This is a genomic window from Cupriavidus sp. 01L43 (genome assembly GCF_056399925.1).
This window is the reverse complement of sequence record NZ_JBFTSH010000019.1, coordinates 112,252-224,890: the sequence shown is the minus strand read 5'-3', so window position 1 is coordinate 224,890 and position 112,639 is coordinate 112,252. Positions and strand designations below refer to the sequence as shown.

Genomic DNA, 112,639 nt, shown 5'->3' with positions numbered 1-112,639 from the left:
ACCGGCTTCTCAAAACGCGTGCAGTCTCCTGTAGCCCAGTGACGGGATGGGCGAGCTACCCCCGAATGATTGCCGTCTGCCGTGCGCGAGGCCATGCCCGCACCGCAGGCCTGCTGACCGATATCTCCTCTTTCCTGGTCGTGCGCCGACATAACGGGCGGCGCGGGCCAATCGAATATTCCAGGGCGCGGCATGCCCCGGACACCCGCCTGCAGGCTGGCTTTGCCGCCCGCGGGGGTCCGTTGCGCTGCCGCTTGAACGCCGCGTGTCGCGGCATCCCTGTCACCGAATTCATTAGCGTGCGACCGAAGCTGTGCCGTGCGCCGATGAATCGCTCGCTCGACTGGAGTCACGCGGTATCGCGCTTCGGGTCGGTCGGGTCGCCATCCTAGGTCATTCGATATTTCACGCTAGTGAAGGAGTTATCCATGGCAACTGCTGCAAAGAAAAAGCCGGCGGCTAAGAAAGCCGCCAAGCCGGCCGCCAAGAAGGCCGTCGTGAAGAAGGTCGCCGCCAAGAAGGCTGCTCCGGCCGCCAAGAAGGCTGCTGCCAAGAAGGTTGCAACGAAGAAGGTTGCTGCCAAGAAGGTAGCCGCCAAGAAGGCACCGGCAAAGAAGGCCGCTGTGAAGAAGGTAGCCGCCAAGAAGGTTGCAACGAAGAAGGTTGCAGCCAAGAAGGTAGTCGCCAAGAAGGCAGCCCCGGCCAAGAAGGCCGCGGTCAAGAAGGTAGCCGCCAAGAAGGCCCCGGCCAAGAAGGCCGTTGCCGCCAAGAAGCCGGCCGCCAAGAAGGCTGTAGCCAAGAAGGCCGCTCCGGCCAAGAAGGCTGCACCGGCCAAGAAGGCTGCACCGGCCAAGAAGGCTGCTGCTGCGAAGAAGCCGGCTGCTGCGAAGAAGCCTGCTGCTGCCAAGAAGCCGGCTGCCAAGAAGGCTGCTGCGAAGAAGCCGGCTGCCAAGAAGGCGCCTGCTGCCAAGCCTGCCGCGGCTCCTGCCGTTGCACCCGCTGCTGCTGCAAAGACCGCGCTGAACCCGGCTGCGGCCTGGCCGTTCCCGACGGGTACCCGTCCGTAATCGCTTCGCCTCGTGCGAACGATCACAACTGGGAAGCGCCAGGGCACGCATCGCGTGCCGCACTGACCGGATACCTCGTATCCGGTCCGCAAGACAGCTGTCTTGCCGACCCGCCGATGGCATTCGCCCGGCGGGTTTTTTATCGCCCAAAGAAAAACGCCGCGGCCCGGAGGCGCGCGGCGTTGGGGTCGGGCACGGTGTGCCCGGTCCGGGTGCGTGGTGCGATCAGTGGGTCACGCGCGTCACGCCGCCCGAGGACAGCAGGCGCACGCGCTCGCCGGGTCGGAACGCCTCGTCGGCTTCCTGGGTGATGGCGCGCATCTCGCCGTTGTCGAGCTTCACCGTGATCTCCAGGCCGCGACGCTGCTGGATCTTGTTCTCCGCCGCGCTGCCGGCCAGGCCGCCGATCACTGCGCCCAGCAGGCCCGCCGCAATCGCGCCGTTGCCGCCGCCGATGGTGCTGCCCGCCGCGATGCCGCCGATGGCGCCACCGGCCAGCGTGCCCGCGCCGGTCTGCCCGCCCTGGATCAGCACCTCGCGCACGCCCTCCACCACGCCGTAGCGCACGGTCTGCTCACGCTGGGCCTGGCCCGAGGTGTAGACGCTGTTGGAGTTCGACCAGCTGGCGCAGCCCGAGACCAGGCTTGCCGCCACCAGGACGGCCACGCCGCCGGTGCGGACGATGTACGGCACGATGTTTCTCATGATTGACTTCCTTCCCGTAAAGACCCGCGCTCCGCGATGTCGGCGGATGCCGGCCGGGCGCCGCCGCCTTGTGGGCACGGCGCCGGGCAGCGTCCGGGTTACGCGTAGCGGTAACCGAATGCGGACTGGAACCGGTTGCCAATGTCCTCGCGCGAGAGCCAGTGGTTCTGCGGCCCCTGGCGGGCGATCTTGAGCGCGCCCATGAGCGAGGCGAGGCGGCCGGTGGTTTCCCAGTCCAACCCGTTTTCGATGCCGTAGAGCAGGCCGCCGCGGAAGGCGTCGCCGCAACCGGTGGGGTCGACGACCTGTTCGGCGGGCACGGCCGGAATGGCGTACTGCTGGCCATCGGCAAAGATGCTGGCGCCGCGCTCGCCGTGCGTCACGATGAACGCGCGAACCTTGGCGGCAACCTCGGCGCTGGTCCAGGCCGTGCGGGACAGCAGGACCTGCGCTTCGTAGTCATTGACCGTCACGTAGCTGGCGAGTTCAATGAACTGGCGCAGGTCTTCGCCGTTGAACAGCGGCATGGCCTGACCCAGATCAAAGATGAACGGAATGCCGGCTTCGGCGAACTGCTGCGCGTGGTGCAGCATGCCCTCGCGGCTGTCCGGCGCCACGATGCCCAGGGCGGGCTGGCGGCCGGCCGTCAGCGCATCCTGCACGCTGTTCAGCTGCGACTGGCTCATCGCGCCCGGGTGGAAGGCGGTGATCTGGTTGTTGTCGAGATCGGTCGTGATCATCGCCTGCGCGGTGAAGGTGCCCGGCAGCGTGCGGATGTGATCCGTGACGATGTCGAGTTTGCGCAGGTAGTCCAGGTACGGGCCGGCGTCCTCGCCCACGGTGCCCATCACCACTGGCTCGCCGCCGAGCATCTTGAGCGTGTAGGCGATGTTGCCGGCGCAGCCGCCAAACTCTCGCCGCATGCCCGGCACCAGGAACGACACGTTCAGCATGTGGATCTGGTCGGGCAGGATGTGTTCGCGGAAGCGCCCGTCGAACGTCATGATGGTGTCGTAGGCAACGGAGCCACAGATCAAGCTGGCCATTCTTCCTCGCAATCGAATACGGATGATACGGTTGAAAAAGACGCCGCCCGTGCGGAGACGGGCGGCGTTCGTACTTGTCAGATACCGGTGATGCCGAAGGCCTCCGGCAGCTTACTTCAACGCGGCCAGGGCGGCGTCGTAGTTCGGTTCTTGCTTGATCTCGGGCACGAGTTCGCTGTACTTCACAGCGTTGTTTTCGTCGAGCACGACCACGGCGCGTGCGGCCACGCCGGCCAGCGGGCCGGTCTTGATGTCCACGCCATAGGCGTTCTTGAACTCGGCGCCACGCATGGTCGAGAGCGGCACCACGTTGGCCAGGCCTTCGGCCGTGCAGAAGCGGCCCATGGCGAACGGCAGGTCGGCCGAGATGGTCAGCACCACGGTGTTGTCCAGCGTGCTGGCGGCTTCATTGAACTTGCGCGCGGACGCCTGGCACACCGGCGTATCCAGGCTCGGCACGATGTTCAGCACCTTGCGCTTGCCGGCGAAGTCGGCCAGCTTCACATCCTTCAGGTCCTTGCCCACGAGGGAAAAGTCGGGGGCCTTGTCGCCTGCCTGGGGAAACTTGCCGCCAACTTCGATGGCGTTGCCGCCGAGGGTCACATTGCTCATGGTCACTCCTGTACTGGGATGGGATGTTCGTCCGCGCTGCCCGGTGCGAACCGGCGGCGCGGCGGGGCGCTGGATATCAGGGGTAGAAGATCAGCACGCGGTAGTTGGCCGCCGTCTGGTCTGTCCGGAATCGTACCCGAACCGGCAGCTCGCTGCCCGCGCGCAGGCCCAGCGTTGCGAAGGCACGCTGCGCGGGCTCGAGGTATTCGGTCGGTTGCAGCACGCGGCGCAGCAGCAACTGGTCTTGCAGGTCGGTCATCACCAGTTCGATCGCGGGCAGCGCGGTAGTGGCGCGGCCCTGGTTACGCATGGTGACGGCGAGCTGGTAAACATCGGTCGCCTCGTCCTGTTTCTGAAGCTGGGAGCTGTCGATGCGCAGCGCTTCGAGGTCGCGCCAGGGCGGCACCTCGCAGCCAAGTGGCTCACAGGCGGCCTCGAGCAGCGGACGCAGCACCGGCACGCGGCCGGCCAGCTGGCTGCGGCCGAGGTAGGCGCCCTGCAGCAGCGCGCCGATGGCCAGCAGCACCACGGCGATGCGCACCCAGACGCGCTTGCTGACCGGCACGACCACCTTGGCGCGTGCCGGGCGCGCGCGTTCGCGGTCACGCGCGTGGCGCAGGAAATCGGGGGCGAAGACCGGGCCCGGCGATACCTCGCGGCGGATCCAGTGGCGCGTGGTGGATTCGCGTGCGATGGCATCGGGCGTGCCCTCGCGCGACGTATCGAGCGCATTGGCGCTGGCCGACGCGACATCGTCCTCCCCTTCACGCGCGAATTCCTCGGCCGGCGCCACGGTGGGATCGGCGGCACGCAGGTATTCGCTCGCGCTGCGTACCGGCTCGGTATGCGGGAAGGGGTTGGTCGGCGGCAGCGGCTCGGCCGCCTCCGGCGTGGGGCTGGGGGATGGACTCGAGGACGGCACCGGCGGCCACGCGGCCCTGGCGCTGTACGCGCCGGACGGCGGCGGGCTGGCCGACGCCGGGGCGAATGCCGCAGCGGGGTCGAGTGACGAGTGCGCCGGCACGGCCGGGGCGGGTGCCGCCGGGGCCGGGAGAGGTTCGCCAAAGGCCGAATGATCGAGGGTCGGCCAGGGTGCCGATGGCGCGACAGGCGCGGGCGCTGCGGCTTCCTCTATGGGCTCGGGCTCGGGCTCGGGTTCGGGTTCGGGTTCGGGTTCCGGCTCGGGCGCAACTTCCGCCACGGGCTCCGGTTCCGGTTCTGGCACAACCACCGGTTCCGGCTCGACTTCGTCCTCATGTTCCGGCGCCAGACCCAGTTCCACCTCCGGCTGCGGCGCCGGTGGCGCCTCGGGTGCCGGCTCTTGCCGTACCGGCGGCTGCTCGGCCTCCGGCATCATCATGGTCGGCGAATCGAGCGCCGGCACGTCATAGCCGGGATCGAAGCCCGGATCGAACGGCGTTTCCTGCGCATGGGCACGCGCGTTGGCCTGGGCCTGCTCGGCATGGGCCAGCGCAGCGGCCACGCTCGGGCCGGCAGTCGTTGACACCGTCGTCGGCACCGGCGCAGGCGTTGGCGCGGCAGCCGAGGCGGCCGGTACCGGCACTTCAATCAGGTGTTCGCGCGCGTCGAAGACGGTATCGCACTGTCCGCAGCGGACCAGGCCCTGGCGCAGGCGCAACTGGTCCGCCACAAGCCGGAACGCGGTGCGGCAGGCCGGACAACGCGTGACAAGCTTGGCGGCAGCCATGGTGTCGAATCAGGAAGGGTTGGCGGAGGAGCTGGCGGCGTCGGCGCGGGTGCCGTGCAGGCAGACCCAGCCTTCCTCGCTGCGCCAGACCGACATGGCCAGCCAGGGCGCATAGGCGGCGGCCACTTCGTCCGCCTGCCGTTCCAGCACGCCCGAGAGGATCAGCCGGCCGCCCGGGCGCACGCGCGCACTGAGCATGGCCGCCATCAGCTTGAGCGGATTGGAGAGGATATTGGCCACCACGAGGTCGTAGGTGGCGTCTGATACGGAATCCGGCAGCGCGAAAGTGGCCGCCACCTGGTTGCGTTCCGCGTTGTAGCGCGACGCCTCCACGGCATTCGGATCGATGTCGATGCCGAGCGTATCGCCCGCACCGAGTTTCTTGGCGACGATGGCCAGGATGCCCGAGCCGCAGCCGTAATCGAGCACGGTCTCGCCGGCCCGCACGTTCTGCTCGAGCCACTGCATGCACAGCCGCGTGGTCGGATGGCTGCCCGTGCCGAAGGCCAGGCCGGGGTCCAGCTCCAGCACCACGGCGTCCGGCTCCGGGGCGTCGTGCCACGACGGCACCACCCAGAGCCGTTCGCCGATGCGGATCGGGGCGAACTGCGACTGGGTCAGGCGCACCCAGTCCTGGTCTTCCACCGCGCGCAACGCGTAGTCCGGCACCGGATCGACATTCAGCGCGTTGGCGGCCGCAGCCACCACGAGCGCCGGGTCGGTCTCGTCGTCGAATAGGGCCACCACGCGCGAGCGGTTCCAGGCCAGCCGCGTCGGCTCGAGCCCGGGCTCGCCGAACAGCGGCTGCTCATCGGGCGTGTCGGCATCGGCGTCTTCCACCGAGACCGACAGCGCGCCGAGGTCGAACAATGCGTCGGACCAGGCCTCGGCCTGCTCCTGCGCAATTTCGATCACACATTCCTGGAAAGCCACGTGATTCCTTGCTGCGACGATGCCGGCCGAGGCGGGGCCTCAGGCCTTCTCGCCCTTGGCCACGGCCTTCTGGGCCAGGCGGTGTTCAAGATAATGGATGCTGGTGCCGCCTTCGACGAAGTTGGCATCGAGCATCAGTTCGCGGTGCAGCGGCACATTGGTCAGGATGCCGTCCACCACCATCTCCGACAGCGCGATGCGCATGCGGGCGATGGCCTGGTCACGCGTGGCGCCGTACGTGATGATCTTGCCGATCATCGAATCGTAGTTAGGCGGCACGAAGTAGCCATCATACGCGTGCGAGTCCACCCGCACGCCGGGGCCGCCCGGCATGTGCCAGGCGGTGATGCGGCCCGGCGACGGCGTGAACTTGAACGGGTCCTCGGCGTTGATCCGGCACTCGAGGGCGTGGCCCTGGATCTGCACGTCCTTCTGGCGGAAGCGCAGCTTCTCGCCGTAGGCGATGCGGATCTGTTCCTGCACGATGTCGATGCCCGTGATCATCTCGGTGACCGGGTGCTCCACCTGCACGCGCGTGTTCATCTCGATGAAGTAGAACTCGTTGTTCTCGTACAGGAACTCGAACGTGCCGGCGCCCCGGTAGCCGATCTTCTTGCAGGCCTCGGCGCAGCGGTCGCCGATGCGCTCGATCAGGCGGCGCGGGATGTGCGGGGCCGGTGCTTCCTCGATCACCTTCTGGTGGCGGCGCTGCATCGAGCAGTCACGCTCGCCCAGCCAGATGGCTTGCCGGTGCTGGTCTGCCAGGATCTGGATTTCCACGTGGCGCGGATTCTCCAGGAACTTCTCCATGTAGACCTCGGGGTTGCCGAAGGCGCGGCCGGCTTCCTCGCGCGTCATGTTGACGGCGTTGATCAACGCGGCCTCGGTGTGCACCACGCGCATGCCACGGCCACCACCGCCGCCAGCGGCCTTGATGATGACCGGATAGCCCACGCGGCGCGCGGTGGCCAGGATTTCCTTGGGGTCGTCGGGCAGGGCGCCTTCGGAGCCCGGCACGCACGGCACGCCGGACTTGATCATGGACTGCTTGGCGGACACCTTGTCGCCCATCAGGCGAATGCTGTCCGAGGTCGGGCCGATGAAGACGAAGCCGGACTTCTCCACGCGCTCGGCGAAGTCGGCGTTCTCCGACAGGAAGCCGTAGCCCGGGTGGATGGCCTGGGCGTCGGTGACCTCGGCGGCCGAGATGATGGCCGGCATGTTCAGGTACGACAGCGGGGACGGCGCCGGGCCGATACAGACGGCCTCGTCGGCCAGCTTGACGTACTTGGCTTCCTTGTCGGCTTCCGAGTACACCACCACGGTCTTGATACCCAGCTCGCGGCAGGCGCGCTGGATGCGAAGGGCGATTTCGCCCCGGTTCGCGATCAGAATTTTTTCAAACATGGTCTCTCTCTGCGAGAACGGGTGCCGGCCCGGCAAGTCGGGCCCCGGCGCGGGGCCGGTGTTGCAAAGCAGGGCGCCACGCGGCGGCCTGAAGCGTGCCAAGCATGGGGGAGCAGGGGCGATGCAGGCCCGCCCCGATCCCCGTGCCGGGGCCGATGGGGCGCGGGCGACGGGGGCGCGGCGGGCAGGCTCGCATCAGCCGATCACGAACAGCGGTTGGCCGTATTCGACGGCCTGGCCGTTCTCGACCAGGATTTCCTTGATCACGCCGGCCTTGTCGCACTCGATTTCGTTGAGCAGCTTCATGGCCTCGATGATGCAGACGGTCTGGCCTTCCTTGACGGTGTCGCCCACGTTCACGAACGGGGCGGCGCCCGGCGACGGTGCGCGGTAGAACGTGCCGACCATCGGCGAGGTGACGACGTGGCCCGACGGAACCTGGGCGGCTTCCGGTGCGGCGGCCGGCGCCATCGGGGCGACGGGGGCAGCGCCCGGCAGGGCCTGCATCTGGGGCATGGCCATCGGGGCGGCGATCACCTGGGGCGGCGCCTTGACGATGCGTACCTTGCCGTCACCTTCGGTGACTTCCAGTTCCGAGATGCCGGATTCGGCCACCAGGTCGATCAGCGTCTTCAGCTTGCGCAGGTCCATCTTCTTATCCTCCAGAATCGGGTTGTCCGGTCTCCTCCCGAGGGAAGGAAACGGCGGCGGTGAGTCATTGATTGGTCTGCCGCGCTGGCCGCGAGGCAGGGTCCGGGCATTCCTGATGCTGTGCCGACGCGCGGGCAGCCTTCAATCGCCCGGGGCCGCGGCCGTCTGCCCCAGCACGTATTCCAGCGCCAGCAGGTAACCCTGCCAGCCCAGGCCGCAGATCACGCCCACGGCCTGATCCGAGAAATACGAGTGATGACGGAACGGTTCGCGGCGATGCACGTTCGACAGATGTATCTCCACGAACGGGATCGCCACGGCGGCCAGGGCATCGCGCAGCGCCACGCTGGTGTGCGTATAGGCTGCCGGGTTGATGAGGATGAAGTCCACCCCCTCGCCGCGTGCTGCCTGGATACGATCCACCAGCGCCCCTTCATGGTTGGACTGGAACGTATCAAGATCCAGGCCAGCCGTGGCGGCGCGTTTTGCCAGCGCATCGTTGATGTCGGCGAGCGTCGTGTGCCCGTACGTCTGCGGTTCGCGCGTGCCCAGCATATTGAGGTTCGGTCCATGCAGGACCAGCACCTTCCGGTAGCGCGCGGCGCCGTTTTCGGCGGGAGTTGAAGACACGGTAGCTCGACCAGATCAACGAAATTGCGCGGAGATTACCGTAGCTTAGAGGGATTTGTCTAGCACGCGATACAAGGCCACGTGGCGTGGCCGGCGCATTTCAGAGTCTTCTCACGGATTTTGGTGTCCGCGCGCTCAGACTGGGGTGGTAGTCACCCCATTGAGCGGAGATCCCGGGCAGTTGGGCCGTGTTTCGGCCCAGAAGCCCGATTTCACGCGCCGGGCAGCACCTTGCGCAGTTCCTCGGCGTGCACGCGGCCCATCTTGCGGTATTTCACCGAGCCGTCGGGGTTGATGACCACGGTATAGGGCAGGCCACCCTGCGCGTTGCCGAAACTGCGCGACAGCTCGGTGCCTGCGAACCCGGCCACGGCCAGTGGATAGGCCACCGGCACCTTCTTGAGGAACTGCTGGATATTGCTGGCCGAATCGATGCCGATGCCGACGAATTCGACGTTGCGCTGGGCATATTCGCCATGCAAGGCCGTCAACTCGGGCATTTCTTCCACGCACGGGCCGCACCAGGGCGCCCAGAAGTTCACCACCAGGGTCTTGCCGCGCAGCTTGGTCAGATCCAGTTCCACCCCGGCGGGGTCCGGCATCTTGGTCTGGAAGAAGGTCTCGACGGCCTGATCGGCCACCGGCTTGGGAGATAACACGAAATGACCGACGATGGCGCCGCCAGCGGCGGCCACGATGGCAACGACGAGCCACAGGCCCAGGCGGGAGCGGCGGATGGGGGTGGAGCCGGGTGCGGAGGCGGTCATCTGGGGGCGCAATCTATATAGAGAGGGTTCGGAGGATCAGGGCGCGGGCGGTTCGGCCGGCTCGGGGGTGCTCAGGGCGCGCACGGCGGCCAGGTCGGCACGCGCGACGCGCCCGCTGGCATCCGCCCGCACGGCGCCGCGTTCATCGATGGCATCGTACAGCGCAATATGAATGCCGACCGGCGCGCCAAGTTCCGCGCGGACCTCGCCGGCCAGCGAGCGGCATTCGCGCGCCGCCGGCCATTGGCCGCGCCACAGGAAGCTCAGCGTCTCCACGTCGCCCCGGCCGGCGAAGTGCCGGCTTTCGCTGGTGTCGAAGTCCACGCCGGCGTTGAGCAGGTGCAGCGCGACGTCCTTGGGACTGTCGCAGAAGCATTGCAGATAGACATCGGAATGCTCGGTGGCCGTGCCGTTGAGCACCGCGCCGACCAGATAAGGCCGGAAACTGACCAGGTCTTCCATCGCCAGCACGGCCAGCCGGCGCAGCAGCGCAAGGATGCGCGGCTGGCTCTCGGCATGGAATAGCGCCTGGTACGCGCGGACTTCTTCCTCGATCATGTCGTTATCAGGCAGCCATTCGCCGGCAACGCGCATGTCGCCGAGCAGCTGCTTGGCAGCCTTGCGCTTGGCGGTGGCGTAGTCGGCGCCGTCCTCGGCGATCATGCGGGCCGCGGCCTGGGCGATTTCCTCGCGTACGCGGGTCGGGTCGGGGATGTTGCGTCTGGACATGCCGCGATGATACGCCGCTTGTCTGGTCGTGGTGCCGGGCTTGGTGCCGCGGCCGGGTGTCGCAGTCCGGGCGGAGGGCTCGGGTACAATCGACCGCTATCCCGCCCGGCGCCCCGGGCGCACGCCATTTCCCCCGACGCATCCCATGCATATTCACATCCTCGGCATCTGCGGTACTTTCATGGGCGGCCTTGCGGTCCTCGCCCGGCAGGCGGGTCACCGCGTGACCGGCTGCGACGCCAACGTCTACCCGCCCATGAGCACCCAGCTGGAAGCCCAGGGCATCGACCTGATCGAAGGCTTCGACCCGTCCCAGCTCTCGCTGGAGCCGGACCTGTTCGTGATCGGCAACGTGGTGTCGCGTGGCAATCCGCTGATGGAAGCCATCCTCGATCGCAATCTGCCGTACGTCTCCGGCCCGCAATGGCTGGGCGAGCACGTGCTCAACGGCAAATGGGTGCTGGCGGTGGCCGGTACGCATGGCAAGACGACCACCACGTCGATGCTGTCCTGGATCCTTGAGGACGCCGGCTACAACCCGGGCTTCCTGGTCGGCGGCGTGCCACAAAACTTCGGTATCTCCGCGCGACTGACACCATCGGACTTCTTCGTCATCGAAGCCGACGAATACGACACAGCCTTCTTCGACAAGCGCAGCAAGTTCGTCCACTACCGCCCGCGCACGGCCATCCTGAACAACCTCGAGTTCGATCACGCCGACATCTTCCCGGATCTTGCCGCCATCGAGACGCAATTCCATCACTTGGTGCGCACCGTGCCGGGTCAGGGCCGCATCCTCGTGAACGGCGTGGAGCCGGCGCTGGCGCGCGTGCTGGAGCGCGGCTGCTGGAGCGAGGTCGAGCAGTTCGGCGTGGGCGACTGGAAAGAGAGCGATGCGCAGGCGCCGGCCCCGGCGGGCAAGGATGCCTTCGATGTCTGGTTCGGCGATGCGGTGCAGGGCACGGTCGTCTGGGACCTGCAAGGCACCCACAACCGCATGAACGCGATTGCTGCCATCGCCGCCGCCCGCCATGTGGGCGTGACGCCGGCGCAGGCCATCGAGTCGCTGGGTCGCTTCGCCAACGTCAAGCGCCGCATGGAAGTGCGCGGCGTGGCCAACGGCATCACGGTCTATGACGACTTCGCGCACCATCCCACGGCCATCCAGACCACGCTCGACGGCCTGCGCCGCCGGGTGGGCAACGCCCGCATCCTGGCTGTGCTGGAGCCGCGCTCCAATACGATGAAGCTCGGCGTCATGGCCGCGCAACTGCCGGCCAGCCTGGAAGGCGCCGATCGGGTGTTCGGCTACGGTGCGCCGGCGGGCAAGGACGCGCTGGGCTGGAACCTCGGTGAGGCGCTGGCACCACTTGGCGACAAGGCCGCCGCCTATCAGGACCTCGGCGAGCTGGTCGCGGCCGTCACGGCAGCCGCCCGCCCCGGCGACCATGTGCTCGTGATGAGCAATGGCGGCTTCGGCGGCGTGCATCAGAAGCTGCTCGACGCGCTCGCCGCCTGATCAAGAATCGACAAGGGTCCGACGATGCTGCTGTATCTGCACGGCTTCCGCTCCTCGCCGCAATCGTTCAAGGCGCGGCTTGTGCAAGAGCGGATGCGCGCCTGGGGCGTGGAGAAATATTTCGCCTGCCCCACGCTCAATGTCTCGCCGGCCCAGGCCATCGCCCAGGCCGAGGCCGCCATCCGGGGCGCCCGCGCCGGGGGCGAGACGGACATCGCCATCATCGGTTCGTCGCTGGGCGGCTTCTACGCGCGCTGGCTGGCCGAGCGCCATGGCTGCCGTGCGGTGCTGCTCAATCCGGCGATCCATCCGTGGACCGACCTGGAGAAGTATCTGGGCGAGCAGCCGCTGTATCACGGCGGCGGATCGGTCGTGGTGGAGCGTAGCCACCTTCAGGAATTGCTCGATCTGCGTGTCGAAAAGATCACAAAACCAGCGCGCTATTACGTGCTGGCGGCGACTGGCGACGAGGTGCTCGACTACCGCGAGATGGTCGAAGCCTGCCCGGGTGCCCACATCCGCATCATCGAAGGCAGCGACCACGGCATCAGCGAGTTCGAAGACTACGTGGACGACGTGCTCGCTTTCTGCGGCTACGGCCCCGGCGGCAAGCTGCCCGCCTCCCGCCCGGACCCGGCATGAGCGATCCGCTGTACCGGACGCCGCGCACCGGCGCGTGGCGGGCGCATTTGCCGTTCGATGCCGACATCCCCTTCAACCTGCGCCGCTGGGTGATCGGCGAGGGCTCGCTGACCGCCCGGCTGATGGCCGCCTCCGCGCAGTTCCGCGTCAAGCGGCTCGCCCAGTCGCTCCAACGGCCGTTTGCCGATGAATGGCGGACCATCGGCCTGATCCGGCCCGTGCCGGCCATCACGCGCGAAGTGCTGCTTATCTGCGACGATGTGCCGGCCATCTTCGCCCATACCATCGTCGATCCGCACCACGCGCCGCGCGACTGGCCGTTCCTGCGCGGCTTAGGTGAGCGCCCGCTCGGTGGGGCGCTGTTTATCGATCCGCGCGTGCGGCGCGAGCCGTTCCAGTTTGCGCGGCTGCGTCCGGAGCATCCGCTGCGGCAGGCCCTGGCCCGCGTGGTGCCGGCCATGCAGGATGTGCCGATGCTGCCCGCGCGGCGCTCGGTGTTCCGGCGCGGCGGCGGCACCATGCTGGTGACCGAGGTCTTCCTGCCAGACCTGCTGCGCCGGCCTGCGCCGGCGGCGGTGCGGTATCATCCGGAGTCCGACCGGCCACATCTGCCGGACCCATTGCCATATGGCGGCCCACGGCGCCCATCCATCACGGGCGGTCCGTCGACTCTGCCCGGGAACCCGCTCCCACGCTCACGCGGTGACGGCGCCCGGCATTTCTGAAAGTACCGATCCATGCAGTTGCTGTTTGAAGAAGGCGGCGAAATTCGCGCCGGCACCGTGCTCGCCCAGCAGGGCGAGGCCTACCAGGTAGAATTGCCAGCAGGCAAACGCACCAAGGTGAAGGCGCGCGACGTGCTGCTGCAGTTTGCCCAGCCGTCGGCAATCGAAATGGTGCGGCAGACAGGCGACCTGACCGCCGACATCGACCTCGACTTCCTCTGGGAATGCGCGCCGGCCGAGGAATTCGGCTTTGCCGAGCTGGCCGCCGAATACTACGGCGCCGATGCCGGCCCGGTGCAGCAGGCCGCGCTGGCCATGGCGCTGCATGGCAACCCGGTCTATTTCCGCCGCAAGGGCCGTGGCCGCTACCTGCGCGCCCCGGAAGACCAGCTGCAGGCCGCGCTGGCCGCAGTCGAACGCAAGAAGCAGCAGGCGCTGGTGCAGGCCGGCTATGAAGACCAGCTCAAGGCGCGGACGCTGCCGGACGCGTTCCGGGGCAAGGTGCTGCAACTGCTGTTCAAGCCGGACAAGAACAGCCTCGAATTCAAGGCGATGGACGCCGCCTGCACGGCGCTCGGCATGACGCCGATGCGGTTGATGGTGGCCGTGGGCGGCGTGTCCAGCCCGCGCGCGCTGCACGAGGCCAAGTTCCTCTCCGAATGCTTCCCGAAGGGCACCGGCTTCCCGGACGTGGACGTGCCGGAGCCGGGCGGCGACCTGCCGCTGGCCGACGTGCAGGCGTTCTCGATCGACGATGTGACGACGACCGAGATCGACGACGCGCTGTCCGTCACCGAACTCGACGGCGGCAAGCTGCGCGTGGGTATCCACATTGCTGCGCCGGCGCTGGGCATCAAGCGTGGCGATGCGCTCGACGCCATCGCGCGGCATCGTCTGTCCACGGTGTACTTCCCGGGCGACAAGATCACCATGCTGCCGGACCCCATCGTGGAGCGCTACACGCTCCAGGAAGGGCGCACCTGCCCGGCGCTGTCGCTCTATGTGACGGTGGACCCGAACACACCGGACGGCATCGCCATCACCGCCAGCGAAACCCGCGCCGAGCGGGTGCCGATTGCCGCCAACCTGCGCCACAACCTGCTCGAGGACGTGGTGACCGAGGCCGCGCTGGCCAACGGCACCGGCGACTACCCGTTCCGCTCCGCGCTGACGCACCTGTTCCACCTGGCCAACCACCTGCATGACGAGCGCCAGCGCGCGCGCCTCGCCAGCGGGCTGCGGCCGGAGTCGCACAACCGGGCTGACTACAACTTCTATATCGATCAACTCGAAGGCGGCGCCGAGCGCGTGCGCATCGAGCAGCGCCGCCGGGGCTCCCCGCTGGACAAGATCGTGGCCGAGCTGATGATCCTGGCCAACAGCACGTGGGGCAAGCTGCTGGCCGACCACGGCGTGCCGGGCATCTATCGCACCCAGAAGGCGTGGGGCATGCACCGTACGCGGATGCAGACCTACCCGGCGCCGCATGAGGGGTTGGGCGTGGCGCAGTACGCGTGGAGCACCTCGCCGCTGCGCCGTTACGTCGATCTGGTGAACCAGTGGCAGATCCTGGCGGTGGCGCAGCATGGCGTCACGGCCAAGCTGGTGGCGCCGTTCAAGCCCAAGGATGCCGACCTGCTGGCCGCTGTGGCGGACTTCGAAGGCACCTATGCGGCCTATGCCGAGCACCAGTCGACGATGGAACGCTACTGGTGCCTGCGCTGGCTGGCCCAGGAAGGCCGCGAGAAGCTGATGGCGACCGTGCTCAAGGAAGGCGCGGTGCGCTTTACCGAGATTCCGCTGGTCACGCGCGTGGCGGAACTGGCGCAGGCGGCCCGGGGCACCCAGGTGCTGCTCGAGATTGCCTCGACGGACGAGATTTCGCTGGAAGTGTCGTGCCGCGTGCTTGAGGTCTTCGCCGGGGAAGGCGAAGTCCCCGAGGAAGAGCTGGAGAGCGACGAGGAGGCGGCGGAGGTGTCGGCCGAGGCCGCTGCCGAGGCGGCGGCCGAAGATGCGGCGGAAGCGGCTGCCGAGGGTGGCTCGGAAGGGGCGCCGGAAGGCCAGGAAACCCCGGCCGGGGAGGGCGCCGAGCCCGCTTCGGACGACGAGGCGTCGGCGCCACGCGACACCGGGGCCGGCCCGACGGCCTGACCCCTTCGGAAAAGCAATCCGCTCCCTTACAATCGAAGTCTGATCCGGCCAACCCCGCCTGCGGTGGGGTGGCCGCCCTTCGTATTCACTGTCTGCATTTTCCGGACGCTCCCGCCCACCGCCATCGTGAACGCCGTTCTTGTTGCTCCCCGCCATCCCCTGCAGTGGTGGCATTCCAGCGGCACGCTGGCCAAGGCGCTGGCCGTGTCGGTGGCCATTCACGCGCTGATCCTGATGGTGCGGATTGCCGCGCCCGAAGTCTTCGAGATCAAGCGGTCCGATCCGCAGCTCGACGTGGTGCTGGTCAACTCCAAGTCCGCCGAACGCCCCCGCAACCCGACCGTGCTGGCCCAGGCCAACCTGGACGGCGGCGGCGACCACGACGCCCAGCGTGCCACCACGCCGCTGCCGGCGCAGACCGAGTCCAAGGATGGCGACCTGATGCGGCTGACGCAGCGCCGCATCGAGCAACTGGAAGAAGACCAGCGCCGGCTGATGACGCAATCGCGCGAAGCCGCGCCGAGCGTGCGCAGCCAGCCCGTGAAGCCGGGCGAACAGCAGCAGCCGGCCCCCACGCGTGGCCAGGACGACCGCACCGCCGTGACCGAGATGGCACGGCTGGAGGCCGAGATCGGCCGGAACCTGGAGCAGTACGCCAAGCGGCCCAAGCGCATGCAGCTGACCGCGACCAGCGCGCAGGGCGTGGACTACGCCCAGTATTACGACCGCCTGCGCCGCAAGATCGAGACGCGCGGCACGAGCGACTTCCCCCAGCGCAATGGCAAGCCGCTGTACGGCCAGCTGATCCTGGTGATCAACGTCAACCGGCTCGGCAAGCTCGGCTATAACCGCGACGGCTACAACGTCGAGTCCATCGACGTGGCCAAGAGTTCGGGCGACCCCGCGCTGGACCGCCAGGCCGTGGCCATCGTGCGCGCCGCCGCGCCGTTCGGCGCCTTTACCCCGGAAATGCAACAGCGCCAGGACATCCTGGAAGTCATTTCCACGTTCAAGTTCACGCGGAGCGGGCTCGACGTCCGCCTGCAACCCCGTTGATGACCACAGACCTGACTTCCCAGCCGAACCCGCCCGTGCAGCAAGACCGCTACGTGGTGGTGGGCAACCCCGTTTCGCACAGCCGCTCGCCGGCCATCCACGCCGCCTTCGCGCGCCAGACCGGCGAAGCCGTGCAGTACGACCGCCTCGAAGCACCGCTCGGCGCCTTTGCCGACACGGTGCGCCGCTTCCTGGCCGAAGGTGGCCACGGCTTCAACGTGACCACCCCGTTCAAGCTGGAAGCGTACGACCTGGCCGACCGCCTGACCCCGCGCGCCGAAGCCGCGGGCGCGGTCAATACGATGTGGATCGAGGACGGCTTGATCCATGGCGATAACACCGACGGCGTGGGCCTGGTCCGCGACATCCAGGACAACCTGGATGTGCTGCTGGAAGACAAGCGCATCCTGCTGCTCGGCGCCGGTGGCGCGGCCATGGGAGCGATGCTGCCGCTGATCGAGTGCCGTCCGGCGCGGATCGTGGTGGCCAATCGCACCGCTTCCAAGGCGAGCGATATGCTCGAGGAATTCGTCGAAGCGGCCGACCAGTACAACGTGGAACTGTGGGGCGGTGGGCTGGACGCGCTGTCCGCCCTGAGCGAGGAAGAGCGCTGCGACGTGGTGATCAACGCCTCGTCGAGCAGCCTCCAGGGCGAAGTGCCGCCCGTGCCTGACTACCTGCTGGGCGAGGGCGTGCTGGCCTACGACATGATGTACGGCGCCCGTCCGACCGTGTTCCTGGCCTACGCCGCCCAATGGGGCGCGCGCACCAGCGACGGCCTGGGCATGCTCGTGGAGCAGGCCGCCGAGGCGTTCTACAACTGGCGCGGCGTGCGGCCCAACACTGTCCCCGTTCTCGCGGAATTGCGAGCCGGGCTCCAGGCCGAAGCCGCCCGCTGAGGCCACCCGGCTTGGCGCGCCAGCGGACTTCCTCCCGATCGCCGGCGCGTGCCGGCAGCGCGGCCAATCCGCTGCGCTGGCTCGGCTATCTCGCCGGCTGCCTGGTGGCGGGCGTGCTGGCGATGCAGCTCTACTTCTTCCTCCAGATTGCCGCGTGGCAGGTCGTGAACCCATCGTCCACGACCTTCATGCGCGCCGAGCGCTGGCGGCTCTGCGGCGCCAATGTCTGGAGTTGCGGGGTCGAGCGCGAGTGGGTGCGCTACGACGACATCTCGCGGCACCTGAAGCGCGCGGTCATCGCCAGCGAGGACGCGGATTTCGTCAATCATCCCGGCTACGACCTCGACGCGATGCTGACCGCCTGGGAGCGCAACAAGCAGCGCGGGCGCATCGTGCGCGGCGGGTCGACCATCACGCAGCAGCTCGCCAAGAACCTGTTCCTGGCGCCCGAGCAGCACTACCTGCGCAAGGGCCAGGAGCTGGCCATCACGTGGATGCTCGAGTTCTGGCTCGACAAGCAGCGGATCTTTGAGATTTACCTGAATTCGGTGGAGTGGGGCGAGGGCGTCTTCGGTGCCGAGGCCGCCGCCCAGCACTACTTCCATACGTCGGCCGCCAAGCTAGGCGTGGGGCAGGCCGCGCGCCTCGCGGCGGCGCTGCCGGCGCCGAAATGCTTCGACAAGAAGACATATTGCGCCAACGTGCACGTCAACTTCCGCGTCAAGGCGTCGATCATCGCGCGCCGCATGGGCGCGGCCACGCTGCCGGACTAGCGCTTCCGGCAACGGGCGCTGGCGCTGGCACTGACTTCAGCTCAGCCAGCCCTTGCGGCGGAAGTAGATCAGCGGAATCGCCGCCGACACGGCCATCAGCGCGATGGCCCACGGGTAGCCCGCGGCCCAGTCCAGTTCCGGCATCAGCTTGAAGTTCATCCCGTAGATGCTCGCGATCAACGTCGGCGGCATCAGCGCTACCGACACCACCGAGAACAGCTTGATGATCTTGTTCTGGTTGATGTTGATGAAACCGACCGTCGCATCCATCAGGAAGTTGATCTTGTCGAACAGGAACGCGGTGTGGTTTTCGATGGAGTCGATGTCGCGCAGGATCTGGCGGGCCTCGTCCTGCTGCTCGGCGGACAGCAGCTGGCTGCGCATCAGGAACGACACCGCGCGGCGCGTATCCATGACGTTGCGGCGAATGCGGCCGTTCAAGTCTTCCTCGCGGGCGATGGTTTCCAGCACGTCGGCGGCGGCGGCATCGGTCACGTTCTCGGCCAGCACCCGGCGGCTGGCTTCCTCCAGCCGCTCGTAGATCTCCTCGATGGAGTCGGCGGAGTACTCGGCGTCGGTGGCGTACAGGTCCATCAGCACGTCCTTGGCATTGCGCACCGAACCCGGCCGCATGCGCGCGCGCAGGCGCACCAGCCGGAACACCGGCAGATCCTCGTCGTGGATGGAGAACAGCACGTCGCGCGTGAGCACGAAGGCCACGCGCACGTTGCGCGACGCCTCGTCCTCGGCCAGCAGGAAATCGGTGCGGATGTGGATGTTCTCGTCCTCGCCCTCGAAATACCGGGCGGACGCTTCCAGGTCACCGAGGTCCTCGAGTTCCGGCAGGACGACGTTATAGGCTTCCTTGATCCATGCCAGCTCCTCGTCGTCGGGGCTGACGACGTCGATCCAGATGGGCTTGTGCTGCAGCAGCTCATTGCGCTCGTCGACCTGCTCCTGGGCAAGCCGGCCTTTCTGCAGGACGAACAGGTTGATCATCCCTGGGTTCCTTGTTACTGATGGCGCGGTTGTCGATGCATCGAAGACAGGCGCAGGCAAGGCAAGCCAGCCGGGTGACCATGGCGCGGCCACGGGCAAGCGTGATCGCGCTGCGGACGGCCGCAACAAAGCGGCGCGCGGGCAAGGCGATGGCGTTTGCCTGGGTTTGGCTGGCTGGCCGGGAGAGGGAAGATCCGAAGCGCGACACGGCAGTCAGGGCGACGGCCGCAGGGGGAAACGGAAAGACACTCACCCGCAGGTGTCTGCGGGCAAGGACGGCGATAAGCAAGGGCAGGGCCCCGCGGATCGTCGTTACGCAGCCCGCAGTGACATGGCATCCGACGATGTCGCGGTACGACCGCGGCAACTCGAACACCCGATGCTACTGCCCACGTACTTTCTCCGGGATTCTGATGGCCGCGAGTGTAATCCAACGCAGGGGGGCTTGTTAAGCGAAATCTCATCCCGCGCGCCACCCGTTGCGCGCCGCGAACGCCGCCCTACGTTTGGCTTACAGGCGGCGGCGCAGCAGCGGGGCCAGCATCACCGAAGACAGCGCCGCGAACATCAGCACGATGGCCGCGTAGTCCTGCCAGTGCGGCGTCTCGCCGAGCAGCCACATGCCCGAGAAGACCCCCACCACGGGGATGAACATGATCGACAGGCTGGACACCACCGGCGGCAGGCTTCGCGCCAGCGCGAACCAGACCAGGTGGCAGTAGGCGAAGACCACCACGGCGTTGTAGGCGATGGCGCCCCATTCCACGGCCGTGGGCATGCGCCAGCCCGACTCCAGCAGCAGCGTGCCGAGGCCCAGGAAGGGCAGGGTGATGGCCAGCATCCAGAACGTGAGCGCGCCGATGGGAATATCCACCTGGGTCCGCTTCATCAACTGGGTGCCGAGGCCCCAGCCGGCCGCCGCCACCAGCATCAGCAAGGTGCCGGCCGGGCTGCCGGTGAGCGCGGCGATCTCGCCCGAGAGCAGCAGCACCGTGCCGGCCAGCGCGCAGGCGATGCCGATCCAGGCGGACAGGGCGATGCGGTCCCGGAACAGCACCAGCCCCCAGACCACGGCCCAGATCGGCATGGTGTAGCCGAGGATGGCCGCGCGGCCCGAGGACAGCATCTTGACCGCGCAGATCGCGAACAGGTGCCAGATCACCATGTTCGGGATGGCCAGCTTGATCACCATCGGCCAGCTGGCGCGCGGTACGTGGAGGGATTCCCCGCGCAGCTTCAGCGCCAGCCCCAGCGCCGCCAGCCCGCCGGCCATGCAGAGCAGCCGGAAGCCCATGGCCGGGAAATGGGCGACGCCCACCTTCATGATGGGCCAGTTGATGCCCCAGGCGAGCGTGAGGATGACGAGCAGGACGATGCCGCGGCGATCGAGGGTCATGGGAGGCGAGACGGGATTTGGCGACGTAGCGAGGTCGCTCTTATTAAGCGGGAGCGCAAAACCCGAAAACGATAGCACGCAACGGGTAAAATTGCGCCAACGCCATATATCGTGCGCCGGACCGCGCTGCCGGCGCCCCGCGACAACCGGCCGGCGCGCCGCCGCGTTATCCTTGGATAACGTCCGGCCCCCGGGCCTTACCCAACATCGAGCATCCCATGACTTTCACCGAGCAGCTGTCCGCCGCATGGCAGCGTAACGATTCCCTGCTGTGCGTCGGCCTCGATCCGGACCCGGCCAAGCTGCCGCTGTCCCTGACCAGCGCGGGCGGCGCGATTTTCTCGTTTTGCCGGGAGATCGTCGACGCCACGGCCGACCTGGTCTGCGCCTTCAAGCCGCAGATCGCCTATTTCCATTCGCAGCGCGCCGAGGACCAACTCGAGCAACTGATCGAGTACATCCACGATGCCCACCCGGGGATTCCGGTGATCCTGGATGCCAAGCGCGGTGACATCGGCTCCACGGCCGAGCACTACGCCGTGGAGGCGTTCGAGCGCTACCGCGCCGATGCGGTCACGGTCAGCCCGTACATGGGGTTCGATTCGATGTCGCCGTACCTGGCGCATCCGGGGCGGGGGGTGATCGTGCTGTGCCGGACCTCCAACCCGGGCGGCTCGGACGTGCAGTTCCTGCAGGTCGACGGCAAGCCGCTCTACCAGGTGGTGGCCGAGGCCGCGCGCGAGCGCTGGAATACTAACGGGCAGATGGGGCTGGTGGTCGGCGCCACGTTCCCGAATGAAATCGCCAAGGTGCGCCAGATCGTGGGTGACATGCCGCTGCTGATTCCGGGCATCGGCGCGCAGGGCGGGGACATCGAGGCCACGGTGAAGGCCGGCCGCACTGCCGACGGCACCGGCATGATGATCAATTCCTCGCGCGCCATCCTGTACGCGAGCCGTGACAAGGATTTCGCCAAGGCTGCCCGGAATGTGGCGTTGCAGACGCGCGAGACCATCAACCGCTATCGTCACGGTTAAACGACGATCAGCGGGATAGCCGCCGAAGCGGGCAGCTTACTGCTCGTTTCGGATCAGTTCGAGCAGGCCGCGCATGGCGTGCTCGGCGGCCTGGCGGCGGATCTGGGCGCGATCACCCTTGAACCGCTGCGTCTGCGTCAGCGTGGTGACGCGGTTGCTCCAGCCGAAACAGACCATGCCGACGGGCTTTTCCGGCGTGCCGCCGCCCGGGCCGGCCACGCCGGTAATCGCCAGCGACACCTGCGCGCGGCTGTTCAGCAGCGCGCCCTCGGCCATGGCATGGGCCACTTCCTCGCTGACCGCGCCATGATCGCGGATCAGCTTCGCCGGCACCCCCAGCATCGTGGACTTGGCTTCGTTCGAATACGTGACGAAGCCGCGCTCGAACCAGCCCGACGACCCGGCCACATCGGTGATCGCGGCGGCGACGAGGCCGCCGGTGCACGATTCCGCCGTGGCAAGCATCAGCGAATGTTCCGCAAGGACGGATCCGGCCTGGATGGCAAGCTGGTCAAGCAGGCGACTGACGGACATATCGACGAATCCTTATTTGACGATGCGATGCCCGCTCAGAACGAGCGCCAGAGCGCGAACACGAGCAGGGTGTAGAAGGCCGCGAAGATGTCGTCGAACATCACGCCAAACGCGCCGAGCAGGCCGGGGCCCTTGAGCGTGCGGTCGTAGTAGGCGATGGGTGCGGGCTTGGCGATGTCGAACAGGCGGAACCACAGGAACGCCGCGAACTGGCCCCAGAAGCCGGTGGGGGTGACGAACAGCAGCACCAGCCAGAACGCCACGATCTCGTCCCAGACCATGCTGCCATGGTCATACACGCCCATATCGCGCGCGGTACGCCGGCACGCCCAGATGCCGACGAGGAAACCGCCGGCGATGATCCAGAGCCACGTGGACGGCTCGATCCACATCGAGATCACAACGAACGACAGCCAGCCGTACAGCGTGCCGACCGTGCCCGGGCTGACCGGCGACAGCCCCGAGCCAAAGCCGAGTGCGATGGCGCGTGCGGGATGGCCGAGCATGAAGCGCGCGGTGGGGCGCGTGACGCGCGCGGTTTGTCCCGCTTCCAGCGTGACGGGGGGAACAGGGTCGCGCGGCGCGGCCCCGGGAGGATAGGCGGACATCAGGAGTTGGCTCGTCTGTCTTGCTTTTGTCATATGGCGCGCGGCGGTGGCTCCCGCCGAGCGCATGGCGGCATCATGACATGGCTCGTGCGCGAAGTGTCAGGAAGCGAAGTGGTCGAACGCGGTGCCGCTGAAGGCGTAGGGATTGCCGTCACCATCCACCAGGCGCAGGCCCGGCTCCGGTGTGATGCTGCCGGCACGCGTCAGCGGCAGGCCGAGTTGCCGGGAGATGCCGGCGATGGCTTCGCGCGCGCCGACGGGCGCCGTGAAGCACAGTTCGTAGTCATCGCCGCCGGCCAGTACGCATTCGCGCTGGCGCGCCAGCGGCTGGGCGCCGAGCACTTCGGAGCGAGGCAGCGCATCCACGTCGATGATCGCGCCCAGCGCCGACCGGGTGAGGATATGGCCGAGGTCGCCGATCAGCCCGTCCGAGATATCGAGCGCGGCATGGGCGATGCCACGCAGCGCCATGCCCAGCGCCACGCGCGGGGTGGGGGTGTCCATGCGCGGCCGGATGATCGTGAAATCCGGCTCGGGCAGCAGCCATTCGCCCCGGCAGTCGCCCAGCGCCAGGCGGGCGTCGCCGAGGGTGCCGGAGATCCAGATATCGTCGCCGGGCCGCGCGGCATCGCGGCGCAGCGCCTGACGGCCGGGCACATCGCCGAACACGGTGATGCACAGCGTGAGCGGTCCCTTGGTCGTATCGCCGCCGATCAGCTCGCAGCCGTGGGCATCGGCCAGCGCCAGCATGCCGGCGGCCAGTTCGGCCAGCCAGGCGGGGTCCGCCTCGGGCAAGGCCAGCGCGAGCGTGAAGGCGCGAGGTTCGGCGCCCATCGCGGCAAGATCGGAGAGGTTGACCGCCAATGCCTTGTGGCCGAGCGCACGCGGGGGCACATCGGGGAAGAAATGGCGGCCGCTGACCAGCATGTCGGTGCTAATGGCCAGTTGATGGCCCGGACGGCCCTTGATCAGCGCGCAATCGTCGCCCACGCCCAACGCGGCCTTGTGGACTGGCCGGGTGAAGAACTGGCGGATCAGGTCGAATTCGGAAAGCGGGGCGCTGGCGGGGTCCGGCATGGGGGATGGGCGTCTGGCGAAAAAAGCCGTGGGAGATTACCGGTGGTCAAGCCCTTCGGCATGCGGCATATTGTACCGAAACGCAAAGCTGCCCCGCGCAAAACGCTTATTGTGAAATAATATTTCACAATATAAAATGCGCAGTTCAAAAAGCAGAGACAGCGGGTACGTGGAGCCGGCCCGCTCGGTTTTCCGCGAATTTCAGTGCGGCTCCACCGATCGGAAGATGCGCAGATGACCAGTCCTCAGCAGTCCCCGTCCCAAGACGATCTGAAACAACAGCAGCGTGAGGCGCTGCGCAAGGCCGCGCTCGAATATCACGAGTTTCCGACCCCGGGCAAGATCTCCGTCACCCCGACCAAGCCGCTCTCGAACCAGCGCGACCTGGCCCTGGCTTATTCGCCAGGCGTTGCCGCCGCTTGCGAGGAGATCGTTGCCGATCCGGCCAATTCCTTCCGCTACACCGCGCGTGGCAACCTCGTTGCCGTGATCACCAACGGCACGGCCGTGCTGGGCCTGGGCGACATCGGCGCTGCAGCCTCGAAGCCGGTCATGGAAGGCAAGGCCGGCCTGTTCAAGAAATTCGCCGGTATCGATGTGTTTGACATCGAGATCGACGAAAAAGACCCGCAGAAGCTGGTCGATATCATTGCCTCGCTCGAGCCGACCTTCGGCGGCATCAACCTTGAGGACATCAAGGCGCCGGAATGCTTCTACGTGGAGCGCACGCTGCGTGAGCGGATGAAGATTCCCGTCTTCCACGACGACCAGCACGGCACCGCCATCGTGGTGGGCGCGGCGGTCATCAATGGCCTGAAGGTGGTGGGCAAGGACATCTCCGAGGTCAAGCTGGTCGCCTCGGGCGCCGGCGCGGCCGCGCTGGCCTGCCTGGACCTGCTGGTGGACCTGGGCCTGCCCATCGAAAACATCTGGGTGACCGATCTGGTCGGCGTGGTCTACGAAGGCCGTACCGAGCTGATGGACCCGGAAAAGGCGCGTTTCTCGCAGAAGACCGACAAGCGCAAGCTGGCCGAAGTCATCGATGGCGCCGACATCTTCCTGGGCCTGTCCGCAGCCGGCGTGCTGAAGCAGGACATGGTCCAGCGCATGGCCGACAAGCCGCTGGTGCTGGCACTCGCCAATCCGAATCCGGAAATCATGCCGGAACTGGTCAAGGAAGTGCGTCCGGACGCCGTGATCGCCACGGGCCGTACCGACTACCCGAACCAGGTCAACAACGTCCTCTGCTTCCCGTTCATCTTCCGCGGCGCGCTCGATTGCGGCGCCACGACGATCACGCGTGAAATGGAAGTGGCCGCCGCGCACGCCGTGGCCGAACTGGCGCGCCAGGAACAGAGCGACATCGTGGCGACGGCCTACGGCATCCAGGACCTGTCCTTCGGTCCGGAATACCTGATCCCGAAGCCGTTCGATCCGCGCCTGATCGTCAAGATCGCCCCGGCCGTGGCCGAGGCCGCCGCCAAGTCCGGCGTGGCCGCGCGTCCGATCGAGGACATGGACGCCTACCGCCTTCAGCTCCAGCAGTTCGTGTACCACTCGGGCACGCTGATGAAGCCGATCTACGCGGCAGCGCGCAAGGTCGAGATGGAGAAGAAGCGCATCGTCTTCGCCGAGGGCGAGGAAGAGCGCGTGCTGCGCGCAGTGCAGGTCATCGTCGACGAAAAGCTGGCCAACCCGATCCTGATCGGTCGTCCGGCCGTGCTGACGCACCGCATCGAGCGCTTCGGCCTGCGCCTGCGCATGGGCGTGGACTTCACCGTGGTCAACCCCGAGCACGACGAGCGTTTCCGGGATTATTCGGAAAGCTACTACAAGATGATGGCGCGCGAGGGCATCACCCAGCAGTACGCCAAGCTGGAGATGCGCCGCCGTACGACGCTGATCGGCGCCATGCTGGTCAAGAAGGGCGAGGCCGATGGCATGATCTGCGGCACGGTCAGCACCACGGCCGCGCACCTGCGCTACATCGACCAGGTGCTGGGCGGCACGAACAAGGTCTACGCGGCCATGAACGGGCTGGTCCTGCCGGGCCGCCAGATCTTCCTGGTGGACACCCACGTCAACATCGACCCGACCGCCGAGGAACTGGCCGAGATCACGATGATGGCGGCGGAAGAACTCAAGCGCTTCGGTATCGAGCCGAAGGTGGGCCTGCTGTCGCATTCGAACTTCGGTACATCCGAGGCGCCTTCGGCACGCAAGATGCGCGATACCCTCGCCATCCTGCGCGAACGCGCGCCGGAACTCGAGGTGGATGGCGAGATGCACGGCGACAGCGCGCTCGACCAGAAGCTGCGTGATTCGCTGGTGCCGGACGGCGCGCTGGTGGGCGAGGCCAACCTGCTGGTGTGCCCGAACATCGACGCAGCCAACATCTCGTACAACCTGCTCAAGGTGGCGGCGGGCAATAACGTGGCCATCGGCCCGATCCTGCTCGGCGTGAAGGAGCCGGTGCACATCCTGACGCCGTCGGCAACGGTGCGGCGTATCGTCAACATGACCTCGCTGGTCGTGGTGGATGCGGCGGCCAAGCGCTGAAGTCGGGTATTTGCCACGTGGTATCAGGAAAGCCGGGTTCGCCCGGCTTTTTTCATGCAGCCGTTCGGGGTATCGTATGCAAGGTTAGTATGCGCCCACATCCAAATAACATATTGAAACAATTGAAGATTTCCGGCGCGGCGGCGCGCAGGGATTGATTATTGGTGGACATGCGCGTAACCTTACGGCTTTGAATGCAGGCGCTCGTCCCGGGCGCGCCGGTGCCCGCGAGCAGGTTTCGCGCGCCGGAATGACCGTCCAACCAATATTTCGATAACGTGGGATCCAGGATTTCCCCGAACCAGACGCAGCGGCAGTCACTTTGGCAGTCCCTGAGCCTGGCACGACGCCTGGGCCATGTGTTGGCGGGCGCGGCGCTGTCGGTGGCCATCGCCACCGGTGCGCAGGTTGCGGTGGCACGGCAGGCGACGCAGGATCTGGGCGCCAGCATCGACGGCATGGCGGGAACCATCGCCACGCAGCAGTTGCCCAACGATGCGCGCCAGACACTGGAGCGCATCGAGTCCGGCGGGCCGTTTCCGTTCGACAAGGATGGTTCGCGGTTCGGTAATTACGAACGCATCCTGCCGCAGCAGCCGCGCGGGTATTACCGCGAATACACCGTCAAGAACAGCAACACCAAAAGCCGGAATCGGGGAGCCAGGCGGATCGTTTGTGGTGGGGATCAGCGCGCCGCCAACGACTGCTATTACACGGAAGACCACTACAACAGTTTCAAACGGATAACCAAATGATGACTGACATTTTCGGATTGGGCGACGCCCTTGCCGCCCGCGAGGAGCGCGGCGCCGGAGATGGCTGGCAACGGGCCCACCATCAGGCCCAGAACCTTTATGACAACGTGCTCATGATGCCCCGACAGGAGCTCACGCACAGACTTCCGCCCGCATGCGCGCCCGCCATGGTGACCTGGGCCGACGACGGCACCAGCGAGGGAGCCATGAACCTGTTCAAGACGGTGCGTCCGAACATCGTCCAGTCGATTCGCGCGTTCCGCGTGCCTGAGCTGGCCCACGCGGCCGCCGCGCTGAACCAGCATTTCCTGTACGCCAATTGCGCCCATTGCGCGAGCAAGGCGGAGATCCTTGAGACGATTGCCACGGAATTCACCTTCCCGAAGCATTTCGGCAAGAATTTCGATGCGCTGTCTGATTGCCTGACGGACATGATCCACAAGGCCGGCCCGCAGCCGGGCTTCGTGATCGTGCTGGAAGGACTGCCGATTGCGCAGAAATTCGACAAGGAAGGGCGTGAGGTGCTGCTCGACGTCTTCCGCGACGCGGCCGAGTTCTGGGCCGAGCGCAAGGTCCAGTTCCGGGTGTTCTACTCGTTCGCCTGAAGCCGCCTGCTGAATAAGAAATGCCCGCTGTTGCAGCGGGCATTTTCTTTTTGCAGGTTCGGACGGGGCAGGTCAGGCCGATGGCGGCAACTGGCCGTTCGGCGTGAGCCGGTCGATCAGCTCGGGCAGGCCCTCGCTGAGGCTGGCCGCCACGTCGTCCTGCGACATGCCCGTGGTTTCCGCCAGCGATTGCAGCGCGCCGCTGCCGCCGAGTGCGCCGCTCAGGTCCGCCGGGCTGACCGGCTCGTTGGCGCCGCCGCCAATCCACGAATCCACCTGCTGGCCGAGACCGGCCTGCGAGAGCATGTCACGCAACGCGCCGATGCCGCCCGTGGCCGCACCCATCGCCTGCGCGCTGCCGGTGGCCTCGCTCTGGCCGCCCAGCAGGCCGCCGAGCAGCGAGCCGAGGTCCATGCCGCCGGGCGCCGGCGCACTGCCGCCGCCCAGCATGCCGCCGAGCATCCCGCCCAATCCTCCAAGTCCACCCAGTCCGCCAAGCCCGCCCGCCGCGCCCGGATCGCTCGCGTCGGCCGGCGCCACGCTGCCATCGGCGCCCTGTGTCTTGTTGCGCATCGCCATCATGGCCAGCAGGCCGAGCGCGATCATCAGCTTCGGATTCATGCCGCCCCCGCCGGGCTGGCCATCTTCGCGTTGCCCGCCCAGTTGGCCGAGCACGCCGCCCAGCACGCTATCGAGTAGTCCCATCATCGACTCCTTTGGAGTTGGAAGGTCAGAATCCGCCAAGTACGGCGTTCAGGGCCGCCAGGCAGGTCAGCCCGGCGGTTTCGGTACGAAGGATGCGCGGCCCCAGCGACACGCCCGTGAATCCGGCGCGGATCGCCGCCGCCTCTTCCTCGGGAGATAGCCCGCCTTCGGGGCCGATCACCAGCGTTACGCCCTGTTCGCGCCAGGCATCGCGGTGCGCGGCGGCCAACTCGGGCAGCGACGCCGACGCGCGTGGCGAAAGCAGCAGCCGCGGCGCACCTCCAGCCGGTTGGGCCGATGCCGCCAGCCACGCTTCCAAGGTAGCCAGCGGCGCCACGTCCGGCAAGCGGTTCCGTCCGCATTGCTCGCACGCGGCCTGCACAAGGGCCTGCCAGTGCGCCTGGCGGCGCGCGGCGCGGTCGCCCGACAGCCGCACGACCGAGCGCGCAGCCTGCAGGGGCTGGATCTCGGTGACGCCGAGTTCGACGGCTTTCTCGATGAGCCAGTCCATCTTGTCGCCGCCGGCCAGCCCCTGCGCCAGCGTCACGCGGTAGGGCAGTTCGGCCTCGGCCGGGTCGTGGCCGGCCACCTGCGCGGTGGCGTGCCGCTTGCCGATGTCCGCCAGCGTGGCCGCGTGGCTGCCGCCGCGGCCGTCGAACAGCGTGATGGCGTCGCCCGGGGCGAGGCGCAGCACCTGGATGTGACGCACCACGGCGTCGGGCAAGTCGAGCACGGCATCGGCAGTCAGTGCCGAGTCAATGAAAAAGCGAGGAGGCATCAGTCAGTCAGGAGTTGGCGGGCGCCTTGGCTGGGTCGAGGCGGGTGGCGAAGCCCCAGCGGTAGCCATCCGGGTCTTCGACCATGCAGTAGCGGTCGCCCCAGAACTGGTCGGCGGGCGGCATCACGCTGATGGCGCCGGCGGCGAGGGCCTGGGCGTAGATGGCGTCCACGTCGCCACAGTAGACATAGAAGGTCTGCGKGGCTTCCACGCCGAGCGAGCGCGGCGTGCGGGCGGTGCTGCCCCAGGCGCCTTCAGGCGCGAACATGACCACGAGTTCGCCCTGGTAGTGCATCTCGGCGTGGGTCGGCACGCCGTTTTCGTCGAGCACATGGCCGGCGGTGAAGCCGAACGCGCGGCTGTAGAAGTCGAGCGCGGCGCGACCACTGGCCACCGTGAGGTACGGGGTCAGCCAGGGCGTGTTGGACGGTCTGGGCATGATGGTCTCCGGATGGGCAGGCGTTTCCGGTGCATGTTACTTGGAGCCGCCGGCGCTGTCGAAGATCGCCTGCAGATGGCGCGGGTGCGTGAACAGCGTCGGATGGAGATCGGCGTGGTAGCAGCGCAGCGCGGACGCAAGCTGCCACTGGCGCAGGCGCGCGGCGATCTGGCTCGCGGGGCAGGCGGCGATGTCGAGTGCGTCGCTGGTCAGCGCGATCCCCCACAGCGCGCCGTAGGCCGGGATGAACGTGGCGAGCGGCGCCACATGGGCGAATAGTTCGCGCAGGCGCGCCAGCAGCAGCCGGGCTGTGTCGGGCCGGTGCAGCGGCGGGCCGAGGTGGATCGACATCGCCCCGCCCGGCGCCAGGCAGCGGCGCGCGGCCTGCAGGCCGTGGAGGGAGAAGAGGGCGGTGGCCGGGCTGCCATCGTCGGCTTCGGTCAGATCGAAGACGATCAGGTCGAAGCGCCGGCCGGCACGGCCGAAGGCTTCCATCAGCCCGAGCGCGTCGCCGATGGCGATGTGCAGGCGCGGATCGTCGGGCTTGCCGGGCGCACTCAGGGCGCCCTGATGGATGCCCGGCAGCCATTCGCGCGCCAGGCGGACCACCTCGGCGTCCAGTTCGGCTACCACCACCTCGCGGATCGTGGGAATGCGCAGCAGTTCGAAGGCCGAGCCGCCGTCGCCGCCGCCCACCACCAGCGCACTGCGCGGGCTGCCGTGCGCCGCGGCCATGGGATGGACCATCAATTCATGCTGGATCCAGGCGTCCGCTTCGGTGCTCATCACGCGGCCATCGAGCCGGAAGATGCGGCCAAATTGGGCGCTGTCGCCAATTTCGATCTGTTGATGGGCGGAACGTGACGCCGCAACCACATGGATATCGCCCAATGTGGCGCCTACGCCGGGTGCCAGCCATTCGGTCCAGCTTTGACGACCCCTTCGAGCCGTGCCCGGGCGTCCGGAAATACCCTCTGCTTCTGCTAAAATTGCGGTTTTCCCGCGCTCAGGTTCTCGCCGCATGTCTGCCCTCGCCCATCCCGCCACCAGCCCTTTCGCCTCGCAGCCCGCCAAATTGATGGCGGACGCCATCCGCGTGCTTGCCATGGACGCCGTCCAGCAAGCCAATTCCGGTCACCCCGGTGCACCGATGGGCATGGCGGATATCGCCGTGGCGCTCTGGGGCCGGCACCTGAAGCATAACCCCACGAACCCGCACTGGCCCGACCGCGACCGCTTCGTGCTGTCCAACGGCCACGGCTCGATGCTGGTCTACGCGCTGCTGCACCTGACCGGCTACGACCTGCCGATCGAGGAACTGCGCAACTTCCGCCAACTGCACAGCAAGACCGCCGGCCACCCCGAGTACGGCATCACGCCGGGCGTGGAAACCACCACCGGCCCGCTGGGCCAGGGCATCACCAACGCGGTGGGCATGGCGCTGGCCGAGCGCCTGCTGGGCGAGGAATTCAACCGCCCCGGCTACGACATCGTCAACCATCACACCTATGTGTTCCTGGGCGATGGCTGCCTGATGGAAGGCATCAGCCACGAAGCCTGCTCGCTGGCCGGCACGCTCAAGCTGAACAAGCTGATTGCGATGTGGGATGACAACGGCATCTCGATCGACGGCGACGTGGTGCACTGGTTCGCCGACGACACCCCGAAGCGCTTCGAAGCCTACGGCTGGAACGTGATCCGCGGCGTGGACGGCCATGACGTGGTGGCCGTGGACAACGCCATCGCGCAGGCCAAGGCCAGCGACAAGCCGACCCTGATCTGCTGCCGTACGATCATCGGCAAGGGTGCCCCGAACAAGCAAGGCGGCCACGACGTGCACGGCGCCCCGCTGGGCGGCGCCGAAGTGCTGGCCACGCGCGAGGCGCTGGGCTGGACGCACGCCCCGTTCGAACTCCCGCAGGACGCCTACACCGCCTGGGACGCCAAGACCAACGGCAACGCGCTGGAGCGCGCCTGGAACGCGCTGTTCGAGTCGTACGCCGAAGTGCATCCGTATGAAGCCGGCGAATTCACGCGCCGCATGCGCGGCGAGCTGCCGGGCGCATTCGACGCCGCCGTGGACGCCTTCATCGCCAAGTGCGAGGAAAAGGCCGAAACGATCGCCACGCGCAAGGCCAGCCAGAACACCATCGAGGCCTTCGGCCCGGTGCTGCCCGAATTCCTGGGCGGCTCGGCCGACCTGACCGGCTCGAACCTGACCAACTGGTCGGGCAGCCAGGCCGTGCGCGTGGACGCCTGGGGCAACCACATCAACTACGGTGTGCGCGAGTTCGGCATGAGCGCCATCATGAACGGCATCACGCTGCATGGCGGCTACATCCCCTACGGCGCCACGTTCCTGACTTTCTCGGACTACAGCCGCAACGCGCTGCGCATGGCCGCGCTGATGCGGATCCGCTCGCTGTTCGTGTTCACGCACGATTCCATCGGCCTGGGCGAAGACGGCCCGACCCACCAGTCGATCGAGCACGTGGCCAGCCTGCGCCTGATTCCGAACATGGATGTCTGGCGTACCGCCGACACCACCGAGACCGCCGTGGCCTGGGCCGAGGCGATCCGCCGCGAGAACGGCCCGAGCTGCCTGATCTTCAGCCGCCAGAACCTGCCGTTCCAGCGCCGCGATGACGTCACGCGCGCCAATATCGCACGTGGCGGCTATGTGCTGCGCGATGGCACCAACCCGCGCACCAAGCGTCCGGACGCGGTGATCCTGGCCACGGGCTCCGAAGTGGGCCTGGCCGTGGGCGCCGCCGAGCAGCTGGCTGCCGATGGCGTGCACGTGCGCGTGGTATCGGTGCCGGCGACGACCGTGTTCGACAAGCAGGACGCCGCCTACAAGGTCAGCGTGCTGCCGGCTGGCGTGCCGCGCGTGGCAGTGGAGGCCGGCGTCAGCGACTTCTGGTGGAAGTACCAGGTCCAGGCGGTGGTCGGCATCGACACCTTCGGCGAATCCGCCCCGGCCGGTGTGCTGTTCAAGCACTTCGGCTTCACGGTGGAAAACGTCGCCGATACCGTGCGCGCCACGCTCGCCCAGTAATTCCCGCCCGCGCGGCAGCCGGTGCGACGCGCCGGTTGCGGCGCCGGCCCCGCTTTCATCGATCGCACTCTAGGAGATAGACATGACCATCAAGATCGGCATCAACGGCTTCGGCCGCATCGGGCGCATGGTGTTCCGTGCCGCCGTGGCCAACTTCAAGGACGTTGAAGTGGTCGCCATCAACGACCTGCTCGAGCCCGATTACCTGGCCTATATGCTCAAGTACGACTCGGTGCATGGCCGCTTTGACGGCGAAGTGGCCGTGGACGGCAACACGCTGGTCGTGAACGGCAAGAAGATCCGCCTGACCGCCGTGAAGGACCCGGCCGAGCTGAAGTGGGGCGAGGTGGGCGCGGACGTGGTCATCGAATCGACCGGCATCTTCCTGACCAAGGAAGGCGCACAGAAGCACATCGACGCGGGCGCGAAGAAGGTGATCATGTCGGCGCCGTCGAAGGACGACACCCCGATGTTCGTGTACGGCGTCAACCACGCCTCGTACAAGGGCGAGGCGATCATCTCGAACGCCAGCTGCACGACGAACTGCCTGGCCCCGGTGGCCAAGGTGCTGAACGACAAGTGGGGCATCAAGCGTGGCCTGATGACCACGGTGCACGCCGCCACGGCGACGCAAAAGACCGTCGACGGCCCGTCGAACAAGGACTGGCGCGGTGGCCGCGGCATCCTGGAAAACATCATCCCTTCGTCGACTGGCGCTGCCAAGGCCGTGGGCGTGGTGATTCCGCAGCTGAACAAGAAGCTGACCGGCATGTCGTTCCGCGTGCCGACCTCGGATGTGTCCGTGGTCGACCTGACCGTCGAACTCGAAAAGTCGGCAACTTACGATGAAATCTGCGCCGAAATGAAGGCACAGAGCCAGGGCGCGCTGAAGGGCGTGCTGGGCTACACCGAAGACAAGGTCGTGGCGACGGATTTCCGTGGCGACGCGCGCACCTCGATCTTCGACGCCGAAGCCGGCATCGCGCTGGATGGCACCTTCATCAAGGTCGTGAGCTGGTACGACAACGAGTGGGGCTATTCGAACAAGTGCCTGGAAATGGCACGCGTGGTGGCCAAGTAATCGTCGCAGGCTGGACGAAGTACGATAAAAAACGCGCCTTCGGGCGCGTTTTTTTATGGCTGCGAGGCGAGTGGCGGTAGCGGCTGGGCGTCGACGCCGTCGCCATCGACAATGAAATGGCCGCCGGCCACATGGTGGATAGTGCGCAGTGCATCGTGGCCGGCAAAGTGCCAGCGGCCCTCGCTGAACACGCGGCCGTCGGCATGCGCGGCCACCACTTCGCCGAGGAACAGGTCATAGCCGGCCTGGATGGCAGGTTCCGGCAGCAGCCGGCATTCGAGCCACGCGGCACAGCCCTCGAGCAACGGCGCACCGACGACATCGCCCTGGAAAGTCTGCAGTCCGTAGGCGGCGAACTTGTCGATCCCTTGCTGCTCGGAGATGGCCAGGCCAGAACTGGAGCCGAGGGCTTGCGTGACATCCACCTGGCTCACCGTCGGCACGTGCAGCGCGAATTCACCGCTGGCCTCGAGCAGTTGGCGCGTCCACGTGGCTTTGTCGAGCACCACGGCCACCTTCGGCGGTGCGAAGTCCAGCGGCATGGCCCAGGCCGCCGCCATGATGTTGCGCTGGCCGCCATGCGCGGCGCTGACCAGCACGGTCGGGCCATGGTTGAGCAGCCGGTAGGCTTTGGCGAGTTCGACGGGAAGGCGGTGGGACGTCATGGCGCGAAATCGGACGATTCTGAGTGAAAGATGCGGGCTTCCGCTCACTATACGCCGTCGGCGCAAAGGCTTCCGAGGCGTCTTTTGACATTATCTGTCGCTATCCAGTCAAATCCCGCCCAATCCGAGCCCTCGTAGTGCGAGAAATGATGAATTTGCTTTTCCCGGTAGTTTTTTTCTCTTACACTCGGAAGAATCTGTTGAACTCTGATGTGCAGCCAGTGAAAGTGGTGGGGCCATCTAAGCGTGGGCATAACAACCGGGCCTGATCATGGTGAATGTGGATACCAAGCTGCTGGTGATTTTCACCGAGCTGCTGAGCAAGCGAAACGCCACATATGTGGCGGAGAAAATGCATATGACCGCACCTGCGGTCTCGCATTCGCTGGGTCGTCTGCGCGAGATCTTCGACGATCCTCTTTTCATCCGCGTACCTCACGGCCTGACGCCGACGCCGCGCGCACTGGAACTGGGCCCCAAGATCCGCGACATGCTGGATCTCTGGTCGTCCATCAATGAGGGCGAAGTCGACGACTTCGACCCGGCCATCGCCACCGGCACATTGAATATTGGCTTTGCCGCCGAACTGGGCGACACGGTCTTCAACCGCTTCATTCTCCGTATCAAGCAAATGGCGCCGGAGTTGCATATCCGGCTGGTCGAATCCCATTCGTGGGAATCGGACGTCGCTTCGATGCGCGCCAACGAGCTGGACCTCGCATTTTCGCCATTCCCGACCCGGCATCCCGAAATCGTCGAAGAGATGGTGACGTCGCTGAACCTCTGGGTTTGCGCGCGCAAGGACCACCCGCTACTTAAGACCGATTTGACGCTTGAGCAATACCTCGATTGCAGCCATATCTTCATGGCGCACTCGGGCGGCGCCGGCCGTCCGGCTCCGTCGCTGATTCCGCTCGATTACGCCCTGCAGCAACGAGGCCTCAAGCGGAATGCGACGCTGACGGTACATTCGTGGCGTGCTCAGGCCGAACTGGCTGCCCAGACCGACATGATCTTCACGGTCAACGCGCTGACCAAGGACATGGCCTGCGAGACCTACGGCCTCAAGGCTTTCCCGCTACCAGCTGAACTCAACACGCTGCTGGGCCTGAACATGTTCTGGCACCGCAGCCGCAACACGCACCCCATGCTGGTATGGGCGCGTGGCCTGTTCCGGCAAGTGGTAGCCGAGTTCGTCGGCGTCCAGGCCGTCACCCCGCGCGGCCTGCGCGTGGTGGAAGAACAGGATCAGGATATTCCGCAGCCGTAATCGGACTCTGCAGCAAGCGGTTAAACGACTCGGGCGCCTTGTGCGCCCGAGTCGTTTTTATTTGTGCCATCGCAAAGTGCCAGCAGTTTCGGACATGTCTCATATCCGGCCAGGTGATGCCCTGCTAGCGTCGCCATTCGCAACCAACCCAGGGAGCAATGAATGGCGCAGGACATTTTCTTGAACCTCAGCGGCATCGCGGGCGAGTCCATCGACGCGACGCATACCGGTGATATCGAAGTGCTCGAGTGGGCGTGGTCCGTCAGGCAACCCGCAAACATGCACGCAGGCAGCGGGGGCGGCGCCGGCAAGTGCGCCGTCGAGGATCTGACGTTTGACCACTATACGGATCGGGCCTCGCCCAATCTTGTCCAGTACTGCCTCACCGGCAAGCATATTGCCCGCGCCATCCTCGTCATGAGGAAGGCGAGCGGATCACCACTCGAATATCTGAAGATGACGATGGAGGACGTGCTGGTCACGCAGGTGGCTCCCGTCTACTACAACACCATGCGCGTGCCGAGGGAGCGCGTGGCGCTGTCGTTTTCGCGATTCCGGCAGGAGTACGTCGTGCAGAACGCGAGCGGCGGCAGTGCGGGGACGGTAGGGGTGGGGTATGACGTCAAGACCAATGCGGTGATTTGATCAGGGGAGACATTATGTTGTTCATATCAAAAGAAGGACACGTCGACTCCGAGCGGATTGTCGTGCGGATTTTTCCGGGCATCGAGCGTGGACCGATGGGGAAGGTGAACGGGATTGTCGTGCATCAAACCGCTGCGCCGATGATAGCCAGCACCTTCAATTCATACCAGCGCAAGGACGCACATGGGGCCCATTTTCTAATTGATAAAGACGGAATGATCTATCAGACCGCGTCCGTGTACATGCGAACGAATCATGTCGGTAATATCAAGTCCCGCTGTCTCGAAACACGACGGTGCTCGCCAGCCGAATTCAAGGCCGCTCATCCATTGAAATGGCGGCCTACGCCGCTGTCGAGGCATGAACACAAGAAGCCGTTTCCTGAGCGCTATCCCGGCAATACTGATTCTATCGGCATAGAATTGGTTGGCGCATATATCACGAAAACGGAGGTGTACGAGACGGTGACCCCCGCGCAGAATGATGCGGTCAGATGGCTGGTCGCTGAACTGGCTGCGACGATGAACGTCTCCATGGGCGACGTGTACCGGCACCCGGAGCTTTCTAGAAAAACGGACTCGGAAGCGAGTACGGCAAAATGGTAAAGACTTGGCGCTCTGCGCTCGCGTCCTTGTTGCTGGTTCTGGGCTCGCCGACGGTAGATGCGCGTGAGGTAAAAGCCGTCGCGATAGAAGCCGTCGGTTTGAGTCGATTGGAAGAGATGGCCGAGCCGTGCCGGAAATTCCGGCCCTCGGCAGCGCAAATCAAACGCTTTTTCTCACGAGCCTATCCCGTCGACGCTATTTATTATTCCAAGAAATACTGGTCTCCCTGCTGGGCGGAGGGAACTGTTGAATTCTCGGATGGAAATCGTGGTAAATGGCGACTGAACTCCGGTGGGGTGGCATACCTTCAATGGAGTCATTCCGGTGAAGTAATCCTTTACCACAAGACGAACGGCTGGGCCGACCCATTCAGGGACGGGTACGATGATTCGATTTAACCAAAAGAACTGGCGCTGGCATGGGCGCAGCGAGGGCGACTAATATGCCATCGGAAGCGAGGTCGGCGAAATGGAAAGATTGACAGGCGCGGCAGTGGTCCTATGCATCTTGTGTGCGTTATCAGGGCACGCTCACGCCCGGGGTGTAAAGACCGTTGTCGTGGAAAGCGTGGGTCTGAGCGATATAGAAGGGACCGCAAAGGAGGCTTGCAAAGCGTTCAAGCCAACTACGTTGCAGATTAGAGAATACTTCACATACGCCTATCCTGTTGATGGCTTTTGGTCGACCAACAAGTTCTATTCTCCGTGTCATGCGAAAGGCGTAGTGGAGTTTTTCGACGGGAATGCGGGGCAATGGATTCTGACGTCCAGCGGTGTCGCAGAATTGACGTGGAACTTAAATGGGCAAGTCGTCCTTTACCGCGCCAAAAATGGATGGCGCGATCCATTTCGAGGCATGTACGAGGGATCTACCGGCATCCAGTAGTCGCGCGAAAAATGGAATCGGAAGCGGAGTCTGCAAAATGGTAATGCCTGCGGCGTACGTCCTCGTGTGTCTTGCAACGTGTCTTACGGCGCTGCCGGTGCACGCCAGATCGGTAAAAAAGATCGACATCGAAGCCACAGGTCTTAGAGAAATCAATAACATGAGCCATGTGTGCAAGGCCTTCAAGCCGACCACGGCGCAACTTCGAAGGTATTTTTCCCGGGCGTATCCTGTTGACCATTATTGGCGACCAAAGAAATTCTATTCGCCCTGTTATGCAACAGGCACTGTGGAGTTCTCTGATGGTAATAGCGCCGCTTGGTCTGTAAGCTCCAGCGGGCTGGCGGAGGTTGTGTGGAGTATAAAAGGACGCGCGATCGTCTTCTATCCGAACAACGGATGGCACGACCCATTTGCCGGTATGTACGATGATGAAGGCGTGTGAGCGATGAAAAAAACCGGCGCCGAGGCGCCGGTTTTTGTTGCCTGCTCGCTGGGCCGTGGCCCGCGGCGGCTTATCGTTTGGGTCTGTGGGGACAGTCGTTCTTGGTGCAGTTGCCGTACAGCGACAATGCGTGTTCCTGCAGTGCAAAGCCGCGCTCGCGCGCAATGCTTTGCTGGCGTTGCTCGATGTCGGAGTCGAAGAATTCCTCGACCCGGCCGCAATCGAGGCACACCAGGTGATCATGGTGCTTGCCTTCGTTGAGTTCGAAGATCGCCTTGCCTGATTCGAAGTTGTTGCGCGACAGCAAACCGGCCTGCTCGAATTGGGTCAGGACGCGATATACCGTGGCGAGACCGATATCCATGTGCTCGTTGAGCAGGATGCGGTACACGTCTTCGGCGCTCAGGTGGCGCTGTTCACTGGTCTGGAAGATCTCGAGGATCTTGAGGCGGGGGACGGTCGCCTTCAGGCCGATGTTTTTGAGGTCCGCCGGACTCGGCATAGGCGTGACTCCCTAGAGTACAATGTCTGGATAGTTGAATCATAAGGGTTTTGGCGACAAAAGTCGCCCCGGTGCCACGGCCTGTACCGGACCCGGCACTATCCTTTCCCGTCTGAAAGCGAGATCCATGCGTTCATTCCGTACGACCGCCATGCGCCTGCCGCTGGTGTCTTCCCTGCTGGCGGCCGCCGTGCTGGCCGGCGCCTGCTCGGCCTATGACAGCACGTCGCGCAAGGTGGCCGACGCCATCACGCCGTATCGTATCAATATCGTACAGGGCAATTTCGTCTCGCGTGAGGCAGCGTCGCAGTTGCGCGAAGGCATGACGCGCGATCAGGTCCGCTTCCTGCTGGGCACGCCGCTCTTGACCGACGTTTTCCACGGCAATCGCTGGGATTACGTGTTCTCGTTCCGCCGCGGCAGCACGCCAGTCGTGCAGCAGCGCCGCTACACGGTGTTCTTCGATGGCGACAAGCTGGTCAAGTTTGGCGGGGACGAACTGCCGTCCGAATATGAGCTGATCGCCGAAATCGACGGGATGAAGGCAGCCCTGCGCAACCAGACGCCGGGCAAGATCGTGACGAGTTCGAGCAGCGCACCGGCTGACGCCCCGGCCACGCCGGCACCGGCCGCACCGGCAGGCGCTGCCGATAGTGCCGCCCCCGTGCCGCCGACCGCCGCGCCGGCCCCCGAAGCCGCCCCGGCTCCGGCCACCCCGCCAGCCACGCCCACGCCCGACACGTCCGCCAAACCGGCAAGCTGACCGGCACGCGGCCCGTTGCGGGCCGCGCCCGGATGCCATGCCGCCTCGCCGCCCCGGCCGGGCGGCGCCCCTTCCCCGACATCGCACAATCACCATGAAACTCGCAATCGCAGGCGCTTCCGGCCGCATGGGCCGCATGCTCATCGAACATGTGCTGAATACCGACGGCGTGACGCTGACCGGCGCGCTCGACGTGCCCGGCGCCGCCGCGCTGGGCCAGGATGCCGGGCTATTCCTGGGCCGCGCCACGGGTGTGACGATTTCGTCCGATGTGGACGCCGTGCTCGGCGCCGCCGACTGCCTGATCGACTTTACGCGCCCCGAAGGCACGCTGGCCCACGTGGCGGCGGCGCGCCGGCTCGGCAAGAAGATGGTGATCGGCACCACGGGCTTCGACGCCGCCGGCAAGCAGGCGTTGGCGGACGCTGCCAAGTCGATCGCCATCGTCTTCGCCGCGAACATGAGCGTGGGGGTGAACGCCACCTTCAAGCTGCTGGAAGTGGCGGCAAAGCTACTTTCGACCGGCTATGACATCGAGATCATCGAAGCCCACCATCGCCACAAGGTGGACGCGCCATCGGGCACGGCGCTGGCCATGGGCGAGGTGGTTGCCGGCGCGCTGGGCCGCAGCCTGGACGATTGCGCCGTCTACGCCCGCGAAGGCCATACCGGCCCGCGCGACGCCAACAGCATCGGCTTTGCCACCGTGCGCGGCGGCGATATCGTCGGCGATCACACCGTGATGTTCGCCGGCATTGGCGAGCGCATCGAGATCAGCCACAAGTCGTCGAGCCGCCAGTCGTACGCCGATGGCGCCGTGCGCGCGGCGCGCTTCCTGGCCGACAAGCCGGCCGGCCTGTTCGACATGCAGGATGTGCTGGGCCTGAAGTAAGCCCGGCACACGCCAAAATTGCCGAAAATGGCCCGCCGCATGGCCATTTTCAGACTTTTCGCCGTCCGTGGCGGGTGTCCGCCACGGTTATAATCGGCTCTTTCGCAAATCGGTCCGCCCGGCACCCCAGGTGCGCGCGGAACGCCGTCCCCGATCCGACGTCCTGATCCGTCGTACCAAACATGCAAGACAAATATCTTCCTTCCGCCGTTGAACAAGCCGCCCAGCAGCACTGGCAGGCCACCGAAGCCTACAAGGTGGCCGAGCACGCTGTGGGTCCCGACGGGAAGGAGAAGTCGAAGTTCTACGCCTGCTCGATGCTGCCGTACCCGTCGGGCAAGCTGCACATGGGTCACGTGCGGAACTACACGATCAACGACGTAATGGCGCGCTACCTGCGCATGAACGGCCACAACGTGCTGATGCCGATGGGCTGGGACGCGTTCGGCATGCCGGCCGAGAACGCCGCGCTGAACAACCACGTGGCGCCAGCCGCCTGGACCTACGACAACATCGCTTACATGAAGAAGCAGATGCAGTCGATGGGCCTGGCGATCGACTGGTCGCGCGAGGTGGCAACCTGCAGCCCGGACTACTACCGCTGGAACCAGTGGCTGTTCCTGAAGATGCTGGAAAAGGGCATCGCCTACCGCAAGACCGGCACGGTCAACTGGGACCCCGTGGACCAGACCGTGCTGGCGAACGAGCAGGTCATCGACGGGCGCGGCTGGCGCTCGGGCGCGGTGGTGGAAAAGCGCGAAATTCCGATGTATTACCTGCGGATTACCGATTATGCGGACGAGTTGCTCGGTGATCTGGATGCGCTGGGCTGGCCCGAGCGCGTCAAGGTCATGCAGCAGAACTGGATCGGCAAGAGCACCGGCGTGCGCTTCGCGTTCCCGCACAAGATTTCGGGCGCGGACGGCAAGCTCGTCAATGACGGCAAGCTGTACGTGTTCACGACCCGTGCCGACACGATCATGGGCGTGACGTTCTGCGCCGTGGCCGCCGAGCACCCGCTGGCTACCCTGGCCGCGGCGAACAACCCGACGCTGGCCGCCTTCATCGACGAATGCAAGCACGGTTCGGTCATGGAAGCCGACATGGCGACCATGGAGAAGAAGGGCATGCCGACCGGGCTCCAGGTCGAGCACCCGCTGACCGGCGAGCCGGTGGACGTCTGGGTCGGCAACTATGTGCTGATGAGCTACGGCGACGGCGCCGTGATGGGCGTGCCGGCGCACGACGAGCGCGACTTCGCGTTCGCGAACAAGTACCAGCTGGCGATCCGGCAGGTGGTGGACGTCAAGGCCCAGCCGTTCTCCACCGAAGCGTGGCAGGAATGGTACGGCGACAAGGAAGCCGGCAAGCTGGTCCACAGCGGCAAGTACGATGGCCTGGGCTATCAGGCCGCCGTGGACGCCATCGCGGCCGACCTCGCCGCCAAGGGCCTGGGCGAGAAGAAGGTGACCTGGCGCCTGCGCGACTGGGGCATCTCGCGCCAGCGCTACTGGGGCACGCCGATCCCGTTGATCCATTGCGATGCCTGCGGCGTGGTGCCGGTGCCCGAGCAGGACCTGCCCGTGGTGCTGCCGGAAGACCTCGTGCCGGACGGCACCGGCAATCCGCTGAACAAGGACCCGCGCTTCCTGAACTGCACGTGCCCGTCCTGCGGCAAGCCCGCGCGCCGCGAGACGGACACGATGGATACGTTCATCGACTCGTGCTGGTACTACATGCGCTACACGTGCCCGGACGCCCCGACGATGGTCGACGCCCGCAACGACTACTGGATGCCGATGGACCAGTACATCGGCGGCATCGAGCACGCGATCCTGCATTTGCTGTACGCCCGCTTCTGGACCAAGGTCATGCGCGATATGGGCCTGGTCAAGTTCAGCGAGCCGTTCACGAACCTGCTGACGCAGGGGATGGTGCTCAACGAGACCTATTACCGCGAGGACGCCTCGGGCAAGAAGCACTGGTACAACCCGGCCGAGGTGGACGTGCGGACCGACGAGCGCGGCCGCCCGCTGGGTGCCACGCTGAAGGCGGACGGCCAGCCGGTGGTGATCGGCGGCGTGGAGAAGATGTCGAAGTCGAAGGGCAACGGCATCGACCCGCAGGCGCTGATCGACCAGTACGGCGCCGACACGGCGCGCCTGTTCGTCATGTTCGCCGCGCCGCCCGAGCAGCAGCTCGAGTGGAGCGGTTCGGGCGTGGAAGGCGCGTCGCGCTTCCTGCGCCGCGTGTGGAACTTCGCCCATGCCAACGCCCAGGCGATTCGCGATGGTGCCGGCACGGCGTTCACGGCCGATGACGCCGCGCTGCGCCGCGACCTCCACGGCGTGCTGAAGCAAGCGAATTACGATTACCAGCGCATCCAGTACAACACCGTGGTCTCGGCCACGATGAAGATGCTGAACGCGCTGGAAGACGCCAAGGGCGCCTCGCCGGCCGCGCGCCGCGAGGGCTTCGGCATCCTGCTGCGCGTGCTGTATCCGGTGGTGCCGCACGTTACGCACGCGCTGTGGCAGGAGCTGGGCTACGCCGAGCAGGGCGGCGACCTGCTGGACGCCGCCTGGCCGCAGGTGGACGAAGCCGCGCTGGTGCGTAGCGAGATCGAACTGGTGCTCCAGGTGAACGGCAAGGTCCGTGGCAGCCTGACGGTGCCGGCCGATGCCGATCGCGCCGCCATCGAGGCCACGGCCGCCGCGAGCGAGATCGTGGCGAAGTTCGCCGCCGGCGCCGCGCCCAAGAAGATCGTGGTTGTGCCGGGCCGACTCGTCAACGTGGTGCTCTGAGGCGCCCGGAAACAAGGGAATTGCGAAGCATGGACGGAATCAACACAGGACGTCGCAGGGTGCTGGCCGCAATGGCGGCAGCCGGCTTGCTGGCCGGCTGCGGCTTTCACATGCGCGGCAACGCCGACTTCGCGTTCAAGCGACTCTATATTGGGCTTCCGGCCAATTCGCTGATGGGATCGGACCTGCGCCGCAACATCCGCAATGGCTCGGACACGCAGATCGTCGATGATCTGAAGGAAGCCGACGCGATTCTCGATGTGCTGGGTGACACCCGCGCCAAGTCGATCCTGTCGATCACGACCGAGGGCGTGGTGCGCGAATACCGTCTGACGCAGCGGTTCAGCTTCCGCCTGCGCGACCAGGCCGGCAAGGAACTGATTCCGCCGTCGCAACTGGTCCTGACCCGCGACCTGACCTACAACGAAGCCAACACGCTGTCCAAGGACTACGAGGAGCAGCAGCTCTATCGCGACATGCAGCGCGATATCGTCCAGCAGCTGATGCGCCGCCTGGCCTCGGTCAAGGCCATCTGAGGGCGGCTCGACCCCGCCCCGCACCGTGATGCAACTGAAGCTCGACGGACTCGATGCGCACCTGAAGCAGGCCCAGGCCAAGGGCATGGCGCCGCTGTACGTCGTGCATGGCGACGAACACCTGCTGGTGCTCGAAGCGGTAGACCGGCTGCGCCGCACCGCGCGCGAGGCCGGCTTTTCCGAGCGGGACGTGCTCGTGGCCGAGCGCGGCTTCCACTGGAGCCAGCTGGTGGAGGCCCAGCAGTCGATGTCGCTGTTCGGCGACCGGAAAATCGTGGAATTGCGCATCCCGACCGGCAAGCCCGGCAAGGATGGCGGCGAGGCGCTGCGCGCCGTGGCGGCCCAGCCGTCGCCGGACGTGGTGATGCTCGTCACGCTGCCCCGGCTTGATTTCGCGACGTCCAAGTCGGCGTGGTTCCAGGCGCTGGAGTCCGCCGGGGTCTCGATCAAGGTCGATGCCGTGGACCGCACGCGGCTGCCGGCCTGGGTTGGCGAGCGGCTGGGATTGCAGCAGCAGCGCGTGGAACCGGGCGAGGCCGGGCGCCGGGCGCTCCAGTTCATCGCCGACAAGGTGGAAGGCAACCTGCTCGCCGCCCACCAGGAAATCCAGAAGCTCGGCCTGCTGTACCCGCCCGGCGTGCTTACCTTCGACCAGGTGCACGACGCGGTGCTCAATGTGGCCCGTTACGACGTCTTCAAGCTGTCCGAGGCGATGCTCGGCGGCGACGTGCCGCGCCTCACGCGCATGCTCGAAGGGCTGCGCGGCGAGGGCGAGGCCACGGTGCTGGTGCTCTGGGCGCTGACCGAGGAAATTCGCGTATTATCCAAAGTCCGGCAAGGGCTGGCGGCCGGCAAGCCGGCGGGTGTGCTGATGCGCGAGTTGCGCGTCTGGGGCCCGCGCGAGCGACTGGTGCCGCAGGCCGCGCAGCGGTTGGCGCTGCCGCAGCTGGAAGCCGCGCTGGCCATGGCCGCCCGGCTGGACCGGCAGGTCAAGGGCCTGTCCGACCTGCCAGGCGCAGGCGGCCCGGGCGGCAGCCTCCCGGCCGAGCCATGGGATGGCCTGCTGCAACTGGCGCTGATGATCGCGCGTCCGGCCTGAGTTTCCGATCGACCGGTCGCCTGACCTACCCGCACGACACCGGCCCCCGGGGGCCCCCGAGACACTACTACGCAGTCGAGCCAGGAACGCCTGGACACCATCATGACCGAGTTCGATCTCAACGCTTACATGGACCGCGTTGGCCAGCAGGCCCGCGTGGCGTCGCGCGCGATGGCGCGGGCCACCACGGCTGACAAGAACCGCGCGCTGCTGACCATCGCCGCCGCCATCCGCCGGGATGCCGACAAGCTCAAGGCCGTGAATGCGCGCGATGTGGAGCGTGCCCGGGCCAACGGCCAGGACGCCGCGTTCGTGGACCGCCTGACGCTGTCCGACAAGGCCATCGGCACGATGGCGGCCGGGCTGGAGCAGATCGCCGCGCTGGCGGACCCGATCGGCGAGATCACCAATATGAAGTTCCGCCCGACCGGCATCCAGGTCGGCCAGATGCGCGTACCGCTGGGCGTGATCGGCATCATCTATGAGTCGCGCCCGAACGTGACCATCGACGCCGCGGCGCTGTGCCTGAAGTCCGGCAACGCCACGATCCTGCGCGGCGGCTCCGAAGCCATCGAGTCGAACACGGCACTGGCCGCGCTGGTGGCGGAAGGGCTGTCGTCGGCCGGGCTGCCGGCCGAGGCCGTGCAGGTCATCGAGACCACCGACCGCGCCGCCGTGGGCCGGCTGATCACGATGACCGAATACGTCGATGTGATCGTGCCGCGCGGCGGCAAGAGCCTGATCGCGCGCCTGATGGAAGAGGCCCGCGTGCCGATGATCAAGCACCTGGACGGCATCTGCCACGTCTACATCGACACCGATGCGGACCTGGACAAGGCCATCCGCGTGGCCGACAACGCCAAGACGCAGCGCTACGCGCCGTGCAACACGATGGAAACGCTGCTGGTGTCGCGCGACATCGCCGCCGCCGTGCTGCCGCCGTTGGCCAGCATCTATCAGGAGAAAGGCGTGGAGCTGCGCGTCTGCGCCGCCACGCGCGCCACGCTGGAAGCGGCCGGCTTCGGCAAGCTGGTCGATGCCACCGAGGAGGACTGGCGCCTCGAATACCTGGCGCCGGTGCTGGCCATCCGCACCGTGGACGGGCTCGACGCGGCCATCGACCATATCAATACCTATGGCTCGGCCCACACCGATTCGATCATCACCGAGAACTACACCGCCGGCATGCGATTCCTGCGCGAGGTGGATTCGGCCAGCGTGATGATCAACGCCTCCACGCGCTTCGCCGATGGTTTCGAATACGGCCTGGGCGCGGAGATCGGCATTTCCAACGACAAGCTCCACGCACGCGGCCCCGTCGGGCTGGAGGGGCTGACTTCGTTGAAATACGTCGTATTCGGGCACGGGGAAATCCGGACCTGAGGATTGCCGGCCACGCTTCTTAAATACGCCAAAACAACGTCCACCACCAATGCTCTGGGTCAAGTCGTTCCATATCGTCTTTGTCGTGTCGTGGTTCGCGGGGCTGTTCTACCTGCCGCGCATCTTCGTCAACCTGGCGATGGAGACCGATCCGGCCGGCGTGCAGCGGCTGCTGCTGATGGCGCGCAAGCTGTTCCGGTTCATGACCATGCTGGCCGTGCCGGCCGTGGTGTTCGGGCTGTGGCTGTACCTCGGCTATGGCATCGGACGCGGCACGGGGCAGGGCTGGATGCACGCCAAGCTGGCGCTGGTGCTGGTGCTGATCGGCTACCACCACGGCTGCGGCGTGCTGTTGCGCAAGTTCGAGCGGGGCGCCAATGCACGCTCGCACACGTTCTATCGATGGTTCAACGAAGTGCCGGTGCTGGTGCTGCTGGCTATCGTGATCCTCGTGGTCGTGAAGCCGTTTTAAGCGATCTACGATTCAGCGTTCTCCCCCAAAGCCTTACATGAGGTCATGATGAGCAAGCAGGTCGAGTACTTCCTGGCGCCGCAGTCCCCGTTTACCTACCTCGGACATGCCCGCTTCGTCGACATCGCCAACCGCCATAACGCCCAGGTGCTGCTGAAGCCGGTGGATCTTGGCAAGGTGTTCGCGGTGTCCGGCGGCGTGCCGCTGGCGCAGCGTCCGCCGCAGCGCCAGGCATACCGGCTGGTGGAACTCGAGCGTTGGAGCCAGTTCCTGAACATGCCGATGCATCTGCATCCGACGTTCTTCCCGGTGTCCGGCGATGCCGCCGCCCGGCTGATCATCGCCGCGCAATTGGCGCACGGCACGGCGCGCGCGCTGGAGTTGACCGGCGCCATCTGCCGGGGCGTGTGGGCGGACCAGCGCAATATCGCCGATGCGGCCACGCTGGCGCTGATCGCGGACGAGGCCGGCCTGGACGGCGCCAATCTGCTCAAGGCCAGCGAGGGTCAGGCCGTGCAGGCCGCCTACGCGCAGAATACGCAGGACGCGCTCTCCGCCAACGTGTACGGCGCCCCGTGGTTCGTGCTGGATGGCCAGCCGTACTGGGGCCAGGACCGCCTCGATTTCCTGGACCGCGCCCTGGCCGCCGACTAGCGGTCCGCCGCGCGGTCCGCTACGCTAGTCTCACTCCCGTCCGCCACGGCGGACGTTTTTGTTTGCAGGATGTTCTTCCCATGACCCAAGCCTTCTTTGCTCMTTGCCCGCGTGGCCTGGAATCCGCCCTTGCCGAGGAACTGCGGGAAATCGCCCAGTATCCGGCCGTGGTGGCCGCCGCGCCGTTCCAGGTGCATCGCGAGGTGCCGGGCGGCGTGCCGTTCTCGGGCGAGATGGCGGCGGCCTATGCCGTCAACCTGCACTCGCGCATCGCCAGCCGCGTGCTGCTGCGCGTGGCGCAGCGCGGCTACCGGCATGAGGACGATGTCTACGCGCTGGCCCGCCAGCAACGCTGGGATCAGTGGTTTTCGCCGGATGAGTCGCTGCGGGTGGACATCACCGCGCACAAGTCACCGCTGCACAGCCTGAACTTCACCGCGCTGCGCGTGAAGGACGGTGTTTGCGATGCCATGCGCGAGGCGCTCGGCGACCGTCCCAGCGTCGATACGGTCAGCCCGGATGTGCGGATTTATGCGCATTTGACCGAGTTCGACTGCACGCTCTACCTCGACACCACCGGCGAGCCGCTGTTCAAGCGCGGCTGGCGCATGGAGAAGGGCGAGGCGCCGCTCAAGGAAAACCTCGCCGCCGGCATCCTGCGGCTGGCGGGATGGGTGCAGGGCCAGACCGACCGCCCGTTCTTTGATCCGATGTGCGGCAGCGGCACGTTCCTGGTGGAGGCGGCGCAGGTGGCGCTGGGCCTCCCGCCGGGCGGGGCGCGGACCTTCGCGTTCGAATGGCTCAAGGGCATGGACAACAAGGCCTGGCAGGCCCTGCGCGCCGATGCGCAGCGCGCCAAGGAGGCGGCGGCCAAGGGCGTGGCGGCGCTGGAGATCGCCGGATCGGACATTTCCACGGACATGCTGACCATGGCGGACGCCAACTGGCAGCGCGCCGGGCTGCCGGGCGAGGTGCCCCTGAAGCAGGTGGATGCGCGCTTTGTGCAGCCACCGTTCGCCACGCCGGGCGTGATGCTGATGAATCCGCCCTATGGCGAGCGGATCGCCGTGCGCGGCGAGCAGCGCCGGGGCGCACTGCCCGAGGCCCCGCGCGACGAGGCCGAGGAGGCCGCCGCGAACCAGTTCGCCAGCGCCTTCGCTACCACCTTGAAGCAACACTTCGCGGGCTGGCAGGCGTGGGTGTTCACGGGCGACCTGAGTATGCCGAAGCGCCTGCGGCTCAAGGAATCGCGCCGCACGCCGCTCTACAACGGCAATATCGAATGCCGGTTGTTCCGCTTCGACATGGTGCGCGGCGGCAACCGCAAGGAAGGCGGGGAAGCGCCGAAGGAATAAGGGGGATGCGGGACGGTCAGGCTTATGCCTGCCTGTTCCGGCCCGTCAGCGCCTCGGGGTTGCGGGCGAAATCGCTCAGGAACCCCTGCAGGCTCACCACCGGCTCCTGGAGCAGGTGGCGCGGCAGGTCGAACAGCGCGTAGAAATACTCCTCGCGCCCTTCGCACCGCTCGGCCGGCAGGCAGTATTGCTCCCAGTCGGCGCACGCCGGCGTGTACATGCCGTTGCCGGGCCAGAAGAACGGCACGATGCGGCCTTCTCGCAGCCCTTCGATCAGCGTGGCCGGCGCCTCGTAGGCTTCGGCCGACTCCACCTGGCTCATCAGCCCGGCGCGCGTCTCGATCACCATCAGCGTGGCATGTCCCTGCGCCGTCAGCAGCAGGATGCCCACCGGATTCGGATACAGGTAGTACTCGACGAAGCCATAGCGCGCGGCGGTCTGGCGCACGCGGTCCGCCATCACCGGATCGGACAGGAACGCGTACGAGTGCCGCGTGAGCAGGTCGCGCAGCGTGCGCGAGATCGCCGCGAAATACTGTTGCTGGAGTGCGTCGATTTCCTGGTCGAGCCGCGCCACCATGTTCGGATCGTGCTTCTTCACATAGCGGTCGATCAGCCCATGGTTGAAGCCTTGCACCGCAATGCTCTCGTCGGCGGTGCCGGTCAGCAGGATGGTCTTGCACGGCAGGTCCTGCAGCGCCTGGCAGAACTCGAGGCCATCCATCTGCGGCATCGAGTAGTCCACCACGATCACCCCGGGCTGCATGAAGCGATGGATGTCGTGGACCTGGCGATAGATGCGGTCCACGTCGAGTTGCACGGTGCGCCGCTCGCTCAGGAAGGTCAGGTCGTCGTGGGTCACGCGCACGGGCAGGAAGGCCGGATGCCGGGTGGCATAGGCTTCGCGGATCCATGTCAGTGCCTCGCGCGGGTCGGTGAAGCTCACCACGGCGCGCGACGCGTCCATCTGGAATGCCAGGCTGTCGATAAACGATTTGCTGTCGTCCACCAGCACCGTCAGGACGGGGTGATGGAAGACCGACAGGTTCCTGTCATGCGGGCTGAATGTCATGGTGCGATCTACGCTGCGGCCGGCAGCGAATGAAGAGCGAGGGTTTGGGGGCCGTGGCAAGCCAGTATAGCGCGCGGATGGGTCCACGCAATGTTGCCGCACCAAAGGAGGCCAAAAGCAAACGGCCGGCGTTGGTTGCCGGCCGCATGTCTTCGATTTCGTTGATTTCAGGTCTTCACGCCGCTTTAATCACCGAGGGTTTCCGGCCTGATTGTCAGTCGGATTCCGATTCCGATTCGGATTTGCGTTCCGCGGTGTCCGGCCTTATTCCACGGCCTTGAACATGTCCTCGACCACCTTCTTGGCATCGCCGAACACCATCATGGTCTTGTCCATATAGAACAGCTCGTTGTCCAGGCCCGCGTACCCGGCCGCCATCGAGCGCTTGTTCACGATGATGGTCTTGGCCTTGTACGCCTCCAGGATCGGCATGCCGGCGATGGGCGACTTCGGATCGGTCTTGGCGGCCGGGTTGACCACGTCGTTGGCGCCCAGCACCAGCACAACGTCGGCCTGCCCGAACTCGCTGTTGATGTCCTCCATCTCGAAGACCTGGTCGTACGGCACCTCGGCTTCCGCCAGCAGCACGTTCATATGGCCCGGCATGCGGCCCGCCACGGGGTGGATCGCGTACTTTACGATCACGCCCTTGTCGTGCAGCTTCTCGGTCAATTCTTTAAGTGCATGCTGAGCGCGGGCCACCGCCAGGCCGTAGCCGGGCACGATGATCACGGTTTCGGCATTGCCCATCAGGAACGCGGCGTCGTCGGCCGAGCCGGACTTCACGTTGCGCTGGGCCTGCGCGCCGGCCGGGCCGGCTGCCGCCGCGTCGCCGCCGAAGCCGCCCAGAATCACGTTGAAGAACGAGCGGTTCATCGCCTTGCACATGATGTACGAGAGGATGGCACCGGACGAGCCGACCAGCGAGCCGGCGATGATCAGCATCGGATTGTTCAGCGAGAAGCCGATGCCCGCCGCCGCCCAGCCCGAGTACGAGTTCAGCATCGAGACCACCACAGGCATGTCCGCGCCGCCGATCGGGATGATGATCAGCACGCCCAGCACGAAGGCCAGCGCCAGCATGATGAGGAACGGCAGCCACGCCTGCGACAGGAAGAAGATGATGCCGAAGCCGAACATCGCCACGGCCAGCAGCAGGTTCAGCCAGTGCTGGCCCGGGAACACCACCGGGGCGCCCTGGAACAGCCGGAACTTGTAGCGCCCCGCCAGCTTGCCGAAGGCGATCACCGAGCCCGAGAACGTGATGGCGCCGACGAAGCAGCCGATGAACAGTTCGATCCGGTTGCCGGTGGGAATCAGGTGCGAGCCAGCCGGCGCGATGCCGAACGCAGCCGGCTCCGCCACGGCGGCCACGGCGATGAACACCGCCGCGAGACCGATCAGCGAGTGCATCGCCGCCACCAGTTCCGGCATCTTGGTCATTTCGACCTTGCGCGCCACATAGGCGCCGATGCCGCCACCGACGACCAGCGCGCCGAAGATCAGCGCCAGGCCCGTGCCCACCGACGACTGGGCCGTGCCCGCCGCCAGGAACTCCTCCTTGAGCTTGACGATCAGCGCCAGCGTGGTCACCACGGCGATGGCCATGCCGATCATGCCGAAGGTGTTGCCCTTGCGGGCCGAAGCGGGGTGGGACAGGCCCTTGAGCGCCTGGATGAAGCAGACCGAGGCCACGAGGTACAGCAGCGTGACGAGGTTCATGCTGACGAGTCCGGTCATCGTGCCCCCTCCTTGCCAGCCAGCTTCTTCGGTTCCTTCTTCTTGAACATCTCCAGCATGCGCTGGGTCACGAGGAAGCCGCCGAACACATTGACGGCCGCCAGCGCCACCGCCAGCGTGCCCATGACGCGGCCCACGCTGCCTTCCGTGAGGCCGGCCGCCAGCATGGCGCCGACGATGATGATGGCCGAAATCGCATTGGTCACGGCCATCAGCGGGGTGTGCAGGGCCGGCGTTACCGTCCAGACCACGTGGTATCCCACGTAGATTGCCAGCACAAAGATGATCAGGTTGATCACCGTGTGGTTCACCATCTCCATCGACTTCTCCTCGTTGCTTTCGAATTCTTCGTGCTTCGTATCGATGTGGGACTGCAGGGCCGGCACCGCCACCGCGCCGGGCGGCTCGCCCCGGGCGCGGCTATCGCAAAAAATCCAGAAAGATCAGTCGATCTTCTTGATTTCCTTGATGCGGTTCTTCTCGTCCACCAGGATGACCTTGGGCTTATAGGTCTTCACTTCCTCGTCGCTCATCGGTGCGTAGGTGCAGATGATCAGGTGGTCGCCCAGGTGCGCGCGGCGCGCGGCGGCGCCGTTCAGCGAGATCTCGCCGCTACCGCGTGCACCCTTGATGATGTACGTGGAGAAGCGCTCGCCGTTCTGTACGTTGTACAGCTCGATCTTTTCGAACTCCTTCATGTCGGCAGCGTCGAGAAGATTCTCGTCGATGCCGCACGATCCCTCGTAATGGAGGTCCGCCTGCGTCACGGTGACACGGTGGAGCTTGGCGCGGAGCATGTTGCGTTGCATGGGTGATACGTCCTTGGTTGAGGCTGGGTGGGCCGTCCGCCGGTGTGTCCTGGCGTGGCGGCTCCGGTTGGGAATCTAGGCGGCCTGCCTGACGAGCTGGCCGTCCTTGCACATCAGGCAGGCGGCGACGATGTCGTCCTCAAGGTTGAGCGTGTAGCGCGCATCCTTGTCAACGATCAGCTTGAGGAAGTCGAGCACGTTGCGCGCGTAGAGCGCCGAGGCGTCCGCGGCGACCATGCCGGCCAGGTTGGTGTAGCCGATCAGGACCACGCCGTGGCGTTCCACGACCTCGTCGGCCACGGTCAGCGGGCAGTTGCCGCCCTGGGCCGCGGCCAGGTCGACCACCACTGAGCCGGGCTTCATCTGCTTGACTGTGTCTTCCTGCAGCAGCACGGGCGCCTTGCGGCCCGGGATCAGCGCGGTGGTGATGACGATGTCGGCCTGAGCGGCGCGCTGGTGCACCAGTTCCGCCTGGCGGCGCATCCAGTCGGCCGGCATGGGACGGGCGTAGCCGCCCACGCCCTGGGCGATCTCGCGTTCCTCGTCGGTCTCGAACGGTACGTCGAGAAATTTGGCGCCAAGCGACTCGATCTGCTCTTTTACGGCGGGGCGGACGTCCGAGGCCTCGATCACGGCGCCCAGCCGCTTGGCCGTGGCAATCGCCTGGAGACCGGCTACGCCGGCGCCAAGGATCAGCACGCGCGCGGCCTTCACCGTGCCGGCGGCCGTCATCAGCATCGGCATGAAGCGCTGGTAGTGGTGCGCGGCCACCAGCACGGCCTTGTAGCCGGCGATGTTGGCCTGCGACGACAGCACGTCCATGCTCTGCGCGCGCGTGGTGCGCGGCGCGGCCTCGAGCGCGAACGCGGTGATGGCCGCACTGGCCATGCGCGCGTTGTTCTCGATATCGAAGGGATTGAGCATGCCCACCAGCACGGCGCCCGGCTTGATCTGGGCGCGCTCGGCATCGTCCGGTGCCCGCACCTTCAGCACCAGCTCGGCGCCGAAGGCATCGGCAGCCGTGCCGATCCGTGCGCCGGCGGCTTCGAACGCCGCGTCGGGAATGCTGGCGCGTACGCCTGCGCCAGCCTGCACCGTGACCTGATGCCCTTGGGCAACGTACTTCTTGATGGTCTCCGGGGTGGCGGCGACGCGTGCCTCGCCTGCCCGCGTTTCCTGCGGGATGCCGATATGCATCGTCAATTTCTCCTTTAGCTGGCGTCGTATCTGATTGGGCGGGCTGACGTCCTGGCCCGTTGGTCCACCGCGGCGCGGCGCACCAATTTTTGCGCAGCTTACCCGAAACTTACGTTCGGTGGTGACTGCCCGGTCGACGATTTGTGCGGTCGCCACGACTCATTTTTGCGACGCATGAAACGACTCGTTTAATGCAGGCCGGATTCCCTCTTGATTCGAACATGTTGCCGGGGCGCCCAATCTTGATGCCGATTTGATGCGCCGCTCCGTATCGTGACGGGTACGCCGCTTTCCCCCTTTTTCGGGGAAGGGCGCCTCCAAACACCCGTTACGCATCCAGCATCCATGATCGCTACCCGCCTTACCGCCCTCGTCCTCCTTGCCGCCCCGTGCGCCACCGCGCTCGCCCAGGAGGCGGAGGCCTCGCCGCACACCTTCACCGCCAATGTCGCGCTGGCCAGCGAATACCGCTACCGGGGCCTGATGCAGTCCGACCGCCGCCCGGCCATCCAGGGCGGGTTGGACTACACCCACGCGAGCGGGCTCTACCTCGGCAACTGGAACTCAAGCATCAGCTGGCTTTCGGACAGTAACGCGGAAGTCTCCGCCCCGGTGGAGATGGATTTCTACGGCGGCTTCCGCAACACGTTCAAGCTGGCCGACGCCGAATTCAACTATGACCTCGGCGTGCTCGAGTACTACTACCCTGGCGATTATCCGAGTGGCTTCACGCGTCCCTACACCACCGAGGTCTATGCCGGCATCGGCTACGGCCCAGTGTTCCTCAAGTACTCGCACGCGCTGACCAACCTTTTCGGATTTGGCGACACCAAGAACAGCTACTACATCGACCTCACGGCCAACGTGCCGCTCAATGTGTGGGACCTGACGGTCAACGCGCACGTGGGCTACCAGGGCGTGAAGAACCTCAGCGACGCCTCGTATACCGACTGGAAAATCGGCGTGACCAAGGACTTCGGCAAGGGCCTGAGCGTGGCCGTAGCCTACCTCGACACCAACGCCAAGCGTGGCACTTATACGAATTCGCATGGCCGCTACATGGGCAAGGCGACCGCGCTCGCGTCCATCACAAAGACGTTCTGACCGGGTTCGACGACGCGGCGTTGATGCGTTGTTGATACCCGGCGCCGCGATTGCTGCATCAATTTGAGACGCCGCTCCCTAGCATGGAGCCATGTTCCACAGACGATCCGCTCCGCGCGGATTCAAGCGTAATGCGACAGTCCTCGAGCCTCGCCGTTGCCTTTGCCACCGTCCCGCGCCGCCGCGCCGGGCGTGACGCCCTGCCAGCCTCCGCCGCCAGCGATGGCCACTGGATCCGCCTGCGCCTGGCGGTGGCCTCGGCGCAGGTCTTCATGCTGCGCCAGACGCTGCACCTGGCCATCGGCAAGCTCGCCCGTGTGTATGTGGTGGAGGTGGACCATCGGCACGGGGAAACCACGCTCCATGTGGAAGTGGAGCGCGCCGGCCGCGACGCCGCTATGCACGCCATCATGACCGCACTGCCGGCCGCCGAGTTCGGCATCACGACGATGCTGGGGAGCGATCATGCCGCGCACTGATTCGGTCATCGGCGATGGCCTGTGGCTGCCGCTGGTCACGCCGCTGCGCCACGGCGCGCCTGACCTGCGCGCCGCCCAGCAACTGGCCGCGCACTATGCTGGCGCCGGTGTGGATGGCCTGATCGTGCTCGGCACGACGGGCGAGGGCGGCCTGCTGACCGAGGCAGAGCGGCTGATGGTCACCGCAGCCGTGCTTGAGGTGGCGCAGGGCCGCATGCCGGTCATGGCGGGCGTTGGCGGCGTGGACACGCGCTCGGTCTGCGAGCAGGTGCGCACGCTGGATCGATTCGACCTCGCCGGCTACCTCGTCCCGCCGCCGTACTACCTGCGCGTGTCGGACGAGGGCATCGCCTGGCACGTGCGCCGCGTGGCCAGCCAGACGGCGCGCCCGCTGATGCTCTACAACGTGCCGAAGCGCACCGGCTCCACGATTTCCCCCGCGCTGGCACTGCGGCTGGCCGACCATCCGCAGGTCGTGGCGATCAAGGAATGCGACCGCACCGGGCTGCGCGCGCTGGCCGGGCAGGATGCCCTGCGCGTGTTCTGCGGCGAGGATGCCGCCATGCTCGACCACCTGCTGGCCGACGGCGCAGGCGTGGTGCCGGCTGCCGCCCATATCCGCCCGGACTTGTTCGTCCGGCTGCTGCAACTGGCCCGCACCGGCTGCGACGAAGCGGCGCGCGCGCTGTTCCGCCAGCTCTCGCCGCTGATCGACCTGATGTTCGCCGAGCCGAACCCCGCGCCGGTCAAGGCCGCGCTGGCGCTGGCAGGCCTGGCCCGCGCCGAGGTGCGCCAGCCGCTCACGCCGGCCACGCGCGCGCTGACGGCCCGCCTGGAAGCGGCCATGGCCCTGCTGCCGCCCGCGGTGTTTCCGCCCTTTCCGCCTTCATCCCTGCACATTCCGACAGCAACCGGTAAAATGCCGGATTGCTTAAAAAATGTGCATCATGTCACGTGAATGGAACGCCAGCGTCACAGTTGCCGCTGTCATCGAACGCGGCGGCCGCTTCCTGTTGGTTGAAGAGGAAACGCGCGACGGCCTGCGGCTGAACCAGCCGGCCGGCCACCTGGAAGCGGGCGAGAGCCTGATCCGCGCCGTCGTGCGCGAGACCCTCGAGGAAACCGCCCACACCTTCGAGCCGCGCGCGCTGATCGGCTGCTATATGAGCCGGGGGCTCTCCTCGCGCGACCAGGGCGACACCACCTATATCCGCTTCGCCTTCACGGGCGACCTCGGCACGCTCGATGAAGGCCGCCAGCTCGATACCGGCATCATCCGGACGCTGTGGATGACCGCCGAGGAACTGCGCGCCTGCCCCGAGCGCCATCGCACCCCGTTGCTGATGGCCTGCGTGAACGATTACCTCGCCGGCAAGCGCTTCGCGCTGGATGTGCTTTATACGCATCCCACAAGCGTGGCGGTCAGCACCGGAGACGCATCGTGAGCGGCAAGCGGGTGGTGGTGGGTATGTCGGGCGGGGTCGATTCGTCGGTCACCGCGTGGCTGCTCAAGCAGCAGGGGTACGAAGTCATCGGTCTGTTCATGAAGAACTGGGAGGACGATGACGACAGCGAATACTGCTCCACGCGCGAGGACTGGCTCGACGTGGTGTCCGTGGCCGACCTGATCGGCGTGGACGTGGAGGCGGTGAACTTCGCCGCCGAGTACAAGGACCGCGTGTTCGCCGATTTCCTGCGCGAATACTCGGCCGGGCGCACGCCCAATCCGGACGTGCTCTGCAATGCCGAGATCAAGTTCAAGGCGTTCCTGGACCACGCGATGTCGCTCGGCGCCGAGACCATCGCCACGGGCCACTATGCGCGCGTGCGGCAGGCGGACAACGGGCGCTTCGAGCTGCTCAAGGCGTTCGACCACACCAAGGACCAGAGCTACTTCCTGCATCGGCTGAACCAGGCGCAGCTGTCGCGCACGCTGTTCCCGCTGGGCGAGATGCCGAAGACGCGCGTGCGCGAGATCGCCGCCGAGATCGGCCTGCCGAACGCGAAGAAGAAGGATTCGACCGGGATCTGCTTTATCGGCGAACGGCCGTTCCGCGACTTCCTCAATCGCTACCTGCCGACCAAGCCAGGGCCGATGAAGACGCCCGAGGGCAAGGTGGTGGGGGAGCACATCGGGCTGGCGTTCTATACGCTGGGCCAGCGCAAGGGCATTGGCCTGGGCGGCAGCCGCGAAGGCAGCGGTGACGCCTGGTACGTGGCGCGCAAGGACATGGCCGCCAACACGCTCTACGTGGTGCAGGGGCACGACCATCCGTGGCTGCTGACGCCGGTGCTGGAAGCGGCGGACCTGTCCTGGGTGGCGGGTGAGCCACCTGCGGCCGGCGCAGAGATGGCGGCCAAGACGCGCTATCGCCAGAGCGATGCGGCCTGCCGCGTGGAAGTGGCCAACGGCGAGGCGCTGAAGCTGGCCTTCGCCGAAGCGCAGTGGGCGGTGACGCCGGGGCAGTCGGCCGTTCTCTACGACGGCGACGTCTGCCTGGGCGGCGGCATCATCCAGTAATTGTCTGATGAGGCACATCGGCGCACAGAGGCGCCGGCGTGCCCAATCTACCGCTCAACCCGCCGAAGGCGGGGCGGTGTCGATGAACGACTGGCGCTTCTCGATCTTTTCCTGGAACGCGGCGAGGTTCGGGTACTGCTCGCGCCAGGCGATGTCCGGGAAACGGAAATCCAGATAGGCCAGCGCGCAGCCCACGGCCACATCGGCCAGGGTGAAATGGATGCCGGTGCACCACGGGCGGTCGCCCAGGCCGGAAGACATCGCGCCCAGTGCGGCGTCGATCTTGGTCCGCTGGCGCTTGACCCATGACTCGCTGCGCTGGCCCTCTTCGCGCTGGGTGGTTTCCAGGCGGACCAGCAGCGCGGCGTCGAGCAGGCCATCGGCCAGGGCTTCCCAGCAGCGCACTTCGAGGCGCTCGCGGCTGCCCTGCGGAATCAGGCGGCCGACCGGCGACAGCGTATCGGCGTATTCGGCGATCACGCGCGAATCGAAGACCGCGCCGCCATCCTCCATGACCAGGCAGGGCACCTTGCCGAGCGGGTTGAACTGGCCGATGATGGTCGCGGGCGACCAGACGTTCTCCTCGATCATCTGGTAGTCGACCTTCTTTTCCGCCAGCACGACGCGCACCTTGCGCGCGTACGGGCTGGTGTGGGACGCATACAGCTTCATGTTCTCCCCTTGAGCTTGTTATGAAGTGCATCGGCGCTCTGTGGCTGCCATGGCGCCCTGGCGGGCGGCATGTCGATGGACTTCATAACAGGCTACTGGAACGGCGAGCGCGAGTATACCCGCGCCGGCCCGCGGATGCCGTGTCAATGCGGCGCTTCGCACGCTCTGTGTCGCCTGACCCATGGCGCGCCGCACAGGCGCGGTGGGCGATGGTAAAATCCCGCGTTGCGCGATGCCGGCCAGCCCTTTGTGGCGTGCCGGCGGCAGGTCCGATGGCGCGCCCGGCGGCTCGCCCCGTGCGGCGCATCGGTCGCTTGAAGCCGCCCGCCTCGCCAGTCTTCGCATGGTTACCGCGCCCCCGCGGAAACCCGTCTTCCCTCTTTCTCCCGGTTGCCAGCATGTCCACCCCATCCCTTTCGCCGCTCACCGCACTGTCTCCCATCGATGGCCGTTATGCCGCCAAGGCCGACGCGCTGCGCGAGTGGCTTTCCGAGGCGGCCTTCATGCGTAATCGCGTGAAGGTCGAGGTCAACTGGCTGATCGCCCTGGCCCAGGCCGGCCTGCCGGACGTGCCGAAGTTCTCGGCCGATTCCGAGGCGAAGCTGCAGGCACTGGTGGAGAACTTCACCGAAGCCGACGCCGCCCGCATCAAGGACATCGAGGCCGTGACCAACCACGACGTCAAGGCCGTGGAGTACTGGCTCAAGGAACAGGTCAAGGGCAACGCCGAGCTGGAGGCCGCGAGCGAATTCATCCACTTCGCCTGCACCTCGGAAGACATCAACAACACCTCGCACGGCATGATGCTCAAGGGCGCCCGTGACGGCGTGCTGGTGCCCACGCTCCAGCGCGTGCAGGCCCGCCTGGTGGAACTGGCCAAGGCCAACGCTACCCAGCCGATGCTGTCGCGCACGCACGGCCAGCCGGCCAGCCCGACCACGCTGGGCAAGGAAATGGCCAACGTGGCCGCCCGCCTGGCGCGCGCCATCGAGCGCATCCAGCGCGTGGAACTGCTCGGCAAGATGAATGGCGCGGTGGGTAACTACAACGCCCACCTGTCGGCCTACCCGACGTTCGACTGGGAAGCGTTCTCGAAGCAGGTGATCGAGTCGCGCCTGGGCCTGAGCTTTAACCCGTACACCATCCAGATCGAGCCGCACGACTACATGGCCGAGCTGTTCGACGCCATCGCGCGCGCCAACACGATCCTGCTGGACCTGAACCGCGACGTGTGGGGCTATATCTCGCTGGGCTACTTCAAGCAGCGGACCAAGGCCGGCGAGATCGGCTCGTCGACGATGCCGCACAAGGTCAATCCGATCGACTTCGAGAACTCGGAAGGCAACCTCGGCCTGGCCAACGCCGTGCTGCGCCACCTTTCGGAAAAGCTGCCGGTTTCGCGCTGGCAGCGTGACCTGACGGACTCCACCGTGCTGCGCAACATGGGCGTGGCGTTCGGCTACAGCCTGCTGTCCTACGAGGCCTGCCTGCGCGGCCTGGGCAAGCTGGAAACCAATCCGGAACGCCTGAACGAAGACCTCGACAACTGCTGGGAAGTGCTGGCCGAGCCGGTGCAGACCGTGATGCGCCGCTTTGGCGTGCCGAACCCGTACGAACAGCTCAAGGAGCTGACGCGCGGAAAGGGCATCTCGCGCGAGGCGCTGCAGACCTTCGTGTCGGGCCTGGCGATTCCGGACGATGCCAAGCAACTGCTGCTGGACATGACGCCGGCCAGCTACATCGGCAAGGCCGTGGAACTGGCGAACAAGATCTGACGACGCAGGCGGACCCGGAAGGGATCTGAATCGACGGGAAAGAAGGGCTGGCATTGCGCTGGCCCTTTTTTTCGCCCCTGCGGCAATGCGTCACATCAAATCATTTGAACGACTTCATGAAGTTCCGCATCTCATAGCGCACGGACGAATGCCAATAATGCGAGAATTCCTGCCAGCAGGGTAGGGCGACACAAGCCCCCGCTGGCCGATGGCCGGTCCGGACGATCGCTATAAGAAAAATCGAAGGGATTCACAGACATGACTTCATACGGGGTGCACAGCGTCGCGCGCAGTCGCGGCGGCAATGGTGCCAATGGCTATACGGCGACCGCCATCGGCCTGCACTGGCTGATCGCGTTCGGCATTTTCGCGGCGTTCGGGCTGGGTCTGTACATGACCGGCATTCCGGGCCTGACGCCGACCAAGCTCAAGCTCTTCTCGTGGCACAAATGGCTCGGCGTGACGATCTTCGCCGTGGCCGTGCTGCGCGTGCTGTGGCGCGCTACCCACGCCGCACCGCCCGTGGCGGCCGGCACGCCGGCCTGGCAGGCCCGCGCCGCCGCCGCCGCGCACCATCTGCTGTATGTGCTGATTATCGTGGTGCCGCTGACCGGCTACTTCTATAGCCTATCGGCCGGCGTGCCGGTGGTCTACCTGGGTCTCTGGAAGATGCCGGTACTGATCGAGGCCAATACCACGCTCAAGCCGATCCTGCAGGCCGCCCACGCCTGGCTCAACTACCTGATGGCAGGTATCGTGCTGCTGCACGCGGCCGCCGCCATCAAGCACCAGGTGATCGACCGCGACGGCACGCTCGCCCGGATGATTCCGTTCCTGCGCTGAATGACATCGTATTTTCCTGAGAGGAGTGCACCGATGAAACGCATGACCCGTCCTGGCGCCATCGTCGTGGCCGCCGCGCTGGCCACGGCCGGCCTGGCCGCCAACCTGGCCTGGGCGCAGATCGACACAGCCAAGAGCACCGTCACCGCCACGGCGCGGCAGATCGGCGTGCCGATGGAAGGCAAGTTCAAGAAATTCGACGCCACGGTCGATTTCGACCCGGCCAAGCTGGCCACGTCGTCCGCCAAGGTGGAAATCGACGTGTCGAGCTTCGAGATCGGCGATGCCGAGACCACCAAGGAGGTCAAGGGCAAGGACTGGTTCGACGCTGCCAAGTATCCCAAGGCCGTGTTCCAGTCCACCGCCATCAAGGCCGGCGCGGCCGGCAAGTACGATGTGACCGGCAAGCTGACCATCAAGGGCAAGACCCTGGACGTGGTGGTGCCTGCCACGTACAAGCAGGACGCGGCAGGGCAGGTGTTCGACGGTGTGCTGCCGATCAAGCGCACCGTGTTCAATATCGGCGACGGCGAATGGAAGGACACTTCCGTGGTGGCCGACGACGTGCAGATCAAGTTCCACATCGTGACCCCGGCGAAGAAGGGTTGAGGCGGACCCTGTGCCCGCCCATCGATTCCTAGCCGTATTTCGACTTTCCTCTCCAACCTTTTGACGGGAGACCCAGACATGAAGATGCGCACCCTGTTCGCGGCTGTTGCCGCTGCCTCCGCCACGCTGGCCGCCGGCGCCGCCATGGCCAATGCCGTGACCTACAACGTGGACCCGACCCACACCTACCCGAGCTTCGAGGCCGACCACCTGGGTGGCCTGTCCAACTGGCGCGGCAAGTTCGACAAGTCGACCGGCGTGGTCACGCTGGACCGCGCGGCCAAGGCCGGCACGGTCGAGATCAAGATCGACCCGTCGTCGATCGACTTCGGCAACGCCAAGCTGAACGAGCATGCCAAGGGCCCGGAAATGTTCGACGTGCAGGCCTTCCCGGAAGCCACGTACAAGGGCAAGTTCTCGAAGTTCAAGGGCGACGTGCCGACCGAAGTGGATGGCGTGCTGACGCTGCGCGGCGTGTCCAAGCCGGTGAAGCTGGAAATCCGCCAGTTCAAGTGCATCGAGCACCCGATGCTCAAGCGCGAGGCATGCGGCGCCGATGCGGTGGGCCAGTTCAACCGCGCGGACTTCGGCATCGACTACGGCGCGAAGTACGGTTTCAAACAGGACGTCAAGCTGGCGATCCAGGTGGAAGCCGTCAAGGCGGACTAAGTCAGGCGTTTGTTACAAGACGCGAAGGGCCGGCAACATGCCGGCCCTTTTTTTCGTTCCTGCCGATACCCCTCTTCATGGCGCGGAAGCAATGTTGTATGGTTTCCGACAGCCACAGTACAATGGCTCGCCGCAGTCCCACCTTCGGGGGCGCCGCGCCTGCCATTCCTGGCGTGCGTCTGCCCCATAACCGGTCACGCGCATTGTTATGAGTATTGGCTGCATTCCCTGATTCCGGTATCCCCGCCGCAAGCTTCTTGCCTGAGCTGTACCCGGCCGGCCCCTTCGGGTGCCCCGGCCCGCAGCGTTCCCTGGATTTCCCTGGCGCGATACCGTGTACTCCAAAACGCAAATCGATCCGGTAGTTAGCTTCCGCAACTCGCAGGGCGAGCAGGTGCGGGGCACGATCATCAATCTCCAGCGCAAGTCGCTGGTGATGGAAATCTACAATCCTTACTCGATCGTTCAGGTCAGCGAGGTGCTCAGTGAGCTGAGCGTGCGGATGGGGGCGAAGAACGCCTACCTCGGCAAGGCCGTGGTCATGAGCCTGGTGAATACCGGCCTGACCGCCGTGGTCTCCCTGACGCTGATCGACGAATGGCGCGAGCTGACCGACGTCAACGACGCACCGAAATCGGTCGCGCGCGAAGCCGAACTCTTCGTGCAGGACTGGGACACCCGTTTCAATATCCGCCGCGACTACCAGATCGTGGTCAACGAGATGCGCGCGTATCTCTCGGAGGTGTCGCGCTGGGTCGAGCAGGTGGACCTGACCGAGTCGCTGCCGAAGACCGAGGGGCGCCTGCGCGAGGACGTGTTCTACGAGCTGGCCGTGCCGCTGATGGGCAAGGTCAAGGTCTACCTGGACTGGCTCGAGGGCGAGGCCCAGCAGGTGGACCCCGAGATCGCCCCGGTGCACCGTACCTACGCCCAGGCGGCCCTGCACCCGCTGCTGCTGCGAGCCCCGTTCGTCTATCGGACATTTACGAAGCCGCTCGGCTATGCCGGCGACTACGAGATGGTCAACCAGATCCTGAGCGACCCGCAACAGGGGCCGACCACGTACTTCCAGATCGTCAACACGGCGTTTCTGAAGGCGGCGGTGGCCACCGCGCACCGCAACCGGATCGACCTGCTGGTCGATTACCTGACCCGCCAGGCCGAGCGCGCGCGCGCCGAAGGCCGGCCGTTCCGCGTGCTGAACGTGGGCTGCGGGCCGGCGTTCGAGATCCAGCGCTTCGTGCGCGAGTATCCGAATCCGGAACTGCTGTCGTTCCAGCTCGTGGATTTCAGCGAGGAAACGCTCGCTTACACGCGCAGTTCCATCGAGCGCTCGGCGGCTTCGGCCGGGCACAAGGTGTCCGTCGACATGGTCCACCAGTCGGTGCATGACCTGCTCAAGCGCCGCATCTCGCCCGACGACCCCACCACGCGTACGTTCGACGCCGTGTACTGCGCCGGGCTGTTCGACTACCTGTCGGACAAGGTCTGCGCGCGGCTGCTGACCTATTTCGCCTCGCGCACGCGCCCGGGCGGCAACCTGCTGGTTACGAATGTCCACTCCGACAACCCCGAGAAGTTCGGGATGGAGCACCTGCTGGAGTGGTACCTGATCTACCGCGACGAGGCCAGTATGGCCTCGCTGCTGCCGGAGAACTCGAATGCCCACCGACTCTATGTCGATGAAACCGGCGTCAATGTCTTCGCCGAAGCCGCTATCCAGTGACGCCGAGGCGGCGCCGTCCGCCCCGGCCGCGCGTGGCAACGAGCTGTACGCCGGCTACCAGTCCGAACTGGCCGACTTCCGCCTGGCGTTCAGCCGGGGCGGCGCCTACACGGCCATCGTACTGGTGCTGCTGGGCGTAGGGCTCGACTACGGCCAGTATCCGGACAAGCAGTTGCCATTCGCCGTGGCGCGGATCGTGGTGTCGCTGCTGATCGCCGGGGTGATCGTCGCGCTGTACAGCAACGCCGGCCGCCGCTTCGCGCCGTGGCTGACGATGTCGTGGCTGCTGCTGCCGCAGGTCATGATCGCGTGGATGATCTCGCAGACCGAAGGCGTGGAGTCGCCGTACTACGTGGGCCTGAACCTGGCGATCTTCGCCTCGGGTATCGCGCTGCCGTTCGGGCTCTGGCAGAACCTCGTCTTCGGCGTGCTCTCGTACCTGCTCTACGCCGCGGCGTGTTTGCTGCACTCGGGCGGCGTCGAGCCGATGGGCACTTTCATCGTCAATTCGCTGTTCCTGCTCTTTGCCGCGGCGGCCAGTGGCGTGTACACGTTCTTTAATGAACGGGCGCGCTTCATGCTGTTCCGCCTGAAGGCCGAAGTGGCTGACAAGAACACCGAACTCGAGGTCATCAACCGCAAGCTGGTCGATATCAAGGGCCAGATGCTCCAGCAGGAGAAGATGGCGGCCATCGGTACGCTGGCGGCGGGGTTGCTGCACGAAGTCAACAATCCGGTGAACTTCTGCCTGATGGCGATCGAGGTGGCCATGGAGGAACCGGTCACCAAGAACGAGCCGGGCCTCGAGGAATGCCTGGTCGATGCCAAGCAGGGCATGCAGCGCATCCAGCATATCGTCTCCGACCTGAAGACATTCGCCTACCGCAAGCCGGGGGCCGAGGTGGAGGGCACCCCGTTCCTGTTCGAGAAGGCGCTCGACTCATCGGTCCGGCTGACCGCGCACGAGTTGCGCGGCGTAAAGGTCACGCGCGAATTGCCGGACGATACGCTGGTGATGGGCGACGAAGCGGCCATTATCGGCGTGCTGATCAACCTTTTCTCGAATGCCGCGCTGGCCATGCGAAAGGCCGGCACGCAGCAGCCTGCCATCCACACCACGGTGAAGTGGACCGATGGGCGGATGCACGTGGCCGTACGCGACAACGGGCCGGGCATCGCGCCGGAGCATCTCGCGCGCGTGTTCGAGCCGTTCTTCACCACCCGCGAGGTGGGCCAGGGGCTTGGCCTCGGGCTGTCGATCAGCTACGCGGTTGTCGAGCGCCACGGCGGCGTGCTGTTTGCCGAGAGCGAACTGGGCCAGTGGGCCGCGTTCAGCTTCGACCTGCCGCGCGCGGAGTGAGGGGGCAATGAGCGATACCAGCCAGCCGCGCCCGACCGTGCTCTACGTCGATGACGAAGAGATGGCGTGCAAATACTTCGCGCGGGCCGTCGGCAACGAATATGAGGTGCTGTCGGCCACCAGCGCCGATGCCGCCATGGCGGTGCTGCACGCACATCACGCGCAGATTTCCATTCTGGTAACCGATTTCCGCATGCCGGGGCGTGATGGCGGTGATTTGCTGCGCCAGGTGGCGCAGGAATACCCGCACATCGTCCGCCTGCTCGTGACGGCCTATGCCGACAAGGACATGCTGCTGAAGACCGTGAACAGCGGCGAGGTCTTCCGCATCCTGGAAAAGCCGCTGGCCGTGGCCGAGATCCGCGACGTGCTGAGGCTGGCCGGCGAGCGCCACCGGGAACGCGCGGTCCGTCAGCAGCGCCTGATGGCCATCGACGAGACGCTGGCGTTCCTGGCCCATGAGCTGAACACCCCGCTGGCGGCCATCGCCAACTTCGCGCGCGGCATCGGCTCGCGCGTGGCGGGCGAGTACAGCCCGCAGCGCAACGCCGAGATCGGCCATGCGGCCGGTGCGATGCATGACAACGCCCAGTATTGCCTGGCAGTGCTGTCGTCGTTCCTGCAGTCCGTGCGCAGCAGCGCGGGCACCGTGGCGCCCAAGCCGGGCGTCGGGCAGGAGGTCAGCGCGGGCGCGCTGGTGGCATCGCTACTGGATACCTATCCTTTTGCCGATAACCAACGTGACTGGGTGCAAGTTGAGCTGCATGGCGATTTTCCGGTGCCGACGCTGCCGAATTGCGTGGCGCTGGTGCTGTCGTCCGTCATGAGCAACGCGCTGCGGGCGCTGGGCGACGTGCCCACGCCGGCGCTGCGCTTCGTGGTGGTGGCTGGCGAGCGCCCCGAGATCCGTATTGCTGACAATGGTCCCGGCATTCCCCCGGAAGTGATGGACCGGCTGCTTGTGGACCCGGTCACGACGCACGCGGCGGCCGGCGGCAGCGGCCTCGGCATGATTTTCTGCAACCGCGTGATGCAGTCTTTCGGCGGCGGCATCCGCATTGCGTCGGCAACCGGGGCCGGCACCACCGTTACCCTCGATTTCCCAAATTTCAAGAATCGTATGCACAGGAGTGATCGATGAGCGAACTGAATACTACGCAGGCACCCCCGGCGATTCTGTTCGTCGATGACGAGGCCACGGCCGTCAAATACTTCCAGCGCGCCATTGGCCAGCTGGCTCCGGTGGTGACCGGCGGCTCGGTGGAGGAGGGCAAGGCCCTGCTCGACGCCCATGCCGATAGCCTCGCCGTGCTGGTTTCGGACCAGCGCATGCCGGGCGAGTATGGCAATGAACTGCTGCGCTACGCGCGCGAGCGCTACCCGCACATTGTGCGCATCCTGACCACGGCCTATTCGGAACTGGACCAGACCGTGGAAGCGGTGAACCAGGGCCAGATCCATCGCTATATCAAGAAGCCGTGGGATATCACCGCGCTGCGCATGGAGCTGAAGCAGGCGCTGGAGCTGGCCGGGCTGCGCAAGGAGCGTGACCAATTGCTGCGCGAGAAGCTGTCGGTGTTGCAAAAGCAGACCGTGGCCACGCGGGTCGGCATGGTGCAGGCGTTGTGCGCGAGCCTGATCGGGCCGGGCCGCTTCCAGCCGGTGGAAACCTATCTCGCCGGCACCTCGCTGGCTGGCGCGCGCAACGCGGAACCTGACTGGCAACGCCTGGACTACGCCGATCTGGTCGGCGCGGAGAGCCAGCGCAGCGGCACGTTCGGCCACGCAGTGGGCAAGCGGCTCGTCGAATTGCGAGGTCGTCTGGCCGGGAAGGGTGCCGCCGACGCGGTGGCGGTCCTCGCCGAAACGCTGGGCGACGGCGCCGTGCGGCGCGACGGCGATACTGTGACCTGGCTGGCCCCGTCGGTGCTCGGCGAGTTCGTTGGCAACCCGGTGGGCGAGGTGGTTTCGGCCGGGCACGCCGACTGGCTGGCCGTTCTGCTATGGATCGAGGAAGCCGGTGGCGCGCTGAAGTTGCAGCGCGAGGCCGATGCCATCTCGGCACGCGCCGGCGTGCGGACCGAGACGTTCGCTTCGGACCGCCTCGCGGTGTGGATCGAGCAGCTGTCGGACTAAGCCTGCGGCATAGCAACGAAAAAGGCGCCCTCGGGCGCCTTTTTCGTTTCCAGCGTGCCAGCAGCCGTCAGGCCTGCGCGCCGAAGTTCGGGTCGTTGCGGTCGTTGGTATCGCCGGGCTTCTTCTCGCCCTTGATCAGGTCCTCGCGCTTCACGCCCAGCCACATCGCCAGCGCCGCAGCCACGAACACCGACGAATAGATACCGAACAGGATACCCACCGTCAGGGCCAGCGCGAAGTAATGGAGCGTCGGGCCGCCGAAGAAGAACATCGACAGCACCATCATTTCGGTCGAACCGTGCGTGATGATGGTCCGCGACATCGTGCTGGTGATCGCGTTGTCGATGACCTCGTGCGTGGTCATCTTGCGGTACTTGCGGAAGTTCTCGCGAATCCGGTCGAAGATCACGACCGACTCGTTGACCGAGTAACCCAGCACCGCCAGCACCGCCGCGAGCACCGACAGCGAGAATTCCCACTGGAAGAACGCGAAGAAGCCCAGGATGATCACGATGTCGTGCAGGTTGGCGATGATGCCCGCCACCGCGAACTTCCACTCGAAGCGGAACGACAGGTAGATCACGATGCCGGCCACCACGCACAGCAGCGCCAGCAGGCCATCCGTGGCCAGTTCCTTGCCCACCTGCGGGCCGACGAACTCCACGCGCTGGAGCTTCACGTCCGGCGTGGCGGCCTGCAGCGCGCCCATGACCTGCTCGCTCTGCTGGGCCGAGGTCACCGGCTTGCCGTCCGGACCCTTCTGCAGCGGCAGACGGATCATGATGTCGCGCGAGGTGCCAAAGTTCTGCACCTGCACGTCGGTGTAGCCGAGCTTGCCGACCTGTCCCCGAATCTTCTCAAGGTCGGCCGCCTGCGAGTAGGTCACCTCCATCACCGTACCGCCGGTGAACTCGATCGACAGGTGCAGGCCCTTCTGCCAGAGGAAGAAGACAGCCGCGGCAAACGTCAGGAAGGAAATCACGTTGAAGACCAACGCGTGCTTCATGAACGGAATGTCGCGCTTGATGCGGAAAAATTCCATGATGTTGTCCTGATGTGTCCGTGCTTACTTGGCGACCGGCGTTTCGGTGTCCGGCTTCCAGATCTGGCCGATGGCCACGCTCTGGAGCTTCTTCTTGCGGCCGTACCAGAGGTTGACCAGGCCGCGGTTGAAGAACACCGCCGAGAACATCGAGGTCAGGATGCCCAGGCAGTGCACCACCGCGAAGCCGCGCACCGGGCCCGAACCGAAGGCCAGCAGCGCGAGGCCGGCGATCAGGGTGGTCACGTTGGAGTCCAGGATGGTGGCCCACGCGCGGTCGAAACCGACCGCGATGGCCATCTGCGGCGAGGCCCCCGAGCGCAGCTCCTCGCGGATACGCTCGTTGATCAGCACGTTGGCGTCGATGGCCATGCCCAGCACCAGCGCGATAGCGGCGATGCCCGGCAGCGTCAGCGTAGCCTGCAGCATCGACAGCACGGCAATCAGCAGCAGCAGGTTCACGCCCAGCGCGGCCACCGAGAACATGCCGAACAGCATGTAGTACAGCACCATGAACACGGCGATGGCGCCGAAGCCATAGGCCACGGAGTCGAAGCCCTTCTGGATGTTGTCCGCGCCCAGCGACGGGCCGATCGTGCGTTCCTCAATGATGTCCATCGGAGCCGCCAGCGAGCCGGCGCGCAGCAGCAGCGCCAGGTCATTGGCCGCCTCGGTCGAGTACGAGCCCGTGATCTGGAAGCTCGAACCCAGTTCCGACTGGATCGTCGCCACGGTCAGGACTTCACCTTTGCCCTTCTCGAACAGCACGATGCCCATCGGCTTGCCGATGTTCTCGCGCGACACGTCACGCAGCACGCGGCCGCCCTGGGCGTCGAGCTTGATGTTGACGGACGGGCGCTGGTTCTGGTCGAAGCCGGCCGAGGCGGATTCGATGCGGTCGCCGGTGAAGATCACCTGCTTCTTGAGGACCACCGGCGCGCCGTTGCCCTGGGTGAACAGCTCGCTGCCGAACGGCACCGGGTCGCCCGGACGCGGGTTGCGCGGCGCGTCGTTGTCGGCCAGGCGGGCCTCCAGCGTGGCCGTGCGGCCGATGATGTCCTTGGCCTTGGCGGTGTCCTGCACGCCGGGAAGCTGCACCACGATGCGGTCCGCGCCCTGTTGCTGGATCACCGGCTCGGCCACGCCGAGTTCGTTCACGCGGTTGTGCAGCGTGGTGATGTTCTGCTTGACGGCGGCGTCCTGCACGGCCTTGCGGGCCGCTTCGGTGAACGTGCCGACCACGTTGTTGCCGTCCATCGTGAACGACAGTTCACGCAGGCTGTCGGCCAGCACGGCGCGCGCGCGGTCGCCATCGGCGGCGCTGCCGAAGCGCACGATCAGGCGGGCGCCGTCGCGGTCGATGCCGCCATGGCGGATGTTCTTGTCACGGAGCAGGGTGCGAGCATCGCCGGACAGGCTGTCCAGCTTCTTGTCCACCGCGCCCTTCATGTCCACCTGGAGCAGGAAGTGCACGCCACCGCGCAAATCCAGGCCCAGGTACATTGGCAGCGCGTGCATCGCGGTCAGCCAGCGCGGCGAACCGGACAGCAGGTTCAGCGCCACCACGTAGGTCGGGTCGGCCGGATCCGGGTTCAGCGCCCGGGTCAGCGCATCCTTGGCCTTGAGCTGCTCGTCCGTGGTGCGGAAACGCGCCTTGACCGAGCCGGACTGGCCGGACACGTCGAAGAACACGCCGTCAGGCTGGAGCTGACTCTGCGCCAGCACCTCTTCCACGCGCTTCTGCATGGACAGGTCGACCTTGACGGTGGCCTTGGCGGACGAGACCTGCACGGCCGGGGCCTCGCCGAAGAAGTTCGGCAGGGTGTAGATGATGCCGATGGCCAGGGCCACCAGGATCACGATGTACTTCCAAAGCGGATAACGATTCATCTCTGGCCAGTCATTGCGGTTGGCGTGGCCGACGGGCGCGCGGGGGGCGCGCCGATCCGGCCGGACCGGTTGGCAAACAGCCGCCTGGCAGCCCTGGCCGGGTCCGGTATGGACCCGCGGGCTGGTTCAGGCGGCTGCTGGGGCATGCGCACGGCAAGATGAACAGCCGTGCTGACGAACATGCCGGGAAAATCAGGCGGGTTCAGGCGCCGCATGCGTGGCGCCCGGCGGGCCCGGTCAGAGCGACTTCAGCGAGCCCTTCGGCAGCACCGTGGTCACGGCATTCTTCTGCACGGTGACTTCGGTGCCTTCGGAGATTTCCACTACCACGTATTGCTCGTTGACCTTGACCACGCGGCCCAGGATGCCGCCGGCGGTGACGACTTCGTCATTCTTGGCCAGCGCTTCCATCATCGCCTTGGCTTCCTTCTGGCGCTTCATTTGCGGGCGGATCATGATGAACCACAGCACCGCAAACATCAGGATGATGGGCAGGAAGCTCATCAGGCCACCCGCCGCGCCACCGGCGCTGGCAGTCTGGGCAAAAGCGTTGGAAATCAGCACGTTACTTCTCCGTCACAAAGGTCAATCAGGGAATCGGGCATTCTATCACCCGTGTTTGTCCCGCCAGAGCATTCTAGGTTCGAATTGCGGGTTTGTTCGGGGTGATTTGCACGTCCTTTTCCAGACGTTGCAGACACCCGCCAACATTCGACCATGCCACCGCCCGAAGTTCATTAGGTTGTCTGGTTTTCAGAACATTCTCAAGCGGCGCCTACTTGGTCCCGCGCGCGCGGTGCTCGGCGAACTGGCGCCGGAACGGCTCGAAGCGGTGCTCCTCGATAGCCGTGCGCATCTCGCGCATCAGTTCCAGGTAGTAATAGAGGTTGTGGATCGTGTTCAGGCGCGCGCCGAGGATTTCGCCCACGCGGTGCAGGTGGTGCAGGTAGGCGCGCGAGAAATTGCGGCAGGTGTAGCAGCCGCAGGTCTCGTCCAGCGGGCGCGGATCGTTGCGGTGGGCCGCGTTGCGGATCTTCACGTCGCCAAAGCGGGTGAACAGCCAGCCGTTGCGGGCGTTGCGGGTCGGCATCACGCAGTCGAACATGTCCACGCCCGAGGCCACGCCGGCCACCAGGTCTTCCGGCGTGCCCACGCCCATCAGGTAGTGCGGCTTGTTGGCCGGCAGGCGGGGGCCCACGTGCTCCAGCACGCGCATCATGTCTTCCTTGGGCTCGCCCACGGACAGCCCGCCGATGGCGTAGCCGTGGAAGTCCAACTCGGACAGCCCGGCCAGCGACTCGTCGCGCAGATCCTCGAACATGCCGCCCTGGACGATGCCGAACAGCGCGTTCGGGTTGTCCAGCCGCTCGAACTCGTCGCGCGAGCGCTTGGCCCAGCGCAGGCTCATGCGCATCGAGCGCGCGGCCTCGTCATGCGTGGCGGGGCGGCCATCGATCTCATAAGGCGTGCACTCATCGAACTGCATGACGATGTCCGAGTTCAGCGTGCGCTGGATCTGCATCGAGATCTCGGGCGACAGGAACAGCTTGTCGCCATTCACCGGCGACGCGAACGTGACCCCATCTTCGGTGATCTTGCGTAGTTCTCCGAGTGAAAAGACCTGAAAACCGCCTGAATCGGTCAGGATGGGCTTGTCCCAGCCGACAAAGCGATGCAGGCCCTCATGCGCCTCCACCACGTCCAGCCCCGGGCGCAGCCACAGGTGGAAGGTGTTGCCGAGGATGATCTGCGCGCCGATCTCGTTCAGTTCGAGCGGCGACATGGCCTTGACCGAGCCATAGGTGCCCACGGGCATGAAGATGGGCGTCTCCACGACGCCGTGGTTCAGGGTGACGCGGCCGCGGCGGGCGTTGCCATCGGTGGTCAGCAGTTCGAAATCGAGCATTTGGCGGGTCTCAGGTCAGTCCAGGCGGGTCAACAGCATGGCGTCGCCGTAGCTGAAGAAGCGGTAGCGTTGATCCACGGCGTGGCGATAGGTGGCGCGGATGGCCTCCACGCCGGCCAGCGCCGAGACCAGCATCAGCAGCGTGGACTTGGGCAGGTGGAAGTTGGTGATCAGAGCATCGACCAGCCGGAAGCGGTACCCCGGCGTGATGAAGATGTCGGTGTCGCCGCTGTGCGGGGCCAGCGTACCGTCCGCCGCCGCGGCGGATTCGAGCGCGCGCAGCGAGGTGGTGCCCACGGCGATCACCCGGCCGCCGCGCGCGCGGGTCTCGCGCACCGCCTCGGCCAGTTCGGGCGTGATGGCGTACCACTCCGCGTGCATCTTGTGTTCGGCGAGATTCTCCGTCCGCACCGGCTGGAACGTGCCGGCGCCCACGTGCAGCGTCAGGAACGCGCGGCGCACGCCCTTGGCATCGAGCCGCGCGAACAGCGCGTCGTCGAAATGGAGCCCGGCCGTCGGCGCCGCCACGGCGCCCGGGTTGCGGGCATAGACGGTCTGGTAGCGGGTTTCGTCGTAGGCGTCGGGATCGTGCGTGATGTAGGGCGGCAGCGGCAGGCGGCCGTATTGCTCGATCAGGTCCAGCGCGGGCGCGGGAAAGCGCAGCGTGAAGAACTGGTCGACGCGCGGCCCCACCGTCACGACGAAGGCATCGTCGGCCAAGTGCAGTTGGCTGCCCTCGGCGGGCGTTTTCGACGCGCGCACCTGCGCCAGCACCGTATGGCTGTCGACCACGCGCTCCACCAGCACCTCTACCCGGCCGCCGCTCGGCTTCTGGCCGAAGAAGCGCGCCTTGATCACGCGGGTGTCGTTGAAGACCAGCAGGTCGTTGGGACCGAGGTAGTCCAGGATGTCGCTGAACGCGCGGTCGACCAGACGCACGGCGTCGGCACGGTCTTCCGGCGCGGTCCGCTCCACCACGAGCAGGCGGCTGGCGCTGCGGTCGGGCAGGGCGGATTGCGCGATCAGCTCGCGCGGCAGGGGAAAATCGAAGTCGGATAGCGTCAACATTGCTTCAGAATAGCGGGCACGGCAAGCGGGTGGCGGCACCGGGTTAGGGCGTCGTCACAGGCATGGGTACAATCGGCGAATCCGACATTGTAAGGCTTGGGACGTCCGCGCATCGGCCAGTCCCCCGTTTACCGCCCATATTCACGCGCTGATGCCAGGCACCGCCACCGACTCCCTCGACCGTCGCGACGATAGCGAAAACAGCGAACCCAGCGACCGCAACGACACGTCCGTCGAGCGCGCCCCGAAGGGCAAGCCGGCCGCGCCGGCCAAGCCGTCGTCGGCCGTGGCCCGCCTGGCCAAGCTGGGGCTGCGCCGCCCGGTGGACCTCGTGCTGCACCTGCCCATGCGCTACGAGGACGAAACCGCGCTGGAAACCATCGGCGAGGCCATCCGCCGCGCCGGCATGGGCCTGGCCGCGCAGGTGGAGGGCGAGGTCATCTCGAACGAGGTTACCTTCCGGCCGCGCCGCCAGCTGGTGGTCAAGATCGCCGACGACACCGGCGAGCTGACGCTCCGCTTTCTCAATTTCTATGGCAGCCAGACCAAGCAGATGGCCGAAGGCGTGCGCCTGCGCGTGCGCGGCGAGATCCGCGGCGGCTTCTTCGGCGCCGAGATGGTCCACCCGCAGGTGCGCCCCGTGGTGCCCGGCGAGGCCCTGCCAGACCGCCTGACCCCGGTCTATCCCGCCACGGCCGGCATCTCGCAAGCCTATCTGCGCAAGGCGATTGGCGGGGCGATGTCCCGCACGCCGATGCCCGAGACGCTGCCGCAGGCCGTGCTGCAGGGCCCGGTTGCCCAGCTAAAGCTGGCGCCGCTGGCCGATTGCCTGCGCCTGCTGCACAACCCGCCGCCGCAGGAGAGCGAGGCCGCGCTGGCGGACCGCTCGCACCCGGCCTGGCAGCGGATCAAATTCGACGAATTGCTGGCCCAGCAGATCTCGCTGCGGCGCTCGCAGGCCGCGCGGCGCGAGAAGAACGCGCCGTCGATGCCGCGCCACGCGGACGGGCTGCTCACGCGCTTCCTGGCCGCGCTGCCGTTCCGGCTGACCGGGGCGCAGGAGCGCGTGGTGGAGGAGATTGCCGCCGACATGACGCGCCCGCACCCGATGCACAGGCTGCTCCAGGGCGACGTGGGCAGCGGCAAGACCATCGTGGCCGCGCTGGCCGCCTGTCAGGCCATCGATGCCGGTTATCAGGCCGCCCTGATGGCACCCACTGAAATCCTCGCCGAGCAACACTTCCGCAAGCTTTCCGCGTGGCTGGAGCCGCTGGGCGTGCCCGTGGTCTGGCTGGCCGGCAGCCTCAAGGCGAAGGAGAAGCGCGAGGCCGCTGCGCGCGTGGAATCGGGCGAGGCGCAGCTGGTCATCGGCACTCATGCGTTGATCCAGGACACCGTGCGCTTTGCGCGGCTCGGGCTGTCTGTGGTCGATGAACAGCACCGCTTCGGCGTGGCGCAGCGGCTGGCGCTGCGCGGCAAGGCGGGGGAGGCGGACACGAAAGCCGCGCCGGACAAGGTTCCGCATCAACTGATGATGTCGGCCACGCCGATCCCGCGCACGCTGGCCATGACCTACTACGCCGACCTCGATGTGTCCGTGATCGACGAACTGCCGCCGGGCCGCACGCCAATCGTGACCCGGCTCGTCAACGACGCGCGGCGCGACGAGGTGATCGAACGCGTGCACCACGCCGCCGCCGAGGGCCGCCAGGTCTACTGGGTGTGCCCGCTGATCGAGGAATCGGAGGCGCTCCAGCTACAGACTGCCGTCGAGACGTATGAAACGCTAATCGCCGCGCTGCCGGACCTGCGCGTGGGGCTGGTCCACGGCCGCCTGCCGCCCGCCGAGAAGGCTGCGGTCATGGGCGATTTCAGTGCCAACCGGCTCCAGGTGCTGGTGGCGACCACGGTGATCGAGGTGGGGGTGGATGTGCCGAACGCCTCGCTGATGGTGATCGAGCATGCCGAGCGCTTCGGCCTGGCCCAGCTGCACCAGCTGCGCGGGCGCGTGGGGCGGGGCAGCGCGGAATCGGTCTGCCTGCTGATGTATCAGGCGCCGCTTTCGCCCACGGCGCGCGAGCGGCTGGCCACGATGCGCGAGACCACCGATGGCTTCGAGATCGCCCGGCGCGACCTCCAGATCCGCGGCCCCGGCGAATTCCTGGGCGCGCGCCAGTCGGGCGAGGCCATGCTGCGCTTTGCCGACCTCAACACCGATGCCTGGCTGGTGGACTATGCCCAGGAAGCTGCCGAACTGATGCTGGCGCGCTTCCCCGAGGCCGTGGAAGCGCATCTTCTGCGCTGGCTGGGGGGGCGGGAGCACTTTTTGAAGGCGTGACGGCGCGTAAGACCAGTCTTATATGTGCTTAAGACGATACATTGCAGTGCCGATCTGACAGATGGCGCAATCGAAGTTAAAATCTATCGCCTAACCGAACCTGATAAGTCATGACGCTCACCGAACTCAAGTACATCGTCGCCGTGGCGCGCGAGCGCCATTTCGGCCGGGCGGCCGAGGCGTGCTTCGTTTCGCAGCCGACGCTGTCGGTGGCCATCAAGAAGCTGGAAGACGAGCTGACCGTGCAGATCTTCGAGCGCGGCACCTCCGAGGTGTCGGTGACGGCCATTGGCGAGCAGATCGTGGCCCAGGCCCAGCGCGTGCTGGAGCAGACCATGGCCATTCGCGAGATCGCCAAGCAGGGCAAGGACCCGCTGGCCGGGCCGCTGCGCGTGGGCGTGATCTATACGATCGGGCCGTACCTGTTGCCGATGCTGGTCAAACAGATGATCGGCACGGTGCCGCAGATGCCGCTGATGCTGCAGGAAAACTATACGAACAAGCTGATCGAACTGCTCAAGCAGGGCGAGATCGACTGCGCGATCATGGCCGAGCCGTTCCCGGATTCGGGCCTGACCGTGCGTCCGCTGTACGACGAGCCCTTCGTGGTGGCCGTGCCGCGCGGCCATCAACTGGCCGAGCAGCGCAGTGTCGATCCGGACGAACTCAAGCAGCAGACCATGCTGCTGCTGGGCAGCGGGCACTGCTTCCGCGACCACGTGCTGGGCGTGTGCCCGGAGCTGTCGCGCTTCTCGCAGGCTGCCGACGGCATCCAGAAGACCTTCGAAGGGTCGTCGCTTGAGACGATTCGCCATATGGTGGCCAGCGGCGTGGGCATTACCGTGCTGCCGCGCACCTCGGTGCCCGACCTGAAGCCGCGCAACGACATGCTCGCCTACGTGCCCTTCGCCGATCCGGTGCCGGACCGCCGCGTGGTGCTGGCGTGGCGCAAGAGCTTCACGCGCCTGCCCGCCATGGAGGCGCTGGCCAATGCGGTGGCGGCGTGCGACCTGGCCGGCGTGAGCCGGATTGGCGACGCGGCGTCCGTGGAAGCGGTGGCCGCCTGAGCGGATTCTCACGACATCCACGTCGACATCGATCACGGCAGGGGCGCTTCCCTGCCGTTTTTGTTTGCGCCGCATCGAGACATAGCCAATCGCTATGCAATAGGTTGATATTATCGAATGTGAAGTTCGATAGATTTTCCTATACTTCACTCATCGACACCCCGCCTGCGGGGCATCCACCGACTGAAGCGGAGAAACACCATGACGATGCTCGACCTGTTCGTGACCGAATTCCAGCAACTGCGCACGGCCGCCGACAAGGGTCCGCGCACCGAGGAAGCCAGCCGCCTGCGCCGCAAGGTGGTGCGCAAGGAGATCGGCATGGCCATCGTGGCGCTGGGCGCGATGGCGATGTTCTTCCACGCGGCGCAGGGTTTTGCCTTCCTCGGCACATAAAGCTAATGCGATAATGGCCGCCGACTGCCCCCCGACAATCTGAATGGCGTGGGCTGGATTCCTCGTGGCTACAAACGGAGCTGAACGACCATGGCAAAGAAGAATGAGATGAGCGTGAACATCGGCATGTCCGACAAGGACCGCAAGAAGATTGCGGAAGGCCTGTCCAAGCTGCTGGCGGATACCTACACCCTCTACCTCAAGACCCACAACTTCCACTGGAACGTGACGGGGCCGATGTTCAACACGCTGCATACGATGTTCGAGACGCAGTACACCGAGCTGGCGCTGGCCGTGGACGCCATCGCCGAGCGGATCCGCGCGCTGGGCTACCCGGCACCGGGCACGTACAAGGAGTACGCGAAGCTGTCGTCGATCGCCGAGGAAGAAGGCGTGCCCGACGCGACCGAAATGATCCGCAAGCTGGTGGAAGGCCAGGAAGCCGTGGTGCGCACCGCGCGCTCGCTGTTCCCGGCCATCGATGCAGCGGGCGACGAGCCCTCGGCCGACCTGCTGACCCAGCGCATGCAGACGCACGAAAAGACCGCGTGGATGCTGCGCGCGATGCTGGCCTGAGTCTGTCTGACCAGCGCACAACGCGTCACGGCTATCCACGCCGCGACGCGTTTTTTGTTTTGTCTCGCCAGAAGTGAACGCAGTCCCCATGTCCGAACATTCCGCCGCCCCGCCGCAACCCCGCCGTCCCGGACGCCTCGCGCTCTACGCGCGGCTGGTGCGGATCGACAAGCCCATCGGTACCCTGCTGCTGCTGTGGCCCACGCTGTGGGCGCTGTGGATGGCTGCCGAAGGGCCGCCCGCCTGGGGTATTTTCTGGATTTTCTTCGTCGGCACGTTCCTGATGCGCTCGTCGGGCTGCGCCATGAACGACTGGGCCGACCGCGACTTCGACAAGCATGTGAAGCGCACCAAGGAGCGGCCGCTGACCGCCGGCTATATCGCCGGCTGGGAGGCGCTGGTGGTGGCCGCCGTGCTGGCGCTGGCGGCGTTCGCGCTGATCCTGCCGCTGAACGGGCTGACCAAGGCGCTGGCCGTGGTAGCGGCCGTGGTAGCCGGCACCTATCCGTTCTTCAAGCGATTCTTCGCGATTCCGCAGGCCTACCTCGGCATTGCCTTCGGGTTTGGGATTCCGATGGCGTTCGCGGCGGTGCAGGGGGAGGTGCCCCCCGTGGCGTGGCTGATGCTGCTGGCCAACGTCTTCTGGTCCGTGGCCTACGACACCGCCTATGCGATGGTCGACCGTGACGACGACCTGCTGATCGGCATCAAGACCTCGGCGATCACCTTCGGTCGCTTCGACGTGGCAGCGATCATGCTGTGCTACGCCGGCTTCCTGGGCCTGATGGCCTGGGCTGGCGCGCTGCTGGGGCTGGGCTGGCCGTATTACGCCGGGCTGGTGGGGGCGGCCGGTCTGGCCGGCTACCACTACACGCTGATCCGTGACCGCGACCGCATGAAGTGCTTCGCGGCGTTCCGGCACAACAACTGGCTGGGCGGGGTGGTGTTCGCAGGAACGGCGCTCGCCTACTGGCTGAAGTAAGCGGCCGTTCAGCGTTGGTCCGGACTCCCGCCCGGACTATTCCTCAGTCCTTGCCGAACTCGGCGCCCATCTCGCGGCCCCGGGCCGCCGCCGCGTGCATGGCGCGGACGAAGGCGTCCTGCATCTTGTCCGCGTCCATCGACGTCAGCGCCGCGTAAGTCGTGCCGCCCTTCGATGTCACGCGCTCGCGCAGCAGGGACACCGGCTCCGACGACTCGGCAGCTAGCGCGGCCGCGCCCCGGAACGTCTCCACGCCCAGCTGGCGGCCCTGTTCGGCGGTCAGGCCCATTTCCTTCGCCGCGCGCTCCATGGCTTCGATGAAGTAGAAGACGTAGGCCGGGCCGCTGCCCGAGAGGGCCGTCACGGCGTCGATCTGGTTGTCGTCATCGACCCAGACGCACTGGCCCACGGCTTGCGCCACGGCCGTGGCGATGGCGCGGTCCGCCTCGCTCAGGCCCGGCGCGGCGGCCAGGCCGGTCATGCCCATGCCGGCCAGCGCCGGCGTGTTCGGCATCGCCCGCACCAGGCGCGACGTGCCCAGCCAGCGGCCCATGTCCTGGAGCCGGATGCCGGCCGCCACGCTGATGATCAGATTGCCCTGGCTGGCGCCCAGATGCGGCACGAGCGGCGCCACGGCGTTGCGGAACTGCTGCGGCTTGACCGCCAGCACGATGACGTGGCTGGCGCCGAAGCGGGCGTCCGGCGCGGCCTGGGTCCGGACGCCGAGCGTCTGTTCCAGCCGCTGGCGGGCATCGTCCGACGGATCGATGACGCAAATGGCGCGCGCGGGCACGCCGCGGGCCACCAGGCCGCCGATCAGGGCGGAGGCCATGTTGCCGCCGCCGAGGAAGCCGAAGGTGAGCGTATCGAGCATGTCTTTCCTTGTCTTTTCCGAATGTTGCCGGGTCGATGCGTGTCGCCCGGCGTTCTTGTGGGTGGGGGGGCTGCGCCGTCAGGCGCGCGCGCCGAAAATCGCGGTGCCGATGCGCACCAGTGTGGCGCCCTCGGTGATGGCCGCGCCCATGTCCGCGGACATGCCCATCGAGAGCGTGTCTACGTGTAGACCGGATTGCCGGAGTTGATCAAGCAACCCGCGCAGCGCCGCGAACGGCCGGCGCTGGGCCTCCGGGTCGTCGGCCGGCGCCGGAATCGCCATCAGCCCGCGCAGCCGCAGGTTCGGCAGGGCGGCGATGGCCTGCGCCAGCGGCAGTACCTCGGCCGGCGCCACGCCGCTCTTGCTGGCCTCTTCGCTGATATTGACCTGGATGCAGACCTGGAGCGGCGCCATGCCCGCCGGCCGCTGGGCCGACAGCCGCTCGGCGATCTTCAGCCGGTCGATGGCGTGGACCCAGTCGAACTGCTCGGCCACCGGCCGGGTCTTGTTACTTTGCAGCGGGCCGATGAAATGCCAGGCGATCCGGTCGCGCAGGTCGGCCAGGGCGGCGATCTTGTCGAGGCCTTCCTGGACGTAGTTTTCCCCGAAAGCGGCCTGCCCGGCCTGGAAAGCCGCCCGCACGGTGGCCGGCGCGACGGTCTTGGAGACGGCCAGCAGGGCGACCGCGGACGGGTCCCTGCCGGCTTGTTGTGCAGCCGCCGCGATGTCATTTAGCACGGCTTGCAAGTTGGCGGCGATTACAGACATAATCCGGCGGACATACCAAAGAAGTACACAACAACAAGTCGTATATTAGGGTGGGGTCATTATAGATGGACATCGCGCAGCTATTGGCTTTTGCGGTCAAGAACAAGGCATCCGATCTCCACCTCTCGGCAGACATGCCGCCGATGGTGCGTATTCACGGGGATATGCGGCGGATCAACGTGGCGGCCATGGGCCACAAGGACGTCCACGCGATGGTGTACGACATCATGAGCGACGTTCAGCGCAAGAGCTACGAAGAACGCCTCGAGGTCGACTTCTCGTTCGAGATTGCCGGCCTGTCACGGTTCCGGGTCAATGCCTACACCACGCAGCGCGGCTCCGCAGCCGTGTTCCGGACCATTCCGTCGAAAGTCCTGACGCTCGATGACCTCCATGCACCGGCCGTGTTCGCGGACCTCTGCGTCAAGCCACGCGGTCTCGTGCTCGTGACCGGGCCGACCGGCTCGGGCAAGTCGACCACGCTGGCGGCCATGGTCGATCACCGCAACGACAACGACATGGGTCACATCCTCACGGTGGAAGACCCGATCGAATTCGTCCACACCTCCAAGAAAAGCCTGATCAACCAGCGCGAACTGGGCCCGCATACGCATTCGTTCTCGAACGCGCTGCGCTCGGCGCTGCGTGAGGATCCGGACGTGATCCTGGTGGGCGAATTGCGTGACCTGGAAACCATCCGGCTGGCGCTGACCGCCGCCGAAACCGGCCACCTGGTCTTCGCCACGCTGCACACGAGTTCCGCCGCCAAGACCATCGACCGGGTCGTGGACGTGTTCCCGCCCGAGGAAAAGGACATGGTGCGGACCATGCTGTCGGAATCGCTCGAGGCCGTGATCTCCCAGACGCTGCTCAAGACGCGCGACGGCAACGGCCGGACCGCGGCGCACGAGATCATGATCGCCACGCCCGCCATCCGCCACCTGATCCGCGAGAACAAGATCGCGCAGATGTACTCGATGATGCAGACGTCGAGCGGTATGGGCATGCAGACGCTCGACCAGTGCCTGAGCGACCTGATCAAGCGCGGCATGATCAACTACAACGACGCGCGGGCGATTGCCAAGAATCCCGACGCCTTCATGGGCTAAGGGGAGGCCGACGCCATGCTCGACCGCGAATCCGCCGCGAAGTACATCAACGACCTGCTGGAGCTGATGGTCAACAACCGCGGCTCGGACCTGTTCATCACGTCCGAATTCCCGCCGGCCATCAAGGTGGACGGCAAGATCACGCCCGTCTCGCAGCAGCCGCTCAACCCGGCGCAGGCGCTGGGCCTGGTCCGTTCGATCATGAACGAGCGCCAGGTGAAGGAATTCGACGAAAGCCGCGAGTGCAACTTCGCGATTACCGCGCCGAACGCCGGGCGCTTCCGCGTCTCGGCCTTCATCCAGCAGGGCAAGGCCGGCATGGTGGTGCGGACGATCAACACGCGCATTCCGTCGGTGGAAGACCTGGACCTGCCCACGTCGCTCCATGAGATCGTCATGGCCAAGCGCGGGCTGGTGATCGTGACCGGCGCCACGGGCTCGGGCAAGTCCACCTCGCTGGCGGCCATGCTCGACCACCGCAACGCGCACTCGTACGGCCACATCATCACGATCGAGGACCCGATCGAGTACGTGCACGCGCACCAGAACTGCGTCGTCACGCAGCGCGAGGTCGGCATCGACACCGAGTCGTGGCACGTGGCGCTGAAGAACACCCTGCGCCAGGCGCCGGATGTGATCCTGATCGGCGAAATCCGCGACCGCGACACTATGGAATACGCGATGCAGTACGCCGAGACGGGCCACCTGTGCCTGGCCACGCTGCACGCCAACAACGCCAACCAGGCCATCGACCGGATCATCAACTTCTTCCCCGAGGAGAAGCGCCAGCAGCTGCTGATCGACCTGTCGCTGAACCTCAAGGCGATGATCTCGCAGCGGCTGCTGCCGCGCGCCGGCCGCAAGGGCCGCGTGCCGGCCGTGGAGATCATGATCGGAACGCCGCTGGTGGCCGACCTGATCTTCAAGGGCGAGATCCACGAGCTCAAGGAAGTTATCAAGAAGTCCCGTGAGCAGGGCATGATCTCCTTCGACCAGGCGTTGTTCGAACTGTACGAGGAAGAGAAGATCGCCTACGAGGACGCGCTCAAGAACGCCGACTCGCTGAATGACCTGCGCCTGATGATCAAGCTCCACAGCGCCCGCCACCGCGACGCCGACCTGGGCGCCGGCACCGAGCACCTGAACGTCATTTGATCGGACGACCGGCGGGCGCGGTATGCTCGCGGTTGTCTGCAATGCATTCTCCGGAGCCGCCATGAGCAACGTCTACCAGTTCGAAGCGAAGTCCCTGTCCGGCCAGCCGGTGCCGCTGGCCGATTTCCACGGCAAGGTGCTGCTGATCGTCAACACGGCCAGCGAGTGCGGCTTCACGCCCCAGTACGCCGGGCTGGAGGCGCTGCACGAGACCTATGAGCCGCGCGGCCTGGCGGTGCTCGGCTTCCCCTGCAACCAGTTCGGCAAGCAGGAGCCCGGCGACGCGGCGCAGATCGGCCAGTTCTGCGAGACGCGCTTCCAGGTCAAGTTTCCGATGTTCGAGAAGATCGAGGTCAACGGCGCCGGTGCGCATCCGCTCTACAAGTGGCTGACCTCGGAAAAGCCCGGCGTGCTCGGCACCCAGGGCATCAAGTGGAACTTCACCAAGTTCCTGCTGCGCCGCGACGGCACGGTCTTCAAGCGCTACGCGCCGACGACCAAGCCCGAGGACATCCGCGCGGATATCGAGACGCTGCTGAGCGATCCGGCAGCCTGATGGGTCAGCCGGGCCTGACTGGCCTCAGCCCTGCATATCGGACTGCACCGCGCGCAGGAAGCCGTTGAGCGAGCGGTCCGGCGTCTCGTGGAACTGCTCGTCGAGGATCTCGATGGTGCGGCAGCGGTCCAGCCGGAAGCTGCGATAGTCGGACCGCGCCGTGCACCACGCCGCCAGCAGCCAGACATTGCCCCAGAAGAACAGCCCCAGCGGCTGCACCACGCGCTCGGTGACGCGCTGCTGGGCATCGATATAGTCGAGCCGCAGCAGCCGTTGCGCGCCAATGGCGCCATGCACGGTGTCGAAGGCCTCGCGCACGGCCGGATGGTTGAGGTACTCGGGCGCGAAAATCCGGCTCTGCTGCGCCGCCACGCGGCGCGGGGGCGGCAGGGCGGCCATCAGCTTCTCCAGCGCCGGGTCCGCCGCCGCGGCCAGCGCGCCGCCGCCCCAGGCCTTGAGCAGGCGCAGGCCGGCGACCATCGCTTCCACTTCCATCGCGGTGAACATCAGCGGCGGCACGTCGTAGTCCGGCCGCAGCCGGTAGCCGATGCCCGCCTCGCCCTCTACCGGCACCCCCGACAGCGACAGCGCCTGGATGTCACGGTAGACCGTGCGCTCGGACACGCCCAGCCGCTGCGCCAGCAATGCCGCCGTGGTCAGCCGGCGGCCACGCAGGACCTGCACGATCTGGAAGAGGCGGTCGGCACGGCGGCTCATGGGCTGGGGAGGGATGAAGGAGGCGGGGGGCCGGATGGGCGCATCATGCCCGCCGGCTCCTGACAGCGTACTGTCAGGAGGGTGTCAGGGGTGGCAGGGGTGGCAGGGGTGGCAGGGGTGGCAGGGGTGGCAGGGGAACCCGCCCCGGTCAGTGGGGCATCCATGCCGCCAGCACCGGCACCACGATGGCGGTCAGCACGCCGTTCAGGCCCATGCCCAGCGCGGCGAAGGCGCCGGCCTCCTGGTTGACCTGGAACGCGCGCGCCGTGCCGATGCCGTGGGCCGCCACGCCGGTGGCGAAGCCGCGAATCACGTAGTCGCGCACGCGCAGCATGTTGAGCAGGCCGGTGGTGCTGACCGCGCCGATGATGCCGGTGGCCATCACCAGCACGGCCGTCAGCGAGGGCAGGCCGCCGATCTTCTCGGACACCCCCATGGCGATCGGGATCGTGACCGACTTGGGCGCCAGCGAGCGCACCACCTCGGGCGACGCCCCCAGCGCGTAGGCGATGCCCACCGCCGACACCACGGCCACCAGCGATCCCGCCACCAGCCCGCAAAGCAGCGGGAAGACGTGCGCGCGCAGCTTCGGCAGCTGGGTGTAGAGCGGCACCGCCAGCGCCACCGTGGCCGGCCCGAGCAGGAAGTGGACGAACTGCGCCCCGTCGAAGTAGGTCTTGTACGGCGTGCCGGTCACGGTCAGCACGGTGACGAGGATGGCCACCGAGATCATCACCGGGTTGGCCAGCGGCGAGTACCGCGCGCGCTCGTAGATCCGGAACGCGAAGACGTAGGCGATCAGCGTGGCGGTGAGCCCGATCAGCGGGCTGGCCGACAGGTAGACCCAGATCTCGTTCAGACGCGGCGACATCATGGCTGCGCCCCGCTATCGGCAGCTTCGGCGGCTTCGGCCTGGGGCGGCGCCGGCTTGCGCATCAGCGCCCGGGTGACCAGCGCGGTCACGACGATGGCCAGCCAGGTGGAGATGACCAGCGCGACGACAATCGGCATCCATTCGCCGCCAATCCGGTTGGCGTGGACCATGATGCCGACGCCGGCCGGCACGAACAGCAGCGACAGGTGCTTGAGCAACTCGCTGGTGGTGTTCTGGATGATGGGGAGCAGGCGGTTGTCGAAGACCAGCCAGCCGAACAGCAGGAGCATGCCGATCACAGGACCGGGCACGGGCAGGCGCAGCGCGTAGCTGATCACCTCGCCCACGGTCTGGAAGACCAGCAGGATGGCAAACGTCTGGAGCATGGGGGCGCATCAGGGTCGAAATGTGCCGACATGGTACTCCGATGGCGTGGGCCGTGTTTTGCTCCCCTCTCCCTTTGGGAGAGGGGCTGGGGGAGAGGGCAGGCGCATCCACGAAGCGTCACCGCGCAGTTCGCTCAATCCCTCTCCCCCGACCCCTCTCCCGCAAGCGGGCGAGGGGAGAACTCCCTACGCGCAGACCATGCGCTCCACCAGTTCCACCCAGTGCATCACCGGCGTGTCGGTGCCGCTTTGCAGGTGCGTGATGCAGCCAATATTGGCCGAGACGATGGCATCGGGCGAGGAGGCCTGGAGCTTGGCGAGCTTGTCGTCGCGCAGCGGATAGGACAACTCCGGCTGCAGCACCGAGTACGTACCCGCCGAGCCGCAGCACAGGTGGCTGTCGGCGCAGAGCCGCACCTCGATGCCCAGGCCGGTCAGCAGCGCCTCCACCTTGCCCCGGATCTGCTGCCCGTGCTGCAGCGTGCAGGGCGGATGGTAAGCCACGCGCCGGCCGTCGCGCGGCACGGCGCCGGCCAGCTTGTGCAGGTCGTCGGCGAAGTCGGGCAGGATCTCGGACAGGTCGCGCGTCATCGCCGAAACCCGTGCCGCGCGCTCCGCGTAGGCGCGGTCGTGGCGCAGCAGGTGGCCGTAGTCCTTCACCATCACGCCGCAGCCGGAAGCCGTCATGACGATGGCCTCCGCGCCGGATTCGATATAGGGCCACCAGGCGTCGATGTTGGCGCGCATATTGTCCAGCCCGCCGTCATGGTCGCCGGTGTGGAAGCGGATCGCGCCGCAGCAGCCGGCCTCGCTCGCCACCACCAGTTGCACGCCGAGCTTGTCCAGCACGCGCGCGGTGGCCACGTTGATGTTGGGCGACATCGCCGGCTGCACGCAGCCGTCCAGCAGCAGCATCTTGCGGGTGTGCGTGGTGCGCGGCCACGGCCCCGTCGGCGAGGTGATCGCCGGCAGCTTGTTGCGCAGCGCCACCGGCAGCATCGGACGCATCATCTGGCCGAGCTTCAGCGCCGGGCCGAACAGCTTCGGCCGGGTCAGCCCCTCGCGCAGCAGCCAGCGCGCCATCCGCTCCTTTGCGGGCCGATGGATGCCCTGCGCCTCGAGCCGCTCATCCACCACCTTCCGGCCGATGTCGACCAGCCGCCCGTACTTCACGCCGGACGGGCAGGTCGATTCGCAGTTGCGGCAGGTCAGGCAGCGGTCCAGGTGCAGCCGCGTGCTTTCCGTCACGGGCTGGCCCTCGAGCATCTGCTTCATCAGGTAGATGCGGCCGCGCGGGCCGTCCAGCTCATCGCCGAGCAACTGGTAGGTGGGGCAGGTGGCGGTGCAGAAGCCGCAGTGCACGCACTTGCCGACGATGGACTTGGCTTCTTCGCCTTCGGGCGTGTTGCGCAGGAATTCGGCCAGTGTGGTTTGCATGGTTCGGGGGGCTTGGGCGGTGGGCGGCTCAGAGGCCGGTGTACAGGCGCTGCGGATTGAAGATGCCGGCGGGGTCGAAGGTGGCCTTCAGCCGCTTGTGGATGGCGGCCAGCGGGGCCGACAGCGGCGTGAACACGCCGACTGCCTTGTCGCCGTTGCGGAACAGCGTGGCGTGGCCGCCGGCGGCCTGGGCGATGGCGCGCACCGAATCGGCCGAGACCGTGGCGGGGTCGCCCTCGGGCGCCAGCCACCAGCGCTGGCCGCCGCCCCATTCCACAAGCTGCGCGCCGGGCAGGTCCAGCGGCGGGGCGATGGGCGGCACGGCAATGCGCCACAGCGCGCGACCATCGTCTTTGGTGTGGGCCGGGGCGAAGAAGGGGTGGGACTGCTCGCGCAGCGCGGCCCAGAGCGCGAGCGCCTCGCCGGGCTCGACGCGATCGCCGCCCAGCTTCTCGCACGCGGCGCGCACGGCCGCCGTGGCGCCCGAGAGCCGCACGTCAAGCACGCCGTCCTGCCACGCCGACGCCGCGATCGGCAGCGGCTGGCCGCCCCAGCGGTTCAGGCGCTCGATGGCCTCGGCCTGCGGCAGCGCAAAGCGGAGCGTGGCGTCGTCGAACGGTATCGGCAGCACCTTCAGCGAGACTTCCAGGATCAAGCCGAGCGTACCGAGCGAGCCGGTCAGCAGACGGGAGACATCGTAGCCGGCCACGTTCTTCATCACCTGCCCGCCGAAGTTGAGCACCTCGCCGCGCCCGTCCATCAGCTGCACACCGAGCACGAAATCGCGCAGCGCGCCCACCGACTGCCGGCGCGGGCCGGACAGCCCGGCCGCCACGGCGCCGCCCAGCGTGGCAATGCCGGGCGGGGCGAAATGCGGCGCCTCGAAGGCCAGCATCTGGCGACGTTCGGCCAGCGCGGCCTCGATCTCGGCCAGCGGCGTGCCGCAGCGTGCCGTGACCACCAGCTCCGCCGGGTCATAGTCGACGATGCCGGCGTAGGGGCGGGTGTCGAGCACGGTGCCGACCAGCGCCTGGCCGTAGAAGTCCTTGCTGCCGCCGCCGCGCAGGCGCAGCGGGGCGCGGCTGTCGCCGGCCTGGCGGATGGCATCGCGAAAGGCGTCGAGTGTGGCTTCCATATGGGGGACCCTTGGCGTTTTTTGTTGGGTTGTCGTCGAATCAGGGCTGGCGCGGCGGCGTCTTGCCGGGGCCGCCGAGATCCTCGAACCCCGTCGGGTTCTCGACCTGATAGGGAGGCAGCACCGTCCCGCAATGCTTGCAGAAGCCCGCGTCGGGGTCGTGCCCCTCGGTCAGGCAGTGCTCGCAACAGCGCGTGGTCAGCGGCCGCCGGATGATGCTGGCCGCCAGTTCCGCGCCGACGATGCCGGTCGGGAAGGCGATGATCCCGTAGCCGAGCAGGATGGTCAGCGAGGTGATGAACTGCCCGATGGGCGTGCGCGGCACGATGTCGCCGAAGCCGGTCGTGGTCAGCGTGACGATGGCCCAGTACATGCTGACCGGGATGCTGGTGAAGCCGTGCCGCGGGCCTTCCACCACGTACATGATCGTGCCGAGGATGATCGTGATGATGAACACGGTGCCCAGGAACACGAAGATCTTGCGGCGGCTGTTGGACAGCGCCATGGCCAGGATCTGGGCTTCCTCGAAATAGACCGTGAGCTTGAGGATCCGGAACACGCGCAGCAGCCGCAGCAGCCGCACGTCGATCAGGAAGGCCAGTTCTGGCACGAAGAACGCCGCCCAGGTCGGGATGATCGAGATGAAGTCGATGATGCCGAAGAAGCTGAACGCGTAGCGCAGCGGCCGGCGCACCACCAGCAGCCGCATCACGTACTCTGCCGTGAACAGCAGCGTGAACATCCACTCCAGCAGCGTGAACGCCAGCCCGGCGCGCGCGTTGATCGACGGCACGCTGTCCAGCATCACGATGGCCACGCTGGTCACGATGGCGATCAGCAGCACGATGTCGAACAGGCGCCCCTGGCGCGTGTCGGCCTCGAAGATGATCGTGTACCAGCGCTGGCGCCAGCCGGCTTCGGGCTGGCCCAGGCGCTGCCGGGTGCGCGCGTTGAGGAAGCGCTCCTGGCGGGCGTCCCGTTGGTGGGTGTCGGGGTTGGGCATGGGTGGCGATGGTGAGCGGGTAGCGGTGGGGCGGGTGGCCCGCCCGGTACCCGCCCGCGCTCAGAAGCGCGGCAGGTCCGGATGCGGCAGCAGGCCGCGCCTGACGTGCATCTTGCCGTACTCGGCGCAGCGCGCCAGCGTCGGGATGGCCTTGTCCGGGTTCAGCAGCCGGGCCGGGTCGAAGGCGGCCTTCACGCCGAAGAACGCATCGCGCTCGGCCGGCGAGAACTGCACGCACATCGAATTCAGCTTCTCCACGCCCACGCCGTGCTCGCCGGTGACGGTGCCGCCCAGTTCCACGCAGGACTCCAGGATGTCGGCGCCGAACAGTTCGGCGCGATGCCATTCGTCGAGGTCCTCGCCGTTGAACAGGATCAGCGGGTGCATGTTGCCATCGCCGGCATGGAAGACGTTGATGCAGCGCAAGGCGTACTTGCGTTCCATCGCCTCGATCCGCTTGAGCAGCGTGCCGATGTGCTTGCGCGGGATCGTGCCGTCCATGCAGTAGTAGTCGGGCGAGATGCGCCCGGCGGCCGGGAAGGCGTTCTTGCGCCCGCTCCAGAAGCGCAGCCGTTCGGCCTCGCTCTGCGACACCGTGATCCGCGTGGCGCCCGAGCGGCGCAGCACCTCGCTCATCCGCTCGATCTCCTCGGCCACTTCCTCGGGCGTGCCGTCCGATTCGCACAGCAGGATGGCGGCGGCGTCGAGGTCGTAGCCCGCCTGGACGAACTCCTCCACGGCGGCCGTGGCGGGCTTGTCCATCATCTCCAGGCCGGCCGGGATGATGCCGGCGGCAATCACGTCGGCCACGGCGTTGCCGCCTTTTTCCACATCGTCGAAGCTGGCCATGATGACCTGCGCGAGCTGCGGCTTGGGAATCAGCCGGACGGTGATCTCGGTGGCGACGGCCAGCATGCCCTCGGAGCCGATCAGCGTGGCGAGCAGGTCCAGGCCCGGCGCGTCGGGCGCCTCGGAGCCGAAGACCACCACATCGCCCTCCATCGTCACGGCGCGCACGCGCAGCACGTTGTGCACGGTGAGGCCGTACTTGAGGCAGTGCACGCCGCCCGAGTTCTCGGCCACGTTGCCGCCGATGGAGCAGGCGATCTGCGAGGACGGGTCGGGTGCGTAATAGAGATTGTGCGGCGCGGCGGCCTCGGAGATGGCCAGGTTGCGCACGCCGGGCTGGACCACGGCGGTGCGCGAGTAGGAATCGACCGAGAGGATGCGCTTGAACTTGGCCAGCGACAGCACCAGCCCGCCGGCGATGGGCATCGCCCCGCCCGAGAGGCTCGTGCCGGAGCCGCGCGGCACCACCGGCACCCCGAGTCCGTGGCACAGGCGCAGGATGGCGCAGACCTGTTCCTCGGTGTCGGGCAGGACCACGGCGTCGGGCACCTGGCGGTAGGCGGCCAGGCCATCGCACTCGTACGGCACGGTGTCCTCGGCCTTCCAGAGCACGGCGGCAGGCGGGAGGATGCGGGCCAGGCCGGCCAGCAGCGCGGCGCGGGGGCCGTCGGCCTGCGTGGCAGCGCCGGCCAGGGTGTGGGCGTCTTGCGGGGCGTTCATGGCAACTCCTTGACGAGCCGGCCGCCGCGCATCGCTTCACGCACCCGGCCGGGACGGCAGACTATAGCGCAGGCCCCCTGCCACGGGAGCCTTCGCCCACGTGAATTCGGCATGGCAAGCCGATCAAAACTGCTCATGCCATGCGCCCCGGCCCGGCTGGCGCGCGCTTCTCTCTCCAGCCTAGTGGCCCGGACGCTACCAGTCCAGCCCGAGCAGCCAGTCGACGAAGTAGCGCGCCTCTGGCTGGAGCGGCGCTTGCTCGCGCTCGACGATGTAGTAGCCGTGCGGCGAAACCGATTCCACGTCGAGCAGCTTGACCATCTGCCCGGCGGCCAGCCACTGGCGCGCCATGCGCTGGCGCACCAGTCCCACGCCCTGGTTCGAGACGATCGCTTCCAGCATCAGGCCGATATCGTTGAATTGCGGGCCGGTCTGGGGCTCCGGCCAGTCGAGCCCGGCGGTCTCGAACCACGGCCGCCACGGCTCCAGCGGACTGCGCAGCAGCACGAGGTTGTGCAGGTCGTCCGGCTTGGCGATGGCGCGCCCGTTGACCCGCTCGTAGTACTCCCGCCCGCACGCCGGAAACACCGGTTCGACTAGCAGTTTCGTGGTTTTCAGGCCCGAATAGCGTCCCGTGCCGTAGCGGATCTCCACATCGGTGTCCTCGGCCTTCACATCGAGGAAGGGCACGGACAGGTGCAGTTCCAGGTCGATATGAGGGTAGAGCGCGCCGAACTCGGGCAGGCGCGGCACCAGGTGCTGCCGGCCGAACGTCGGCGGAATGGCCACCCGCAGCCGCGTGCGCAGCTTGTTGTACTCGGGGCGGGCCAGTTCGTTGAGGGACTTCAGCGCGTCCTGCACATTGCGCTGGTAGCGCGTGCCGGCGGCGGTGAGCCGCAGCGCGGCGTTGGAGCGCACGAACAGGTCGTCGCCCCATAATTCCTCCAGATTCTTGATGCGGTGCGAGACCGCGCTGGGCGTGACGGACAGTTCTTCCGCCGCACGCGCGAAGCTGCCAAGCCGCGCGGCGGCCTCGAACGCGATCAGCAGGTGCAGGGGCGGGACGCGGTGGAACACCGATGCCATGGCGCGGGCCCCCGGTCAGCGCGCCGCGCTGAAGATCTTGCCCGGATTCAGAATCTGATTGGGATCGAGCGCCGCCTTGATCGCCCGCATCAGGTCCAGTGCATCCTCGCCGTGCTCCTGCACGAGGAAACCCATCTTGTGCAGCCCCACGCCGTGCTCGCCGGTGCAGGTGCCGCCCATGGCCAGCGCCCGTTCGACGATGCGGCGGTTGATGTCCTCCGCCTCGGCCATTTCCTCGGGCTTGGCCGGGTCGACCAGGATCGCCACGTGGAAGTTGCCATCGCCGACATGGCCGACGATGGGGCAGGGCAGCTGCGAGGCGTTCAGGTCGCGCTCGGTCTCGGTCACGCAGTCGGCCAGGCGGGAAATCGGCACGCAGACGTCGGTTGTCACGGACTTGCAGCCGGGCTTGAGCTGCAGCATCGCAAAGTAGGCCGTATGGCGCGCATTCCAGAGCCGGCTGCGGTCTTCGGGGCGCGTGGCCCATTCGAAGCCCTGGCCGCCGTGCTCGTCGGCAATCTGCTGCACGGTTTCGGCCTGCTCGCGTACGCCGGCCTCGGTGCCGTGGAACTCGAAGAACAGGTGCGGGGTTTCCGGCAGCGTGAGGTTGTCGTGGCGGTTGATCGCGCGGATGGCCAGCGCATCGACGAACTCCACGCGGGCCACCGGCACGCCAAGCTGGATGGTCTGGATCGTGGCGCGCACGGCGTCGCCCATGCTCGGGAACGCGCACACGGCGGCCGAGATCGCTTCCGGCTGCGGGTAGAGCCGCACGGTGACCTCGGTGATGATGCCGAGCGTGCCTTCGCTGCCGACGAACAGCCGGGTCAGGTCATAGCCGGCCGACGACTTGCGCGCCTGGGTGCCGGTGCGGATCACGCGGCCGTCCGCCGTGACCACGGTCAGGGCCAGCACGTTCTCGCGCATCGTGCCGTAGCGGACCGCGTTGGTGCCGGAGGCGCGCGTGGCGCACATCCCGCCCAGCGAGGCATCGGCGCCCGGGTCGATCGGGAAGAACAGCCCGGTGTCCTTGATTTCCTGGTTCAGCTGCTTGCGGGTCACGCCCGGCTGCACCGTCACGGTCAGGTCCTCGGGATGCACCGCCAGCACGCGGTTCATCTGGGAGAGGTCCAGGCTGATGCCCCCGGCCACGGCCAGCAGGTGGCCTTCGAGCGACGATCCGGCGCCGTAGGGGATCAGCGGCACCCCATGCTGGTTGCAGAGGCTGGCCAGTTCGGCGATTTCCTCGGTGGTGTGGGCGAAGACCACGGCGTCCGGGGCGGCGGGCGGGAACGGGGATTCGTCGCGGCCATGGTGGGCGCAGACGCCGGCCGAGGTGGAAAACCGTTCGCCGAAGCGGGCGGCCAGTGTCTCGGCCAGGGCAACGGGAAGGGGACGGCGCGCCAGGGCGGCGGCGGGCGTGGGGTGGTTCATGCTTTTGTCTCCGGCGAATCCCGCCATTCTACGCCGTCCGCGTCACGCGGCGGACCGCATCGCGGCGCCCGGAACCCGCCCCGAAGCCCGGGTTCGGGGCCATAATTGCGCCACTTCAAACCAAGACGAGGGAGACCGGCATGGGTAACCGCCTGTCCAAGATCGCCACCCGCACCGGTGACGCCGGCACCACCGGGCTGGGCGACGGCAGCCGCACGGGCAAGAACAGCGAGCGCATCGCCGCCATCGGCGACGTGGACGAACTGAATTCCCACATCGGCCTGCTGCTGACCGAGCCGGACCTGCCGGATGACGTGCGCGCCGCCCTGCTCCATATCCAGCACGACCTGTTCGACCTGGGCGGCGAGCTGTCGATTCCGGGCTACACGCTGCTCAAGGAAGCGCAGGTGATCCAGCTGGACGACTGGCTGGCGCACTACAACGCGAACCTGCCCCGGCTGGCGGAGTTCATCCTGCCGGGCGGCAGCCGCGCCGCCGCCCAGGCCCACGTCTGCCGTACGGTGTGCCGCCGGGCGGAACGGGCGCTGGTGGCGCTGGGCGCCACCGAGGCTCTCAACGAGGCGCCGCGCCAGTACCTGAACCGGCTCTCGGACCTGCTGTTCGTGCTCGCCCGGGTGCTGAATCGGGCCGGCGGCGGCAGCGACGTCCTCTGGCAGCGCGAGCGGCAGTCCTGATATCCGCCAAAAAAGATAACAATAAGGCACTTTCAGGCCGCTCCCGACGCACGCACGGTGCTACCCCGCAAAACCGAGAAAATTACTCGGAATTGCGGGTTCTGCCCTTGAAATGCCCCCGGACGGCCACATTTCGCACTCAGGTTGAATTGCAGCCGCTGCGCCAAAGCAGGGCTCAATAGGAGAGAACACAAATGGGTAAGATCATCGGTATCGACTTGGGTACCACCAATAGCTGCGTTGCGATCCTGGAAGGCAACACGCCGAAGGTCATCGAGAACGCCGAAGGCACGCGCACCACCCCGTCGATCATCGCCTACATGGAAGATGGCGAGATCCTGGTCGGCGCGCCGGCCAAGCGCCAGGCGGTCACGAATCCGCGCAACACGCTGTACGCCGTGAAGCGCCTGATCGGCCGCAAGTTCGAAGAAAAGGAAGTGCAGAAGGACATCGGCCTGATGCCCTACGCCATCGTCAAGGCCGATAACGGCGACGCATGGGTGGGCGCGCGTGACCAGAAGCTGGCCCCGCCGCAGGTGTCCGCCGAAGTGCTGCGCAAGATGAAGAAGACCGCCGAGGACTACCTGGGCGAGCCGGTGACCGAAGCCGTGATCACCGTGCCGGCTTACTTCAACGACTCGCAGCGTCAGGCGACCAAGGACGCCGGCCGCATCGCGGGCCTGGACGTCAAGCGCATCATCAACGAGCCGACTGCCGCCGCGCTGGCGTTCGGCATGGACAAGAACGAGAAGGGCGACCGCAAGATCGCCGTGTACGACCTCGGCGGCGGCACGTTCGACATCTCGATCATCGAGATCGCGGACGTGGACGGCGAGAAGCAGTTCGAAGTGCTGTCGACCAACGGCGACACCTTCCTCGGTGGCGAGGACTTCGACCAGCGCATCATCGACTACATCATCGGCGAGTTCAAGAAGGACCAGGGCGTTGACCTGTCCAAGGACGTGCTGGCGCTGCAACGCCTGAAGGAAGCCGCTGAAAAGGCCAAGATCGAGCTGTCCAGCTCGCAGCAGACCGAGATCAACCTGCCGTACATCACGGCGGATGCCTCGGGTCCGAAGCACTTGAACCTGAAGATCACGCGCGCCAAGCTGGAAGCGCTGGTGGAAGACCTGATCAAGCGCACGATCGACCCGTGCCGCACCGCCATCAAGGATGCGGGCGTCAAGGTGGGCGACATCGACGACGTGATCCTGGTCGGCGGCATGACCCGCATGCCCAAGGTGCAGGAGCAGGTGCGCGAGTTCTTCGGCAAGGAAGCGCGTAAGGACGTGAACCCGGACGAAGCCGTGGCCGTCGGTGCCGCGATCCAGGGCTCGGTGCTGTCGGGCGACCGTACCGACGTGCTGCTGCTGGACGTGACGCCGCTGTCGCTGGGCATCGAGACGCTGGGCGGCGTGATGACCAAGATGATCAGCAAGAACACGACCATCCCGACCAAGCACGCACAGGTCTTCTCGACGGCCGACGACAACCAGCCGGCGGTGACGATCAAGGTGTTCCAGGGCGAGCGCGAGATGGCCAGCGGCAACAAGCTGCTGGGCGAGTTCAACCTGGAAGGCATTCCGCCGTCGCCGCGTGGCACGCCGCAGATCGAGGTCTCGTTCGACATCGACGCCAACGGCATCCTGCACGTGGGCGCCAAGGACAAGGCCACCGGCAAGGAAAACCGCATCACTATCAAGGCGAACTCGGGTCTGTCGGAAGACGAGATCCAGCGCATGGTGAAGGACGCCGAGGCCAACGCCGAGGAAGACAAGCGCGCCCGTGAGCTGGCCGATGCCCGCAATCAGGCCGATGCGCTGGTCCACTCGACCCGCAAGGCCGTGATTGAGCATGGCGACAAGCTCGAGGCCGGCGAGAAGGAAAAGATCGAAGTCGCGATCAAGGAACTGGAAGACGCCGCACGCGGCGGCGACAAGGCCGAGATCGAAACCAAGATCAACGCGCTGTCCGAAGCGAGCCAGAAGCTGGGCGAGAAGGTCTACGCCGACATGCAGGCCAAGGCCGGTGAAGCCGGCGGTGCGGCCGGTGCCGCGGGCGGCCAGCAGCAGTCCCAGGCGCAGCCGCAGGACGATAACGTCGTGGACGCCGAGTTCAAGGAAGTGAACGACAAGAAGTAAGCGGGAATCAGCGGGAGCGGCGCAGGTGCATCCAGCGCCACTCCCGCCCCGACGCCGGGCGATGGTGTTCTGACACAGGGTGAGAAACCGTGGTCGAACACCTCGCTCGGCTTTTTTGCTATTCGCCCGACCGGTGATTCTTTGCCGGGCAGGCCAATCAGGTAAGAGCCACCATGGCAAAACGTGACTATTACGAAGTGCTCGGGGTAGGCAAGAACGCGAGCGACGAAGAGATCAAGAAGGCTTATCGCAAGCTCGCGATGAAGTACCACCCGGACCGCAATCCGGACAGCAAGGAAGCGGAAGACAAGTTCAAGGAAGGCAAGGAAGCGTACGAGATGCTCTCCGACCCCGAGAAGAAGGCGGCCTACGACCAGTATGGCCACGCCGGCGTGGACCCGAACATGGCTGGCGGCTTCGGCGGCGGCCAGGGCTACGGCGGGTTTGCCGAAGCCTTCGGCGACATCTTCGGCGACATCTTCGGCCAGCAGGGCGGCCAGCGTCGCGGCAACGGCCCGCAGGCCTACCGTGGCGCCGACCTGCGCTACAGCATGGAAATCTCGCTGGAGCAGGCCGCGCATGGCCACGAGGCGCAGATCCGCGTGCCGCACTGGGAAGACTGCGAACACTGCCACGGCAATGGCGCCGAGCCGGGATCGTCGGTGGAAACCTGCCCGACCTGTAACGGCGTGGGCCAGGTGCGTGTGTCGCAAGGCTTCTTCACGATGCAGCAGACCTGCCCGAAGTGCCACGGCAGCGGCAAGTTCATCCCCAAGCCGTGCGTGAAGTGCCATGGCCAGGGCAAGCTGAAGTCGCAGAAGACGCTGGAAGTGAAGATTCCGGCCGGCATCGACGAAGGCATGCGCATCCGCTCGTCGGGCAATGGCGAGCCGGGCATCAACGGCGGCCCCCCGGGCGACCTGTATGTGGAAGTGCACATCAAGGCGCACGAGGTATTCGAGCGTGATGGCGATGACCTGCACTGCCAGATGCCGATCTCCTTCGCCACGGCGGCGCTGGGCGGCGAACTGGAAGTGCCGACGCTGGGCGGCCGCGCCAGCTTCCCGGTGCCGGAAGGCACGCAGGGCGGCAAGACGTTCCGGCTGCGTGGCAAGGGCATCAAGGGTGTGCGGTCGGGCTATCCCGGCGACCTCTACGTCCATGTGAACGTGGAAACGCCGGTCAAGCTGACCGAGGCCCAGAAGGACATGCTGCGTGAATTCGACCGCTCGGTGCACGAGGGCGGCTCGCGCCACAGCCCGCAGGAGCAGTCCTGGCTGGACAAGGTGAAAAGCTTCTTCAGCTAAATCGCCGGATTGCCCGGCAGGCAGGACGATGAAACCGGCCACGTGACCAGCGTGGCCGGTTTTTTCATGCCCGGCGCGGCGATAATGCGGCATTGATGCACCCTGCCGAGTTGCCGTGGTTCCGCCGTCCCCCGCCCCCTCCAGCGCCAGTTTCGACCCCTTCGTCCTGCTTGACGATGCCGCCGCCGCACCCGGCGTGGCGGCGTCGCGCCTCTATACGGGGTTTGTCCAGGCCGATGTCCTGCCCGCCGGCACCGATCCCGCCACGCTGGATGCGCTGCTGGCCGCCGGCTGGCGCCACGGGCTGCATGCCACGCTGTTCGCGCCGTACGAGTACGGCGGGGCGCTGGTCGGGGCGCCGGTCCATTGCGGCGATGCGCTGCCGTTCCATGACGGCGCGCTGCAACTGCTCTGGTTCCGCGACCTGGCCCGGCTTGACGGCGACGCCGTAGGCGCATGGCTGGCCACGCGGGCAGAATCCTCCCCGGCCGGGGCGATGGACGTACGCGCCGAGCCGTCGCACGCCGTCTACGCGGACGCCATCGCGCGCATCCACGCCTATATCGAGGCCGGCGATACCTATCAGGTGAATTTCACGCAGCGGCTCCGCTTCTCCGCCTTCGGCGACCCGGTGACGTTCTACGCCGCGCTGCGGGCCGCGCAGCCGGTGCCGTTCGGCGTGCTGGCCTGGCTACCCGGCGATGGCTGGGTGCTGTCGCTATCGCCCGAGCTTTTCGTCGAACACGACGGCGCCGGGCATCTGGTGACCCGGCCGATGAAGGGCACCGCGCCGCGCATCGGGGACGCCGAGCAGGATGCCCGCGCCGCGCGCCGGCTGGCTGCCGACGCCAAGAACCGGGCCGAAAACGTGATGATCGTCGACCTGCTGCGCAACGACCTGGGCCGCATCGCCCAGCCCGGCAGCGTGGCCGTGCCCGACCGCTTCGTGGTCCAGCCATTCGGCCGCGTGCTCCAGATGACCTCCACCGTGACGGCCACGGCGCGGCCCGGCACCGGCTTCGGCGCCCTGATGGCGGCGCTGTTCCCATGCGGCTCGATCACCGGCGCGCCCAAGCGGCGGACCATGCAGATCATCGCCGAACTGGAAACCGCGCCGCGCGGCCTCTACACGGGCGCCATCGGCTGGCTCGATGCGCCGGCCGATGGCCAGCCCTGCGGCGCCTTCGGCATGTCCGTGGCCATCCGCACGCTGGTGCTGGGGCCGCAGGGTGACGACGGCCTGCGCCGGGGCGAGATGGGGGTGGGCGGCGGCATCGTCCATGACAGCGTGGCCGCCGACGAATTCGCCGAGTGCGGCTGGAAGGCGCGCTTCCTGACTGCGCACGATCCCGGCTTCACGTTGTTCGAGACCATGCACGCGCGCGATGGCGTGGTGCTGCACCGCGAGCGCCATCTGACGCGGCTGGCGCATTCCACGGCCGTGTTCGGCTTCGCGTTCGACCAGCCCGCCGCGCGGGCGGCCATGCAGGCCGAGGCAGGGCGGCTGGGCGATGGCGACTGGCGGCTGCGGATGGCCGTCGACAAGGCCGGCGCGCTGGCCTTCGCGAGCGGCCCGCTGGCGCCGCGCGCCGAGCCGGTGGCGCTACTCGACCTGGCCGCGACGCCCTTGCCGGTGGCCGACCCGATGCGCCGCCACAAGTCCAGCGCCCGCGCCACGTTCGATGCCGGCTGGCAGGCGGCCGAGCGCGAGGGCGGCTTCGACGCGCTGTTCTTCAACACGCGCGACGAGTTGCTCGAAGGCGGACGCAGTTCGGTGTTCGTGAAGGTGGGCGGGCGTTGGCTGACGCCGCCGCTGTCGGCGGACATCCTGCCGGGCGTGATGCGCGCCGTGGTGCTCGAAGCGGGCGACGCACTGATCGACGGCCCGATCGAACAGGCCGTGGTCACGCGTGAGATGGTGCGGCACGCCGAGGCCATCGTCATCGCCAATGCGCTGCGCGGGACGATGCGGGCGCGGCTGCGCTAAATAGGAAGCGTAGGCGCCAGCCGCCTACCGATGCCGCGTATCGAGCCGGCCGTCCCCCAGTTTCCATCTGACCACCCCGGGCAGGTTGATCAGTTCCCGGTCGTGGCAGACCATCACCACGGAGCGGCCTTCCGCCGCCAGTTCCCCGATCAGCGCAATCACCTGCTCGCGCGCGTGGCCGTCGAGGTTGGAGGTCGGTTCGTCGAGCAGCAGCAATTCCGGCTCCAGCACCTTGGCCCGCGCCAGCGCCACGCGCTGGACTTCGCCGCCGGACAGCTTTTCCGGCGCGGTGTCCTGCACATGGACGATGCCGGCCCAGCCCAGCGCCGCGCCCACGCGCCGCTCGATCTCGTCGTGCGCCACGCCCCGGGCCCGCAGGCCATAGGCGATGTTGTCGCGTACCGAGGTGCGGAACAGGTAGGGATGCTGGTGCATATAGGCCACGCGCTGGCGCAGCGCGGGCGGGAGCGGCGTCAGCGGCGCCTCGCGGTGCTTGCCGCCTTCGTCTTGCCACGCCACGGTCGCGCCCGGTGCCGGCTCCAGCCCGGCCATCATCCGCAGCAGCGTGGACTTGCCCGCGCCGTTCACGCCGGTCAGCGCCACGGCGGCGGCGCGCGGGAATACCAGTTCGGGGATGTCGAACAACTGGCGAGCGCCGACGCGCCGCGCCAGACCCCGCACCGTCAGCAGTGCGCTGGTCATCGCCGGAACCCTCCCGCGCCTTGCAGCCAGGCGAGCATGATGTTGACGGCCAGCGCCAGCGCCACCAGCACGATGCCGAGCGCGATGCCCTGCGCGAACTCGCCCTTGCTGGTCTCCAGCGCGATGGCCGTGGTGATGGTGCGCGTGGAGCCTTCGATATTGCCGCCGATCATCAGCGCCGAGCCCACCTCGGCAATCACGCGCCCGAAGCCGGCCACCACGGCCGCCATCAGGCCGAAACGCAGTTCGCGCAGCACGGTGAAGAAGGTGCGCCAGCGGCCCGCGCCGAGCACCCAGGCGGTCTCGCGCAGGCGCGGATCCGCCGCCTGCATGGCCGCGAGCGAGAACGCCAGCACCACGGGAAAGCCGATCACGGCCTGCCCGAAGACCATGCCGGATGGGGTGAACAGCAGGGAGAAGCTACCCAGTGGCCCCTGCCGCGTGAACAGCAGGTAGAGCACCAGGCCAACCAGCACCGTCGGGAACGACAGGAAGGCCTGCGCCAGCACCACCACCACGCGCCGGCCGGGAAAGGCATGGGTGGCGATCAGGTAGGCGGCGCCGATGGCCGGCACGGTAGCCAGCGCCAGGCCGAGCACCGCCACCATCAGCGAGGTCCAGACGATGAACCATAGCGCGCCGTCCCCGCTGGCCAGCAGGCGGAAAGCGTCCAGCGTGGCCGTGCCGATCTCCACGTGGGCGCGCTCAGGCGGAGAACGTGTGCTCGACGGCCGGGAAGCTGCCGTCCTTCACGGCGGCGACATAGGCGCGCACGGCGGCCTCGATCGAGGTCTGGCCGTCCATGAAGTTGCGCACGAACTTGGCCTTGCGGCCCGGATAGATATTGAGCATGTCCTGCAGCACCAGCACCTGGCCGGAGCAGTCCACGCCGGCGCCGATGCCGATGGTCGGAATCGTCAGTTGCGCCGTGACCTCGCCAGCCAGCGCGGCCGGTACGGCTTCCATGACGATGAGCTGCGCACCGGCGGCCTGCAGCGCCAGCGCGTCACGCTTGAGCTGCGCGGCGCCGGCATCGGTCTTGCCCTGCACCTTGAAGCCGCCCAGCGCGTGCACCGACTGCGGGGTCAGGCCGATGTGGGCGCACACCGGAATGCTGCGCTCGACCAGGAACTTCACGGTGGGAGCGAGCCAGTCGCCGCCTTCCAGCTTCACCATCTGCGCGCCCGCGCGCATCAGCGCGGCGGCGCTCTCGAAGGCCTGCGTGGGCGTGCCGTAGGTGCCGAACGGCAGGTCCGAAACCAGCAGCGCGGTCTGGTTGCCGCGCGCCACGCATTCGGTGTGATAGACCATGTGCGTCAGCGTGACGGGCAGCGTGGTCTGCTGGCCCTGCATTACGTTGCCGAGCGAATCGCCGACGAGGACCACTTCCACGCCGCAGTAGTCCAGCAGCGCGGCGAAGCTCGAGTCGTAGGCAGTCAGCATGACGATCTTGTCATCTGCGGCGCGCATGGCCTGGAGCTTGGGAATGGTGACGGTCTTGCGGGAGGGGTCGAGGAGGTAACTCATGGCAGTGCCCGTGGGGGTGTGTGGCTGCCTGGGCCTGAGGCGGGCAGGGCGGTCAGGGGGCCGCGAGATTCAGGAAGGCCTTGCGGCCCCGCATGTTCTCGATGCGCGACAGTAGTGTACGGAAATCGCCGTCGTTGTCCACCGGATTGAAGCGCGCGGTGTCCACGATCAGGACCGGCGCCTCGTCGTAGCGGTGGAACAGTTCGCCGTAGGCGTCGGTCAGCCGCTGGAGGTAGGTTTCGTCGATGCCGGACTCGCCAGGCAGGCCGCGTCGCGCAATGCGCTCGCGCAGCAGCGACGGCGTGGCCTGGAGCATGATGACCAGGTCCACGCGCTGGGCCGGCACCTGGAGCCGGGCGGCGAGCGCGTCGTAGAGCGCGAGTTCGTCGGCTTCGAGGGTCAGCGCCGCATAGAGGCGGTCACGTGCGTAGAGGAAATTGCCGATCACGCGCTGGCCGGCCAGCAGCGCGGCCTGCCATTGCTGGATCTGGGTGGCGCGCTGGTCCAGGCAGTGCAACTGCATCGGCAGTGCATAGCGCTGCGGCTCGCGGTAGAAGCGTTCGAGGAAGGGGTTCTGGCGTGCGCCGTCAGGCAGTTCGCCGGCCTGGAGCGTGCGGGCCAGGCGCTGCGCCAGCGAGGTCTTGCCGGAGCCGACGGGCCCTTCGACGACGATGCGGCGCAGATGGTCGAGCATGGCTCGTGGGGTGCCGATGGATCAGGCGTGGATCACGCCTGCGTGCCGCCATCCTGAAGGCGGGGGCATTTGCATGAGGAAAACTTCTCGATGCGCTGGTCGCGCACGCCGGGCAGGAAGTCCGCCGCGCGGCCACGGCCCGGGATGACCAGCTCGCCGTCCAGCTCCACCAGCGGCACCAGCACGAAGGCGCGCTCGGTGATGCGTGGATGCGGCACGGTCATCGCCTCGGAGTCGATCCGGTCGGCGCCGAACAGCAGCAGGTCGAGGTCCAGCGTGCGCGGCGCGTTGTGAAACGGGCGCTCGCGGCCGAACTGGTCCTCGATGTGGTGGCAGATGCGCAACAGCTGCGGCGCGGTGAAGGACGTCTCCACCTTCACCACGGCGTTGAAGTAGTCGTCGCCGCTGGCGTCGACGGGTGCGGTGCGGTAGAACGAGGACTTGGCCAATACCGTGATGCCGACCTGCTGGGCCAGGCACACGATGGCGTCCTTCAGTGCCTGGCGGGCATCGCCGAGATTGGCGCCGATGCCGATAAAGGCAAGTGTCATGTTATTCCTCCGGCTGGGCGCGGCCGGACTCCGATGCGGCTTGACCCCCCTCCGCCGCGTCCGTGTCGCCCCGGGAAGAAACTTTATCCGATTTCCGCGGACCGCGCCGACGACGCTTCTTGCGCGCCGGGCCCTCGCCATCGACGCCCGCGAAGCCTTCGCCCTCGTCGGCACCCTGGCCGCCCTGGCCACCGGCGGCGCCCGAGCCACCCTTGCCGCGCTTCTGGCGGGTGGCCTCGATCATGTCTTCGCGCGTATCGGGCGGCGCGTTCTGGAAGTCGGTCCACCATTGGCCGATTTCAGCCGGCTGTTCGCCCGATTCGCAGCGCAGTTGCAGGAAGTCATAGCCGGCACGGAAGCGCGGCGATTCCAGCAGGCGGAACGGCATGCGGCCCACGCGCTTCTCGAAACGCGGCTGCATGCCCCAGATGTCGCGCATGTCGGTGACAAAGCGGCGCTGGATCGCCAGTTGGCCGGTCTGCTTCTCCAGCACCATGTCCATGGCCGTGTTGAGCGCGGCAATCGCGTGCTCGCCCTCGTCGCGCAGCTTGTTCCAGCGTTGCAGCACGTGGTGCCACAGCAGCGCGGCGAACAGGAAACCGGGCGACACCGGCTTGCCGGCCTGCACGCGGCGGTCGGTGTTGTCGAGCGCCAGCTGCACGAAGCGCTGGCCCATCGGCTGCTCCAGCGCCACGTCCAGCAGCGGCAGCAGGCCCTTGTGCAGGCCGGCCTTGCGCAGCTCCTGCAGCGAGGCCCAGGCGTGCCCGGACATCAGCAGCTTCAGCATTTCGTCGAACAGGCGCGCGCTCGGCACGTTGTGGATCAGCGGGGCCAGTTCGGCGATCGGTTCGCGCGTCGCTTCGTCGATCGAAAAACCGGTCTTGGCCGCGAAGCGCACCACGCGCAGCATGCGCACCGGGTCTTCGCGGTAGCGCGTGACCGGGTCGCCGATCATCCGCAGCGTGCGCGCGCGGATGTCTTCCATGCCGTGATGGTAGTCATGCACGGTCTGCGCGGCCGGGTCGTAGTACATCGCGTTGATCGTGAAGTCGCGGCGCTCGGCGTCCTCGGCCTGGGAGCCCCAGACGTTGTCGCGCAGCACGCGGCCGCTGGCGTCAATCGCGTGCGTCTTGCTGTCCAGCTCGGCGCGCTTCAGGCGGCGGCCTTCGGGCAGCGTCTCGCTGGCAATCGCATCCACCAGCGCGCGGAACGTCGAGACCTCGATGATCTCCTGCTCGCGGCCGCCGTAGAACGTCACGTGCACGATCTGGAAGCGCCGGCCGATGATGCGCGAGCGGCGGAACAGTGCCTGCACCTCTTCGGGCGTGGCGTTGGTCGCCACGTCGAAGTCCTTCGGCTTGATGCCGAGCAGCACGTCGCGCACGGCGCCGCCGACGATGAAGGCCTGGAAACCGGCCTGCTGGAGCGTGGCGGTGACCTTGACCGCGTTGCGCGAGAGCAGCGTGGGGTCGATCTGGTGTTCGTCCACGTTGACGATGCGCTGCGTATGGGCGCGCCCGGTGCGGCGCAGCTTGGGGCCAGGCTTGCCGAGCAGCCGGTTGATGAGCTTCTTGATCACGTCAGAACAGGTCCATGATGCGCCAGCCGGCCGCGGCCGCATGGTTGCGCAGGCGGTCGTCGGGATTGGCGGCGATCGGCTCGCTGACCTTTTCCAGCAGCGGCAGGTCGTTGGCGGAATCGCTATAGAACGTCGTGGTGCCGAAGTCTTCCCACTTGGTGCCGAGGCCCTTGAGCCACTGCTCCACGCGGGCGATCTTGCCCTCGCGGAAGCTCGGCACGCCGAAGACCTCGCCCGTGAAGGCGCTTTCCGGCTTGCCGTCGGACGTGGCCGGCTCGGTGGCGATCAGGTGCTTGATGCCGAAGGCCTGGGCGATCGGCGCGGTGACGAAGCTGTTGGTAGCCGTCACCACGGCGCACAGGTCGCCCGCCTCCAGGTGCTTGTAGACCAGCGCCTTGGCCTGCGGGGTGATGACCGGGTCGATCACCTCGCGCATGAAGCGCTGGCGCCAGGCGTCCAGCCGGTCACGCGGATTGGCAGCCAGCGGGGCCAGCGCGAAGCGCAGGAACGCCTGGATATCCAGGGTGCCCGCCTTGTATTGCCCATAGAACTCGTCGTTCTTGCGACGATAGGATTCCTCGTCGACAACGCCCATGCGGACCAGGAAGCGGCCCCATTCGTGGTCGCTGTCGGTGGGGATCAGGGTGTGGTCGAGGTCAAACAGTGCCAGATTCATGGGCGGCGATTTTACATTAAGGTACACATGGCGGTTGGCGCGGCTTGGCGCGCCAGGACCATTTTGGGAGCGGATTTCGTGCCAGCTTCGGCGCGGATTCGCGATTTATTCGCGGAATTCCGCAAACATCTCGCGCAGCAGCGGCAGGGTGACCGCGCGCTTGCGCTCGAGCGAATACGTGTCCAGCGCGTCCAGCAGGGCCATCAGGCTGGGCATGTCGCGGTAATGCCGCGTGACCAGCCAGTGGGGGATTTCGGGCGATAACTGCAAGCCACGCTCGCGCGCGGCCTGCAGCAGGGCGGCCATCTTGTCGTCATCGGACAGCGAGGCCACCTGGTAGACCAGCCCCCAGCCGAGCCGGGTGCGCAGGTCTTCACGTACCGGCATGGCACGCGGCGCCAGGCCGCCCGCCACCACCAGCGCGGTGCGCACGTGGGCGCGCACCTCGTTATACAGCGAAAACACGGCGATCTGTCGCGCTTCGTCGAGCAATTCCACATCATCGACGGTGTAAAGCCGGCAGGACGGGTCGAAATTGAAGTCGGCGAGCGCGTGGTGCGGGCTCAGGTAGCGGCAGTTCAGGCCGGTATGGAGCGCCGCGTCGCACACTGCGTGCAGCAGGTGGGTGCGCCCCGAGCCGACCTCGCCCCACAGGTAGATCAGCCGGTCGTTGGCGTGTTCCTGGGCGATGGCGGCCGGCAGCTCGCGCAGGCGCTGCACCGGCTCCCGGTTCGAAGCCACGAAAAAGTTCTCGAACGTGGACGGCGGCGGGCTGCCGAGCTCGAGCGAAAGCTGCTTATGACGCGATGACATGACGTTTTCGTAACTTCCTACCTCGTTCCATCAGTTTCTGTGGGCTTCAATCAGTTGCGATACAGATCGCTAGCCATGTAAACGCGCCGGATCTGCCGCGCGCCGACCAGCAGCACCGCACAGGTCGGCAGGGCCAGCAGCACGCCGAAGAAGCCAAACAACTGGCCGAATGCCAGCAGCGCGAAGATCACCACCAGCGGGTGCAGCCCGATGCGCTCGCCCACCAGGCGCGGCGTCAGGTAGAAGCTTTCCACGAACTGCCCGATGCCGTATACCACGGCCACGGCGCCCAGCCCGTACAAATTGCCGAATTGCAGCAGCGCAGCCAGGATCGCCAGCGCTAGCCCCAGCCCGAAACCGATGTACGGGATGAACACGGCCAGCCCGGTGAACACGCCCACCGGAACGCCCACCTCGAACCCGGCGATGGTCAGCCCGATCGAATAAAGTGCAGCAAGGATCACCATAACCAGGATCTGGCCGCGCAGGTACTGGGAAAGCAGCGCATCGGTCTCATTCGACAGCTCGCGCACCTTCGGCACCCAGCGGCGCGGCACCAGCCGCTCGATACGCCGCATGACCATATGCCAGTCCATCATCAGGTAATACATGACGATGGGGATGATGAACAGCATCCCGAACACGCTGATCAGGGCCGAGCCGGACACCTTCGCATAATTCAGCAGCACCTGGAACAGGTCTTCCGGGCTCGCCGCGAAGCGGTCCTGGAGCATGTTGCGCAGGCCGGGGAAGTCAAAGCGCACGCGCACCCCCAGTTCTGCCAGGCGGGGCGACACCACATTGTTGAGCTTTTGCAACAGCAGCGGCACCTGCTCGCGGATCTGCGGGATCTCGCGCTGGAGCACGGCGATCAGCAGCAGCACCAGCAGCACCACGATAATGGTCAGCAGGCCGATCATCAGCGTCACGCCGATAAAGCGCGGCACGCGGCGGCGCTGCAGCCAGTCCACGCCCGGCGTGAGAATGTACGCAAAAATGAACGCGAACAGGAAGGGCGTGAGCACCGGCGCCAGCGCCACGATGGCGGCGAACAGGCCGGCGGCCACGACGATCCAGATCAGGATACGTTTGGAGTCTGGCGAGAGCAGGGGAGCGTTCATCGAAAGGGTCCGGAAACCGCCGGGCGGGGCACTTTGGCCGGTCTGGTGACCGGGTGTCGCCGCGAAACTGGTAGCCGGGAGCCTGTATCCGTTAAAATCGCGATTCTAACGGACTCGCGCCCCGCCCTCCGTGGCGCCGGGCGCCGTAATCCACACTTTACCTCGTCAAAGACAAGCAGGATCTCATGAGCGCATCCCAGAACGCCGGCCAGGCAGGCCTTTCCTACCGCGATGCCGGTGTTGACATCGACGCCGGCGACGCGCTGGTAGACCGCATCAAGCCGTTCGCCAAGCGCACCATGCGTGAAGGCGTGATGGCCGGCATCGGCGGATTCGGCGCGCTGTTCGAACTCTCGAAGAAGTTCCAGGAGCCGGTGCTGGTGTCCGGCACGGACGGCGTGGGCACCAAGCTCAAGCTGGCCTTCCAGCTGAACCGCCATGACACCGTGGGCCAGGATCTGGTGGCGATGAGCGTCAACGACATCCTGGTGCAGGGCGCCGAGCCGCTGTTCTTCCTCGACTACTTCGCCTGCGGCAAGCTGGACGTGGACACGGCCGCCACCGTGATCCAGGGCATCGCCCATGGCTGCGAACTGGCCGGCTGCGCGCTGATCGGCGGCGAGACCGCCGAAATGCCGAGCATGTACCCGGACGGCGAGTACGACCTGGCCGGCTTCGCGGTGGGCGCGGTGGAAAAGCGCAAGATCATCGATGGCAGCACGATTATCCCGGGCGACGTGGTGCTGGGCCTGGCTTCGTCGGGCGCGCATTCGAACGGTTACTCGCTGGTGCGCAAGATCATCGACGTGGCCAAGCCGGACCTGAACGCCGACTTCCACGGCCAGCGCCTGCAGGACGCCATCATGGCGCCGACGCGCATCTACGTGAAGCCGCTGCTCTCGCTGATCGAGACGCTGCCGGTCAAGGGCATGGCCCACATCACCGGCGGCGGCCTGACCGAGAACGTGCCGCGCGTGCTGGCGGACAACGTCACCGCCGTGATCCAGAAGGATGCCTGGACGCTGCCGCCGCTGTTCCAGTGGCTCCAGGAGCAAGGCCGCGTGGCCGATGCGGAAATGCACCGCGTGTTCAACTGCGGCATCGGCATGGTCGTGATCGTGGCGAAGGAAGACGCCGAACGCGCGATCCGTCCCAACTTTTGGGGTGTTTTCATGTATCGGTACTCGGAGCAGTTCAGGCTGACAGTTATCCAGAGCTACCTGGACGGTCAGGCAGGCTATGGTGAGATCGCCAAACGCCATGAAATAGACAGCGGAACAGTACGGCGCTGGGTGGCGGGATACCGCCTGCATGGCGCGGCGAGCRTCAAACGGAAGTACACGCACTACAGCGCCGAGTTCAAGCTTGCCGTGCTGAAGCGGATGCGAAGCCAGCGGTTGTCGCATCGCGAAGTCGCAGCATGGTTCGATATTCGCAACTTCGGTGCGATTGGCATTTGGGAACGCCAGTATGATGCAGGGGGTATAGAGGCCTTGTCATCGCGCCCAAAAGGGCGTCCCAGGAAGATGTCGCCACCCACTCCCAAAGCAAAGCCACCGAAGCCATCTGGTGATCGCACGCGCACGCGCGAGGAGCTCATTGACGAGCTGAACTACCTGCGCATGGAGAACGCCTACCTAAAAAAACTCGACGCCTTAGTTCAAGCGAACAAGAAATCTGCGCAACCCAAAAAGCGCAAATAGTGCTTGAGCTAAGGCGGCAGTATCCATTGGCGGGGCTGTTGAAGGTCGCAGGCCTGGCACGAAGCACCTTCTACTATCAGCAAACAGTACTTCAGGCGCAGGACAGGTATGCGGAACTGAAGGCAAGAATCCGTGAGCTGTTTGCGCAGCACAAAGGTCGCTACGGCTACCGCCGCATTACGGCGGCGCTTCGGAAAGCGGAATTGATCGTCAACCACAAGACGGTTCAGCGCCTGATGAAAGCCATGGGCCTGAAGTCTCTCGTCCGGCCAAAGAAATACCGTTCTTACAAAGGTGCGGTGGGCCGAGTTGCGCCCAACGTGTTGCAACGRCAGTTCCACGCCGGGCGTCCGAATCAGAAATGGGTAACCGATGTGACCGAATTTAGCGTCGCCGGCGAGAAGCTATACCTCTCGCCGGTGCTGGACCTGCATAACGGCGAGATCGTCGCATACGAGATGGCCAGGCGTCCGTTGTTCGAGATGGTAAGCAAAATGCTCAAGAAGGCGTTTGCTCGACTCGGCCCCAAGGACCGACCGATCCTGCATTCGGATCAGGGCTGGCAATACCAAATGGCGTCCTATCGATCGATGCTCAAGCAGCGCAGTGTCCGTCCCAGTATGTCGCGCAAAGGTAACTGCCTCGACAACGCTGCCATGGAGAGCTTCTTCGGCAAACTGCAGGATGGACTGCGCCAATACATTCACTACTACAATCATGACCGCATCAAGCTCAAACTAAAAGGGCTGAGTCCCGTGCAATACAGGACTCAGCCCTTTCCGGCCTAGCCATCAACCGTCCAACTTCTGGGGGTCAGTTCACAACATCGGGCGTTTTTGTTTTTGGGCTTGCTCGATGCAGGGGCGCAGGGCCTCAGGGCTGGCCGCCGAGCTTGGTCAGCGCATCCCCGGTCACGCGGCAGATGCGCCAGTCCGGCATCACGTCGGCGCCCATCGCCTGATAGAAATCGATCGACGGCTGGTTCCAGTCCAGCACCGACCATTCGAAGCGCCCGCAGCCGCGCGCCACGGCGATGCCGGCCAGATGGCGCAGCAGCGCCTTGCCCAGTCCGTGGCCGCGCCACGCGGGCTCCACGAACAGGTCTTCGAGGTACAGCCCCGGCTTGGCCAGAAAGGTGGAGAAATTGTGAAAGAACAGCGCGAAGCCGACTGCCTGCCTGCCGGCCGCCGTCTCCACCTCCACCAGCACCGCCTCGGCATGTGGGCGGTCGCCGAACAGCGCGGTCTGGATTTTTTCCGGCGTGGCTTCGACGAGATGGGTGAGCTTTTCATACTCGGCCAGCGCGGCGATCAGGCGAAATAGCGTGGTGCTGTCTGCGGGCTCGGCAGGGCGGATGGCGAAGGCGGTCATGGGAACGGTAGTAAGCGGCGAATGCGGGAGCGTGCGGGAATGCTACCCCAACATCCCAGCCAGCCGGGCCACCTGGGCCACGTAGTCCGGGGCGAGGCAGTCCACGCTGACGCGCTCGGGCGTGCTGCGCAGCCAGGTGAGCTGGCGCTTGCAGAGCTGGCGCGTGGCGGCGATGCCGCGTTCGCGCATGGTCGAGGCATCGCAGGCGCCGTCGAGGAACTCCCACACCTGCCGGTAGCCGACGCAGCGCATCGACGGCAGGCCGAGATGCAGGTCGCCGCGCGCGCGCAGCCGTTGCACCTCGTCGATCAGGCCGCCGGCCAGCATCGCATCGAATCTTTCCGAGATCCGCGCGTGCAGCACTGCGCGATCCGACGGCTCCAGCGCGATCACGCGGTAGCGCGCATCGGCCGCGCCGGTGAAGGTGCGGGCATCAGCCTGGCGGGCCAGCAGCGCGGACATCGGCTGTCCGCTTAGTCGGAAAATCTCCAGCGCGCGCTGGATGCGCTGCGCATCGTTGGGCGCCAGCCGGGCGGCGGTGACCGGGTCCACCTCGGCCAGCATCGCGTGCAGCGCCGGCCAGCCGCGTTCGGCCGCCAGCGCGTCGAGTTCGGCGCGCAGCGTGGCGTCGGCCTGCGGCAGGTCGTTCAGGCCCTGCGTCAGCGCCTTGTAATAGAGCATGGTCCCGCCCACGATCAGCGGCGCCCGGCCGCGCGCGCGGATCTCGGCGATCAGCCGCTCGGCATCGGTCACGAACTGCGCGGCGGAGTAGCTGTCGACTGGATCGATGATGTCGATCAGATGGTGCGGCACGCTGGCCAGTTCGTCGCGCGTGGGCTTGGCGGTGCCGATGTCCATCTCGCGATAGACCAGCGCGGAGTCGAGGCTGATGATTTCCACCGGCGTGTGCGCGGCCAGCGCCAGCGCGGCGGCGGTCTTGCCGGAGGCGGTGGGGCCGAGCAGGCAGACCACCGGCGGCAGGGCGGAAGACAGCGGAGTGGAAGACAGCGCAGACATCGACAAACTGTTACTGGCCACGCAGGAACAGCCGGTCCAGCTCGGCCACGGTGAGCTGCACCCAGGTGGGGCGCCCGTGGTTGCATTGGTCGGCGCGCTCGGTCTGCTCCATCTGGCGCAGTAGCGCGTTCATCTCTTCCAGCGTGAGCTTGCGATTGGCGCGCACGGCGCTGTGGCAGGCCAGCGTGGCGAGCAGCTCGTTCTGGCGCTCGGCCAGCACGCGCGAGCCGCCATAGGACTGGAGGTCGCGCAGCACGTCGCGCGCGAGCGCCTCGGCATCGGCCTGCTTGAGCAGCGCGGGAATGGCACGCACGGCCAGCGTGGTCGGGGAGACCGGGGCGATGTCGAAACCGAGCAGGGTCAGCGTTTCCTGATGTTCCTCGGCCGCGCCGATCTCGACCGGGCTGGCCGGCAGCGTGACCGGGATCAGCAGCGGCTGTACGGCTAGTTCACGCGCTTCGAGTGCCGTCTTGATCTGCTCGTACAGGATGCGTTCGTGCGCGGCATGCATGTCCACCAGCACCAGCCCGCGCGCGTTCTGCGCCAGCACGTAGATGCCGTGGAGCTGGGCCACCGCGTAGCCGAGCGGGTGATCGGCCTCGGCGCCGTCCGTATCGTGCTGGACGAAGGGCGAGGAGGTGCCCATCGGCAGGCGATCGAGCAGGCTGGGCGGTTCGTCGGCCCGGGCGGCCTGGGCATCGGCCAGCCAGGCGGGCGGCTGCGCGGACGGCTGCCAGGCGCGGCCGGCGCCATCGCCGGTGGCCTCGCGCACCATGCCGAGATAGGCCTGACGCGGCTGAGCGATGCCGAGTTCGGTCTGGCGGCCTGCGGAGTAGTTAACCCACTGCGGCGCCGCGCCGGGTACGCCGCCGGCCATGCCGCTGCCCCCGATCGGGCTTGCGTTCGGCATCATGGCGCCATCCGCTGCATCGGTATGCAGGCTGTCGCCCTGTTCGCCGGCCTGCCGCGCCAGGCAGCGCTGCACGGCGTGGTAGACGAACTGGTGCACCGCGCGGGATTCGCGGAAGCGCACCTCGATCTTCGACGGATGCACGTTCACATCGACCATTTCCGGCGGCAGGTCCAGGCACAGCACGTACGACGGGAAGCGGTCGCCATGCAGGACGTCCTGATAGGCGCTACGCACGGCGTGGTTGAGCAGCTTGTCGCGCACAAAACGGCCGTTGACGAAGAAGTACTGCTGGTCCGGCCGCCCCCGGGACGCCGTGGGCAGCCCCGCGAAGCCATAGAGGTGCAGCGTGCCGGCTTCCTCGTCCAGCGCCAGCCGGGCGCGTGCGAAGTCGGTGCCGAGCACCTGCGCGGTGCGCGTGGCCACGTCGCCGCCGTTCCAGTGCTCGAGTGGCTTGCCGTTGTGATGGACCGAAATCGTGACATCGGGCCGCGCCAGCGCCGCCCGCCGGATCATCTCCAGGCAGTGTCCCAGCTCGGTTTGTTCCGTTTTAAGGAACTTTCGGCGCGCTGGCGTGTTGAAGTACAGGTGCTGCACATCGACCATCGTGCCGACCCCGCCCGAGGCGGGCTGGAGATGGCCGGTGTCGGCGCTGACCTGGGTGGCATGGGCGGCATCGGCGGTGCGGCTGGTCAGCACGAGGTGCGAGACCGAGGCGATGGACGCGAGCGCCTCGCCCCGGAAGCCCAGCGTGAGCACCGACTCCAGTTCGTCGAGCGAGGCGATCTTGCTGGTGGCGTGGCGCGTCAGCGCGACGGGCAGTTCGTCGGCGGGAATGCCGCAGCCGTTGTCCGTGATGACCATGCGCCGCACGCCGCCTTCCTCGAGCCGGATGGCCAGCTGCGTGGCGCCGGCATCGAGTGCATTTTCGAGCAGTTCCTTGACCACCGAGGCGGGCCGTTCCACCACCTCGCCGGCGGCGATCTGGCTGATCAACTGGTCCGGCAGGGCGCGGATGGGGCGGCTGGGCTGGGTGGTGCGGAGGGCGTCGGCAGGCATGCGGCGATTATACGTGCGGCCGGACACCTTTTCGGCACACTTGGGCCGCCCGGGTGACGGACGCGCCCGGCGGCTCTTGT

General features: G+C 66.6%; 108 protein-coding genes and 2 pseudogenes. 55 read left to right on the top strand and 55 right to left on the bottom strand.

The features are described from left to right. Positions 1-428 precede the first annotated feature (428 nt). Complete coding sequence (locus AC1DP9_RS24680; protein WP_477108735.1) at positions 429-1,067, top strand: histone H1-like DNA-binding protein; 639 nt, start codon at positions 429-431, stop codon at positions 1,065-1,067. 225 nt (positions 1,068-1,292) lie between these two features. Here the strand turns inward: AC1DP9_RS24680 and AC1DP9_RS24675 are convergent, their stop codons facing one another. The 10 genes from AC1DP9_RS24675 to AC1DP9_RS24630 form a co-directional block, all read right to left on the bottom strand. Beyond that, entirely contained in the window at positions 1,293-1,772 is a 480-nt protein-coding gene (locus AC1DP9_RS24675; protein WP_477108734.1) for an outer membrane lipoprotein, read from the bottom strand. Positions 1,773-1,870: 98 nt separating this feature from the next. Further along, on the bottom strand, positions 1,871-2,818 hold the full coding sequence (locus AC1DP9_RS24670) for a carbohydrate kinase family protein (protein ID WP_092298678.1): 948 nt from the start codon (positions 2,816-2,818) through the stop codon (positions 1,871-1,873). A gap of 111 nt (positions 2,819-2,929) precedes the next feature. After that, positions 2,930-3,430 (bottom strand): thiol peroxidase, encoded by a 501-nt coding sequence (tpx, locus tag AC1DP9_RS24665; RefSeq protein ID WP_092298681.1) that lies wholly within the window; start codon positions 3,428-3,430, stop codon positions 2,930-2,932. A 76-nt stretch (positions 3,431-3,506) separates the two neighbouring features. Continuing rightward, entirely contained in the window at positions 3,507-5,138 is a 1,632-nt protein-coding gene (locus tag AC1DP9_RS24660; protein ID WP_477108733.1) for a DUF3426 domain-containing protein, read from the bottom strand. 9 nt (positions 5,139-5,147) lie between these two features. Beyond that, positions 5,148-6,071, bottom strand: coding sequence for a 50S ribosomal protein L11 methyltransferase (gene prmA / locus AC1DP9_RS24655; protein WP_477108732.1), 924 nt, complete (start codon positions 6,069-6,071; stop codon positions 5,148-5,150). A gap of 39 nt (positions 6,072-6,110) precedes the next feature. Beyond that, complete coding sequence (gene accC / locus AC1DP9_RS24650) at positions 6,111-7,478, bottom strand: acetyl-CoA carboxylase biotin carboxylase subunit (RefSeq protein ID WP_092298690.1); 1,368 nt, start codon at positions 7,476-7,478, stop codon at positions 6,111-6,113. Positions 7,479-7,673: 195 nt separating this feature from the next. Then, positions 7,674-8,129: an acetyl-CoA carboxylase biotin carboxyl carrier protein gene (gene accB / locus AC1DP9_RS24645; RefSeq protein ID WP_092298693.1), complete on the bottom strand. Its 456-nt coding sequence runs from the start codon at positions 8,127-8,129 to the stop codon at positions 7,674-7,676. A 141-nt stretch (positions 8,130-8,270) separates the two neighbouring features. Continuing rightward, positions 8,271-8,759 carry a type II 3-dehydroquinate dehydratase gene (gene aroQ / locus AC1DP9_RS24640; protein ID WP_441592237.1) on the bottom strand — a complete coding sequence of 163 codons (489 nt, stop codon included), beginning with the start codon at positions 8,757-8,759 and terminating at the stop codon, positions 8,271-8,273. Positions 8,760-8,971: 212 nt separating this feature from the next. After that, positions 8,972-9,526, bottom strand: a complete 555-nt coding sequence (locus AC1DP9_RS24635; RefSeq protein ID WP_092298696.1) for a TlpA family protein disulfide reductase — start codon at positions 9,524-9,526, stop codon at positions 8,972-8,974. A 36-nt stretch (positions 9,527-9,562) separates the two neighbouring features. After that, positions 9,563-10,255 (bottom strand): UDP-N-acetylmuramate--alanine ligase, encoded by a 693-nt coding sequence (locus AC1DP9_RS24630; RefSeq protein ID WP_477108731.1) that lies wholly within the window; start codon positions 10,253-10,255, stop codon positions 9,563-9,565. Between the two features lie 145 nt (positions 10,256-10,400). Here AC1DP9_RS24630 and mpl point away from each other — a divergent pair, with 145 nt between their 5' ends. The 7 genes and pseudogenes from mpl (at position 10,401) to mtgA (ending at position 18,020) form a co-directional block, all read left to right on the top strand. Then, the gene (gene mpl / locus AC1DP9_RS24625) at positions 10,401-11,774 is read left to right on the top strand and encodes a UDP-N-acetylmuramate:L-alanyl-gamma-D-glutamyl-meso-diaminopimelate ligase (protein ID WP_477106044.1); all 1,374 of its coding nucleotides are present in this window, start codon (positions 10,401-10,403) and stop codon (positions 11,772-11,774) included. A 24-nt stretch (positions 11,775-11,798) separates the two neighbouring features. Beyond that, the gene (locus AC1DP9_RS24620) at positions 11,799-12,416 is read left to right on the top strand and encodes a YqiA/YcfP family alpha/beta fold hydrolase (RefSeq protein ID WP_477108730.1); all 618 of its coding nucleotides are present in this window, start codon (positions 11,799-11,801) and stop codon (positions 12,414-12,416) included. Further along, positions 12,413-12,985: pseudogene (locus AC1DP9_RS24615) on the top strand (chorismate--pyruvate lyase family protein); the annotation flags it as partial. The gene AC1DP9_RS24620 and the pseudogene AC1DP9_RS24615, both read left to right, overlap by 4 nt. Before the next feature lie 168 nt (positions 12,986-13,153). Further along, positions 13,154-15,292, top strand: a complete 2,139-nt coding sequence (locus tag AC1DP9_RS24610; protein ID WP_477106043.1) for a ribonuclease catalytic domain-containing protein — start codon at positions 13,154-13,156, stop codon at positions 15,290-15,292. Between the two features lie 126 nt (positions 15,293-15,418). Next, on the top strand, positions 15,419-16,348 hold the full coding sequence (locus AC1DP9_RS24605) for an energy transducer TonB family protein (RefSeq protein ID WP_454757342.1): 930 nt from the start codon (positions 15,419-15,421) through the stop codon (positions 16,346-16,348). Beyond that, positions 16,348-17,247, top strand: a complete 900-nt coding sequence (gene aroE / locus AC1DP9_RS24600; RefSeq protein WP_092298714.1) for a shikimate dehydrogenase — start codon at positions 16,348-16,350, stop codon at positions 17,245-17,247. Before AC1DP9_RS24605 ends, aroE begins: the two co-directional genes overlap by 1 nt. Positions 17,248-17,318: 71 nt before the next feature. Then, complete coding sequence (gene mtgA / locus AC1DP9_RS24595) at positions 17,319-18,020, top strand: monofunctional biosynthetic peptidoglycan transglycosylase (RefSeq protein WP_441592375.1); 702 nt, start codon at positions 17,319-17,321, stop codon at positions 18,018-18,020. A gap of 36 nt (positions 18,021-18,056) precedes the next feature. Here mtgA and corA read toward each other — a convergent pair whose 3' ends face one another. Together corA and AC1DP9_RS24585 are read right to left on the bottom strand one after the other, a co-directional pair. Then, on the bottom strand, positions 18,057-19,019 hold the full coding sequence (gene corA / locus AC1DP9_RS24590) for a magnesium/cobalt transporter CorA (RefSeq protein ID WP_092298717.1): 963 nt from the start codon (positions 19,017-19,019) through the stop codon (positions 18,057-18,059). 511 nt (positions 19,020-19,530) lie between these two features. Then, entirely contained in the window at positions 19,531-20,415 is an 885-nt protein-coding gene (locus AC1DP9_RS24585) for a DMT family transporter (protein ID WP_477108729.1), read from the bottom strand. Between the two features lie 218 nt (positions 20,416-20,633). Between AC1DP9_RS24585 and pyrF the strand changes: the two genes are divergently transcribed. Next, complete coding sequence (gene pyrF / locus AC1DP9_RS24580) at positions 20,634-21,452, top strand: orotidine-5'-phosphate decarboxylase (RefSeq protein WP_477108728.1); 819 nt, start codon at positions 20,634-20,636, stop codon at positions 21,450-21,452. 36 nt (positions 21,453-21,488) lie between these two features. Here the strand turns inward: pyrF and AC1DP9_RS24575 are convergent, their stop codons facing one another. From AC1DP9_RS24575 to thiL, 3 genes are all read right to left on the bottom strand, one after another. Continuing rightward, complete coding sequence (locus tag AC1DP9_RS24575) at positions 21,489-21,986, bottom strand: CinA family protein (RefSeq protein ID WP_477108727.1); 498 nt, start codon at positions 21,984-21,986, stop codon at positions 21,489-21,491. A 35-nt stretch (positions 21,987-22,021) separates the two neighbouring features. After that, positions 22,022-22,594: a phosphatidylglycerophosphatase A family protein gene (locus tag AC1DP9_RS24570; RefSeq protein WP_092298728.1), complete on the bottom strand. Its 573-nt coding sequence runs from the start codon at positions 22,592-22,594 to the stop codon at positions 22,022-22,024. Between the two features lie 99 nt (positions 22,595-22,693). Next, positions 22,694-23,671, bottom strand: a complete 978-nt coding sequence (gene thiL, locus AC1DP9_RS24565; RefSeq protein ID WP_477108726.1) for a thiamine-phosphate kinase — start codon at positions 23,669-23,671, stop codon at positions 22,694-22,696. 234 nt (positions 23,672-23,905) lie between these two features. Between thiL and AC1DP9_RS24560 the strand changes: the two genes are divergently transcribed. The 3 genes from AC1DP9_RS24560 (at position 23,906) to AC1DP9_RS24550 (ending at position 27,590) form a co-directional block, all read left to right on the top strand. After that, positions 23,906-26,230: an NADP-dependent malic enzyme gene (locus AC1DP9_RS24560; RefSeq protein WP_092298734.1), complete on the top strand. Its 2,325-nt coding sequence runs from the start codon at positions 23,906-23,908 to the stop codon at positions 26,228-26,230. Between the two features lie 359 nt (positions 26,231-26,589). Further along, the gene (locus AC1DP9_RS24555) at positions 26,590-26,985 is read left to right on the top strand and encodes a guanyl-specific ribonuclease (RefSeq protein ID WP_092298737.1); all 396 of its coding nucleotides are present in this window, start codon (positions 26,590-26,592) and stop codon (positions 26,983-26,985) included. Beyond that, positions 26,982-27,590 (top strand): barstar family protein, encoded by a 609-nt coding sequence (locus AC1DP9_RS24550; protein ID WP_092298740.1) that lies wholly within the window; start codon positions 26,982-26,984, stop codon positions 27,588-27,590. Before AC1DP9_RS24555 ends, AC1DP9_RS24550 begins: the two co-directional genes overlap by 4 nt. Positions 27,591-27,662: 72 nt before the next feature. Here the strand turns inward: AC1DP9_RS24550 and AC1DP9_RS24545 are convergent, their stop codons facing one another. Genes AC1DP9_RS24545 through AC1DP9_RS24530 form a run of 4 tightly spaced genes read right to left on the bottom strand, consistent with a single transcriptional unit; the run spans position 27,663 to position 30,403 of the window. Then, positions 27,663-28,295, bottom strand: coding sequence for a YidB family protein (locus AC1DP9_RS24545; protein ID WP_477108741.1), 633 nt, complete (start codon positions 28,293-28,295; stop codon positions 27,663-27,665). A gap of 25 nt (positions 28,296-28,320) precedes the next feature. Continuing rightward, complete coding sequence (locus AC1DP9_RS24540) at positions 28,321-29,073, bottom strand: 16S rRNA (uracil(1498)-N(3))-methyltransferase (protein ID WP_092298746.1); 753 nt, start codon at positions 29,071-29,073, stop codon at positions 28,321-28,323. 7 nt (positions 29,074-29,080) lie between these two features. Then, positions 29,081-29,512, bottom strand: a complete 432-nt coding sequence (locus AC1DP9_RS24535) for a VOC family protein (RefSeq protein WP_477108725.1) — start codon at positions 29,510-29,512, stop codon at positions 29,081-29,083. 36 nt (positions 29,513-29,548) lie between these two features. Beyond that, the gene (locus AC1DP9_RS24530) at positions 29,549-30,403 is read right to left on the bottom strand and encodes a spermine/spermidine synthase domain-containing protein (protein ID WP_477108724.1); all 855 of its coding nucleotides are present in this window, start codon (positions 30,401-30,403) and stop codon (positions 29,549-29,551) included. Between the two features lie 130 nt (positions 30,404-30,533). Here AC1DP9_RS24530 and tkt point away from each other — a divergent pair, with 130 nt between their 5' ends. After that, positions 30,534-32,570, top strand: coding sequence for a transketolase (gene tkt / locus AC1DP9_RS24525; protein WP_177219983.1), 2,037 nt, complete (start codon positions 30,534-30,536; stop codon positions 32,568-32,570). Positions 32,571-32,652: 82 nt separating this feature from the next. Next, positions 32,653-33,651, top strand: a complete 999-nt coding sequence (gene gap, locus AC1DP9_RS24520; protein ID WP_092298755.1) for a type I glyceraldehyde-3-phosphate dehydrogenase — start codon at positions 32,653-32,655, stop codon at positions 33,649-33,651. A gap of 53 nt (positions 33,652-33,704) precedes the next feature. Here the strand turns inward: gap and AC1DP9_RS24515 are convergent, their stop codons facing one another. Continuing rightward, entirely contained in the window at positions 33,705-34,316 is a 612-nt protein-coding gene (locus tag AC1DP9_RS24515) for a flavin reductase family protein (RefSeq protein ID WP_092298758.1), read from the bottom strand. A 271-nt stretch (positions 34,317-34,587) separates the two neighbouring features. Between AC1DP9_RS24515 and AC1DP9_RS24510 the strand changes: the two genes are divergently transcribed. From AC1DP9_RS24510 to AC1DP9_RS24490, 5 genes are all read left to right on the top strand, one after another. After that, positions 34,588-35,586 carry a LysR family transcriptional regulator gene (locus tag AC1DP9_RS24510; protein WP_092298761.1) on the top strand — a complete coding sequence of 333 codons (999 nt, stop codon included), beginning with the start codon at positions 34,588-34,590 and terminating at the stop codon, positions 35,584-35,586. A 162-nt stretch (positions 35,587-35,748) separates the two neighbouring features. Beyond that, positions 35,749-36,231, top strand: a complete 483-nt coding sequence (locus AC1DP9_RS24505; RefSeq protein ID WP_477108723.1) for an Hcp family type VI secretion system effector — start codon at positions 35,749-35,751, stop codon at positions 36,229-36,231. Between the two features lie 14 nt (positions 36,232-36,245). Beyond that, positions 36,246-36,836: a peptidoglycan recognition protein family protein gene (locus tag AC1DP9_RS24500; RefSeq protein ID WP_477108722.1), complete on the top strand. Its 591-nt coding sequence runs from the start codon at positions 36,246-36,248 to the stop codon at positions 36,834-36,836. Beyond that, positions 36,830-37,234, top strand: a complete 405-nt coding sequence (locus AC1DP9_RS24495; RefSeq protein WP_477108721.1) for a hypothetical protein — start codon at positions 36,830-36,832, stop codon at positions 37,232-37,234. The genes AC1DP9_RS24500 and AC1DP9_RS24495 overlap by 7 nt, the downstream gene beginning before the upstream one ends. Positions 37,235-37,635: 401 nt before the next feature. Further along, entirely contained in the window at positions 37,636-38,166 is a 531-nt protein-coding gene (locus AC1DP9_RS24490; protein ID WP_477108720.1) for a hypothetical protein, read from the top strand. 70 nt (positions 38,167-38,236) lie between these two features. On the opposite strand, the gene fur is transcribed toward AC1DP9_RS24490, so the two are convergent. Next, positions 38,237-38,668 (bottom strand): ferric iron uptake transcriptional regulator, encoded by a 432-nt coding sequence (gene fur / locus AC1DP9_RS24485; RefSeq protein WP_092298769.1) that lies wholly within the window; start codon positions 38,666-38,668, stop codon positions 38,237-38,239. Between the two features lie 127 nt (positions 38,669-38,795). On the opposite strand from fur, the gene AC1DP9_RS24480 reads away from it, so the two are divergent. From AC1DP9_RS24480 to AC1DP9_RS24440, 9 genes are all read left to right on the top strand, one after another. After that, positions 38,796-39,431, top strand: a complete 636-nt coding sequence (locus AC1DP9_RS24480) for an outer membrane protein assembly factor BamE (protein ID WP_092298771.1) — start codon at positions 38,796-38,798, stop codon at positions 39,429-39,431. 94 nt (positions 39,432-39,525) lie between these two features. Then, positions 39,526-40,323 (top strand): 4-hydroxy-tetrahydrodipicolinate reductase, encoded by a 798-nt coding sequence (dapB, locus tag AC1DP9_RS24475; RefSeq protein ID WP_477108719.1) that lies wholly within the window; start codon positions 39,526-39,528, stop codon positions 40,321-40,323. A gap of 182 nt (positions 40,324-40,505) precedes the next feature. Then, positions 40,506-43,127: a leucine--tRNA ligase gene (gene leuS, locus AC1DP9_RS24470; RefSeq protein ID WP_477108718.1), complete on the top strand. Its 2,622-nt coding sequence runs from the start codon at positions 40,506-40,508 to the stop codon at positions 43,125-43,127. Between the two features lie 29 nt (positions 43,128-43,156). After that, complete coding sequence (locus tag AC1DP9_RS24465) at positions 43,157-43,663, top strand: LPS-assembly lipoprotein LptE (protein WP_477108717.1); 507 nt, start codon at positions 43,157-43,159, stop codon at positions 43,661-43,663. Positions 43,664-43,691: 28 nt separating this feature from the next. After that, positions 43,692-44,762 carry a DNA polymerase III subunit delta gene (gene holA, locus AC1DP9_RS24460; protein ID WP_477108716.1) on the top strand — a complete coding sequence of 357 codons (1,071 nt, stop codon included), beginning with the start codon at positions 43,692-43,694 and terminating at the stop codon, positions 44,760-44,762. A 102-nt stretch (positions 44,763-44,864) separates the two neighbouring features. Further along, a complete protein-coding gene (locus AC1DP9_RS24455; RefSeq protein ID WP_477108715.1) occupies positions 44,865-46,145 on the top strand; it encodes a glutamate-5-semialdehyde dehydrogenase in 1,281 nt (426 codons plus the stop codon). Positions 46,146-46,194: 49 nt separating this feature from the next. Next, positions 46,195-46,617 (top strand): CopD family protein, encoded by a 423-nt coding sequence (locus tag AC1DP9_RS24450; RefSeq protein ID WP_441592263.1) that lies wholly within the window; start codon positions 46,195-46,197, stop codon positions 46,615-46,617. A gap of 48 nt (positions 46,618-46,665) precedes the next feature. Then, entirely contained in the window at positions 46,666-47,271 is a 606-nt protein-coding gene (locus tag AC1DP9_RS24445; RefSeq protein ID WP_092298793.1) for a 2-hydroxychromene-2-carboxylate isomerase, read from the top strand. Between the two features lie 80 nt (positions 47,272-47,351). Beyond that, a complete protein-coding gene (locus AC1DP9_RS24440; protein WP_477108714.1) occupies positions 47,352-48,626 on the top strand; it encodes a THUMP domain-containing class I SAM-dependent RNA methyltransferase in 1,275 nt (424 codons plus the stop codon). Positions 48,627-48,648: 22 nt separating this feature from the next. On the opposite strand, the gene AC1DP9_RS24435 is transcribed toward AC1DP9_RS24440, so the two are convergent. The 5 genes from AC1DP9_RS24435 to AC1DP9_RS24415 all read right to left on the bottom strand — a co-directional run bounded on the left by AC1DP9_RS24435 (position 48,649) and on the right by AC1DP9_RS24415 (position 53,444). Further along, positions 48,649-49,698 (bottom strand): response regulator, encoded by a 1,050-nt coding sequence (locus AC1DP9_RS24435; RefSeq protein ID WP_477108713.1) that lies wholly within the window; start codon positions 49,696-49,698, stop codon positions 48,649-48,651. Positions 49,699-49,962: 264 nt separating this feature from the next. Then, positions 49,963-51,438: an NAD(P)(+) transhydrogenase (Re/Si-specific) subunit beta gene (locus AC1DP9_RS24430; RefSeq protein ID WP_092298802.1), complete on the bottom strand. Its 1,476-nt coding sequence runs from the start codon at positions 51,436-51,438 to the stop codon at positions 49,963-49,965. Then, the gene (locus AC1DP9_RS24425) at positions 51,435-51,758 is read right to left on the bottom strand and encodes an NAD(P) transhydrogenase subunit alpha part 2 (RefSeq protein ID WP_477108740.1); all 324 of its coding nucleotides are present in this window, start codon (positions 51,756-51,758) and stop codon (positions 51,435-51,437) included. The genes AC1DP9_RS24430 and AC1DP9_RS24425 overlap by 4 nt, the downstream gene beginning before the upstream one ends. Before the next feature lie 123 nt (positions 51,759-51,881). Beyond that, on the bottom strand, positions 51,882-52,247 hold the full coding sequence (panD, locus tag AC1DP9_RS24420; protein WP_092298805.1) for an aspartate 1-decarboxylase: 366 nt from the start codon (positions 52,245-52,247) through the stop codon (positions 51,882-51,884). 75 nt (positions 52,248-52,322) lie between these two features. Next, complete coding sequence (locus AC1DP9_RS24415) at positions 52,323-53,444, bottom strand: Re/Si-specific NAD(P)(+) transhydrogenase subunit alpha (RefSeq protein ID WP_441643896.1); 1,122 nt, start codon at positions 53,442-53,444, stop codon at positions 52,323-52,325. Between the two features lie 345 nt (positions 53,445-53,789). Between AC1DP9_RS24415 and AC1DP9_RS24410 the strand changes: the two genes are divergently transcribed. The 5 genes from AC1DP9_RS24410 to mnmA all read left to right on the top strand — a co-directional run bounded on the left by AC1DP9_RS24410 (position 53,790) and on the right by mnmA (position 57,548). Next, positions 53,790-54,548, top strand: coding sequence for a TorF family putative porin (locus AC1DP9_RS24410; protein ID WP_477108712.1), 759 nt, complete (start codon positions 53,790-53,792; stop codon positions 54,546-54,548). Positions 54,549-54,679: 131 nt separating this feature from the next. Then, positions 54,680-55,027 (top strand): hypothetical protein, encoded by a 348-nt coding sequence (locus AC1DP9_RS24405; protein ID WP_477108711.1) that lies wholly within the window; start codon positions 54,680-54,682, stop codon positions 55,025-55,027. Beyond that, positions 55,014-55,985 (top strand): 4-hydroxy-tetrahydrodipicolinate synthase family protein, encoded by a 972-nt coding sequence (locus AC1DP9_RS24400; protein ID WP_092298818.1) that lies wholly within the window; start codon positions 55,014-55,016, stop codon positions 55,983-55,985. The genes AC1DP9_RS24405 and AC1DP9_RS24400 overlap by 14 nt, the downstream gene beginning before the upstream one ends. Next, positions 55,966-56,472 carry an NUDIX hydrolase gene (locus tag AC1DP9_RS24395; protein WP_092298821.1) on the top strand — a complete coding sequence of 169 codons (507 nt, stop codon included), beginning with the start codon at positions 55,966-55,968 and terminating at the stop codon, positions 56,470-56,472. Before AC1DP9_RS24400 ends, AC1DP9_RS24395 begins: the two co-directional genes overlap by 20 nt. Further along, a complete protein-coding gene (gene mnmA, locus AC1DP9_RS24390; protein ID WP_477108710.1) occupies positions 56,469-57,548 on the top strand; it encodes a tRNA 2-thiouridine(34) synthase MnmA in 1,080 nt (359 codons plus the stop codon). The genes AC1DP9_RS24395 and mnmA overlap by 4 nt, the downstream gene beginning before the upstream one ends. A gap of 54 nt (positions 57,549-57,602) precedes the next feature. Here the strand turns inward: mnmA and AC1DP9_RS24385 are convergent, their stop codons facing one another. Further along, positions 57,603-58,220 carry a glutathione S-transferase C-terminal domain-containing protein gene (locus AC1DP9_RS24385; RefSeq protein ID WP_092298827.1) on the bottom strand — a complete coding sequence of 206 codons (618 nt, stop codon included), beginning with the start codon at positions 58,218-58,220 and terminating at the stop codon, positions 57,603-57,605. Between the two features lie 398 nt (positions 58,221-58,618). On the opposite strand from AC1DP9_RS24385, the gene purB reads away from it, so the two are divergent. From purB to AC1DP9_RS24345, 8 genes are all read left to right on the top strand, one after another. Then, positions 58,619-59,995 (top strand): adenylosuccinate lyase, encoded by a 1,377-nt coding sequence (gene purB / locus AC1DP9_RS24380; RefSeq protein ID WP_477108709.1) that lies wholly within the window; start codon positions 58,619-58,621, stop codon positions 59,993-59,995. Positions 59,996-60,253: 258 nt separating this feature from the next. Beyond that, positions 60,254-60,838, top strand: a complete 585-nt coding sequence (locus AC1DP9_RS24375; RefSeq protein ID WP_441592270.1) for a cytochrome b — start codon at positions 60,254-60,256, stop codon at positions 60,836-60,838. A gap of 33 nt (positions 60,839-60,871) precedes the next feature. Further along, a complete protein-coding gene (locus AC1DP9_RS24370) occupies positions 60,872-61,447 on the top strand; it encodes a YceI family protein (RefSeq protein ID WP_092298836.1) in 576 nt (191 codons plus the stop codon). A 78-nt stretch (positions 61,448-61,525) separates the two neighbouring features. Beyond that, the gene (locus tag AC1DP9_RS24365) at positions 61,526-62,116 is read left to right on the top strand and encodes a YceI family protein (protein ID WP_092298839.1); all 591 of its coding nucleotides are present in this window, start codon (positions 61,526-61,528) and stop codon (positions 62,114-62,116) included. Positions 62,117-62,450: 334 nt separating this feature from the next. Beyond that, a complete protein-coding gene (locus AC1DP9_RS24360; protein ID WP_092298842.1) occupies positions 62,451-63,842 on the top strand; it encodes a class I SAM-dependent methyltransferase in 1,392 nt (463 codons plus the stop codon). After that, positions 63,814-65,202, top strand: coding sequence for a sensor histidine kinase (locus AC1DP9_RS24355; RefSeq protein ID WP_255370932.1), 1,389 nt, complete (start codon positions 63,814-63,816; stop codon positions 65,200-65,202). Before AC1DP9_RS24360 ends, AC1DP9_RS24355 begins: the two co-directional genes overlap by 29 nt. 7 nt (positions 65,203-65,209) lie before the next feature. Then, complete coding sequence (locus AC1DP9_RS24350) at positions 65,210-66,343, top strand: hybrid sensor histidine kinase/response regulator (RefSeq protein WP_092298845.1); 1,134 nt, start codon at positions 65,210-65,212, stop codon at positions 66,341-66,343. Next, positions 66,340-67,338 carry a response regulator gene (locus AC1DP9_RS24345; RefSeq protein WP_477108708.1) on the top strand — a complete coding sequence of 333 codons (999 nt, stop codon included), beginning with the start codon at positions 66,340-66,342 and terminating at the stop codon, positions 67,336-67,338. The genes AC1DP9_RS24350 and AC1DP9_RS24345 overlap by 4 nt, the downstream gene beginning before the upstream one ends. A 67-nt stretch (positions 67,339-67,405) precedes the next feature. Here AC1DP9_RS24345 and secF read toward each other — a convergent pair whose 3' ends face one another. The 5 genes from secF to queA form a co-directional block, all read right to left on the bottom strand. After that, a complete protein-coding gene (secF, locus tag AC1DP9_RS24340; protein ID WP_092298851.1) occupies positions 67,406-68,380 on the bottom strand; it encodes a protein translocase subunit SecF in 975 nt (324 codons plus the stop codon). Positions 68,381-68,404: 24 nt separating this feature from the next. Next, positions 68,405-70,270 (bottom strand): protein translocase subunit SecD, encoded by a 1,866-nt coding sequence (gene secD, locus AC1DP9_RS24335; RefSeq protein ID WP_477108707.1) that lies wholly within the window; start codon positions 70,268-70,270, stop codon positions 68,405-68,407. 237 nt (positions 70,271-70,507) lie between these two features. After that, positions 70,508-70,834 (bottom strand): preprotein translocase subunit YajC, encoded by a 327-nt coding sequence (gene yajC, locus AC1DP9_RS24330; protein ID WP_092298857.1) that lies wholly within the window; start codon positions 70,832-70,834, stop codon positions 70,508-70,510. A 211-nt stretch (positions 70,835-71,045) separates the two neighbouring features. Next, complete coding sequence (gene tgt / locus AC1DP9_RS24325; RefSeq protein WP_092298860.1) at positions 71,046-72,176, bottom strand: tRNA guanosine(34) transglycosylase Tgt; 1,131 nt, start codon at positions 72,174-72,176, stop codon at positions 71,046-71,048. 15 nt (positions 72,177-72,191) lie between these two features. Continuing rightward, positions 72,192-73,244, bottom strand: coding sequence for a tRNA preQ1(34) S-adenosylmethionine ribosyltransferase-isomerase QueA (gene queA, locus AC1DP9_RS24320; protein ID WP_477108706.1), 1,053 nt, complete (start codon positions 73,242-73,244; stop codon positions 72,192-72,194). A 151-nt stretch (positions 73,245-73,395) separates the two neighbouring features. Between queA and recG the strand changes: the two genes are divergently transcribed. From recG to ubiA, 5 genes are all read left to right on the top strand, one after another. Beyond that, complete coding sequence (gene recG / locus AC1DP9_RS24315; RefSeq protein WP_092298866.1) at positions 73,396-75,582, top strand: ATP-dependent DNA helicase RecG; 2,187 nt, start codon at positions 73,396-73,398, stop codon at positions 75,580-75,582. A 110-nt stretch (positions 75,583-75,692) separates the two neighbouring features. After that, positions 75,693-76,649, top strand: coding sequence for a LysR substrate-binding domain-containing protein (locus AC1DP9_RS24310; protein WP_092298869.1), 957 nt, complete (start codon positions 75,693-75,695; stop codon positions 76,647-76,649). Between the two features lie 201 nt (positions 76,650-76,850). Next, positions 76,851-77,045: a hypothetical protein gene (locus AC1DP9_RS24305; RefSeq protein ID WP_477108705.1), complete on the top strand. Its 195-nt coding sequence runs from the start codon at positions 76,851-76,853 to the stop codon at positions 77,043-77,045. Between the two features lie 90 nt (positions 77,046-77,135). Further along, the gene (locus AC1DP9_RS24300) at positions 77,136-77,621 is read left to right on the top strand and encodes a Dps family protein (protein WP_092298875.1); all 486 of its coding nucleotides are present in this window, start codon (positions 77,136-77,138) and stop codon (positions 77,619-77,621) included. Positions 77,622-77,709: 88 nt separating this feature from the next. After that, entirely contained in the window at positions 77,710-78,603 is an 894-nt protein-coding gene (ubiA, locus tag AC1DP9_RS24295; RefSeq protein WP_092298878.1) for a 4-hydroxybenzoate octaprenyltransferase, read from the top strand. Positions 78,604-78,646: 43 nt separating this feature from the next. Here ubiA and proC read toward each other — a convergent pair whose 3' ends face one another. Then, on the bottom strand, positions 78,647-79,477 hold the full coding sequence (gene proC, locus AC1DP9_RS24290) for a pyrroline-5-carboxylate reductase (RefSeq protein WP_477108704.1): 831 nt from the start codon (positions 79,475-79,477) through the stop codon (positions 78,647-78,649). Positions 79,478-79,555: 78 nt separating this feature from the next. After that, positions 79,556-80,245, bottom strand: a complete 690-nt coding sequence (locus AC1DP9_RS24285; protein WP_477108703.1) for a YggS family pyridoxal phosphate-dependent enzyme — start codon at positions 80,243-80,245, stop codon at positions 79,556-79,558. A gap of 65 nt (positions 80,246-80,310) precedes the next feature. Between AC1DP9_RS24285 and AC1DP9_RS24280 the strand changes: the two genes are divergently transcribed. From AC1DP9_RS24280 to AC1DP9_RS24270, 3 genes are all read left to right on the top strand, one after another. Then, entirely contained in the window at positions 80,311-81,354 is a 1,044-nt protein-coding gene (locus AC1DP9_RS24280) for a type IV pilus twitching motility protein PilT (protein WP_477108702.1), read from the top strand. Positions 81,355-81,369: 15 nt separating this feature from the next. Beyond that, entirely contained in the window at positions 81,370-82,509 is a 1,140-nt protein-coding gene (locus AC1DP9_RS24275) for a PilT/PilU family type 4a pilus ATPase (RefSeq protein WP_092298890.1), read from the top strand. 61 nt (positions 82,510-82,570) lie between these two features. After that, positions 82,571-83,065 (top strand): glutathione peroxidase, encoded by a 495-nt coding sequence (locus AC1DP9_RS24270; protein WP_477108701.1) that lies wholly within the window; start codon positions 82,571-82,573, stop codon positions 83,063-83,065. A gap of 24 nt (positions 83,066-83,089) precedes the next feature. Here AC1DP9_RS24270 and AC1DP9_RS24265 read toward each other — a convergent pair whose 3' ends face one another. The 9 genes from AC1DP9_RS24265 to AC1DP9_RS24225 form a co-directional block, all read right to left on the bottom strand. Continuing rightward, complete coding sequence (locus AC1DP9_RS24265) at positions 83,090-83,782, bottom strand: helix-turn-helix transcriptional regulator (protein ID WP_477108700.1); 693 nt, start codon at positions 83,780-83,782, stop codon at positions 83,090-83,092. A gap of 148 nt (positions 83,783-83,930) precedes the next feature. Further along, complete coding sequence (locus AC1DP9_RS24260; protein ID WP_092298899.1) at positions 83,931-84,656, bottom strand: LrgB family protein; 726 nt, start codon at positions 84,654-84,656, stop codon at positions 83,931-83,933. Beyond that, entirely contained in the window at positions 84,653-85,042 is a 390-nt protein-coding gene (locus tag AC1DP9_RS24255) for a CidA/LrgA family protein (RefSeq protein WP_092298902.1), read from the bottom strand. Before AC1DP9_RS24255 ends, AC1DP9_RS24260 begins: the two co-directional genes overlap by 4 nt. A gap of 186 nt (positions 85,043-85,228) precedes the next feature. Further along, complete coding sequence (gene glcF / locus AC1DP9_RS24250) at positions 85,229-86,479, bottom strand: glycolate oxidase subunit GlcF (RefSeq protein WP_477108699.1); 1,251 nt, start codon at positions 86,477-86,479, stop codon at positions 85,229-85,231. Between the two features lie 28 nt (positions 86,480-86,507). Next, entirely contained in the window at positions 86,508-87,614 is a 1,107-nt protein-coding gene (glcE, locus tag AC1DP9_RS24245; protein ID WP_477108698.1) for a glycolate oxidase subunit GlcE, read from the bottom strand. 40 nt (positions 87,615-87,654) lie between these two features. Then, on the bottom strand, positions 87,655-88,617 hold the full coding sequence (locus AC1DP9_RS24240) for an ion transporter (protein ID WP_477108697.1): 963 nt from the start codon (positions 88,615-88,617) through the stop codon (positions 87,655-87,657). A gap of 60 nt (positions 88,618-88,677) precedes the next feature. After that, positions 88,678-90,186, bottom strand: a complete 1,509-nt coding sequence (locus AC1DP9_RS24235) for an FAD-linked oxidase C-terminal domain-containing protein (protein WP_477108696.1) — start codon at positions 90,184-90,186, stop codon at positions 88,678-88,680. Between the two features lie 195 nt (positions 90,187-90,381). Then, on the bottom strand, positions 90,382-91,272 hold the full coding sequence (locus tag AC1DP9_RS24230) for a LysR substrate-binding domain-containing protein (protein WP_092298918.1): 891 nt from the start codon (positions 91,270-91,272) through the stop codon (positions 90,382-90,384). 15 nt (positions 91,273-91,287) lie between these two features. Beyond that, entirely contained in the window at positions 91,288-92,706 is a 1,419-nt protein-coding gene (locus AC1DP9_RS24225; RefSeq protein ID WP_092298921.1) for an FAD-binding oxidoreductase, read from the bottom strand. Positions 92,707-92,846: 140 nt separating this feature from the next. On the opposite strand from AC1DP9_RS24225, the gene AC1DP9_RS24220 reads away from it, so the two are divergent. The 4 genes from AC1DP9_RS24220 (at position 92,847) to AC1DP9_RS24205 (ending at position 98,836) form a co-directional block, all read left to right on the top strand. Further along, positions 92,847-93,401, top strand: a complete 555-nt coding sequence (locus tag AC1DP9_RS24220) for a cob(I)yrinic acid a,c-diamide adenosyltransferase (protein ID WP_477108695.1) — start codon at positions 92,847-92,849, stop codon at positions 93,399-93,401. A 194-nt stretch (positions 93,402-93,595) separates the two neighbouring features. Beyond that, a complete protein-coding gene (gene dnaK / locus AC1DP9_RS24215; RefSeq protein ID WP_092298927.1) occupies positions 93,596-95,542 on the top strand; it encodes a molecular chaperone DnaK in 1,947 nt (648 codons plus the stop codon). Between the two features lie 173 nt (positions 95,543-95,715). Further along, a complete protein-coding gene (gene dnaJ / locus AC1DP9_RS24210; RefSeq protein ID WP_092298930.1) occupies positions 95,716-96,849 on the top strand; it encodes a molecular chaperone DnaJ in 1,134 nt (377 codons plus the stop codon). A gap of 115 nt (positions 96,850-96,964) precedes the next feature. Next, positions 96,965-98,836 carry a chorismate-binding protein gene (locus tag AC1DP9_RS24205; RefSeq protein ID WP_477108694.1) on the top strand — a complete coding sequence of 624 codons (1,872 nt, stop codon included), beginning with the start codon at positions 96,965-96,967 and terminating at the stop codon, positions 98,834-98,836. A gap of 24 nt (positions 98,837-98,860) precedes the next feature. Here AC1DP9_RS24205 and AC1DP9_RS24200 read toward each other — a convergent pair whose 3' ends face one another. The 9 genes from AC1DP9_RS24200 to AC1DP9_RS24160 all read right to left on the bottom strand — a co-directional run bounded on the left by AC1DP9_RS24200 (position 98,861) and on the right by AC1DP9_RS24160 (position 106,499). Continuing rightward, positions 98,861-99,538: an energy-coupling factor ABC transporter ATP-binding protein gene (locus AC1DP9_RS24200; protein WP_092298936.1), complete on the bottom strand. Its 678-nt coding sequence runs from the start codon at positions 99,536-99,538 to the stop codon at positions 98,861-98,863. Continuing rightward, positions 99,535-100,233, bottom strand: a complete 699-nt coding sequence (locus AC1DP9_RS24195) for an ABC transporter permease (RefSeq protein WP_441592284.1) — start codon at positions 100,231-100,233, stop codon at positions 99,535-99,537. Before AC1DP9_RS24195 ends, AC1DP9_RS24200 begins: the two co-directional genes overlap by 4 nt. A 10-nt stretch (positions 100,234-100,243) precedes the next feature. Next, positions 100,244-101,065 carry a 3-methyl-2-oxobutanoate hydroxymethyltransferase gene (gene panB / locus AC1DP9_RS24190; RefSeq protein WP_477108693.1) on the bottom strand — a complete coding sequence of 274 codons (822 nt, stop codon included), beginning with the start codon at positions 101,063-101,065 and terminating at the stop codon, positions 100,244-100,246. Positions 101,066-101,117: 52 nt separating this feature from the next. Further along, complete coding sequence (locus tag AC1DP9_RS24185) at positions 101,118-101,759, bottom strand: deoxynucleoside kinase (RefSeq protein ID WP_092298944.1); 642 nt, start codon at positions 101,757-101,759, stop codon at positions 101,118-101,120. A 32-nt stretch (positions 101,760-101,791) separates the two neighbouring features. Further along, a complete protein-coding gene (folK, locus tag AC1DP9_RS24180) occupies positions 101,792-102,310 on the bottom strand; it encodes a 2-amino-4-hydroxy-6-hydroxymethyldihydropteridine diphosphokinase (RefSeq protein WP_477108692.1) in 519 nt (172 codons plus the stop codon). Between the two features lies 1 nt (position 102,311). Beyond that, positions 102,312-103,889, bottom strand: coding sequence for a polynucleotide adenylyltransferase PcnB (gene pcnB / locus AC1DP9_RS24175; RefSeq protein ID WP_441592287.1), 1,578 nt, complete (start codon positions 103,887-103,889; stop codon positions 102,312-102,314). 1 nt (position 103,890) lies between these two features. Then, positions 103,891-104,565 carry a histidinol-phosphatase gene (locus AC1DP9_RS24170; protein WP_477108691.1) on the bottom strand — a complete coding sequence of 225 codons (675 nt, stop codon included), beginning with the start codon at positions 104,563-104,565 and terminating at the stop codon, positions 103,891-103,893. Between the two features lie 105 nt (positions 104,566-104,670). Further along, positions 104,671-105,378, bottom strand: coding sequence for a DnaA regulatory inactivator Hda (hda, locus tag AC1DP9_RS24165; RefSeq protein ID WP_092298957.1), 708 nt, complete (start codon positions 105,376-105,378; stop codon positions 104,671-104,673). A gap of 50 nt (positions 105,379-105,428) precedes the next feature. Continuing rightward, the gene (locus AC1DP9_RS24160) at positions 105,429-106,499 is read right to left on the bottom strand and encodes an AI-2E family transporter (RefSeq protein ID WP_092298960.1); all 1,071 of its coding nucleotides are present in this window, start codon (positions 106,497-106,499) and stop codon (positions 105,429-105,431) included. 185 nt (positions 106,500-106,684) lie between these two features. On the opposite strand from AC1DP9_RS24160, the pseudogene purM reads away from it, so the two are divergent. Further along, a pseudogene (gene purM, locus AC1DP9_RS24155) lies at positions 106,685-107,647 on the top strand (phosphoribosylformylglycinamidine cyclo-ligase); the annotation flags it as partial. Between the two features lie 24 nt (positions 107,648-107,671). Then, positions 107,672-108,990 (top strand): IS3 family transposase gene (locus AC1DP9_RS24150; RefSeq protein ID WP_477108739.1). Its coding sequence is split into 2 segments (ribosomal slippage): positions 107,672-108,152 and positions 108,152-108,990, totalling 1,320 coding nucleotides; the frame shifts between segments, so codons are not numbered across the junction. Positions 108,991-109,075: 85 nt separating this feature from the next. Here the strand turns inward: AC1DP9_RS24150 and AC1DP9_RS24145 are convergent. Genes AC1DP9_RS24145 through mutL form a run of 3 tightly spaced genes read right to left on the bottom strand, consistent with a single transcriptional unit; the run spans position 109,076 to position 112,559 of the window. Further along, complete coding sequence (locus AC1DP9_RS24145) at positions 109,076-109,573, bottom strand: N-acetyltransferase family protein (RefSeq protein ID WP_477108690.1); 498 nt, start codon at positions 109,571-109,573, stop codon at positions 109,076-109,078. A 42-nt stretch (positions 109,574-109,615) separates the two neighbouring features. Next, positions 109,616-110,590: a tRNA (adenosine(37)-N6)-dimethylallyltransferase MiaA gene (gene miaA / locus AC1DP9_RS24140; RefSeq protein ID WP_477108689.1), complete on the bottom strand. Its 975-nt coding sequence runs from the start codon at positions 110,588-110,590 to the stop codon at positions 109,616-109,618. A 10-nt stretch (positions 110,591-110,600) separates the two neighbouring features. Further along, complete coding sequence (gene mutL / locus AC1DP9_RS24135) at positions 110,601-112,559, bottom strand: DNA mismatch repair endonuclease MutL (protein ID WP_454757329.1); 1,959 nt, start codon at positions 112,557-112,559, stop codon at positions 110,601-110,603. Between the last annotated feature and the right edge of the window lie 80 nt (positions 112,560-112,639).

Coding starts and splice junctions, on each gene's coding strand:
- AC1DP9_RS24385 (WP_092298827.1), bottom strand. CDS start 58,220: ATGAAGCTGTATGCGTCCCACACCAGCCCGTACGCGCGCAAGGTGCGC.
- AC1DP9_RS24585 (WP_477108729.1), bottom strand. CDS start 20,415: ATGACCCTCGATCGCCGCGGCATCGTCCTGCTCGTCATCCTCACGCTC.
- holA (WP_477108716.1), top strand. CDS start 43,692: ATGCAACTGAAGCTCGACGGACTCGATGCGCACCTGAAGCAGGCCCAG.
- AC1DP9_RS24370 (WP_092298836.1), top strand. CDS start 60,872: ATGAAACGCATGACCCGTCCTGGCGCCATCGTCGTGGCCGCCGCGCTG.
- ubiA (WP_092298878.1), top strand. CDS start 77,710: ATGTCCGAACATTCCGCCGCCCCGCCGCAACCCCGCCGTCCCGGACGC.
- AC1DP9_RS24445 (WP_092298793.1), top strand. CDS start 46,666: ATGAGCAAGCAGGTCGAGTACTTCCTGGCGCCGCAGTCCCCGTTTACC.
- AC1DP9_RS24620 (WP_477108730.1), top strand. CDS start 11,799: ATGCTGCTGTATCTGCACGGCTTCCGCTCCTCGCCGCAATCGTTCAAG.
- AC1DP9_RS24240 (WP_477108697.1), bottom strand. CDS start 88,617: ATGCCCAACCCCGACACCCACCAACGGGACGCCCGCCAGGAGCGCTTC.
- AC1DP9_RS24550 (WP_092298740.1), top strand. CDS start 26,982: ATGATGACTGACATTTTCGGATTGGGCGACGCCCTTGCCGCCCGCGAG.
- AC1DP9_RS24275 (WP_092298890.1), top strand. CDS start 81,370: ATGCTCGACCGCGAATCCGCCGCGAAGTACATCAACGACCTGCTGGAG.
- miaA (WP_477108689.1), bottom strand. CDS start 110,590: ATGTCTGCGCTGTCTTCCACTCCGCTGTCTTCCGCCCTGCCGCCGGTG.
- AC1DP9_RS24545 (WP_477108741.1), bottom strand. CDS start 28,295: ATGGGACTACTCGATAGCGTGCTGGGCGGCGTGCTCGGCCAACTGGGC.
- AC1DP9_RS24355 (WP_255370932.1), top strand. CDS start 63,814: ATGTCTTCGCCGAAGCCGCTATCCAGTGACGCCGAGGCGGCGCCGTCC.
- AC1DP9_RS24670 (WP_092298678.1), bottom strand. CDS start 2,818: ATGGCCAGCTTGATCTGTGGCTCCGTTGCCTACGACACCATCATGACG.
- aroE (WP_092298714.1), top strand. CDS start 16,348: ATGACCACAGACCTGACTTCCCAGCCGAACCCGCCCGTGCAGCAAGAC.
- AC1DP9_RS24450 (WP_441592263.1), top strand. CDS start 46,195: ATGCTCTGGGTCAAGTCGTTCCATATCGTCTTTGTCGTGTCGTGGTTC.
- AC1DP9_RS24680 (WP_477108735.1), top strand. CDS start 429: ATGGCAACTGCTGCAAAGAAAAAGCCGGCGGCTAAGAAAGCCGCCAAG.
- AC1DP9_RS24185 (WP_092298944.1), bottom strand. CDS start 101,759: ATGCTCGACCATCTGCGCCGCATCGTCGTCGAAGGGCCCGTCGGCTCC.
- AC1DP9_RS24490 (WP_477108720.1), top strand. CDS start 37,636: ATGGGCAAGTCGTCCTTTACCGCGCCAAAAATGGATGGCGCGATCCAT.
- AC1DP9_RS24410 (WP_477108712.1), top strand. CDS start 53,790: ATGATCGCTACCCGCCTTACCGCCCTCGTCCTCCTTGCCGCCCCGTGC.
- AC1DP9_RS24230 (WP_092298918.1), bottom strand. CDS start 91,272: ATGGCATCGGTGTTCCACCGCGTCCCGCCCCTGCACCTGCTGATCGCG.
- AC1DP9_RS24310 (WP_092298869.1), top strand. CDS start 75,693: ATGACGCTCACCGAACTCAAGTACATCGTCGCCGTGGCGCGCGAGCGC.
- accB (WP_092298693.1), bottom strand. CDS start 8,129: ATGGACCTGCGCAAGCTGAAGACGCTGATCGACCTGGTGGCCGAATCC.
- folK (WP_477108692.1), bottom strand. CDS start 102,310: ATGACACTTGCCTTTATCGGCATCGGCGCCAATCTCGGCGATGCCCGC.
- accC (WP_092298690.1), bottom strand. CDS start 7,478: ATGTTTGAAAAAATTCTGATCGCGAACCGGGGCGAAATCGCCCTTCGC.
- AC1DP9_RS24540 (WP_092298746.1), bottom strand. CDS start 29,073: ATGCCTCCTCGCTTTTTCATTGACTCGGCACTGACTGCCGATGCCGTG.
- AC1DP9_RS24270 (WP_477108701.1), top strand. CDS start 82,571: ATGAGCAACGTCTACCAGTTCGAAGCGAAGTCCCTGTCCGGCCAGCCG.
- AC1DP9_RS24560 (WP_092298734.1), top strand. CDS start 23,906: ATGACCAGTCCTCAGCAGTCCCCGTCCCAAGACGATCTGAAACAACAG.
- AC1DP9_RS24635 (WP_092298696.1), bottom strand. CDS start 9,526: ATGACCGCCTCCGCACCCGGCTCCACCCCCATCCGCCGCTCCCGCCTG.
- panD (WP_092298805.1), bottom strand. CDS start 52,247: ATGCAACGCAACATGCTCCGCGCCAAGCTCCACCGTGTCACCGTGACG.
- mutL (WP_454757329.1), bottom strand. CDS start 112,559: ATGCCTGCCGACGCCCTCCGCACCACCCAGCCCAGCCGCCCCATCCGC.
- AC1DP9_RS24570 (WP_092298728.1), bottom strand. CDS start 22,594: ATGTCCGCCTATCCTCCCGGGGCCGCGCCGCGCGACCCTGTTCCCCCC.
- AC1DP9_RS24300 (WP_092298875.1), top strand. CDS start 77,136: ATGGCAAAGAAGAATGAGATGAGCGTGAACATCGGCATGTCCGACAAG.
- AC1DP9_RS24480 (WP_092298771.1), top strand. CDS start 38,796: ATGCGTTCATTCCGTACGACCGCCATGCGCCTGCCGCTGGTGTCTTCC.
- AC1DP9_RS24495 (WP_477108721.1), top strand. CDS start 36,830: ATGGTAAAGACTTGGCGCTCTGCGCTCGCGTCCTTGTTGCTGGTTCTG.
- secD (WP_477108707.1), bottom strand. CDS start 70,270: ATGAATCGTTATCCGCTTTGGAAGTACATCGTGATCCTGGTGGCCCTG.
- queA (WP_477108706.1), bottom strand. CDS start 73,244: ATGTTGACGCTATCCGACTTCGATTTTCCCCTGCCGCGCGAGCTGATC.
- secF (WP_092298851.1), bottom strand. CDS start 68,380: ATGGAATTTTTCCGCATCAAGCGCGACATTCCGTTCATGAAGCACGCG.
- dnaK (WP_092298927.1), top strand. CDS start 93,596: ATGGGTAAGATCATCGGTATCGACTTGGGTACCACCAATAGCTGCGTT.
- leuS (WP_477108718.1), top strand. CDS start 40,506: ATGCAAGACAAATATCTTCCTTCCGCCGTTGAACAAGCCGCCCAGCAG.
- AC1DP9_RS24225 (WP_092298921.1), bottom strand. CDS start 92,706: ATGAACCACCCCACGCCCGCCGCCGCCCTGGCGCGCCGTCCCCTTCCC.
- AC1DP9_RS24435 (WP_477108713.1), bottom strand. CDS start 49,698: ATGACATTCAGCCCGCATGACAGGAACCTGTCGGTCTTCCATCACCCC.
- AC1DP9_RS24415 (WP_441643896.1), bottom strand. CDS start 53,444: ATGCATATCGGCATCCCGCAGGAAACGCGGGCAGGCGAGGCACGCGTC.
- AC1DP9_RS24145 (WP_477108690.1), bottom strand. CDS start 109,573: ATGACCGCCTTCGCCATCCGCCCTGCCGAGCCCGCAGACAGCACCACG.
- recG (WP_092298866.1), top strand. CDS start 73,396: ATGCCAGGCACCGCCACCGACTCCCTCGACCGTCGCGACGATAGCGAA.
- AC1DP9_RS24280 (WP_477108702.1), top strand. CDS start 80,311: ATGGACATCGCGCAGCTATTGGCTTTTGCGGTCAAGAACAAGGCATCC.
- AC1DP9_RS24425 (WP_477108740.1), bottom strand. CDS start 51,758: ATGGAGATGGTGAACCACACGGTGATCAACCTGATCATCTTTGTGCTG.
- AC1DP9_RS24505 (WP_477108723.1), top strand. CDS start 35,749: ATGGCGCAGGACATTTTCTTGAACCTCAGCGGCATCGCGGGCGAGTCC.
- AC1DP9_RS24430 (WP_092298802.1), bottom strand. CDS start 51,438: ATGACCGGACTCGTCAGCATGAACCTCGTCACGCTGCTGTACCTCGTG.
- AC1DP9_RS24170 (WP_477108691.1), bottom strand. CDS start 104,565: ATGAATCTGGCACTGTTTGACCTCGACCACACCCTGATCCCCACCGAC.
- proC (WP_477108704.1), bottom strand. CDS start 79,477: ATGCTCGATACGCTCACCTTCGGCTTCCTCGGCGGCGGCAACATGGCC.
- AC1DP9_RS24260 (WP_092298899.1), bottom strand. CDS start 84,656: ATGATGTCGCCGCGTCTGAACGAGATCTGGGTCTACCTGTCGGCCAGC.
- panB (WP_477108693.1), bottom strand. CDS start 101,065: ATGAGTTACCTCCTCGACCCCTCCCGCAAGACCGTCACCATTCCCAAG.
- AC1DP9_RS24405 (WP_477108711.1), top strand. CDS start 54,680: ATGCGACAGTCCTCGAGCCTCGCCGTTGCCTTTGCCACCGTCCCGCGC.
- AC1DP9_RS24305 (WP_477108705.1), top strand. CDS start 76,851: ATGACGATGCTCGACCTGTTCGTGACCGAATTCCAGCAACTGCGCACG.
- AC1DP9_RS24265 (WP_477108700.1), bottom strand. CDS start 83,782: ATGAGCCGCCGTGCCGACCGCCTCTTCCAGATCGTGCAGGTCCTGCGT.
- glcF (WP_477108699.1), bottom strand. CDS start 86,479: ATGCAAACCACACTGGCCGAATTCCTGCGCAACACGCCCGAAGGCGAA.
- AC1DP9_RS24455 (WP_477108715.1), top strand. CDS start 44,865: ATGACCGAGTTCGATCTCAACGCTTACATGGACCGCGTTGGCCAGCAG.
- tkt (WP_177219983.1), top strand. CDS start 30,534: ATGTCTGCCCTCGCCCATCCCGCCACCAGCCCTTTCGCCTCGCAGCCC.
- thiL (WP_477108726.1), bottom strand. CDS start 23,671: ATGCCGGACCCCGCCAGCGCCCCGCTTTCCGAATTCGACCTGATCCGC.
- AC1DP9_RS24465 (WP_477108717.1), top strand. CDS start 43,157: ATGGACGGAATCAACACAGGACGTCGCAGGGTGCTGGCCGCAATGGCG.
- AC1DP9_RS24200 (WP_092298936.1), bottom strand. CDS start 99,538: ATGACCAGCGCACTGCTGACGGTGCGGGGTCTGGCGCGGCGCGTCGGC.
- dnaJ (WP_092298930.1), top strand. CDS start 95,716: ATGGCAAAACGTGACTATTACGAAGTGCTCGGGGTAGGCAAGAACGCG.
- AC1DP9_RS24500 (WP_477108722.1), top strand. CDS start 36,246: ATGTTGTTCATATCAAAAGAAGGACACGTCGACTCCGAGCGGATTGTC.
- AC1DP9_RS24675 (WP_477108734.1), bottom strand. CDS start 1,772: ATGAGAAACATCGTGCCGTACATCGTCCGCACCGGCGGCGTGGCCGTC.
- fur (WP_092298769.1), bottom strand. CDS start 38,668: ATGCCGAGTCCGGCGGACCTCAAAAACATCGGCCTGAAGGCGACCGTC.
- AC1DP9_RS24220 (WP_477108695.1), top strand. CDS start 92,847: ATGGGTAACCGCCTGTCCAAGATCGCCACCCGCACCGGTGACGCCGGC.
- AC1DP9_RS24610 (WP_477106043.1), top strand. CDS start 13,154: ATGCAGTTGCTGTTTGAAGAAGGCGGCGAAATTCGCGCCGGCACCGTG.
- AC1DP9_RS24345 (WP_477108708.1), top strand. CDS start 66,340: ATGAGCGAACTGAATACTACGCAGGCACCCCCGGCGATTCTGTTCGTC.
- corA (WP_092298717.1), bottom strand. CDS start 19,019: ATGATCAACCTGTTCGTCCTGCAGAAAGGCCGGCTTGCCCAGGAGCAG.
- AC1DP9_RS24255 (WP_092298902.1), bottom strand. CDS start 85,042: ATGCTCCAGACGTTTGCCATCCTGCTGGTCTTCCAGACCGTGGGCGAG.
- hda (WP_092298957.1), bottom strand. CDS start 105,378: ATGTCATCGCGTCATAAGCAGCTTTCGCTCGAGCTCGGCAGCCCGCCG.
- AC1DP9_RS24575 (WP_477108727.1), bottom strand. CDS start 21,986: ATGTCCGTCAGTCGCCTGCTTGACCAGCTTGCCATCCAGGCCGGATCC.
- gap (WP_092298755.1), top strand. CDS start 32,653: ATGACCATCAAGATCGGCATCAACGGCTTCGGCCGCATCGGGCGCATG.
- AC1DP9_RS24630 (WP_477108731.1), bottom strand. CDS start 10,255: ATGTCCAGACGCAACATCCCCGACCCGACCCGCGTACGCGAGGAAATC.
- AC1DP9_RS24515 (WP_092298758.1), bottom strand. CDS start 34,316: ATGACGTCCCACCGCCTTCCCGTCGAACTCGCCAAAGCCTACCGGCTG.
- AC1DP9_RS24400 (WP_092298818.1), top strand. CDS start 55,014: ATGCCGCGCACTGATTCGGTCATCGGCGATGGCCTGTGGCTGCCGCTG.
- purB (WP_477108709.1), top strand. CDS start 58,619: ATGTCCACCCCATCCCTTTCGCCGCTCACCGCACTGTCTCCCATCGAT.
- mpl (WP_477106044.1), top strand. CDS start 10,401: ATGCATATTCACATCCTCGGCATCTGCGGTACTTTCATGGGCGGCCTT.
- tgt (WP_092298860.1), bottom strand. CDS start 72,176: ATGCTCGATTTCGAACTGCTGACCACCGATGGCAACGCCCGCCGCGGC.
- AC1DP9_RS24660 (WP_477108733.1), bottom strand. CDS start 5,138: ATGGCTGCCGCCAAGCTTGTCACGCGTTGTCCGGCCTGCCGCACCGCG.
- pyrF (WP_477108728.1), top strand. CDS start 20,634: ATGACTTTCACCGAGCAGCTGTCCGCCGCATGGCAGCGTAACGATTCC.
- AC1DP9_RS24235 (WP_477108696.1), bottom strand. CDS start 90,186: ATGAACGCCCCGCAAGACGCCCACACCCTGGCCGGCGCTGCCACGCAG.
- AC1DP9_RS24510 (WP_092298761.1), top strand. CDS start 34,588: ATGGTGAATGTGGATACCAAGCTGCTGGTGATTTTCACCGAGCTGCTG.
- AC1DP9_RS24350 (WP_092298845.1), top strand. CDS start 65,210: ATGAGCGATACCAGCCAGCCGCGCCCGACCGTGCTCTACGTCGATGAC.
- AC1DP9_RS24375 (WP_441592270.1), top strand. CDS start 60,254: ATGACTTCATACGGGGTGCACAGCGTCGCGCGCAGTCGCGGCGGCAAT.
- AC1DP9_RS24365 (WP_092298839.1), top strand. CDS start 61,526: ATGAAGATGCGCACCCTGTTCGCGGCTGTTGCCGCTGCCTCCGCCACG.
- dapB (WP_477108719.1), top strand. CDS start 39,526: ATGAAACTCGCAATCGCAGGCGCTTCCGGCCGCATGGGCCGCATGCTC.
- tpx (WP_092298681.1), bottom strand. CDS start 3,430: ATGAGCAATGTGACCCTCGGCGGCAACGCCATCGAAGTTGGCGGCAAG.
- AC1DP9_RS24160 (WP_092298960.1), bottom strand. CDS start 106,499: ATGAACGCTCCCCTGCTCTCGCCAGACTCCAAACGTATCCTGATCTGG.
- AC1DP9_RS24395 (WP_092298821.1), top strand. CDS start 55,966: ATGTGCATCATGTCACGTGAATGGAACGCCAGCGTCACAGTTGCCGCT.
- AC1DP9_RS24285 (WP_477108703.1), bottom strand. CDS start 80,245: ATGTCTGTAATCGCCGCCAACTTGCAAGCCGTGCTAAATGACATCGCG.
- glcE (WP_477108698.1), bottom strand. CDS start 87,614: ATGGAAGCCACACTCGACGCCTTTCGCGATGCCATCCGCCAGGCCGGC.